The sequence below is a fragment of the Cytobacillus eiseniae genome, from assembly GCF_017874625.1.
Classification (GTDB): Bacteria; Bacillota; Bacilli; order Bacillales; family Cytobacillaceae; genus Cytobacillus; species Cytobacillus eiseniae.
Genome location: NZ_JAGIKZ010000003.1, coordinates 1 through 115,343, shown reverse-complemented (window position 1 = coordinate 115,343; position 115,343 = coordinate 1). Strand labels below are relative to the sequence as shown.

General features: G+C 37.9%; 106 protein-coding genes, 1 tRNA gene, 1 other RNA gene, 2 pseudogenes and 1 riboswitch (1 of these 111 running past the window's edge). Of the genes and pseudogenes, 30 read left to right on the top strand and 80 right to left on the bottom strand.

Annotation, left to right across the window (positions count from 1 at the left end):
* Positions 1-373: the beginning of a 3-hydroxyacyl-CoA dehydrogenase NAD-binding domain-containing protein gene (locus J2Z40_RS04745; RefSeq protein ID WP_066399524.1), read on the bottom strand. 2,009 nt of this gene lie to the left of the window's left edge; 373 of the gene's 2,382 nt are visible here — the first part of the coding sequence; its start codon is at positions 371-373; its stop codon lies beyond the left edge, outside the window.
* A gap of 213 nt (positions 374-586) precedes the next feature.
* Here J2Z40_RS04745 and J2Z40_RS04740 point away from each other — a divergent pair, with 213 nt between their 5' ends.
* Positions 587-721 (top strand): YuzL family protein, encoded by a 135-nt coding sequence (locus J2Z40_RS04740; RefSeq protein ID WP_083953955.1) that lies wholly within the window; start codon positions 587-589, stop codon positions 719-721.
* Positions 722-1,106: 385 nt separating this feature from the next.
* On the opposite strand, the gene J2Z40_RS04735 is transcribed toward J2Z40_RS04740, so the two are convergent.
* Complete coding sequence (locus J2Z40_RS04735; protein WP_245349982.1) at positions 1,107-1,340, bottom strand: DUF2573 family protein; 234 nt, start codon at positions 1,338-1,340, stop codon at positions 1,107-1,109.
* A 127-nt stretch (positions 1,341-1,467) separates the two neighbouring features.
* On the opposite strand from J2Z40_RS04735, the gene J2Z40_RS04730 reads away from it, so the two are divergent.
* Genes J2Z40_RS04730 through J2Z40_RS04720 form a run of 3 tightly spaced genes read left to right on the top strand, consistent with a single transcriptional unit; the run spans position 1,468 to position 5,163 of the window.
* On the top strand, positions 1,468-2,976 hold the full coding sequence (locus J2Z40_RS04730) for a spore germination protein (protein WP_066397421.1): 1,509 nt from the start codon (positions 1,468-1,470) through the stop codon (positions 2,974-2,976).
* A 16-nt stretch (positions 2,977-2,992) separates the two neighbouring features.
* Positions 2,993-4,084 (top strand): GerAB/ArcD/ProY family transporter, encoded by a 1,092-nt coding sequence (locus tag J2Z40_RS04725; protein ID WP_066397425.1) that lies wholly within the window; start codon positions 2,993-2,995, stop codon positions 4,082-4,084.
* Positions 4,081-5,163: a Ger(x)C family spore germination protein gene (locus tag J2Z40_RS04720; RefSeq protein WP_066397427.1), complete on the top strand. Its 1,083-nt coding sequence runs from the start codon at positions 4,081-4,083 to the stop codon at positions 5,161-5,163. The genes J2Z40_RS04725 and J2Z40_RS04720 overlap by 4 nt, the downstream gene beginning before the upstream one ends.
* A gap of 27 nt (positions 5,164-5,190) precedes the next feature.
* On the opposite strand, the gene J2Z40_RS04715 is transcribed toward J2Z40_RS04720, so the two are convergent.
* The 3 genes from J2Z40_RS04715 to J2Z40_RS04705 all read right to left on the bottom strand — a co-directional run bounded on the left by J2Z40_RS04715 (position 5,191) and on the right by J2Z40_RS04705 (position 8,128).
* Positions 5,191-6,366 carry an FtsW/RodA/SpoVE family cell cycle protein gene (locus tag J2Z40_RS04715; RefSeq protein WP_066397429.1) on the bottom strand — a complete coding sequence of 392 codons (1,176 nt, stop codon included), beginning with the start codon at positions 6,364-6,366 and terminating at the stop codon, positions 5,191-5,193.
* A gap of 129 nt (positions 6,367-6,495) precedes the next feature.
* Entirely contained in the window at positions 6,496-7,260 is a 765-nt protein-coding gene (locus tag J2Z40_RS04710) for a DUF4931 domain-containing protein (RefSeq protein WP_066397431.1), read from the bottom strand.
* Positions 7,261-7,384: 124 nt separating this feature from the next.
* Complete coding sequence (locus J2Z40_RS04705) at positions 7,385-8,128, bottom strand: FixH family protein (protein ID WP_066397434.1); 744 nt, start codon at positions 8,126-8,128, stop codon at positions 7,385-7,387.
* Positions 8,129-8,320: 192 nt separating this feature from the next.
* Between J2Z40_RS04705 and J2Z40_RS04700 the strand changes: the two genes are divergently transcribed.
* The 5 genes from J2Z40_RS04700 to J2Z40_RS04680 all read left to right on the top strand — a co-directional run bounded on the left by J2Z40_RS04700 (position 8,321) and on the right by J2Z40_RS04680 (position 12,288).
* The gene (locus J2Z40_RS04700) at positions 8,321-9,277 is read left to right on the top strand and encodes a substrate-binding domain-containing protein (RefSeq protein ID WP_157087844.1); all 957 of its coding nucleotides are present in this window, start codon (positions 8,321-8,323) and stop codon (positions 9,275-9,277) included.
* Entirely contained in the window at positions 9,274-10,143 is an 870-nt protein-coding gene (locus J2Z40_RS04695) for an ABC transporter substrate-binding protein (RefSeq protein WP_066397437.1), read from the top strand. Before J2Z40_RS04700 ends, J2Z40_RS04695 begins: the two co-directional genes overlap by 4 nt.
* A 363-nt stretch (positions 10,144-10,506) precedes the next feature.
* Positions 10,507-11,205, top strand: a complete 699-nt coding sequence (locus J2Z40_RS04690) for an ABC transporter permease (RefSeq protein ID WP_066397440.1) — start codon at positions 10,507-10,509, stop codon at positions 11,203-11,205.
* Positions 11,202-11,939 carry an ABC transporter ATP-binding protein gene (locus J2Z40_RS04685; RefSeq protein ID WP_066397448.1) on the top strand — a complete coding sequence of 246 codons (738 nt, stop codon included), beginning with the start codon at positions 11,202-11,204 and terminating at the stop codon, positions 11,937-11,939. Before J2Z40_RS04690 ends, J2Z40_RS04685 begins: the two co-directional genes overlap by 4 nt.
* A 130-nt stretch (positions 11,940-12,069) precedes the next feature.
* Positions 12,070-12,288, top strand: coding sequence for a hypothetical protein (locus J2Z40_RS04680; RefSeq protein ID WP_066397450.1), 219 nt, complete (start codon positions 12,070-12,072; stop codon positions 12,286-12,288).
* Positions 12,289-12,384: 96 nt separating this feature from the next.
* Here J2Z40_RS04680 and J2Z40_RS04675 read toward each other — a convergent pair whose 3' ends face one another.
* The 3 genes from J2Z40_RS04675 to J2Z40_RS04665 all read right to left on the bottom strand — a co-directional run bounded on the left by J2Z40_RS04675 (position 12,385) and on the right by J2Z40_RS04665 (position 14,783).
* Positions 12,385-13,119: an amino acid ABC transporter ATP-binding protein gene (locus J2Z40_RS04675; RefSeq protein WP_066397451.1), complete on the bottom strand. Its 735-nt coding sequence runs from the start codon at positions 13,117-13,119 to the stop codon at positions 12,385-12,387.
* A gap of 145 nt (positions 13,120-13,264) precedes the next feature.
* A complete protein-coding gene (locus J2Z40_RS04670; protein ID WP_066397453.1) occupies positions 13,265-13,963 on the bottom strand; it encodes an amino acid ABC transporter permease in 699 nt (232 codons plus the stop codon).
* Positions 13,950-14,783, bottom strand: a complete 834-nt coding sequence (locus J2Z40_RS04665; protein WP_066399529.1) for a transporter substrate-binding domain-containing protein — start codon at positions 14,781-14,783, stop codon at positions 13,950-13,952. Before J2Z40_RS04665 ends, J2Z40_RS04670 begins: the two co-directional genes overlap by 14 nt.
* A gap of 244 nt (positions 14,784-15,027) precedes the next feature.
* Between J2Z40_RS04665 and J2Z40_RS19960 the strand changes: the two genes are divergently transcribed.
* Positions 15,028-15,159: a hypothetical protein gene (locus tag J2Z40_RS19960; RefSeq protein ID WP_281064442.1), complete on the top strand. Its 132-nt coding sequence runs from the start codon at positions 15,028-15,030 to the stop codon at positions 15,157-15,159.
* A gap of 35 nt (positions 15,160-15,194) precedes the next feature.
* On the opposite strand, the gene J2Z40_RS04660 is transcribed toward J2Z40_RS19960, so the two are convergent.
* Positions 15,195-16,508, bottom strand: coding sequence for a DUF4179 domain-containing protein (locus J2Z40_RS04660; RefSeq protein ID WP_066397455.1), 1,314 nt, complete (start codon positions 16,506-16,508; stop codon positions 15,195-15,197).
* The gene (locus J2Z40_RS04655; RefSeq protein WP_066397458.1) at positions 16,501-17,022 is read right to left on the bottom strand and encodes a sigma-70 family RNA polymerase sigma factor; all 522 of its coding nucleotides are present in this window, start codon (positions 17,020-17,022) and stop codon (positions 16,501-16,503) included. The genes J2Z40_RS04660 and J2Z40_RS04655 overlap by 8 nt, the downstream gene beginning before the upstream one ends.
* A 198-nt stretch (positions 17,023-17,220) precedes the next feature.
* Between J2Z40_RS04655 and liaG the strand changes: the two genes are divergently transcribed.
* Complete coding sequence (gene liaG, locus J2Z40_RS04650; protein WP_066397461.1) at positions 17,221-18,066, top strand: LiaG family protein; 846 nt, start codon at positions 17,221-17,223, stop codon at positions 18,064-18,066.
* A 191-nt stretch (positions 18,067-18,257) separates the two neighbouring features.
* Here the strand turns inward: liaG and J2Z40_RS04645 are convergent, their stop codons facing one another.
* The 5 genes from J2Z40_RS04645 to J2Z40_RS04625 form a co-directional block, all read right to left on the bottom strand.
* Positions 18,258-21,395, bottom strand: a complete 3,138-nt coding sequence (locus J2Z40_RS04645) for an MMPL family transporter (protein WP_066397464.1) — start codon at positions 21,393-21,395, stop codon at positions 18,258-18,260.
* A gap of 2 nt (positions 21,396-21,397) precedes the next feature.
* The gene (locus J2Z40_RS04640; protein ID WP_066397466.1) at positions 21,398-21,859 is read right to left on the bottom strand and encodes a MarR family transcriptional regulator; all 462 of its coding nucleotides are present in this window, start codon (positions 21,857-21,859) and stop codon (positions 21,398-21,400) included.
* 132 nt (positions 21,860-21,991) lie between these two features.
* Positions 21,992-22,171, bottom strand: a complete 180-nt coding sequence (locus J2Z40_RS04635) for a hypothetical protein (protein ID WP_066397468.1) — start codon at positions 22,169-22,171, stop codon at positions 21,992-21,994.
* A gap of 193 nt (positions 22,172-22,364) precedes the next feature.
* Complete coding sequence (locus J2Z40_RS04630) at positions 22,365-23,891, bottom strand: glycine betaine uptake BCCT transporter (RefSeq protein ID WP_066397470.1); 1,527 nt, start codon at positions 23,889-23,891, stop codon at positions 22,365-22,367.
* A 556-nt stretch (positions 23,892-24,447) separates the two neighbouring features.
* Positions 24,448-24,807: a PilZ domain-containing protein gene (locus tag J2Z40_RS04625; protein WP_066397472.1), complete on the bottom strand. Its 360-nt coding sequence runs from the start codon at positions 24,805-24,807 to the stop codon at positions 24,448-24,450.
* 110 nt (positions 24,808-24,917) lie between these two features.
* On the opposite strand from J2Z40_RS04625, the gene J2Z40_RS04620 reads away from it, so the two are divergent.
* The 3 genes from J2Z40_RS04620 (at position 24,918) to J2Z40_RS04610 (ending at position 29,029) form a co-directional block, all read left to right on the top strand.
* Positions 24,918-26,096, top strand: coding sequence for a diguanylate cyclase domain-containing protein (locus tag J2Z40_RS04620; RefSeq protein WP_083953957.1), 1,179 nt, complete (start codon positions 24,918-24,920; stop codon positions 26,094-26,096).
* A gap of 128 nt (positions 26,097-26,224) precedes the next feature.
* Positions 26,225-26,800, top strand: a complete 576-nt coding sequence (locus J2Z40_RS04615; RefSeq protein WP_066397475.1) for a TetR/AcrR family transcriptional regulator — start codon at positions 26,225-26,227, stop codon at positions 26,798-26,800.
* 108 nt (positions 26,801-26,908) lie between these two features.
* Complete coding sequence (locus J2Z40_RS04610; protein WP_066397477.1) at positions 26,909-29,029, top strand: MMPL family transporter; 2,121 nt, start codon at positions 26,909-26,911, stop codon at positions 29,027-29,029.
* 74 nt (positions 29,030-29,103) lie between these two features.
* Here J2Z40_RS04610 and J2Z40_RS04605 read toward each other — a convergent pair whose 3' ends face one another.
* Entirely contained in the window at positions 29,104-30,129 is a 1,026-nt protein-coding gene (locus J2Z40_RS04605; protein WP_066397480.1) for a FecCD family ABC transporter permease, read from the bottom strand.
* The gene (locus J2Z40_RS04600) at positions 30,129-31,145 is read right to left on the bottom strand and encodes a FecCD family ABC transporter permease (RefSeq protein WP_066399532.1); all 1,017 of its coding nucleotides are present in this window, start codon (positions 31,143-31,145) and stop codon (positions 30,129-30,131) included. Before J2Z40_RS04600 ends, J2Z40_RS04605 begins: the two co-directional genes overlap by 1 nt.
* 180 nt (positions 31,146-31,325) lie before the next feature.
* Here J2Z40_RS04600 and J2Z40_RS04595 point away from each other — a divergent pair, with 180 nt between their 5' ends.
* The gene (locus J2Z40_RS04595) at positions 31,326-32,321 is read left to right on the top strand and encodes an ABC transporter substrate-binding protein (protein ID WP_066397483.1); all 996 of its coding nucleotides are present in this window, start codon (positions 31,326-31,328) and stop codon (positions 32,319-32,321) included.
* Between the two features lie 50 nt (positions 32,322-32,371).
* Here J2Z40_RS04595 and J2Z40_RS04590 read toward each other — a convergent pair whose 3' ends face one another.
* Positions 32,372-33,391 carry an NAD(P)/FAD-dependent oxidoreductase gene (locus J2Z40_RS04590; protein ID WP_066397486.1) on the bottom strand — a complete coding sequence of 340 codons (1,020 nt, stop codon included), beginning with the start codon at positions 33,389-33,391 and terminating at the stop codon, positions 32,372-32,374.
* 116 nt (positions 33,392-33,507) lie between these two features.
* Here J2Z40_RS04590 and J2Z40_RS04585 point away from each other — a divergent pair, with 116 nt between their 5' ends.
* Positions 33,508-34,296, top strand: coding sequence for an ABC transporter ATP-binding protein (locus tag J2Z40_RS04585; RefSeq protein WP_066397493.1), 789 nt, complete (start codon positions 33,508-33,510; stop codon positions 34,294-34,296).
* 877 nt (positions 34,297-35,173) lie between these two features.
* Positions 35,174-36,520 (top strand): amino acid permease, encoded by a 1,347-nt coding sequence (locus tag J2Z40_RS04580; RefSeq protein ID WP_066397494.1) that lies wholly within the window; start codon positions 35,174-35,176, stop codon positions 36,518-36,520.
* 50 nt (positions 36,521-36,570) lie between these two features.
* Here J2Z40_RS04580 and J2Z40_RS04575 read toward each other — a convergent pair whose 3' ends face one another.
* The gene (locus J2Z40_RS04575) at positions 36,571-36,894 is read right to left on the bottom strand and encodes a hypothetical protein (protein ID WP_066399535.1); all 324 of its coding nucleotides are present in this window, start codon (positions 36,892-36,894) and stop codon (positions 36,571-36,573) included.
* 169 nt (positions 36,895-37,063) lie between these two features.
* On the opposite strand from J2Z40_RS04575, the gene J2Z40_RS04570 reads away from it, so the two are divergent.
* Positions 37,064-37,693, top strand: coding sequence for a LysE family transporter (locus tag J2Z40_RS04570; RefSeq protein ID WP_066397495.1), 630 nt, complete (start codon positions 37,064-37,066; stop codon positions 37,691-37,693).
* Positions 37,694-37,711: 18 nt separating this feature from the next.
* Here the strand turns inward: J2Z40_RS04570 and J2Z40_RS04565 are convergent, their stop codons facing one another.
* The 7 genes from J2Z40_RS04565 to J2Z40_RS04535 form a co-directional block, all read right to left on the bottom strand.
* Positions 37,712-38,419 (bottom strand): Crp/Fnr family transcriptional regulator, encoded by a 708-nt coding sequence (locus J2Z40_RS04565; RefSeq protein ID WP_066397499.1) that lies wholly within the window; start codon positions 38,417-38,419, stop codon positions 37,712-37,714.
* A gap of 131 nt (positions 38,420-38,550) precedes the next feature.
* Positions 38,551-40,437: a heavy metal translocating P-type ATPase gene (locus J2Z40_RS04560; protein WP_066397502.1), complete on the bottom strand. Its 1,887-nt coding sequence runs from the start codon at positions 40,435-40,437 to the stop codon at positions 38,551-38,553.
* Between the two features lie 188 nt (positions 40,438-40,625).
* Entirely contained in the window at positions 40,626-40,850 is a 225-nt protein-coding gene (locus J2Z40_RS04555) for a heavy-metal-associated domain-containing protein (RefSeq protein ID WP_066397505.1), read from the bottom strand.
* A 511-nt stretch (positions 40,851-41,361) separates the two neighbouring features.
* Positions 41,362-43,167 carry an ABC transporter ATP-binding protein gene (locus J2Z40_RS04550; RefSeq protein ID WP_066399538.1) on the bottom strand — a complete coding sequence of 602 codons (1,806 nt, stop codon included), beginning with the start codon at positions 43,165-43,167 and terminating at the stop codon, positions 41,362-41,364.
* A gap of 32 nt (positions 43,168-43,199) precedes the next feature.
* Complete coding sequence (locus tag J2Z40_RS04545) at positions 43,200-44,939, bottom strand: ABC transporter ATP-binding protein (RefSeq protein ID WP_066397509.1); 1,740 nt, start codon at positions 44,937-44,939, stop codon at positions 43,200-43,202.
* Positions 44,936-45,409, bottom strand: coding sequence for a PadR family transcriptional regulator (locus J2Z40_RS04540; protein WP_066397511.1), 474 nt, complete (start codon positions 45,407-45,409; stop codon positions 44,936-44,938). The genes J2Z40_RS04545 and J2Z40_RS04540 overlap by 4 nt, the downstream gene beginning before the upstream one ends.
* A 700-nt stretch (positions 45,410-46,109) precedes the next feature.
* Complete coding sequence (locus tag J2Z40_RS04535; protein ID WP_066397530.1) at positions 46,110-46,322, bottom strand: DUF6366 family protein; 213 nt, start codon at positions 46,320-46,322, stop codon at positions 46,110-46,112.
* 164 nt (positions 46,323-46,486) lie between these two features.
* On the opposite strand from J2Z40_RS04535, the gene J2Z40_RS04530 reads away from it, so the two are divergent.
* Positions 46,487-47,380 (top strand): DMT family transporter, encoded by an 894-nt coding sequence (locus J2Z40_RS04530; protein WP_066397533.1) that lies wholly within the window; start codon positions 46,487-46,489, stop codon positions 47,378-47,380.
* 381 nt (positions 47,381-47,761) lie between these two features.
* On the opposite strand, the gene ribH is transcribed toward J2Z40_RS04530, so the two are convergent.
* From ribH to ribD, 4 genes are all read right to left on the bottom strand, one after another.
* Positions 47,762-48,229, bottom strand: a complete 468-nt coding sequence (gene ribH / locus J2Z40_RS04525) for a 6,7-dimethyl-8-ribityllumazine synthase (RefSeq protein ID WP_066397534.1) — start codon at positions 48,227-48,229, stop codon at positions 47,762-47,764.
* 12 nt (positions 48,230-48,241) lie between these two features.
* Positions 48,242-49,435, bottom strand: coding sequence for a bifunctional 3,4-dihydroxy-2-butanone-4-phosphate synthase/GTP cyclohydrolase II (locus J2Z40_RS04520; RefSeq protein WP_066397536.1), 1,194 nt, complete (start codon positions 49,433-49,435; stop codon positions 48,242-48,244).
* Between the two features lie 286 nt (positions 49,436-49,721).
* Entirely contained in the window at positions 49,722-50,372 is a 651-nt protein-coding gene (ribE, locus tag J2Z40_RS04515; protein WP_066397537.1) for a riboflavin synthase, read from the bottom strand.
* Positions 50,372-51,472: a bifunctional diaminohydroxyphosphoribosylaminopyrimidine deaminase/5-amino-6-(5-phosphoribosylamino)uracil reductase RibD gene (gene ribD, locus J2Z40_RS04510; protein WP_066399541.1), complete on the bottom strand. Its 1,101-nt coding sequence runs from the start codon at positions 51,470-51,472 to the stop codon at positions 50,372-50,374. The genes ribE and ribD overlap by 1 nt, the downstream gene beginning before the upstream one ends.
* A 128-nt stretch (positions 51,473-51,600) precedes the next feature.
* Positions 51,601-51,747, bottom strand: a riboswitch (FMN riboswitch).
* A gap of 604 nt (positions 51,748-52,351) precedes the next feature.
* Here ribD and J2Z40_RS04505 point away from each other — a divergent pair.
* A complete protein-coding gene (locus tag J2Z40_RS04505) occupies positions 52,352-52,510 on the top strand; it encodes a hypothetical protein (RefSeq protein WP_157087847.1) in 159 nt (52 codons plus the stop codon).
* A 238-nt stretch (positions 52,511-52,748) separates the two neighbouring features.
* On the opposite strand, the gene galT is transcribed toward J2Z40_RS04505, so the two are convergent.
* The 10 genes and pseudogenes from galT to J2Z40_RS04455 all read right to left on the bottom strand — a co-directional run bounded on the left by galT (position 52,749) and on the right by J2Z40_RS04455 (position 62,642).
* The gene (galT, locus tag J2Z40_RS04500; RefSeq protein ID WP_066397539.1) at positions 52,749-54,257 is read right to left on the bottom strand and encodes a UDP-glucose--hexose-1-phosphate uridylyltransferase; all 1,509 of its coding nucleotides are present in this window, start codon (positions 54,255-54,257) and stop codon (positions 52,749-52,751) included.
* A 22-nt stretch (positions 54,258-54,279) separates the two neighbouring features.
* A pseudogene (locus J2Z40_RS04495) lies at positions 54,280-54,543 on the bottom strand (tagatose-bisphosphate aldolase); the annotation flags it as partial.
* Between the two features lie 43 nt (positions 54,544-54,586).
* Positions 54,587-55,735, bottom strand: a complete 1,149-nt coding sequence (nagA, locus tag J2Z40_RS04490) for an N-acetylglucosamine-6-phosphate deacetylase (RefSeq protein WP_066397544.1) — start codon at positions 55,733-55,735, stop codon at positions 54,587-54,589.
* 251 nt (positions 55,736-55,986) lie between these two features.
* A complete protein-coding gene (gene galE, locus J2Z40_RS04485; RefSeq protein ID WP_066397545.1) occupies positions 55,987-56,958 on the bottom strand; it encodes a UDP-glucose 4-epimerase GalE in 972 nt (323 codons plus the stop codon).
* Positions 56,959-57,211: 253 nt separating this feature from the next.
* Positions 57,212-58,039, bottom strand: coding sequence for an SDR family oxidoreductase (locus J2Z40_RS04480; protein WP_066397548.1), 828 nt, complete (start codon positions 58,037-58,039; stop codon positions 57,212-57,214).
* A 132-nt stretch (positions 58,040-58,171) separates the two neighbouring features.
* Positions 58,172-58,708, bottom strand: a complete 537-nt coding sequence (locus J2Z40_RS04475) for a PadR family transcriptional regulator (RefSeq protein ID WP_066397550.1) — start codon at positions 58,706-58,708, stop codon at positions 58,172-58,174.
* Between the two features lie 45 nt (positions 58,709-58,753).
* Positions 58,754-59,947: a YhgE/Pip domain-containing protein gene (locus J2Z40_RS04470; RefSeq protein WP_066397552.1), complete on the bottom strand. Its 1,194-nt coding sequence runs from the start codon at positions 59,945-59,947 to the stop codon at positions 58,754-58,756.
* Positions 59,948-60,550: 603 nt separating this feature from the next.
* Entirely contained in the window at positions 60,551-60,970 is a 420-nt protein-coding gene (gene arsC / locus J2Z40_RS04465) for an arsenate reductase (thioredoxin) (RefSeq protein WP_066397554.1), read from the bottom strand.
* 13 nt (positions 60,971-60,983) lie between these two features.
* Positions 60,984-62,282, bottom strand: a complete 1,299-nt coding sequence (locus J2Z40_RS04460) for an arsenic transporter (protein ID WP_066397556.1) — start codon at positions 62,280-62,282, stop codon at positions 60,984-60,986.
* Positions 62,283-62,297: 15 nt separating this feature from the next.
* A complete protein-coding gene (locus J2Z40_RS04455; RefSeq protein ID WP_066397559.1) occupies positions 62,298-62,642 on the bottom strand; it encodes an ArsR/SmtB family transcription factor in 345 nt (114 codons plus the stop codon).
* Positions 62,643-62,882: 240 nt separating this feature from the next.
* Between J2Z40_RS04455 and J2Z40_RS04450 the strand changes: the two genes are divergently transcribed.
* Both J2Z40_RS04450 and J2Z40_RS04445 read left to right on the top strand, forming a co-directional pair.
* Positions 62,883-63,323, top strand: a complete 441-nt coding sequence (locus J2Z40_RS04450) for an SRPBCC family protein (RefSeq protein ID WP_066397562.1) — start codon at positions 62,883-62,885, stop codon at positions 63,321-63,323.
* Positions 63,324-63,408: 85 nt separating this feature from the next.
* Positions 63,409-63,942 (top strand): peroxiredoxin, encoded by a 534-nt coding sequence (locus J2Z40_RS04445; RefSeq protein WP_066397567.1) that lies wholly within the window; start codon positions 63,409-63,411, stop codon positions 63,940-63,942.
* 365 nt (positions 63,943-64,307) lie between these two features.
* On the opposite strand, the gene J2Z40_RS04440 is transcribed toward J2Z40_RS04445, so the two are convergent.
* The 5 genes from J2Z40_RS04440 to J2Z40_RS20140 form a co-directional block, all read right to left on the bottom strand.
* Positions 64,308-64,718 carry a hypothetical protein gene (locus tag J2Z40_RS04440; protein ID WP_066397572.1) on the bottom strand — a complete coding sequence of 137 codons (411 nt, stop codon included), beginning with the start codon at positions 64,716-64,718 and terminating at the stop codon, positions 64,308-64,310.
* A gap of 3 nt (positions 64,719-64,721) precedes the next feature.
* A complete protein-coding gene (locus J2Z40_RS04435; RefSeq protein WP_066397574.1) occupies positions 64,722-66,119 on the bottom strand; it encodes a sensor histidine kinase in 1,398 nt (465 codons plus the stop codon).
* Positions 66,116-66,787 carry a response regulator transcription factor gene (locus J2Z40_RS04430; RefSeq protein ID WP_066397575.1) on the bottom strand — a complete coding sequence of 224 codons (672 nt, stop codon included), beginning with the start codon at positions 66,785-66,787 and terminating at the stop codon, positions 66,116-66,118. Before J2Z40_RS04430 ends, J2Z40_RS04435 begins: the two co-directional genes overlap by 4 nt.
* Before the next feature lie 52 nt (positions 66,788-66,839).
* Positions 66,840-68,960: an MMPL family transporter gene (locus J2Z40_RS04425; protein WP_066397577.1), complete on the bottom strand. Its 2,121-nt coding sequence runs from the start codon at positions 68,958-68,960 to the stop codon at positions 66,840-66,842.
* Between the two features lie 275 nt (positions 68,961-69,235).
* On the bottom strand, positions 69,236-69,436 hold the full coding sequence (locus tag J2Z40_RS20140) for a sensor histidine kinase (RefSeq protein ID WP_066397580.1): 201 nt from the start codon (positions 69,434-69,436) through the stop codon (positions 69,236-69,238).
* 302 nt (positions 69,437-69,738) lie between these two features.
* On the opposite strand from J2Z40_RS20140, the gene J2Z40_RS04420 reads away from it, so the two are divergent.
* From J2Z40_RS04420 to J2Z40_RS04400, 5 genes are all read left to right on the top strand, one after another.
* Positions 69,739-71,319, top strand: coding sequence for a spore germination protein (locus tag J2Z40_RS04420; RefSeq protein ID WP_066397582.1), 1,581 nt, complete (start codon positions 69,739-69,741; stop codon positions 71,317-71,319).
* An 18-nt stretch (positions 71,320-71,337) separates the two neighbouring features.
* Positions 71,338-72,435 carry a GerAB/ArcD/ProY family transporter gene (locus J2Z40_RS04415; RefSeq protein ID WP_083953959.1) on the top strand — a complete coding sequence of 366 codons (1,098 nt, stop codon included), beginning with the start codon at positions 71,338-71,340 and terminating at the stop codon, positions 72,433-72,435.
* Entirely contained in the window at positions 72,432-73,610 is a 1,179-nt protein-coding gene (locus J2Z40_RS04410; protein ID WP_083953960.1) for a Ger(x)C family spore germination protein, read from the top strand. The genes J2Z40_RS04415 and J2Z40_RS04410 overlap by 4 nt, the downstream gene beginning before the upstream one ends.
* A gap of 1,104 nt (positions 73,611-74,714) precedes the next feature.
* Complete coding sequence (locus tag J2Z40_RS04405; RefSeq protein WP_066397586.1) at positions 74,715-75,224, top strand: hypothetical protein; 510 nt, start codon at positions 74,715-74,717, stop codon at positions 75,222-75,224.
* 223 nt (positions 75,225-75,447) lie between these two features.
* Complete coding sequence (locus J2Z40_RS04400) at positions 75,448-75,855, top strand: LAGLIDADG family homing endonuclease (RefSeq protein ID WP_066397591.1); 408 nt, start codon at positions 75,448-75,450, stop codon at positions 75,853-75,855.
* A gap of 326 nt (positions 75,856-76,181) precedes the next feature.
* Here the strand turns inward: J2Z40_RS04400 and ssrA are convergent.
* The 5 genes from ssrA to secG form a co-directional block, all read right to left on the bottom strand.
* Positions 76,182-76,518, bottom strand: a transfer-messenger RNA (tmRNA) gene (gene ssrA, locus J2Z40_RS04395).
* A gap of 412 nt (positions 76,519-76,930) precedes the next feature.
* The gene (gene smpB, locus J2Z40_RS04390) at positions 76,931-77,398 is read right to left on the bottom strand and encodes an SsrA-binding protein SmpB (RefSeq protein ID WP_066397593.1); all 468 of its coding nucleotides are present in this window, start codon (positions 77,396-77,398) and stop codon (positions 76,931-76,933) included.
* Between the two features lie 176 nt (positions 77,399-77,574).
* Complete coding sequence (rnr, locus tag J2Z40_RS04385) at positions 77,575-79,911, bottom strand: ribonuclease R (protein ID WP_066397595.1); 2,337 nt, start codon at positions 79,909-79,911, stop codon at positions 77,575-77,577.
* Positions 79,912-79,931: 20 nt separating this feature from the next.
* Positions 79,932-80,678, bottom strand: a complete 747-nt coding sequence (locus J2Z40_RS04380) for an alpha/beta hydrolase (protein ID WP_066397598.1) — start codon at positions 80,676-80,678, stop codon at positions 79,932-79,934.
* A gap of 143 nt (positions 80,679-80,821) precedes the next feature.
* Positions 80,822-81,055, bottom strand: a complete 234-nt coding sequence (gene secG / locus J2Z40_RS04375) for a preprotein translocase subunit SecG (RefSeq protein WP_066397601.1) — start codon at positions 81,053-81,055, stop codon at positions 80,822-80,824.
* A 141-nt stretch (positions 81,056-81,196) separates the two neighbouring features.
* Between secG and J2Z40_RS04370 the strand changes: the two genes are divergently transcribed.
* The gene (locus J2Z40_RS04370; protein WP_066397603.1) at positions 81,197-82,165 is read left to right on the top strand and encodes a nuclease-related domain-containing protein; all 969 of its coding nucleotides are present in this window, start codon (positions 81,197-81,199) and stop codon (positions 82,163-82,165) included.
* 582 nt (positions 82,166-82,747) lie between these two features.
* Here J2Z40_RS04370 and J2Z40_RS04365 read toward each other — a convergent pair.
* The 5 genes and pseudogenes from J2Z40_RS04365 to J2Z40_RS04345 all read right to left on the bottom strand — a co-directional run.
* Positions 82,748-82,864, bottom strand: a pseudogene (locus tag J2Z40_RS04365) (hypothetical protein); the annotation flags it as partial.
* 487 nt (positions 82,865-83,351) lie between these two features.
* Positions 83,352-84,092, bottom strand: coding sequence for a hypothetical protein (locus J2Z40_RS04360; protein ID WP_066397608.1), 741 nt, complete (start codon positions 84,090-84,092; stop codon positions 83,352-83,354).
* A 10-nt stretch (positions 84,093-84,102) separates the two neighbouring features.
* Complete coding sequence (locus tag J2Z40_RS04355) at positions 84,103-85,038, bottom strand: DUF4747 family protein (protein ID WP_066397611.1); 936 nt, start codon at positions 85,036-85,038, stop codon at positions 84,103-84,105.
* 145 nt (positions 85,039-85,183) lie between these two features.
* Entirely contained in the window at positions 85,184-85,768 is a 585-nt protein-coding gene (locus tag J2Z40_RS04350) for a recombinase family protein (RefSeq protein WP_066397613.1), read from the bottom strand.
* A 435-nt stretch (positions 85,769-86,203) separates the two neighbouring features.
* Complete coding sequence (locus J2Z40_RS04345) at positions 86,204-87,253, bottom strand: hypothetical protein (protein ID WP_066397615.1); 1,050 nt, start codon at positions 87,251-87,253, stop codon at positions 86,204-86,206.
* A 986-nt stretch (positions 87,254-88,239) separates the two neighbouring features.
* Here J2Z40_RS04345 and J2Z40_RS04340 point away from each other — a divergent pair.
* Positions 88,240-89,577, top strand: coding sequence for a hypothetical protein (locus J2Z40_RS04340; protein WP_157087848.1), 1,338 nt, complete (start codon positions 88,240-88,242; stop codon positions 89,575-89,577).
* 179 nt (positions 89,578-89,756) lie between these two features.
* Here the strand turns inward: J2Z40_RS04340 and J2Z40_RS04335 are convergent, their stop codons facing one another.
* From J2Z40_RS04335 to J2Z40_RS04290, 11 genes are all read right to left on the bottom strand, one after another.
* Positions 89,757-90,659, bottom strand: coding sequence for a tyrosine-type recombinase/integrase (locus J2Z40_RS04335; protein WP_083954025.1), 903 nt, complete (start codon positions 90,657-90,659; stop codon positions 89,757-89,759).
* 162 nt (positions 90,660-90,821) lie between these two features.
* Complete coding sequence (gene eno / locus J2Z40_RS04330) at positions 90,822-92,117, bottom strand: phosphopyruvate hydratase (RefSeq protein ID WP_066397620.1); 1,296 nt, start codon at positions 92,115-92,117, stop codon at positions 90,822-90,824.
* Between the two features lie 25 nt (positions 92,118-92,142).
* Positions 92,143-93,678, bottom strand: coding sequence for a 2,3-bisphosphoglycerate-independent phosphoglycerate mutase (gene gpmI, locus J2Z40_RS04325; protein ID WP_066397622.1), 1,536 nt, complete (start codon positions 93,676-93,678; stop codon positions 92,143-92,145).
* On the bottom strand, positions 93,671-94,420 hold the full coding sequence (tpiA, locus tag J2Z40_RS04320) for a triose-phosphate isomerase (protein ID WP_066397624.1): 750 nt from the start codon (positions 94,418-94,420) through the stop codon (positions 93,671-93,673). The genes gpmI and tpiA overlap by 8 nt, the downstream gene beginning before the upstream one ends.
* A gap of 119 nt (positions 94,421-94,539) precedes the next feature.
* The gene (locus J2Z40_RS04315) at positions 94,540-95,724 is read right to left on the bottom strand and encodes a phosphoglycerate kinase (RefSeq protein ID WP_066397627.1); all 1,185 of its coding nucleotides are present in this window, start codon (positions 95,722-95,724) and stop codon (positions 94,540-94,542) included.
* A gap of 336 nt (positions 95,725-96,060) precedes the next feature.
* Positions 96,061-97,068, bottom strand: coding sequence for a type I glyceraldehyde-3-phosphate dehydrogenase (gene gap / locus J2Z40_RS04310; protein ID WP_066397629.1), 1,008 nt, complete (start codon positions 97,066-97,068; stop codon positions 96,061-96,063).
* Between the two features lie 179 nt (positions 97,069-97,247).
* On the bottom strand, positions 97,248-98,276 hold the full coding sequence (locus J2Z40_RS04305; protein WP_066397631.1) for a sugar-binding transcriptional regulator: 1,029 nt from the start codon (positions 98,274-98,276) through the stop codon (positions 97,248-97,250).
* 131 nt (positions 98,277-98,407) lie between these two features.
* The gene (locus tag J2Z40_RS04300; RefSeq protein ID WP_066397633.1) at positions 98,408-98,665 is read right to left on the bottom strand and encodes a glutaredoxin family protein; all 258 of its coding nucleotides are present in this window, start codon (positions 98,663-98,665) and stop codon (positions 98,408-98,410) included.
* 12 nt (positions 98,666-98,677) lie between these two features.
* On the bottom strand, positions 98,678-99,760 hold the full coding sequence (gene rpoN, locus J2Z40_RS04295; RefSeq protein WP_342590320.1) for an RNA polymerase factor sigma-54: 1,083 nt from the start codon (positions 99,758-99,760) through the stop codon (positions 98,678-98,680).
* A gap of 50 nt (positions 99,761-99,810) precedes the next feature.
* Positions 99,811-100,008, bottom strand: a complete 198-nt coding sequence (locus J2Z40_RS20075) for a hypothetical protein (RefSeq protein WP_342590317.1) — start codon at positions 100,006-100,008, stop codon at positions 99,811-99,813.
* A gap of 202 nt (positions 100,009-100,210) precedes the next feature.
* Positions 100,211-100,282, bottom strand: a tRNA-Arg gene (locus J2Z40_RS04290).
* A 273-nt stretch (positions 100,283-100,555) separates the two neighbouring features.
* On the opposite strand from J2Z40_RS04290, the gene clpP reads away from it, so the two are divergent.
* On the top strand, positions 100,556-101,155 hold the full coding sequence (gene clpP, locus J2Z40_RS04285) for an ATP-dependent Clp endopeptidase proteolytic subunit ClpP (protein ID WP_066397637.1): 600 nt from the start codon (positions 100,556-100,558) through the stop codon (positions 101,153-101,155).
* Positions 101,156-101,818: 663 nt separating this feature from the next.
* On the opposite strand, the gene J2Z40_RS04280 is transcribed toward clpP, so the two are convergent.
* From J2Z40_RS04280 to J2Z40_RS04215, 14 genes are all read right to left on the bottom strand, one after another.
* A complete protein-coding gene (locus J2Z40_RS04280) occupies positions 101,819-102,076 on the bottom strand; it encodes an HPr family phosphocarrier protein (RefSeq protein ID WP_066397640.1) in 258 nt (85 codons plus the stop codon).
* A 35-nt stretch (positions 102,077-102,111) separates the two neighbouring features.
* Positions 102,112-103,053 carry a DNA-binding protein WhiA gene (whiA, locus tag J2Z40_RS04275; protein WP_066397642.1) on the bottom strand — a complete coding sequence of 314 codons (942 nt, stop codon included), beginning with the start codon at positions 103,051-103,053 and terminating at the stop codon, positions 102,112-102,114.
* A 66-nt stretch (positions 103,054-103,119) separates the two neighbouring features.
* Positions 103,120-104,091, bottom strand: a complete 972-nt coding sequence (locus tag J2Z40_RS04270; protein WP_066397645.1) for a gluconeogenesis factor YvcK family protein — start codon at positions 104,089-104,091, stop codon at positions 103,120-103,122.
* Positions 104,088-104,981, bottom strand: a complete 894-nt coding sequence (gene rapZ / locus J2Z40_RS04265) for an RNase adapter RapZ (RefSeq protein ID WP_066397648.1) — start codon at positions 104,979-104,981, stop codon at positions 104,088-104,090. Before rapZ ends, J2Z40_RS04270 begins: the two co-directional genes overlap by 4 nt.
* A 101-nt stretch (positions 104,982-105,082) precedes the next feature.
* Positions 105,083-105,541: an 8-oxo-dGTP diphosphatase gene (locus J2Z40_RS04260; RefSeq protein ID WP_066397652.1), complete on the bottom strand. Its 459-nt coding sequence runs from the start codon at positions 105,539-105,541 to the stop codon at positions 105,083-105,085.
* Between the two features lie 339 nt (positions 105,542-105,880).
* The gene (trxB, locus tag J2Z40_RS04255; RefSeq protein WP_066397655.1) at positions 105,881-106,825 is read right to left on the bottom strand and encodes a thioredoxin-disulfide reductase; all 945 of its coding nucleotides are present in this window, start codon (positions 106,823-106,825) and stop codon (positions 105,881-105,883) included.
* 92 nt (positions 106,826-106,917) lie between these two features.
* Complete coding sequence (locus J2Z40_RS04250; protein WP_066397658.1) at positions 106,918-108,411, bottom strand: tetratricopeptide repeat protein; 1,494 nt, start codon at positions 108,409-108,411, stop codon at positions 106,918-106,920.
* Positions 108,412-109,027: 616 nt separating this feature from the next.
* Positions 109,028-109,564 carry an acyltransferase gene (locus tag J2Z40_RS04245; protein WP_066397659.1) on the bottom strand — a complete coding sequence of 179 codons (537 nt, stop codon included), beginning with the start codon at positions 109,562-109,564 and terminating at the stop codon, positions 109,028-109,030.
* Positions 109,561-110,214, bottom strand: a complete 654-nt coding sequence (gene ppaX / locus J2Z40_RS04240; RefSeq protein ID WP_066397661.1) for a pyrophosphatase PpaX — start codon at positions 110,212-110,214, stop codon at positions 109,561-109,563. The genes J2Z40_RS04245 and ppaX overlap by 4 nt, the downstream gene beginning before the upstream one ends.
* Positions 110,198-111,151 (bottom strand): nucleoside recognition domain-containing protein, encoded by a 954-nt coding sequence (locus J2Z40_RS04235; RefSeq protein ID WP_066397664.1) that lies wholly within the window; start codon positions 111,149-111,151, stop codon positions 110,198-110,200. Before J2Z40_RS04235 ends, ppaX begins: the two co-directional genes overlap by 17 nt.
* A gap of 16 nt (positions 111,152-111,167) precedes the next feature.
* A complete protein-coding gene (lgt, locus tag J2Z40_RS04230) occupies positions 111,168-111,986 on the bottom strand; it encodes a prolipoprotein diacylglyceryl transferase (RefSeq protein ID WP_066397666.1) in 819 nt (272 codons plus the stop codon).
* Between the two features lie 66 nt (positions 111,987-112,052).
* Positions 112,053-112,976 carry an HPr(Ser) kinase/phosphatase gene (gene hprK / locus J2Z40_RS04225; RefSeq protein WP_066397669.1) on the bottom strand — a complete coding sequence of 308 codons (924 nt, stop codon included), beginning with the start codon at positions 112,974-112,976 and terminating at the stop codon, positions 112,053-112,055.
* A gap of 188 nt (positions 112,977-113,164) precedes the next feature.
* A complete protein-coding gene (locus tag J2Z40_RS04220) occupies positions 113,165-113,524 on the bottom strand; it encodes a phage holin family protein (RefSeq protein ID WP_066397671.1) in 360 nt (119 codons plus the stop codon).
* A gap of 116 nt (positions 113,525-113,640) precedes the next feature.
* On the bottom strand, positions 113,641-114,753 hold the full coding sequence (locus tag J2Z40_RS04215) for a DUF4097 family beta strand repeat-containing protein (protein WP_066397676.1): 1,113 nt from the start codon (positions 114,751-114,753) through the stop codon (positions 113,641-113,643).
* Positions 114,754-115,343 lie beyond the last annotated feature (590 nt).

Sequence of the window (115,343 nt, the reverse complement as noted above, 5' to 3'; positions counted from 1 at the left end):
GATATTGATCTACCTTTTCAAATACTTGTTTCTTAATGGCTAAATTTTCAACAACAACTTCAATGACCCAATCAACCTCTTTAAGGCGTTCCATATCATCATCGAAATTCCCGGCTTCAATTAAGGCGATATTTTTTTTGGATGTAAGTGGAGCTGGTTTTTGCTTCAGCAGCTTTTGCTTGCCCATTTCACTTATTCGATTACGTACTGCTTTATCTTCAAGGGTTAGACCTTTTGCTTTCTCTGCATCTGTTACCTCACGAGGCACAATATCCAATAATAATGTTGGAATCCCAATGTTTGCTAAGTGGGCAGCAATTCCAGAGCCCATGACACCAGATCCTAGTACAGCTGCTTTCTTAATTTGCTGGATCAACTTCTTTTCCCCCTTTTACACTTTGAATGAATACTCATTCATTTTTACATTAAAAAAATATACTCGAATGAGTTCTGTTATCTATAACTATAAAATATTTCAAAAATTTACGCAATGATTTAATGACTGAAGTGAGGAAATTTTTAAAAAATTGTTATTGTAAAGTTGTTTTTCTTATTTTGGTTAGGCTATAAATGGAGGTGAAGAAAAATGGCAAGAAGAAAGAAAAACCCTTCTAAGGCTGGTGTAAGTGCAGCGAGTGTAAAGGGAGATGCGGGCCCGACTGTTGAGGCAGATGGCGGCGGGAAAGTAAATAGTCAAAACAACCAATTCAAAAAGCAGTAATTTTCCCTTTAGCTTTTCTAAGATACTGTTGACTTTTCAATCAATTATCTGAATAAATAAGGTTTACCAACTAGGTCGGTTGATTGGAGCGGAAGGTGCGAGACTCCTCGAAAATGCATTCGCATTTCCTTCGTGCGGTGTGAAATCTGAGAAGCCAATTCAATGTCCTGCGGGATGCGTAGGACAGCTGAGACCCCGCAGGAGCGTTAGCGACGAGGAGGCTTAGCGCCTACCCCGCGGAAAGGGAGCAACCTGGAGCGGAAATCAACCTTTACCAACCTTATCTTAATTAGCAACAATATTTGCCAAAACAGCAAAAAACAAACACAGCTCAAATGGATGGCTGTGTTTGTTTTCACTTTTCAAGGAACTTCAGTCCTATTCATTATTTTTTCTCCCGATGTTCTTCATTTAATCTTTTTATCTCCGCAATCAGCTCTTTCATATCCTCTTTTGCAGTCGGGTATGTATGATTCCAGTGCTGTATAAGCGGTGGCATCGACTTGGCAATATGTGAATATAAGATCCATGCTAATACTTTTTCTTTTAATTCTGTGTCTGATTGACCAATAAGCAATTCTGTATATTTTTCTAATAAGCCATCCATTTGCGCATTCATTTGTTCGCTCACCTATATCATCTTTCCTTCCTCTTTTTCTTTCTATAAAATCCTTTTTCAATTCATAAGAATCCCAATTACGGTAACAATAAGCAGACATAATGTCAAAGCGAATGGTGATTGCTTCATGAGAAGTTGGATGAAAAAAAAACGGAATAATGAACAAGAAACCAAAGAAGCCAAGGATGAATGGGAAGGGGAATTTATCAAGTCGAAGGACTATACCATCACTAATTATCGGAATCAAAAGAGTCATCTTCAATTTCACCTGACCTTTATGTCCACATTAGTTGATGAACAAATCCTTCAGCAAAGCGCTCTTCCCTATTTATTAGAGGGGGATCTGCAAACAATTGAGGATGTTAAGGAATTAATCCCGCTAGCAGATGTTGACGTTTCAAATGATAAAACGAAAATTGAACAAAATCTGATGAATGGGTATGTCATGATTACGCTTGAAAATCAAAAGGATCAATTTGCATTCATTGGTTCACAAAAGGAAATCTCACGTGGCTTAACGACACCGGAAATTGAATTTTCAGTAATTGGACCAAAGGAAGCCTTTGTTGAATCCATTGGCCAAAATTTAAATTTAATACGAAAAAGATTGCCTGTTAAAGAACTTATTATTGAGGAAATTACACTAGGAAGCTTATCAAAGACAAGAATCGCCATGCTCTATATGGACGGAATTACAAATGAAGAGAATGTCAATACAGTTAGACAACGGCTGAAAAATGTTGAATTTGACGCCATTACAGACAGTTCCTATATTGTTCAGCTCATTGCGGATAATTCGAATTCACCATTTCCACAATTACTGGATTCAGAAAGGCCAGATCGGGTTGCAGGTACATTGGCCGAGGGGAAAATTGCGATTGTTGTCGATGGTTCGCCTCATGTACTAATCACACCAACCACATTAATCGAATTCTTCAGCTCATTCGAAGATTATTTCTTAAATTGGATTTTATCCTCCTTTTTCAGATTAATTCGAGTTGGAGCTGTCCTGTTTTCGCTTCTTATTACACCGATTTATGTTGCTGTGCTTTCTTATCATTATGAACTCATTCCAATCGATTTGTTGGGAACATTAGTTGCATCAAGAAGGCAAATTCCACTTCCCCCAATTCTTGAAGCGTTATTTCTCGAACTGACCATTGAACTACTAAGAGAAGCTGGGGCTCGGCTACCGACAAAGGTTGGTCAGACGATTGGTATCGTAGGGGGAATCGTAATCGGAACAGCTTCTGTTGAGGCTGGACTAACGAGTAATATTCTATTAATTATTGTTGCCTTAGCTGCCCTTGCTTCATTTACCACTCCAGTATATAAGATGGGCAATACGATTCGTTTTTTGCGTTTTCCATTTTTGTTGTTTGCAGAGCTATGGGGATTGCTTGGTATTGTTTATGCCTTTTGTATTTTGATCACACACTTAATACGACTGACCTCTCTCGGACGGCCTTTTTTGGAACCTCTTTATCCACCGAGAATAACTGATTTAAAGGATTCATTTATCAGACTTCCGTTTAAATTTCAATCAAAGCGCCCTCTCTTTCTTAGAACGAAAAAACAAGAGCGCTACAATGAAAAAAAGGCAAAAGCGAAAATAGGCATCGATATTGATGAGTAAAGGGGGAGATGTATGAATGCCAGAACAACCAATTGCAGATAAATTTAAAATATCTCCTTTTTTAGTTCTTTATATGATTATGTCGATGCAAATTGGCATTGGAGTCCTAGGCTACCAACGGATCATAGTGGCAGAAGCGAAAAACGATGCATGGATATCTGTATTAGTTGCTGGTTTCGCTTTACAATTCATTCTTTGGATGATTTATAAAATCAATGAGACGGTGAATGGTGACATTGTTACCGCACATATTTATGTGGCTGGTAACTTTGTCGGAAAACTTCTAAGCTCTATCTTCATCATCTACTATTTTATACTCTCATTGACTGTACAGCGATCCTATCTTGAGGTGATCCAAGTATGGATGTTTCCAAAAATGAGCATTTTCTGGTATACACTCGCGTACATGATCCTTTGTATTTATATTATTTACGGAGGGTTTCGGACAGTTGTCGGGATTGCCTTTTTCGGGCTTGTTCTTCCATCTTATCTATTTCCAATTTTCGGCTTTAGTTTAAGCTTGGGCGAAGTGAATCACCTCCTCCCTATTTTTGAACAATCAATAAAAGACATCTTGCTTGGTGCCTATAAGATGTCACTAACCTTTATTGGTTTTGAAGTTGTTTTATTTTTTTATCCATTTATTAAGGAACCAAAAAAGTCGAAGAAATGGGCACATCTAGGCTTATTACTTACAACGCTAATTTATACATGCATCATGATTATTACTATCACGTACTTCTCAATGGATTTATTAGCAAAGTCTATATGGGCATCACTTTCCATGTGGAAAATTGTCAATTTCCCCTTTGTTGAGCGGTTTGAATACATCGGGATCGCTACATGGAGTCTAGTTATTCTGCCTAATATTTGTATTGCTCTATGGATTTCATCGAGGCTTATGAAAAGGATATTTAATCTCCAGCAAAAAAAAGGGGTAATATTTATAGCTATGGCTACTTTATTCGCAATTAACTTTTTTCCAACACGTGTAGAAGTCAATCTTTTAAATAATTTAACAGCAAAAGCTGGGTTTGTATTTACTTTCATTTATATCCCCTTGCTGTTTATCGCTGTGATGATCGCTAAGAAGGTGAAAAAAACATGAGTTATAGATCCCTATGTATTGCCATGGTCATCCTTTTCTTATCTGGATGTGTCGACAAGAGCATTATCGATGATATTAATATTCAATCCGCTGTAGCAATCGATCAAATTGAAGGCGATCCAGAAAAGATAAAAGGAATGATATTAATCCAAAATTACTTGCCAGATCAAGCAGTGGAAAATATTCGATTTACATCAACCGGAAAAATAAGAAGGGATCTTTTACTGAATATCCAAAAGAAGTCATCCCAGCCCATTGTTGTTGGTGGATTAATGGTCACCATTTTCGGTGATAAAATATCGGATTATGGCATTGCCGAGTATGTTGATGTATACATGAGAGAATCAAGTGTTGGAACAAGAAATTATCTTGCTACCTCTAAAAGTAGTGCGATCGGGATTCTAGCTGGGGAGTATGGGCCTCGCGGAAATGCAACTTATCTTCGAAATTTGATTGAGCATAATATTGAGCACAGAGATGTGCCTAAAACAAATCTCCATATTTTTCTGCGTGATTATTATTCAAGAGGAAAAGACCCTTACCTCCCAGAGATTAACGGTGTAAGTAAAGATGAAGTTGAAATTAGTGGCATCAGCCTATTTAAAGGCGATAAAGAAATTGATGTTCTGCCGAAGAATAAAATGTTTTACTTCAAATTACTCGTTGATAATTATAGCAATGGCAATTTCTTAGTTACCCTGGACAAACATAAAACAGCTATGGTCAAAAGTATTAAATCTAAACGAAAAATTAAAATATCAAAGGATCATCCTAATAAGGTTACATTTGAAATTCATATTAATGGAGTAGTAACAGAATATACAGGGGGGAAAGTGACAGAGAAGGTTTCAAAAGAAATTGAAAAGGAATTAGAGAAAAAGGTAAATGACGAATGCATGAAATTATTAACCCAATTTCAAGAGCAACAAATCGATCCGATTGGGATTGGCCTGGCATATAAAGCAAATATTCGTGGCACAGCTAAAAAAGGTAAAAATTGGATCGGAGAGGAATATCCAACTCTTTCATTCGATGTTAAGACAAAGATTGATATTCGAGAGTCCGGAGTAATCGAATAAGAGCGGGGCCATATAGGTCACCGCTCTTTAATCATTATTAGAAAACATATATTTTTTATGATGGTAGCGAATGGAGAAAATCAAGCTCATTGCCAGCATATTTCCCATTAAGGAGCTTCCGCCATAACTAATAAATGGCAAAGGAATGCCGGTAATCGGCAGCAATCCAATCGTCATCCCGATATTTTGGAATACGTGGAACGTAATCATACTAATGACACCCACACAAATATACGTATAAAACTTATTATTCGTTTCCATCCCTACTTTTGTTAGATGATAGATAAGCATGAAAAATAAGCTAACTAATATACTTGCACCGATAAATCCAAATTCCTCTCCAATAATACTAAAGATGAAATCTGTATGACTCTCTGGCAAATAAACCTCTCTCGTCCCATACCCTTTCCCACTTGTCTCTCCTGAGCCAATCGCAAGAAGTGACCTTGTTAATTGAAAACCTGTTGAGCTTTGGTAATTATAAGGGTCAATCCATGAATAAATCCGTGCAAATTGGTATTCCTTTACACCTAAAAATTTCTCTAAAATCTCTGGATGCCAAAGAACAAAATAGAAAATAACAGCAATCAACGTTACACCCGTACCGAAAATAGGTGCCAGCAGCTTCCATGTGATTCCTGATATAAAAATCATTCCTAGCATAATCGCAATAAAGACTAGGCCCGTTCCAAGATCAGGCTGCTGCATGACTAATAAGAGAGGCACCGCCGTAAATAAGCCAATCTTTATTAGTAGCCATAAATCCGTTTGCATCGTTTTGATGGCATTTTTCTGGTGATGATCATCAATTACCTTTGCTAGCACGAGTATGATAAATACCTTCACAAGCTCGGCAGGTTGAAGCGAACCCATTCCCGGTACCCGATACCATGCTTTCGCCCCATTAATGACAGGAGCGATACTGCTAGGAGCTACAATTAGAAAACCTAGAAGAAAGATCCCTATACCATATACATACCAGGATATTTTCTTTAACTGATCGGAGTCTAAAGTGATCACCGCTGCAATAATTCCGGTCCCAACCACATACCAGACGATTTGCTTTAATAAAAAGTTTTCCTTATATTGACCAGTCGTCTGGGCACTGTAAATAGAAATACAGCTGACTAAAAACAATAAAAGTAAAATTAACACTAAACTAAAATCAAGTCTAGGGGGTGTTGTCGTTTTTTTTTGTGTCATTCGCTTTCTCCCGTTAATCTAAAATGACAGATGCAATTCCTCTTTAAAGGCATTTCTCTTGTCCAAAAGTTAATTATATTTTTTCCAAGAGGAAATCACAACTACGAAGTGATCATTGCCTAAGAATTTCTAGTTTCTAAAGTACTTTTCTTGCACATCCTTCTTCATCCATTCTATATTATTTGGAACTTGCGGGATTAAATACCCAATAAATAGAGGTGTCGTAATAAAACGTGGAATCATTTTCGCATAAATCTCATCTTCATACAGATAGAAAAATAAATTATAACTGCTGCACTTAAATGGAAAGCTGTGTAAAATATAATGAGCAGCCGTCTGAATATATTTAGCAAAAAAAGTAATATCCTGAATATCTCCGAGCTTTACATTAAACTCATAAAATCCTACTCTTGGTGCAGTTGAGATTGAAAAGACCGTCCCTTGATTCTCGCTAATTATCAGCCCTTCGAAATCGCTTGCCTCCACTTTTTCTGTGTAATCAATCTCGTTCAGACCAATTATTTGCATATGTGGGTGGGCAATCGTTCCTCCAGATAACGGACCATGATTTTTAAAGAATATAACCGATTGAAATTCAACTTCTTTCATCATTTCTAACCAGTGGGTTAAACCAAAGCGAATCAGCTTCATTAAATGATCTGCTGAATAAGTAGACAATTCCCCATCACATTCATCTGTTTCAATTAATACCGTTTGATACGTATGTTCAAGCACAGGGTATTTATTTTTCAATAAAATAATTGAACCATCAACTGCTAAAATATCTGTTAGCTGTTCTTTTGCACAAAAAGGACAGCTTTGTTCTTTATTACGGATACTGTTCGGCTTTTGTTGACCGATTCCAGTATTAAAGGATAGATGTGTTTTTGTCATATTTTTTGCACCTGCTTTTTATCTGTCTCCCATCTATTTTAATAAACAATCGATGAATTAGCGAGAAGAAAGCTTGTATAGAAAAAAGCACATCCAATGCAATGTGATGTGCTTTTCCTTAAGCTTATTGTATGTCTAGCTCAACTTCTGAATGTTCATGTAACCCTTCATCATTATTTACATGTATTTTCACAAGGAAAGTGCCACTTGAAGGGAATGAATAGTCTCCAAGATATTCTCCTTCATTCTTTTCCTCTAACTCTACCCATACTGGGGTTGAGCCATTCTGAGAAATTTCCAATCTTACTCTAGCCTTATTAAGAGGCTCTTCCCCTTTTTGTAAATGGACAGATAGGGGGATTTGTTCATTCGATTGAATCGCATCTGGTTTTTCTAAATGAATGGTTACATCTCCGTGGTGATGGCTTTCTTCATTTGTTTGATTGTCGCTATGATGCGCGTCTTCTTCCACTTCACCAATTTGAATCGATTCTGTTGGCATTGTATGCATATTTCTTGCTGTTACATGTGATTGCACATGATATTTTCCATTTTCTTTGAAAGAGTGGCCTACACTATATTGTCCATTCTCCGTATGTGAGGCTTCAACCATTTCACTTTGATCCTTTAGACCATCTTTCCATATTTCAAATTTGACTTCACTTGCATCCTCCACAGGTTCCTCACCTTGTGTTACATGGACCGAAAGCATAATCTCTTCATCCAGCTCCCCAGTTTCCGGAATTTCTATCGCCGCTTCCAATATTTGTGGAACCTCTTCCTTGCTCGTATCCTTTTCTATTTCCTTGTCACTACATCCTGCCAACATAAGCAGAACTGCAAATATGCTAACCATAAATTTCTGCATAGAAACGCCCTCTTTCTATTATATTTACTCTCGTTAATATACTTTTAAAATGTGATAAAAGAATGAAAACGATGAAATAAAACACCTTATCATTTTGAACATTTTGTGACAATGTAATACCAAAACAGACACAACATAACGAAACATAACAAAAGTCACAGTAAGTTAGATTGTTTTCATGTAATTTTAAACATGGCACGAAAGAAGGTGATTCAAATTTACGAAAAAACCTATACACCAGATGAAATCGCCAAAATGTTTAAGATATCCAAAAATACGGTATATGAGCTCATTAAACGCGGAGAGCTTCATGCATTTAAAGTAGGAAATAAAATGAGAATAGAGGAAAGTGAAGTCACTCGGTTTAAAGAGGGCAGCAAACCATCACAAGCTCCCTATTCAGGCAATAACGCTCATCAAAGTCAAATCCTACATATCGCTGGCAGTCATGATTTTTTAATTGAGCAATTAATTAAATACATAACTGGACAAGCAAATGACATCTCCATCCAGCCAACCTATGTTGGCAGTTTAGAAGGATTAATGATGCTATATAAAGGAAGCTGCGATGTTGCTGCCATGCATCTTCTTGATCCTACATCTAAGGAATACAATCTCCCTTTTATTAAACAGCTTTTTGTTCATGAAAAGATTTCTGTCATTCGACTTGCTGAAAGAGAACAAGGCTTAATCACTGCAAAGGGAAATCCAAAGCAGATCTTTAGTATTAAAGATCTCGCACGTAAGGATATTCGGTTTGTTAATCGGCAAAAAGGGGCTGGGACCCGTTTTCTGCTAGATTCGCTATTAGCTGAGAACAAGATTGACCCATCTGACATTTTGGGGTATGAGGTTGAGGAATGGAATCATTTATCTACTGCTTCCTATATTAGTGGAGGAATTGCTGATGTCACATTTGGCATTCGTTCAGCAGCTACTAAGTTAGGGCTAGACTTCATTCCGATCGAGAAGGAAAAATTTGATCTTATATTTAAATGGACAAGCAAAAATGAGAAGGCCATTGAATTTTTAATTGACATTTTGCAAGTCACCGATTTCAGAAATAGCATCAATCAATCAGAAGGATATGATGCATCAGAGTTAGGGAGAGTTATGTTCGAAACAAAAAATTGGAGGAAAACAAAATGAAATGGAATCGTATATTAACTTATAGTTTGATTGCCTTGCTTTTATTTATGATGACAGCATGCTCGAACGGAACAGATGATACAGCCAAGAAGGAAGAACAAACAGATGCAGTAGTAGAAGAAGTAACTGATTTAATTCTAGCAACGACAACGAGTACACAGGATAGCGGATTACTTGATGTATTAATTCCGATGTTTGAAGAAGACAGCAACACAAATGTAAAAACAATTGCTGTTGGAACAGGACAAGCATTGGAAATGGGAACAAAAGGGGAAGCTGATGTTCTTCTCGTTCACGCACCTGCTTCTGAATTAGAGCTTGTTGAAAGCGGCGATGCAACAAACCGTCAACGAGTGATGTACAATGATTTTATTCTAATCGGGCCTGCTAGTGACCCATCTGCTGTTAAAGGAATGGAAGTTCAAGAGGCATTCCAAAAGCTATTCGATGATGGAGCAGTCTTCATTTCAAGAGGCGATGATTCTGGTACACATAAAAAAGAATTAGATGTTTGGAAATCACTTGAAATTACACCAGGAGAAAATGCTGGTTACACTGAAACAGGACAAGGAATGGGGAACACACTTCAAGTAGCAGCAGAAAAACAAGGCTATGTCATTACTGATCGTGCAACTTATTTAGCACAGAAGGAAAATCTAGATCTAGAGATTTTAGTTGAAGGTGACGAAGACCTTCTAAATATTTATCATGTGATGCAAGTAAATCCTGATAAGCATGACAAAGTAAATAGTGACGGGGCAAAAGCTTTCGTTGAATTTATGATTAGTGATGATACACAAACAATGATTGAAAAATTCGGACAAGAGGAATACGGCGAGTCTCTTTTCTTCCCTTATACGGAATAAGCAAAATCGGTAGTACCTGAGGTCTTTGCCGTACAAATTGGAAGGACTGAGGAAACACGGTTTGCGTGAGTGCTACCATGCTTGGAGCAGTACTCTTGATTTTCATGTATGTGGAGTAATAAGCGGAGAAATTCCGCTTAACCTCTCTAAATTAAACAAAATCCATCGATTTTGATCAAATAAGCGGAAAAACTCCGCTTATTTTTGAGGAAATACAGGTATTTCCCAATTTAACCGGAATTTTTCCGCTTATTTTTCAAACACAATAAAATTAATAGAACCAATCAGTTAAAAAGAGGACAAATTCGCCAATTTGTCCTCGTTGTACATACAATCAATCTGTTTAGAAAGCTGGAATGACAAATGGAACTTTTAATAGAGGGAATGAAAAAAGCAATAGAGATGCTGCTCTCAGGTGATCCTGAAATCTTCCAGATTACATGGCTTACATTACGGGTATCCTTAACAGCTGTCCTGATTAGCACACTTGTTGGCATACCAATAGGAATTCTCTTAGGTTTGACCCGTTTTCCAGGAAGAAGACTTCTACTCATTATTATTAATATTGGCATGGGGCTTCCTCCCGTTGTTGCAGGATTATGGATTACGATGCTGCTTTGGCGATCAGGTCCATTAGGAGACTTCTCTCTATTATATAGTCCATTTGCCATTGTCTTGGCACAAATCCTCGTTTCACTTCCTATTATTATTGGACTAACCTGCAGTGCTTTTCAGCAAATTGATGAGAAAATGCTTCTCCAAATTAGAGCACTCGGTGCCACAAAGCTTCAATCTGTTACCCTATTATTGCGGGAAGCGAAAATTGCCATTCTCGCTGCAATCATTGCTGGATTTGGACGAGTGATTGCCGAAGTTGGAGCCGCAATGATGGTAGGCGGGAATATCCGAGGTGAAACACGAATCTTGACGACCTCGATTGTCATGGAAGTATCTAAGGGGAATTTTGATGTCGCATTAGCACTCTCCTTCTTGTTGATGAGTTTAGCCTTTATTATTACCTTCCTTCTAACAAATTTACAGCAAAGGAACAAAATCCAATGAATCCGATCATTCGTCTTGAAAACATTCACTATAGGAACAAAGATCGTATGATTCTATCCGTTCCACAATTATCAATTGAGCAAGGTGAAATCCTTGGCATTATGGGGCCAAATGGGGCAGGAAAAAGCACATTACTAAAAACACTTTCCTGCTTGCAAGCTCCTTCTGCGGGCAGGATTTTTTATCATCATAACGCATTACCCACAAAAAATATCCCCTTAGAGCAACGAAGAAAATGGGCAGTCGTTCTCCAGCAAACACTTATTTTTGATACGACGGTTTTTCATAATGTGGCTGCTGGGTTAAAAATCCGCCATGTTCCGAGAAAAGAAATAAAGGAAAAGGTGGAATTTTGGCTTGAGAAGTTTGGAATTGCGCATCTTGCAAAGAAAAATGCACATCAATTATCAGGTGGAGAGGCACAAAGGGTTAACTTAGCTAGAGCACTCATTTTAGATCCAGAAGTATTGTATTTAGATGAGCCTTTTTCCGCTTTGGATTTTCCTACGAAAGTAAAGCTGCTAAAGGATTTTAAATCAATTATAAAGGATACGGATATGACAACTATTTTCGTTAGTCATGATTTAACAGAAGTGAAATTTATGACCGATCGCCTGGCCATATTAATGAATGGAGAAATTGTTCAAATTGGCTCGACTCTCGATGTTGTAACCAACCCGAATGCTTACTCCGCTCCATTTATGAACGAGATGCAATTGCCGATTGAGGAATGAACAGCATAGAATGTATATGCTGTTTTTATTTTTGAGTAATCTACTTTTTTGAATTGATTGAATATTCTTTTTATTGTATAATGAGGACACGATCTTTAAATACAGTTGGGATTGGAGGAGACATAAATTCATGGGGACTATCCTCAAAGCTCCACTTGGCGGAATTCTTTGGACAATGGCTGCAACACTGCTATTCTATATCTTTTTTGGCTTATCCCCTCTCACAATTGTCTGCTTTATGATTGGGGTCTTTTTAACAGCCGGTCATTTTATTTGGGATGAGTATAACTATTATGATAAGCAGGGAGAGAGTCAATGGATTGATCAGAATTTTACCTCCATCGATTAAAAGGGAGAGAGCTTGACTATACTGGTTGTATCCCCTTTTAATCGCTTCCAATAGGAGGCACTTTTTTTTGCCCTTTTTACGAAGGTCTTTTCACAATTATTGGATTAGACTTAAAAATTGTTTCGTACGCTCTTCTTTAGGTGAGGAGAAAATAGCCTCGGGCTTCCCTCTTTCGATAATTACACCGCCATCCATGAATAGCACTTCGTCTGCTGCTTCTTTTGCAAACCGCATTTCATGGGTAACTACAACCATCGTCATTCCTTCATTTGCAAGATCCTTCATTACCTTTAATACTTCACCAACAAGCTCCGGATCGAGAGCAGATGTTGGTTCATCAAATAGCATAACCTTTGGCTCCATCGCAAGAGCACGTGCAATGCCAACACGCTGCTGCTGACCGCCTGATAATTGGAATGGGTAATAATCCAGTTTGTCTCCTAATCCTACCTTGGTAAGGAGCTGGACTGCTTTTTTTCTTACTTCTTCCTTGTTATTCTTTTTCACTGTCACTGGCCCTTCCATGACATTTTCAAGGGCCGTCATATGTGGAAAAAGGTTATAGCTTTGGAAAACCATCCCTGTTAGTCTTCTAAAAGGAGGAATCTCCCTTTTTGAAATCGGCTTATTAAAATCTAATGACTGATCTTCGATATGGATCACGCCTGAGGTTGGTGTCTCTAAAATATTGAGGCATCTTAGCATCGTTGTTTTCCCAGATCCCGATGGACCGATCACAACGACCACTTTTCCCTTTTCTACCTCTAAATCAATTCCCTTTAATACTTCCAGCTGATCAAACTGCTTATGCAAACCTTTAATACTTATCATTTGAATACCCCTAGCTGGTCATTGCCTGTTTTTTTCGTTAATCTTCTGCTTTTTGCTGTTTTATTGGCTGCTTTTTCGATTGATTGGCCGCTCTTTACTGTTTATCGGACACTTCTTTTAATTTATTGGCCACTTCGCTAGATATCTATGAAACAAAGCGATCCAGTCTTTTTTCCAATCGACCTTGAACAATAGAAAGTAGGAAACAAATGATCCAATAAATAAGCGCTACTTCTAAATACAATAGTAAAAATTCATAATTGGTTGCGGCAATCTCCTGTGCTCTTCTGAACATTTCAGTAACTAAAATCATCGCTGCTAATGATGTATCCTTGACTAAGCTAATAAAAGTATTTGATAACGGAGGCAGTGAAACTCTTGAAGCCTGCGGCAATATTACTCTCTTTAAAGTTTGTGGATAGGACATTCCGATTGAATAGCCTGCCTCCCATTGCCCTTTAGGAATGGATAAAATTGCTGCACGAATAATTTCAGATGCGTAAGCTCCTACATTTAAAGAAAAACCAATAACTGCAGAAGGAAATGGATCAATAACAATGCCAACTGTTGGAAGTCCATAGAAAATAATAAATAATTGCACAAGCAATGGCGTTCCTCGAATGGCTGACACATAAATTCTTGCAATCATCTGCAAAGGCTTAATTGCAGAGATTCGTGCTAATGCGGTTAAAACAGCTAAAATAATCCCACAAATAAATGAAATCAATGTCAGTGGGATCGTATATACAATGGCTCCCTCCAGCAAAGGCTGAAGGGAATTTTTTGCAATTTCTATTAGACGCGAAACCCTTTCCGGATCCGCAAAAATACTATTCAAGAACATTTACACCAAACCATTTCTCGGAAATTTCTAAATAAGTTCCATCCTCGATCATTTCATTTAATGCTTTATTCACTTCTTCAATAAGTGTCTCACTGCCCTTTCTGAACATTAAGCCACTTTTTGAAGCATCATCAAGTGTATCAGCTATTTCAACTGGCGCATCTGGCTTATTCTTTTTGAAGTCTAAAAATGAAAGGTTGTCATTAATTGTGACGTCCGCACGCTTGGAGTTAATCAGCTCAATTGCTTGGTTGAAGCCTTCCACCCCTACAATTTCTGCTCCATTTTCTCTAGCTAAATCTGCATAATTACTAGTCATAGATTGGGCAGCTTTCAATCCTTCAATATCTTCAAAGCTTGTAACCGCTTCGTTGTCTGTATGCTTAATTAATACTCCTGCTGAAGTAATATACGGATCAGAAAAGTCATACTTCTCTTGACGATCTGGACGAATGCCAACTTGGTTAGCAATCATATCAAAGCGTTTTGAATCTAATCCAGCAAATATAGCATCCCATTGTGTTTCCATAAAGACTGGCTCAACACCTAATCTTTTCGCAACTTCTTTTGCGATTTCCACATCAAAACCAGTTAACTCTCCCTTGTCATCATGGAAAGTAAACGGTGGGTATGTTCCTTCTGTTCCAACTAATAGTTTGCCTTCATCCTTTACTTTTGCAAGTAAATCCTCTGTATTATCTTTTGCTTGATTTTCTGTATTCGTATTCTCTTCTGATTTAGGCGCAGCTTCATTTGATCCGCAAGCCGTAATCACAAGGATTAAACTAAATAATAGTGCTAATAATGAAAACTTTCTCACTTTCAATCCCTCAATTCTTATGTGTTTTGTCGGCATTAATAATAGTAGTACAAGAAGGCCCTTCTGTCAAAAGAAAAATATCTATTTCAACTTATCTTTTCCCAACAAGGGAAGCTTCAATCCACCCAGGCACTTTTTCTTTATTTTGCACTTCTTTACGTACTTTTCATAATGAGCTGACAGATCATACATAAATTGCTACAAACAGAAGAAAATAAGGATTGAATGAAAGGAGGAGAGCAACATGACCAAAAAGGATAATAAGGGGAGCAGGAATCAAAGCTCACCAAGAGGAAACCAATCAGCCGTTAGCGGGGATAATAGCAAAGGGGTTAAAAGAAATAAAGATCAATCCTCAAAAACAAATGATGATTAAAAAGCCAGGCTTTCGATTTGAAAGCCTGGCCGCATTTATTCTACCTTTATTTTTACATCCCCTTCAATCCAGGAAGGGAAGAATGAAAGCTTGAGCTCTAGCGGATTCCGGTACTTCCCTTGTGGAAAATTAATTCCAACCTCCTTCATTCCATTATTACCTCCTGTCCAGAATCCTGAGCTACCTTCAATATCATTTCCATCCGCATCCCTTATTGAAGAAAAGAGATGGTAATTAAACTCCCTTTCTGTATCTAACATAAAAGAAACACTTCCATTTTCCACCTTCAAATCCGCAAGTAAATTTCCTTTCGGCTGATTGAGTATTTTTTTATTTTCTACATCCACTTTCACATAAGCATCCTCTTGATCAACTGCCTGCAGCTTATTCATGGCAAGGTATAACTCTTTCGGCTCCTTAAAGTAATTGCTTTGCAAATAAAGAATCTGTTCATGATCATTTATAAAATGTGCCGTAAACCCATTCGCAATTTTTGTCCATGCTTCCCCGTTTTCATCTACTAAATGAATATCATCAAACGAGAGAATTTTCTTGCTGTTTTTTGGGTCCATTACAACGTGTACGGCTACGCGTAAAGGATAAATCTTAATATTCTTTACCGTTATTTTCTGCCCCTCAATTGAAACCGTTTCGTTGAGTTCGACTGTCTTCGTTGCTTTTAAAGGCTTTTCTAAAGTAAATAGAAAACGAAAATCCTCTTCATAATCATTTGTTTCAACGGTGAAAGTGACAATAAACTCCTTTGTTTTCAATGGTTCTTCAAAAAAGAAATCCATTGTAGCCATTTCCGTTTTTCTGAGATCACCGTGTGGCTGATGGGCACCATAGCTATAGCTTCCTAAGTGAAGCTCTGTTCCGTCGGCAGATTCGAGCTTTAGATCGTTCACATAAAATTTTTCTTGTTTCTCTTTCACTTCGATCGTCTGAAAAACGACCATTCCTTTTTCATCTGCGATTACAGAATCAAGAGTCACCTTTATGTTCTCATTCTCTTGAGTCGCATTAATTGCCTGAACATACTCATGATTGACAGCAGACATTAATCCTTTGTTATCACTAATGAGCTCCACTAACTTTTCCATTCCAGGAATACTAGACACATAGCTCGCAAATACAGGAGACACACGAATACTTGTGAGAAAGCCAATTATAAAAACAGCAGCAGCTAATCCAGATAGTAGCCATTTTTTCTTCTGAGGGTTATTTTTATGTGCTTTCGCTTGATGAAAGCCTGAAAAAATCGCTTCATCAATTGCCTCCTCAGGGAATGGCAAATCATCATACATCTTTTTTAATTGGGAAAGATCCTTTTCCTCTTTTTCAAACATTAGAGATTCCTCCCTTTTCATCAAGCTTGCTACGCAATGACTTCAATGCTTTATGCAGCCATGTTTTAACTGTCCCCTCAGGGTAATCAAGTGAAAGAGCAATTTCTTTAATTTTTAAATCATGAAAATATTTGAGGGTAATAATCTCACGTGAACGTTCGTCTAAGCCTTGTATCGCATCTTCCATTTCCATTAGTGAATGATTTTCTGCATATTCCGTTGCAAGTACAAGGTCCTCATTCAAGATCAGCCTTCTTCTGTTTTTCAATGTATCATTACAATAATTAATCATAATTCGAATCACCCATGTGTTGAAATAGGCTGGCTCTCTTAGCTTCTTCAACCCTTTATATGCCCGGAAGGTTACTTCTTGGATCGCTTCTAATGCCTCTCCTTCATTTCGCAAGTAAGCTAAGGCTGTTTTATATAAGTCGATTTTCACCGCTTGGATGATTTCAAGAAAGGCCGAGTCATCTCCATGAATGGCTTTCTGTACAAGTTCTTCAAAATCCACATTATGCACGCCCTTTGTTCGTTCTATCTATTAGACAGTGTACAGTCGAAAAAGTTTTACAAAAATTTTCTTTTTTCACTTACAATAAAGTAAGCCTCTAGCCTTAGAGACAAATCATGCTACGGCTCAATGTTTTCATCATGAAATTTTCATAGAATAAGTGTAACAGAACAAATGCAAAGGAAGGGTGGCTTACCAGTGAAACGAATTTTTATTATTTTTATTTGTTTGATTGCTCTCTATTTACTGATGACATCGAATGTAAGAAATTTAATCCCATTTGGAAAAAGCGAGACGGAGGCAGAAGTATCAAAGCATATTGATTTAATCGATATCCAAGTTTCTTCCTCAAGCACGACCGTTGTTGTTGAAGATCGAAAAGATATTAAAGCTGAACTTAGCGGCAAAGGCGACGTAAGCGTAAAGAAAAGCGGAGACACCATTCATGTCAAGTATAATAGACAGTGGTATGATGGCTTTAATTTTCTCAACCAGACACCTAAGCTGAAAATTTATATTCCTGAAGATTATGAGAAAAGCATGGCAATTGATGTCGGATCAGGGTATTTAAATTTCAGAGGATCATCGATTAAATTAGATGAGTTAAATGTTCATGTAGGTTCTGGCAAGGTTGATTTAAGAGATATTGAAGCAAAAGAATACACACATAACGGTTCTTCTGGCATGATTGAAATTAATGGGTTACTCACTGAAAAAGGATCCGTTAAAATGAGTTCAGGCATCGTGAAAATAAGGGATTATCAAGGGGCACTTGATGCAGAAGTATCGTCGGGTCAACTGGATATTCAAATGGATAAAATAGTAGATGATATCAACTTAGAAGCGAGCTCAGGGCATATTAAGCTTGACCTCCCTGATCATGCCGACTTTACACTAAAAGGGAATTATTCGAGCGGATACATTGATAACGATTTTCCACTAACAGATAAAGTTGTTGAGAAAAATAAAGTGGAAGGTGTCAGTGGATCTGGTAAACATAATATTACAATTAAATTATCTAGTGGAATAGCAAAAATCTATTAATATGGATTATTTTCAAAAACAGGATTCACAGTCATAAAAAAATGAGCCACTCTTAAAAAAGTCAAGAGGGAAGCGGAATGATCCATTCTTCCACTTAAAATAGAACAAAAAAGCCCCTGAATACTAATTTAACAGTATTCAGAGGCTTTTTATATGAAGACAATCAAGAACCTTTTGTCTTTATCTACTATTTATCCATTTGTACTTCTTTTAAATGGCCACCAATTCGCTTCACCGAAGTTCTTAACCATTACTGGAATAAATAATGGCAGCATGACAGCGGCATAAAGGAACAAACCAACAATGACAATGGCAGCGATTTGCAATAATGACAGCATTCCTGATGGCATCATTGCAGCAAATGTACCACCTAAGATAATGGCTGCAGAGATAATGACTGTCCCCATTTTCTTCATTGCTAGGAGCATCGCGTCAGCTACTGAATGATCCTTGAATTCATTGAAACGATCCATTAAGAATATGCTGTAATCGACACCAAGGGCAATAAGGATGACAAATCCGAAGAATGGAACAGCCCAGCTTATGCCCGTATAGCCTAGAATATGGACGAAAATGACTTCATTAATCGCCATCGATGTGAAGTAAGTTAAGATTAACGAACCGATAATGTACGCAGGCATAATAATCGAACGGAAGAGGAAAACCAATATAATTGAGATCCCAATTAGCATCAAGACAACCGTACGGGTATAATCCTGGTCAGACATCGTACTTAAATCGGCATTCGTACTCGTTGTTCCACCTATTGCAACAATGGCATTTTCCAATTTTGTATCAATAGTTGCTCGTTTTACAGCTTCACCAATTTCCTCTACTTGACTAATCGCCTCATTCGAGTAAGGATTCGCTTCAAAGATAACATCAATCGTCATCACTTTACGATCTTCTGATAAATACACATCGAATACTTGGGCAAATTCTTCACTATCCAATACCTCTGCTGGCAAGTAAAATCCTTCCGTATTATCAGCATTCGATAATCCAGCTAAGTAATCTTGTGCAGAACCAAGGCCTTCAGCTACTTGATCCAGCCCTTCTGCACTTTGGCCAAGACCGTCCGTTAGCTGACCAATTTGTCCGCTTAAATCGGCAAACCCTTGAAGAAGCTGCTTCTGCCCATCATTCACACTATTTAGCCCATTCGTTACCTTAGGCATATTACGAATGATCTGTCCTTGCCCATCAGCTAATTGATTAAAGCCAGCCTGCTGTGCTTCAATCCCTTTTATAAGCTGTTCTAATCCCGCTGAAAGACCACCCTGGCCACCCATTGCCTGTTCGAAGCTTGCATTTGCCACGACCATTCCTTTAGTCAATTGACCAAGTCCAGCATTTAATTCATTGATATTCCCTGATAATCCACTAAGCTGTTTAAGAAGTCCTTGCTCACCAGAAGCTGTCTGCTTCATTCCTTGATACTGCTCATCAGTTGATAAGTCTGCATATTTATTTTCTAAATATCCGTACATGGCTGTATTTGCTTGTGCAAGTCCAGCAGATAATGCAGCTAATCCTTGACCTACTTGTTCATAATTCGTATGGATTGACTGTAGATTTTTTTCTACTTCTTTATATCCGCCAAGAAGCTGTTTATAAGCACCAAGCAATTCTTCTGCACCCGTTTTAGTTTGTGCAAGCCCAGCCTTAATTTCATCAGAGCCAGCAGAGCCTTGTCGAATGCCCGTTTCAATCTTTGCTAGATTGGTTTGAATCTCGTTTAAGCCGGAGTGAAGCTCACTTGTTCCAGCAATCAAGTCTTCAATCCCAGTTGCTGCTTTCTTTATTTCCGGCTCTGATTTAGCTAGCTCACTTCCTGCTTCATTTAAGCCCTCACTAATTTTTCCAAGACCTTCTTTTCCTTCACCAAGGCCTTCTTCAAGTGTTTCTGCCTGCTTGGCAATAAAGAAATCTTCAATCGGCTCCCCTGTCGGTCTAGTGACTGAGCGAACGGTATCCACTAAATGAACCTTTTCGATTTCTTTGCTGATTTTTTCAGCTATGCCAATATATTCAGCTGAATCCATTTCTTCATCATTTTTTATCACAACTTGAGTCGGCATGGATTCCCCTGGACCAAAGCTTTCTGCAATCGCATTGAAAGCTTTAATTGAATTTACATCTCCACTGATTTCCTCCAAAGAGTTATACGATAGCTCCCCATCATAAGTGACAAGGAATGGCACACAAACCGCAGCTACGATGAGCAATGCAATAAATGGGCGTGCCAATGAGAATCTACCAACCATTCCCCAAATCTTACTCTCCCCGTGCTCAGCCTTGCTTTTCGATGGCCAGAACAGCTTCTGTCCAAGTACCGCCATGAAAAATGGAACAATCGTAAAGAGTGCAATAAGTAATAATGCCACTCCGACAGCTACAGCGGCTGCCGATTGATAGAGGATAAATTGTGAGAACCCAATCGCTGCAAACCCAATCATGACGGCAATTCCACTAAAGAAGACCGTACGCCCAGCATTGCGATAAGTGGCAACAATTGCCTCTCCCACTGTTTCATATGCGGATAATTCCTCTTTAAATCGACTGAGCAATAAGATGCAGTAATCCGTTCCAATCCCAAATAGGACAGCAACTAAGAAAATTTGTGTGTAATTCGAAATTGGGAAGTCATAATGTGCGACTAGAAATGACACAATTGACTGTGAAACAAGATAAGAAAACCCAACCGTCACTAATGGGATAATTGGGGCAACGGCTGATTTAAAGACGAGCAGCAATACAATAAGAATAAAAACAACGGTAATGCCTTCCGTCTTCTTTAAGCCTTCCTCCGAGCTTGCCATTAAATCTTCATTAATTTGCCAGTCACTCGTATAATAATGATCGACTTTAATATCTTTTAACGCATGATATAATGCATCATTCAGTTCACCAGGTTCACGATCATTCCAGCTAATCGTAATGGAGGTGAGGATTGATTTGCCATCCTCTGAAACGAGCTGATCTGTTAATGTTTCTTCATTAAAATGAGTGAGAATTTCTTTGACCCCTAACTCCTTCTCATTTTCAAGAATCCGAACAGCCTTTTCCGCTTCCCTTATTTCTCCCTCAGTTAGCTTTTTATCATTGTGAAAAACTAAAGCAACCGATGTTTCATTCCCGCCCCCCTCTTGTTCTCTAACATCTGCCATGATACTACCTGCAAGTGAAGAAGAATACTCATCAGGAACAGTAATTTGCCCCTTTTCACGAACGAGCTCAGCCATATTAGGTGCAGCTAGAAATAATCCAGCAGCTATGACAATCCAGGCAATAATAACAAACCATCGATTTTTAATAATAAAATTCATCTCTACTCCTCCACCTTGTAGTCTTTACTCTCGATCAAAATTTTGTTCAATTTCTCATACGTTTTAATAAATGCTTGAATTTCCTCTTGATCAAACTGTTTGATAAAAGTTTCAACAAGCTTATAAATCTTTTCCTCTGTTTTTATATATAATTCCTTGCCTTGCTTTGTTAAAGTTAAATACACAACTCGGCGATCATTCTCATCACGTGTTCGCTGAATGAAGCCTTTTTCCCATAAACGATTAATAATGGCAGTAATCGCACTTTTTTTCACATCGAATTCCTCTGCTAATTCGGTAGAGGTACATGACCCAGCCCGATTAATATACCTCAATGTATAATGCTGATCATTTGTAAGCAGATCCCCTTCAATTTGCTCACGAATAAGTGATTCTCCCTTACGATGAACAGAAAAGGACAAGTCGATATAAGAATCAATCAACTCTTGGATACTATACGTCACATTTTTCACCTCTCTATAACTAATTTGATCATTTAATTGTTAACCTGTTTAACTATTAACCGATTTAACTTTACTAAAAATTTTATAGAATTGTCAATGAAAAAAAGGATCTCCCACAATGGAAATCCTTTTCTACATAAAGGTTTGTGCTTTTTTTATTTCTTGTGGTTTACGATGAGCTACATATTGTTCATTCTGAAACTCTCTTGCAACAATTCCTTTAATATGTTGGATTTCTTCTAAAGTTAAATTTCGTTTTAAATCTGCTTGAACGGAGTAAACCAATTCAATATAACGATCTGTCATATTCACGAAAATACCTCCAAATATCCCGACTATTTTAATAAACCAAGTAGTTATTCGACATACTTTCCTCCTTCTCCTTTTAAAAATGGCGATTTTTGTAAATTGTACAAAGTTTCGCTACAAACTCAAGGGGGGAGGTAGTCTTGCTCCTCTCCCCTTTCAACCAGACCATATCATTCGAACAACTTAACTAATTAAATTAATTTGCCGGTGTTTTCTTAGAAGGCTTTGGCTTGTGAAATAATCCAAGCTCTTTTTTATCCTTTGCTAATGAGCGATAGAGCGAAATCATCATTAGAACCATAATAATTGAAAATGGAAAGGCCGCTGCAATTAATGCGTTCTGAAGCGCCTGCAGTCCGCCGCTGTACAAGAGAATAAGTGCAACCATAGACTGTGCACCTCCCCAAGTGAGCTTTACACGATTCGGAGGCGTTAATGAACCATATGTTGTTTGCATCCCTAATACGAATGTTGCAGAATCTGCTGAAGTAATAAAAAATACTGCTACTAGTACAATGGCTATAATCGAAAGAAAAGTTGACCAAGGAAATTGACTAAAGATCGCAAATAACACTTCTTCTGTTGCATATTGTGTTAGATCGATCTTGCCAGCACGTTGAACCTCGATCGCAGTACTACCAAATACAGCAAACCAAAAAAAGCTTACAAGAGCAGGCAGCAGCAATACACCAATCATAAATTCACGGATTGTCCTCCCTCTAGAAACCCTTGCAATAAATATTCCTACAAATGGAGACCATGAAATCCACCATGCCCAATAGAAAATCGTCCAATTATTTATCCATGTTCGATGTTCTTCATTTAACGGGGCAATCCGAAAGCTCATCTGAACAATATTCTGGATGTACCCGCCAATTGTATCTGTAAAAATATTTAAAATTAAGATGGTCGGTCCAATAATAAACATGAGCAATACTAAGGCAATAGCCAAATACATATTCGTATTACTTAAATATTTGATTCCTTTTCCTAGTCCAGACCAAGCTGATAACATAAAAAGAAGCGTAACGATAACGACAATAATCACTTGCACTGTAAAGCTTTTAGGAATGCCCCATAAATAGGATAAACCACCATTAATTTGTGTTGCACCAAATCCGAGTGTGGTCGCAACCCCAATCACTGTTGCAAACACGGCCAACACATCCACTACAGTTCCTAATGTACCTTCCATTCTCTTTTTTCCAAGGACAGGTTTGAGTGTGGCTGAAATAAGGCCCGGCTCCCCCTTACGAAATTGAAAATAAGCTAATGAAAGTGCTACAATCGCATAAATTCCCCATGCATGAATGCCCCAATGAAAGAAAGTATATCTCATTGCCTCCTTATGTGCTGCAGCGGTACCCCCTTCTGCCAATGGGGGATCAATAAAATGTGATAGGGGTTCTGCAGCTCCCCAAAAGACAAGTCCAATTCCCATGCCTGCACTAAATAACATCGCAAACCATGAAGCCTTTGAAAACTCTGGCTTTTCCTCCTGCTTCCCTAATTTAATCGCACCAACTGGGCTGAAAATAAGAAAAACACAAAAGAGCACGATCAGTGTCACTAAAATTAAATAATACCAACCAAAAGCTGTCGTTAAAAATGCTTGTAAATTGTCTGTTGCTTTTTCAAAAGTATTAGGAGCCATAGCTCCAAAAATAACAGCTGCCAAAACAATCGCAAGTGTAATCCAAAAAACATTTGATATCTTTTTCATCAGAATTCCCTTTCTGTAATAAAGCTTTTCTCTTAGTATGCTTAAATTCAATACATTTAGTATTAGAACAAACACGAAAAAGAGGAATAATAGCCTTGCTAGTTTTTGAACATACTCCCTTTTCGAATGGCTCTGTTATTACACGGAGAATTTCTTCCAAGAAAGCCGAAGAAGCAAAATATAAGCGGAATAATTCCGGTTAATGTAAAAATGAAAGCTTAAAAAGTGAATATAAGCGGAGAAATTCCGGTTAACTGCTTTAAATAAGATAAAATCCATCCATTTTGGACAATTTAAGCGGAAAAACTCCGGTTATGTTTAAGGAAATAGAGGTATTTCCCAATATAGCCGGAATTTCTCCGCTTATTTATCAAACATAGTAAATCAACAGTAAATTTTAACAGAACCTTTTGAATAGAAATTGCCTGATGCAAAATTTATGCATGTTTGCCGCATTCATCAAATGAGGATATTAAAAGCTTTGTTAGAGCATAAGCGTTCATTTAAAATGCCAATAACCCTGTGCAGCTTGCACAGGGTTATTTTATCCATCTGGTCAATTGTTTTTGCTATATTGCCGTTTGGCAAACTGCTTTAGATCTCTTATCATTTCCTCTTGATCTTTTTTATCTTGAGAAAATTGAATCCCATAGAAATAGCCATCTATTGCTTTTTGTTTCCAAATGATTTGCCCTTGAATTTGATGTTCCATTTCGTGTAATGTAAAGCGAACTGAAATCTTGTTGCTAGCGTTTGGTTCTGACTTTGGGATATCATGTTGGGTACTTAATTTCATTCCATTTGGACTTAAATCAATCAGCCTTGCTTTCACTCCGTTCATTTCATCCATGGCAAAAGAAGCAGCAAGTGGCGTACCAAATGAAAAACGGAATCCCTCATCCCTTTTGAATCTCATAGATTTACCCCTTTACAGTAGTATTAATTAGCTATATTTTACAAAAAATAGCTAACATTAACAATGAAATATAACACACTCTCTTAACGAATGCATTGGATGTGGTTGAATTGACTCTACATAAAAAAATCCTTTTATCCACCCTGTTCCTAATGACTTTAACTGTACTAATCATTTACCTTAGTTCACTAAAAGAACAAATCGTCTATTTTCTATTCCCGCTATGCTTTCTACTTCCTGCCTTCTTTATATCAAAACAAATGAAGCACTTACAGTCGGAAACTGAACGCATGGAGGCAGAACGAATAAAGAATATTGAGCAGATAAAGAAATTAGAAAAGGACATGCACATGCTGCAGGCAAGCCGCACTGAATTAATATCGATTATTGACCATATGGACGGCCTTCTCTTTTCCTGTGATGTCCAAACCAGGCAATGGATTCATTCATCAACATTTATCAAATTCTTTGGAAAAGAGCACAAATTGAGCACTTTACTTGATAAATACATTCATCCAGAGGACAAAAAGCAGTTTATTAAACAAAAAGAGAAATGGCTTACCGGTTCACCTACGATCGTAGATTTTCGTATCATCTTAGAGAATGAAGAAATTCGCTCATATGAGTTACGGGCAAATACGATCAAGACTACTTCAGGAGAAGTCGAAAAAATTGTTGGCCTTCTGATAGACATAACTGCACGTAAAGAAAAAGAAGAGAAATTAGCACAAATGGCCTTTTATGATGCCTTAACTGAGTTGCCTAATCGGGCCTTGTTAAAGAGTCATCTAAAAAAGGTAATGGCACGTGCAAAACGAAAAGAACATGAGTTCACCATTATGTTTATCGATTTAGATGGTTTCAAGGAAGTAAATGATACGTTAGGCCATGATATCGGTGATGCGCTTTTAAAAGAAGTTGCCCATCGTTTAAATAGGACCGTTCGAGAAGAAGATTTCATCTCTCGATTAGGTGGGGATGAGTTTATTATTATTTTAGAGGATACTAGAAAAGAGGATGTAACAAGTATCGGCGACCGAATAATTACAAATATTTCTCAGCCTTATCCATTTTCTGAAAAGGAAGCCATTGTAACCCCTAGCATAGGGATTGCCAACTATCCAGATGATGGTGAGGACATTCATTCATTGGTTCAGAATGCGGATAAAGCAATGTATCATGCCAAAAACATCGGGAAAAATAATTTTCAATTCTACACGACTGATTTAAAGGACTATCAACCACAGGAATCCTTGATCGATAAAGTATTAAAGTTTTTTCTAAAGTAAAATTTAGCGGACCTCATTTGATTGTCTAGATCCCTTTTTCTTTTAACTTTAGTTTGACCTCTTACTCACTAATTGAAAAGGATTGTGAATCTCATGGATTTCACTATAATAAGGATGGGGGTGAGCAAATGGCACGAGAACGAAAATTTTCACAAGATGAGTTATTTTCAGCTACTAAGGAATTTCTACTCATTCATGGCTATGAAGGATTTACCTTTCTCCTCTTAGCCGAGCGCCTACATATTTCTAGAGGGGCATTATATAAGTATTATGATAATAAAGATGAACTCATTACGAGCTATATGATCCATGAACTTAAGCAATTACTTAACAGATTGCAAGAGGTCAAACAGTATGTTCGATTTGATGATCAATTTGACTTTTTGATGGAGCTAATATTCACCATGCCAGAAGTTCAGCAACTTATAATCATAGCCAATCAAATCTCAGCAAATACAAATGAAAAGGTTAAGAATAATAAAGAAGAGCTTACACAGCTTCATATGAGCATGTACCAATATTTAAGTGATTTTGTCCGATTAGGCCGACAAGAGAAAAAACTAAAAGAAAATATTCCAGATGGATTAATTTTAGGATTTATTTTTCAAACAATTGCGATTCCAAATCATTATGGTGTCCCACATACTGAATGGGTTGCATCGATTAAGGAGATAATTAGTCACGGAATGTTCACAAACAAGTAATTGACACATGTGTTACATTAATTGATAATAACTGTGACAATAGTGTATTTTTTTAGCATCAAAGTGACACTAACGTTACTAAAATAAATTACGTGAAAGGAACATAATATGAGAACACTTTTACAAGCCATTACCGATCGTGTCACAACGAAAAAAGGAATGTGGATTACCCTTTCGATCTGGCTCGTGGCCACCATATTATTATCAGTCTTTGCTCCAAATGTAAAAGAATATGAAGTATCAAGAATCGCTTCACTTCCTGATGATGCACAATCCGTCATCGCCCAGAACAAAGTGGATGAATATTTTAAAGAGAGTGAAGGAACGCCAGCCATCCTCGTCTTTCAAGCAAGCAAAGGGGAAGTCGAGCTTACAGAACTGGCAGCGCTTCTAGACAAAATTGAAGGTGATAATGTAGAAGGGGTCGAACAAGTGATTCCTTTAGCTATCCTTCCACCTCAAGCAGCAGCTGGATTTTTCTCAAAAGATAAGACAACCGCTATTATTCCTCTTACCTTCAACTCTTCATTAGAGTCAAAGGAAATAGGAAATTCTTTAGAGGATATTCAGGAAATTGTTAAAGAATCATCTGATTTCACGTTGTATGTAACAGGCCCAGCTGGAATTTCATCTGATTCGCTCGACCTTTTCTCAAGAGCTGATCTTGTTCTCATTTTCTCAACTGTAGGCTTAATTCTTGTTTTGTTAATTGTTATTTATCGCTCGCCATTATTGGCTTTAATCCCGCTATTAGCGGCTGTGTTTGTATATCAAATCGTTATGCAAACCCTTGGTTTATTAGGGAAATCTGGCGTTGATATTAGCAATCAAACGATATCCATCGCCTCCATTCTATTATTTGCGGCAGTCATTGATTATTCCCTATTTGTCTTCTCACGATACCGTGAAGAGCTTAAGCTTCACGATGATAAATACATTTCAATGAGAGCGGCAATGAGAGAAACAGGCATGCCTGTCTTCTTCTCAGGTGGAACGGTTCTAGCCGCGATGCTCGTGTTATTCTTTTCCGATTTAGGCGATTACCGCAACTTCGCACCAACGTTTGCAACAACGATGGCAATCATTATGCTTGCATCGGTTACACTTGTTCCAGCCCTATTTACATTGTTCGGAAGAAAATCCTTCTGGCCAAAAGTGCCACATGTAGGCGACCCGACAGTGAAAACAAATTCCATTTGGAGCAAAATTGCTCGTTTTGTTGTAAAGAAACCTAGAATGGCTGTTGGAATTGTCAGCCTTATCTTAGTCGTATCAGCAGCAAATTTGTTTAATTTAGAGTATGAATTCGATACAATGAAATCCTTCCCTGATGATATGCCTTCTCGTATAGGCTATGATATTTTAGAAGATAAGTTTGAAAAAGGGGACCTCGCACAAACAACGGTCATATTCGAATCACCAAGTGAGGTAACCGCTGAACAACAAGAGGAATTGAAAACGAAATTAGCCGATCAACCACTTGTCAATAATATTCGTTTAACAGGGACAAAAGAGGACAATAAAGTACTAAACTATAGCATGACTTTTGAAGAAAGCCCGTATTCAATAGAAACAATGGACGCATTAGAGACGATTATTAATGACGCTGAGCAAATTGTGACGGATAGTCAATTGACTGGTACGCTTTATTTCGCAGGAGAAACAGCTACGAAAGTGGATGATCGTTCAGTCAACAATAAGGACGTCATTCTCATCGTTCTGCTTGAGACCATATTAATCTTTATTCTGTTAATTGTTTTAACGAAGTCATTCAAAATGCCAATATACATGATGGGGACGATTCTCGTTTCATTCCTTGCAGCTCTTGGTCTAGGAATTTTCTTAACCAATCTATTCTTTGGAATTGATTCAATCGCAAACCGTGTGCCACTATATGCATTCGTCTTCTTGATTGCATTAGGAATTGACTATAATATTATATTAATTTCTAGATTCCAAGAGGAAAGAAGAAAGCACCCAGTTAAGAAAGCTATTGAAATTGCGGTAGCCAATACCGGTGGCGTGATTTCCTCAGCAGGAATTATTCTTGCAGCTACATTTGCTGTCCTTATGACACAGCCTGTTCAAATGCTATTTGTCTTTGGGTTCATTGTTGCTGTTGGAATCCTGATCGACACATTCTTAGTCAGAGGAATTTTACTTCCAGGGTTAATTGTCTTATTTGAGAAAGACAAAGCTGGAAAGAATGAAACCGCTGAAACCAAATAAACGATTGCAAAAAAGCCGATCAAACTGGTATTCCAGATTTGATCGGCTTTTTCTATTTTTATCAGAGAAACGTATTAAACAGTCTTTACTAATAAATAAATAAAGTACGGTGCACCAAGTATAGACACAACCAACCCAACCGGTAATTCCATCGGCGCCATAATCACTCGTCCAAGCGTATCTGCTGTTAGTAATAGGAAGCCCCCTAGCAATGCGGTTAATGGAAGAACTTTGGCATGCCTAGCACCGATTAAGCGTCTAGCAATATGAGGTGCAATTAATCCTAAGAAGGTAATGCCGCCACCTACGGATACACATGCACCTGCTAGTGCAACAGATACGATAAGCAGGATTCTTCTTTCTTTCTCAATATTCACCCCGACACCTACCGCAACTGGATCACCGAGGCGCAGCACATCAAGGAATCGTGCTTTGTAAATGGCATATGGAATAAAAATAATGAGCCATGGCAGCAGTGCTAGAACAAATGTCCAATTCGTTCCCCAGATTGTACCAGATAGCCAAACAATGGCCTTCATGAAGTTAACTGGCTCCATTTTCATTTGAAAAATAATTAGACCCGCTCCAAATGCCGCATTCACTCCGATCCCGACTAATAATAGACGGACTGGCGTGACCGTTCCATTTTTCCAAGAAATGCTATAAATTAAAATAGCAGCTAGAAATGCACCGACTAAGGCAGTGAGCGGCATAATAAAGATCGAGAGCATCCCTGTAAAAAAGGCCGTACCTTGGAAGAAAAACATGTAAATAACGACAGCAAGTCCAGCGCCGGAATTAATGCCCAATATCCCTGGATCTGCTAATGGGTTTTGTGAAATCCCTTGAAGAATTGCTCCTGATACAGATATGCCCATCCCTACTAATAAGGCAAGAACAATTCGAGGCAATCGGAAATCAAAAATCGTTAATTCGTTCTGCGGAGTCCCTTGGCCAATCAATGTGGAAAAAACAGCATCGAAAGGAATTTTAATAAACCCAGCATTAATACTGATGACAAAAACGATAACTGTTAATAGAGAGATCGTTATAAATAATGTTTTGAATTTATTCTCGTTTTTCGCTAAACTCTTTTGCATTATAGCTCTCTCCCTTCTTTGCGTGCTAAGTAAAGGAAGAATGGAACCCCAATAATGGCAGTAATTGCACCAACCGGTGTTTCAAATGGCGCATTTACCATGCGTCCAACTATATCAGCAAAAATTAAAAGAATGCCTCCAAGAATGGCAGAGCATGGAATAATCCACCGATAATCGACACCAACTAAAAAACGCGTAATATGTGGGATAACAAGTCCAACAAATCCAACCATCCCTGCAATCGAAACAGCCGCACCAGTTAATAATAGAACGGCTATCATCCCTAATAGCTTGATCACTTTCGTATTTTGACCTAATCCCTTCGCAATTTCATCTCCTAAGCTGAGAATAGAAATCGAACGAGATAATAAAATGGCCAAAACGATTCCAGCAATAACAAATGGTAGCACATAGTATAGCTGCTGCGTTTGTACACTAGCCACTCCCCCAGCATACCAATAGCTAATATCCTTTGATACATTGAATTTAATCCCAATCGCTGTTGATAAGGAGCTAAGCAAAGTGGTAATGGCTGACCCTGCTAATGCAAGCTTGACTGGTGTGATTCCCCCTTTAGATAAAGAAGTAATACTAAAAACTAAAGCAGCACCTAATCCAGCGCCTATGAACGAAAAGGCAATTAATCCTGAATAGGAAACCGCGGGAATAAAAGCAAAAGCAATCGCAATTAGAAAGGAGGAACCAGATGTCACACCCATAATGGATGGTGAAGCAAGCGGGTTTCTTGTCATCCCTTGCATAATAGCACCAGAAACAGCTAGACCAGCACCAACGATCACCGCTGCGATTGCTCGTGGAAGTCTTAATTCGCGAATAATGATATGCGATGAGTTTTCACCATCATAGGAAAATATCGCTTTCCATACTGTTTGAAAGCTGAGATCTGCTGCCCCAAAATGAATAGAGACGATGATAGAAAGAAATAGTAGGATGGAACCGCCTAATAAGATGATGGAACCGATCAAATGATTGCTATGTAATTCTTTTCTTGCCATGTCAGCATGAATATTCGTGTTTCGACTCATAATAAAACGACTACTTTCTTCAAAGAATAGACATATCTTTTTAAATTATATTATTGACAATTTACCTGTTTTATATTTTAATTGAAATCAATAATCATTATCATTTAAAAGCGCTACATAATATTTTAACATATTTCTAGGAGGTTTCCAATGATTAATGTACTAAGCACGAAGAAGATCATGCAGTTAATGGGTGTTGGATTACTTGCTTTCTCTCTAACAGCTTGTGGAGATTCAGAAACAGAAAAGCCAGCCGAAGATCAAACAGAGCAGCAAGCAAAAGATGAGGCAAAAGAGAATGCAACTGAACGGACATTAACTGATGCAATGGGAAATGAAGTCGTTATCCCTGCAAACCCCGAGCGTGTCATTGCTTCCTACCTGGAGGATAACCTTATTGCATTAGGCATCAAGCCTGTAGCACAGTGGAGCGTAAACGATGGTGCAAGCATTCAAGGATATCTACAAAAAGATTTAGAAGGAATTCCAAACATTCCTCACGATTTGCCATTTGAAGCGGTTCAAGACTTAACACCTGATTTAATTATTATGGATTCTGCCAGCATGGTTGAAGGTGGAAAATATGATCAATATAATAAGATTGCCCCAACTTACGTGATCGGCACAGAAGTAAATAATGATTGGCGTGATGAGCTTCTTCGTGTAGGTGAAGTATTTGGCAAAGAAGACGAAGCGAAAAAGGTATTAGCGGATTATGAAGAAAAGGCGAAAGAAGCTAAGGCAGAAATTGAAAAAACTGCTGGGACCCCTTCAGCCGCTGCGATTTGGTTAGTCGGAGGAAACTTCTTTATTGTAAGTGAAACACTTTCAAGTGGAGCTGTTATGTATCAAGATTTAGGATTAGAAGTTCCAGCTGTAGTGAAGGAAATCTCTGCAAGCGGAGAAAGCAACTGGAATGCCATCTCATTAGAAAAGCTAGTTGAACTAGATGCAGATCATTTATTCCTCATTAATAGTGATGCTGCAAGTGGTTCTCCTACTTTAAGTGAGGCATTATGGAAGAGTATCCCTGCCGTTAAAGCTGGGAATGTACATGAGTTCTCTCCAGATGAAAGCTGGTTATACACGGGAACAATTGCAAATGGCCAAATTATTGATCATGTTTTAAATAGCATTGTAAAATAATTGTAAGAGGCGTCGAAAAGTTGAAAATAACTTAGACGCCTCTTTTCTATTTACCGTATTGTTTTTCTAATTTCATCATTACGATTTTTAAACATCTTATTATGCGTAGAAACCATTGCCGTCTTAGATGCCTTAGGATCAATATATTGCTTCACTTTATTTACTGTATTGGCCGCATCAATGAATGCCCCCGAAATCATATTCAATTTGGCATTATGCTTAATGATGTCACCAATCGCAAATAAGCCTGGTACAGAAGTCGTTCCATTTGGCTGACCATCTATATAGCTATTTTCAACCGTTTGGATAGGAAGATCGCAATTTCTTAATAATGTAAAATCCCGATCATATCCTAGATTAATTAATACCTCATCAACAAAAATTTGCTTGCGTTCATTCGTATTTATGTTTTCACACATTAATGAAATGATCCGTTCCTCATCATCCACTTCTGCTTGGACAATCGATGTTTGAAGGAGGATTTGTACGTTATTTTCAGCAAGTCGCTTTTGAACATCTGGTGTGATCTTTTCTTTCTCATCAGAAACAACGACCGTCACTTTTTCTGCAATTTCGGCAAGTGCGTTTGCCCAATCAAATGCGGACGCACCCTTGCCTGATATGACTAACCGCTTATTTTTGTAGAGGCTTGGGGACTTTATTGTATAATGAATGTTTTCAAGATGATTCTCAAATACCGTCAGCCGCTGCGGGGAGAAAATCCCACCGCCGATTGCTAATATGATAGTTTTGGAGTAGTGGATTTGATTCTCTGAGCGAGCAATAAATAGGTCGTCTTGTTTTTCGATACTCGTAATTTTTTCATTTAAGCAAATCGAAGGATTAAATGTTAAGCCTTGACGAATAATTTGGTCAATAAGCTTACAAGCTAAAGTAGGCGGCTGTCCCCCAACATCCCAGATTACTTTATCAGGGTATAGCTGGATCTTTCCACCAAAATAAGGCTGGGCTTCGATTACTTTCACTTTCATTTCCCTAAGACCGCTATAGAAAGCTGCATATAAACCTGCAGGACCACCGCCTATAATCGTTACATCAAAAACTTCCATCGTGAAGGACAACTCCTTACATACGCTTATTATTGATTATCATTATCAACTAGTATATGATAAAATTAGCTATAACTCAATATGGATACACGGAATCGGAGAAAAGAGGTTTTGAAATGAACCGTTTACTAACGAAGGATCTATATGTAGGATATCAAGACCATATGATTGTAAATGAAATGAATATTCAATTTAATAGCAATGAAATAACAACAATAATTGGCCCAAATGGATGTGGGAAATCGACCTTATTAAAAGCAATTACTCGTATCATTCCCCATTCGAAAGGGAGTATTTTATTAGATGGGCAATCGATCGCAAAGGAAAATACGAAAAAGCTAGCCCAAAAAATGGCGATACTGCCACAGACTCAAGACAGTGCTTCTGGCTTAACCGTTGGAGAGCTTGTTTCATATGGCCGATTCCCTTACCAATCTGGATTTGGCAAGCTCACATCTAGCGACTATGAAGTCATTGATTGGGCGTTGAAAGTAACCAATACCCTTGACTATAAATATCGAGCAGTCGATTCACTTTCTGGTGGTCAAAGACAGCGCGTTTGGATCGCAATGGCCCTTGCACAAGAAACCGAGATTATTTTCTTAGATGAACCAACTACTTATCTCGATATGGCCCACCAATTAGAAGTACTTGAGCTCCTAAAAGATTTAAATGATTCCCAGCAGCGGACGATTATTATGGTGCTGCACGACTTAAATCATGCTGCTCGCTTTTCACATAATATCGTTGCATTAAAAAATGGGAATTTAATTAAAGCAGGTACCATTGAAGAAGTCATGCAAAAGGATATTCTCCAGCAAGTATTCAATATCGATGCAGAAATTAGCCGTGACCCTCGAACAGGAAAACCAATGTGCTTAACTTATGATTTGATTAGAGCATAGAATACCGATAGGGGCTGCCTATAAAGTTGTATTTTCAACTTTTGGCTGGTCCCTTTTATTTGCGAACTAGCTGCTTTTTTTGCGAGCTCCTCCTTTTATTTGCGAACTTGCTACTTTTTTTGCGATTTTCTTCTTTTATTTGCGAATTAGCTACTTTTTTGCGAGCTCCTCCTTTTATTTGCGAACTCCGCTCTTTTTTTGCGATCTTCTACTTTTATTTGCGAACTCCGCTCTTTTTTTGCGATCTTCTACTTTTATTTGCGAACTAACTGCTTTTTTGCAATTTTCTTCTTTTATTTGCAAACTTGCTACTTTTTTTGCGAGCTCCTCCTTTTATTTGCGAACTGCCGTTTTTGGCGATCTCCTCCTTTTATTTGCGAACTAACTGCTTTTTTGCAATTTTCTTCTTTTATTTGTGAACTAGCTACTTTTTTTGCGATCTCCTCCTTTTATTTGCGAACTGCCTTTTTTTTGCGAGTTTCTCCTTTTATTTGCGAACTAACTGCTTTTTTTTGCAATTTTCATCTTTTATTTGCGAACTTGCTACTTTTTTTTGCGATCTCCTCCTTTTATTTGCGAACTGCCTTTTTTTTGCGATCTTCTACTTATCTTTGCGAACTAACTGCCTTTTTGCAATTTTCATCTTTTATTTGCGAATTAGCTACTTTTTTTGCGATCTTCTCCTTTTATTTGCAAACTGTGCTGCTTTTTAACAACTTGCTGATAAAACCAAAATCCCATCCCAAAAAATTTTTATTTTTCAAATTTTGACTGCCCTATTTCTAGATGACTGCTTTTCATTCAACTTTTAAAACGTAGATCTGTTACATAAAAGTTCCGTTCTTTTCGTATGCTAAATCCGATGAGGAGGTAGGGCATGGACTTTTTTATTCCTAGTGGAAAAAGTAAAGATAGTGAAAGCGGAAACTTAAGTTGGTGGCAATTATCATTAATTGGGGTTGGCTGTACGATTGGAACTGGCTTTTTCCTTGGTTCTGCAATTGGGATTAAGAATACAGGCCCATCGATTGTTTTTTCCTTTATTATTGCTGCTCTTGGTACATACATCGTCTACAATTTATTAGCTAAAATGACAGCTGAAGATCCGCAAGAAGGATCATTCTGCTATTATGCGGATAAAGCATACGGCACATGGGCGGGGTTTAGCTCTGGATGGAATTATTGGGGTTCAAATATATTAATAATGGGCAGTCAATTAACGGCACTATCGATCTTGTCTAGATTCTGGTTTCTCAATGTTCCTTTATGGATTTTTGCATCTGGCTACGCCATTCTCTCCATTATTGTTGTATTAACTGGGAATAAAGGGTTCGATAAAGTTGAAAATATCCTTGCCATCATTAAGACCGCAGCCATTATTATGTTTATTATTATTGCTGCCTCTGCCTTGTTTGGATGGTTAGATGGCAATGTAAAGCATCCAGGGATCCCTAACTCGATGAATGCCCTTTTTCCAGAGGGACTTCGTGGATTTTGGGTCTCATTCATCTACGCATTCTACGCTTACGGTGGAATTGAAGTCATCGGTCTTATGGCAGTGAGATTGAAGAAGAAGGAAGATGCCCCGAAGGCAGGACTGATTATGCTTATCGTTCTAGTTATTATTTACGTGCTATCGCTTGGTCTTGCCGTTTTTATGGCAGCACATGGGGCATTTAATGAGAAGGAAAGTCCCTTTGTTACGGCCTTTGATAAATATAATATTGCCTTTTTTCCTCATGTATTCAATGCAGCCATCATTATCGCCGGTTTTTCCACGATGACTGCATCATTATTTGGGGTAACAGCCCTTCTTGTAACGATGGCCAATGACGGCAATGCCCCTCGGCTATTTGCAAGAAAACTAAAATTTAAGGATCTGCCGCTTCCTTCATTAGGACTTGCTATCTTTGGATTAATTGCATCGATTATTACAGCCTTATTATTACCAGACAAAATTTATGAATATATTACGACTGCAGCTGGGATCCTTATTTTATTGAATTGGTCGTTCATTATTATTTCAGCTCTGCGAATATTGAAAATGAAAATCTGGGGGAAAACATTAGCTTTTCTAGGACTTTTACTGCTCCTAGCTGCTATCAGTGGAACCTTGATGGAAAAGAGCATTCGTCCAGGCTTTTTTTTAAGCATAATTATAACGGGGATTATCGGAATTGCTGCGGCGATTATGCACAAAAAGACAAAAGCAAACACAACCTAAGAATGGAATGATAAAAGTCGCATCCATTAGAAATGCGACTTTTTCAATCGTTAATCCATTTTCTTTTCGCTCATTGTCCGATAAAGCTGGGTATTCATACTTCCTTGAAGAATATTTTCTAAAAAGAAGCAGCTAACTAGTTTTTTGTATTCTTCATCATTAAACATTTTTTTATTTTGGAATTCCATTTCCGCTAAGCCTTCATATGTAGAAATAAGAGCGTATGTATGATCTTGTCCAGTAATCGGTGCTAGAATCTCTATCGTGTGATCAAAATTCTCATTGCGATACTTTTTTATTGCTTGTAAATTTTCAATTCCTTCAAGAAATTTATCTTGTTTTATTTCGAAGGTTTGATATACGTAAACAGGCATTGCCACTCCACACTCCTCAAGAATAACCCACTTTATTGATATTATTGTCATTAATCAACTGATTATTCTAAAACTCCAATACAACCAATAAAAGTAGTTGTACAACCCTATAACCGTGAATAGAATAGTACGAGCATGTGAAAAAAACAGTCAAGGGGTTGGAGGATGAATGAGTATTTTTCTCGGTTATGTTTTTCTTGGCCTATCATTAGCCGCACCGATTGGACCAGTAAATGCCGCACAATTAGATAAAGGAATCAAAAGTGGATTTTTCCATTCTTGGCTTGTTGGGTTAGGAGCAATGACAGCTGATGCTGTCTATATGCTGATGGTTTTCCTCGGCATCGTCCACTTCCTTGAAATCCCCTTTATGAAAACATTTCTTTGGTCTTTTGGTTTTTTTGTCCTTGTTTATACTGGAATTGAAAGCATCATCCATGCTGGTAAAGTTGCTCTAAGTACAAGAGACAGTGGAGATTCCGCTGTAAAGTCGTTTCTGTCTGGATTTTTCATGTCCATTTCCAATCCGTTAACCATTCTTTTTTGGCTGGGGATTTATGGATCTATTCTTGCTGAGACGGTGAATAAATTCGATACCCCACATATTATTCTCTACAGCTTGGCCATTTTTACTGGATTAATTATTTGGGATATTACAATGGCAGCGATTGCTAGTGGGTTCAGGAAATTCCTTAATGAAAAATCTCTTCGCTCGATCTCTATTTTTTCGGGAATCTCCTTAATTGGCTTTGGCGTTTACTTTGGAATTCAAGCGTTTAAAGAATTAACCTCTCTTTAGAATAAGGACTAATGATGATTAGACTAAAAGCAAACCATCTAAATCCAAAATTTCAATGATGCGATGCTTCTTCTTTTTAATATATCCTCGTTCTTCAAGAATTGTTAAGTGCCGGCTAATCGTTTCAGGGGTTGTCCCTAAGTAGGAAGCCAAGTCCTTTTTACTCATCGGCAATTCAAATTCACCATTGTTTCCATCCGTCCACTCCGCCAAAAACAACGCAATTCTTGTTTCAACTTTCTCTGTAGCAAACCGAGTCGTTTGTTTTTCTGATTGTTCTAGGCGATTGGCAAACTCGGTTAAAATTTTCAATGAGATGGAAGGATATTTCAAAAGAAAGGATTGTAATTCAGCGCGCTTGATCACACACACATTTGTCTCTACCATTGCTTCCGCATAATTTACATGCACAGAATCTTGAAATAATGCGAGTTCCCCTGTAAAATCACCAGGCTGCAGGATTCGTACGAGCTGTTCCTTCCCTAATTCGGATAGTCGATAAATTCTTATTTTTCCTTTGCTCACGATATATAAAGAATCGGATTGATCATCTGCATGATAGATCATTTCATTTTTCTTATATGTGACTGGATGGACGGCTTGCATGATTTCAGCCATTTGCTCTCGTTCCAAATGGTTAAAAATCGGAACGAGCGAAACACATGCTGTATGCGAATGGGTAGAATCATGGGAATGATGTAAAGCACAAGCATTCTTTTCTGTCATTCTATTTCCACTTCCTTAATAATAGTAAAAGCATTTTAAAGGCAAATATACGGTTCGTATTTCCAATGTGAGGCTACAAGTCTTGATCTTCTATCCAATCTTTTTTATTCACTAATGAGCCTCTCACTTGCTTAGATGGTTGGGCGTTGCGTGCTATTTTTATTCATATGATTAAATTTGATTAAGCGCATCCCATTTAAAATAACAAGCAGCACACTTGCCTCATGAATAAACATACCAGACGCCAGATGAACGGTGCCATTTAAAACACCTAACAGTAAAATAAATACAATCCCAACTGCAAAATACGTATTTTGCTTCATATTACGAATGGTTGCTTTTGAAAGGGAGTAGGCGTGGGACAGCTGCATAAGCTTATCAGCCATAAGAACAATGTCAGCTGTTTCCATCGAGACATCAGTCCCACCCTCTCCCATTGCCAAACCGATATCTGCTGTAGCAATTGCTGGGGCATCATTGATTCCATCTCCAGCCATCGCAACTACATGGCCCTTTTCTTTTAATTTTTTCACATATTCTACTTTGTTTTCAGGCAATAACTCAGCATAATATTCATCTAAGCCTAATTGATTTGCAACAAGCTTTGCCGTATGCCTATTATCTCCTGTTAACATGATGATTTTCTTGATGCCATTTTTTCTCATTTCAGAAAGAGCCAGTTGCGCGTCCTCCCGAATTTGATCTGCAACAGAGAAAATTCCCGCGATTTCTCCATCCACTGCTGCAAAAATGGCTGTGTTCCCTAACATTTCCCGCTCGCTTGCATAGCTTGCTGCTTTTTCCGAAAGCGGAATCTGTTCATTGTTTAGTAGCATTCGATTTCCGATGATTAAGACATGTCCATCGACAATTGCACGTATGCCATTTCCCTTAATAACCTCTCCGTCTACATGCTCATTCGTGATAGTCAGCTTCCTTTTCTTCGCTTCTTTTACAATCGTTTGACCTAAATGATGCTCTGAAATCGTTTCAGCCTGTGCAACTAGTCTTAATAATTCGTTCTCGTCTCGATTGTGGAATGTTTTAATATCTGTGACTTCTGGCTTCCCTTTTGTTAATGTACCCGTTTTATCGAACACGAATGTGTCTACTTTAGCAAATGTATCCATGACCTCTCCGCCTTTAACAAGGACACCATGCCTAGCACCATTCCCAATCCCCGCTACATTAGAGACAGGGGCACCGATAACTAGAGCACCAGGACAGGCAATGACAAGAAATGTGATTGCGATATGAAGATCTTTTGTGAACAAATAAACAAGAATCGATAAGACTGCAACAGCCGGTGTATATATATTAGAGAACTTATTAAGAAACTTTTCTGTTTTTGATTTTGTATCTTGCGCTTCCTCGACTAATTCAATGATTTTCGCAAAGGTTGTATCGTCGCCTACTTTTTCAGCAATCATTTCAATTAATCCATTATCCACAATTGTACCACTAAACACTTGATCATCGATTTTCTTTGATACCGGAATCGCCTCACCTGTTACAGCTGCCTCCATAATCGATGCTTGCCCAGTGATAATTTTGCCATCCACAGGAATCTTGCCGCCGGGGCGAATCATGACATGGTCTCCTTCTACAACCTCATCAACTGGAATCGTATGACTCTCTCCATTTCGCAAAACCGTTGCTTCTTGGGGAGCCATATCGATTAATTCTTTCAAGGATGAACGTGTTTTTGCTAATGTCCGCGCCTCTAGATAATCACCAAATAAAAATAAGAAGGTGACAACCGATGATTCTGTATATTCCTGAATCGAAAGCGCACCAATAACAGCTATTGTAACAAGTAATTCAATACTAAAAGCTTTCATTCTTAAAGCTTGGTAGGCTTTAATGACAATTGGCATCCCAGCAATCAATGTAGCTGCCACTAGTGCGATATTTTTGATGCCGCCATTCCCTGCTAATCCTGATAGAAATCCAATGATGATGAGAATAAACGCCATCGCTGTAAGATGATTTTTATGTTTATTAATTGTAGTAATCATGAAATACTCTCTCCTTATTCCTGTTCTTATACTAATATAATAGGAAACTTTTCATTAGAAAGAATTGACAACCATCAAGTTTCAGATGATACTGTTCGGAAATAGAAGGTTATTAATTGTATTGTTTGCTGCATACATGTGTACAAAGAAAAAGACTTATAACCCAATCATGTTATAAGTCTCTTTCTTTATTCAGATATTTTTGCAGATTGGACGGGATATCCTAATTTTGTAATGATTTCTTCCAATTGCATGCCCTTCACTTGTGTTTCATCATATTCGGCTTTTACTTTCCCTGCATTGAATAGGACCTTTGCAGATTGTACACCCGTTGTTTTATTGAGTGTTGTTTCAATTTTATTAATACAAGATGGGCATGTTAATGGTTCTAGTTGGAATACAGCTTTTGACATTTTATGTTCCCCCTTCAATTGATTATGCTCTCATTTTAGGACAGATCTGCCTGAAAAAAATTGATTATAATCAAGAGAAGGAAAAAGTCATGGTGTGTGCAAACATTGTTGCTATTTTATACATAATTGGTAAAGGTTAGTTTTCGCTCCCATCTTTTAGACAGACTCTATTATTATTTACTGTTGGTTTTCATGGATGTATGAGAATTCATACACGGAGGATTTCTGTCCATATAAGCGGAATAATTCCGGTTAATGTAAAAAAGGAAGCTTAAAAAGTGAAGATAAGCGGATAAATTCCGGTTATTTGCTTTAAATAAGACAAAATCCTTCCATTTAGATTAGATAAGCGGAAAAAATCCGCTTATTTTTAAGGAAATAGAGGTATTTCCCAATATAGCCGGAATTTCTCCGCTTATTTTTCAAACATTATAAAATCAATATTCAGTTTGAAGAAAAGAAACATCCATTAGTCATTATTTTTTATTTATCCTTCACACCTTCATTCCACCTAAGACGAGCTTGCCGCCTTTCCGCGAAGATTAAATTGACTATCATACATATCGAAGTAAAATCCCTTTTTCTGCATAAGTTCTTCATGTGTGCCTGATTCAATGACCTCCCCTTGATTGATGACTAAAATACGATCGGCATTTTCAATCGTTTTTAAGCGGTGCGCAATGATAAAGCTTGTTTGTCCTGCGGTTAAACGAGTAATTCCCTTTTGAATTTCGATTTCTGTATTTGTATCGATGCTTGATGTTGCTTCATCAAAAATCAGAATATCCGAATCTGCTAATATCGCCCGAGCAATTGCAAGTAGCTGGCGCTGGCCTTGACTTAAATTCGATCCCCCTGAAGTGATTTGCGTATGATAGCCTTCGGGTAAATGTTTAATGTATTGATGGGCAGAGGCCATTTTAGCTGCCTCTACCACTTCCGCATCTGTTGCTTCTAAGCGGCCATATCGAATATTCTCCATAATTGTTCCTGTGAATAAGAATGTATCTTGAAGCACGACCCCGATCTTTTTTCGCAAGCTGCTTAATTGATAATCACGAATATCTTGGCCATCAACTTTTAGTTCACCAGCCGTCACATCATAGAATCTCATCAATAAATTAATGATTGTTGTCTTCCCAGAGCCAGTCGGTCCTACAAGGGCAACGGTCTCACCTGATTTCACCTGGAAATGAATATTCTTCAATACCTCTTTGCCTTCATCATATCCAAAGCCCACATGTGAAAATTCAACATCCCCTTTTAACGAATCCACAACAATCGCATCCTTCTTATCTAGTAAATCTGGTGTCTCATCCATAATTTCAAATACACGCTCTGCTCCAGCGATTGCGGATTGGAACATATTTAATAGATTCGAAAGTTGATTAATCGGTCTGAAAAATTGACGTGAGTACGTAACAAATGCAGCAATAATCCCGATCGTTGCTAGATCATTGATCGTCATAACCGCCCCAGTGGCGATAACTAGTCCAAGTCCTAAATTATTAATAAAGTTATTCACAGGCCCAAGAAAGCCTGAAACCGTATCAGCCGCCATCGCTGATTGACGCAGCCTACTATTCACTTCTGAAAAATGATTATTCATCTTTTCTTCTTTGCCAAAAAGCCTGATCACTTCATTTCCGGAAATCGACTCTTCAATAAAGCCATTTAATTCACCTAAATCTCGCTGCCTTTTGATAAAATGACTGCTACTATACGTAATCAATTTCTTCGTTGTAAAAATCATAATCGGGATAACGAGCAGCGTCACAATCGCTAGCACCCAATTAAGTGAAAACATCGCAATTCCTACCCCAACAATCATCAAAATAGAAGAGAGAATTTGAATCACACTTTGTGCCAATGCATTGTTTAAGCTATCAATATCATTTGTTACCCTACTCATCAGATCACCATGTGTCCGTTTATCAAAGAATTTTAATGATAGCGTTTGAAACTTATCAAATAAATCCTGACGAAGCGTTCGAATCGTATGCAAAGAAACGCGAACCATCATAAAAGTTTGCAGCCAGGTGAATATGGCAGTAGCAACATAGACAGCTGCTAGTAAAGCAAGAAACTTGAGTGTACCAGCAATATCTTTTGGAATAATATACTCATCAATGACTACCCCAATCATATAAGGCGCAAGTAGCCCAAGTAAGGTTGAAAGGAGGACAAATAGAATCGAAGCAATTAATGCCGCTTTCTGCCTTCCCATAAATAGCCAAATCCGTTTGATTGTTCCCTTTGGATCCTTCGCTTTAAGTACAGGTCCACTCATTCCTCTAGGACCACGCACGCGATTCATAATATTCGGGTTTGATTGTGAAGTGGTTTTACTCATACGTTCTCAACCACCCTTCCGCTCTGTGATAGATAAATCTCACGGTAAATCTTGCTGCTAGCTAGTAATTCATTATGTGTCCCAGCCGCTTCAATTATCCCATCCTCTATGACAAGGATTTGATCAGCATCCATAATCGAGGATATTTTTAATGAAATAATAAATACCGTCGTATTTGTGTATGCTCCTTTTAAAGCTTGTTGTACAGCAGCTTCAGATAACGCATCAATGGCAGAAGTCGAATCATCAAGAATCAAAATTTTCGGCTCACGGATAAAGGCACGTGCCATCGATAATCGCTGCTTTTGACCGCCAGATAAATTGGTCGCTCCTTGTAAAAGTGTGTGCTCAAATTGATCATCAAACCGATGAATAAATTCACTTGCAGCAGCTGATTGTGCCGCATACTCCATCTGTTCGATCGTGGCATCCTCTTTTCCAAAACGTAAATTGTCCTCAATCGATCCTGAAAACAGCAGTGCCTTCTGTGGAACGAACCCAATCGCTGTACGGAGCTTTTCTAAAGGCATCTCCTTTACATTCACCCCATCAATGAAAATATCTCCAGAGTCGGGATCATACAGCCGTGGAATGAGTTTCACAAGCGTTGACTTTCCGCTCCCCGTTGATCCAATGATCCCAATCGTTTGTCCAGCATTTGCTTTAAATGAAAGATTAGTCAGCACATACTCTCCATTTTTACTATAGCTGAAATGGACCTCTCTAAATTCCACATCCCCGCGGATTTCATCCATCTTGCTCGGCTGCTCAGGTTCTGTAATCTCAATTTTCGTTTCCAGCACCTGAACGATCCGATCAGCTGAAGGAAACGAACGGGCAATTTGCATTAAAACATGACTGCTGCTCATTAATCCGTTCATCATTATATTTAAATAATTGATAAAAGCGAGAATGACTCCCACTTGAAGTGTGCCTTCATTCACCTTTATGACACCCATCCACAACCCGGCAATAATCCCGAGATTCACAACAAACATCATGATCGGCATCAATGTTAGTACAAGCTGTTCAGCCGTCATACTTCGTTTCATTAACGTATCATTGACCATTTTAAAATGGCCTTTTTCATACTCATTGCGATCAAAGGCCTTAATTACCCGAATGCCGGCCAGCATCTCTTGAAGCTTAGTATTCACCTGATCCATTGCTTTTTGCACATGCGAAAATAACTTCCCAGACTTGACTGAAAAAAAATAAATGAATACGAGTAATATAGGAATCGATACTAGCAATACAGGAAATAGTTCACGTGCAGTAAACCAAACAATCACAACAGAACCGATAAATAACAAAGGTCCCCTAACAAAAATACGCAAGGTCATGATGACAGCCTGCTGCATAGTCGTAATATCATTCGTCAATATCGTAATTAATTTACCAGAACCAAATGAATCAATATTGCCATTTGAAAATTGCTCCGTCTTCTTAAACACATCACGTCGTATATCGGTTGAAAAACTCACTGCCGTTCTTGCTGCATAAATCGAGCTCCCCGCCCCGCCAATTAAGCCAATAATTGCACTAAGCAGCATAAAAAGGCCTAGTTTTATTACATAGGCATGATCTTCATTGGCAATGCCCGTATCAATCACCTTCTGCATAATCGTCGGCTGCAATAGATCCATCACCACTTCAACGCACATGAAAAGTGGACTTAAAATCGCAATAAACGTGTACGGCTTTAAATAGTGTAATAACTTTCTCATTGCATTCATGAACGATCCCCTTGTTTCGTGCTTTTCTTGCTTAATGATTCGGTCATGTCATCAATAAAGGCAATTAACTCATGAACACTTTCAGGATTCCCTCGTGCATGCTTCATCGCTTTTCGAAATTCCTTTTCCCAGCGATCAACTGCCCCTCTTAGTTGTATCGATTGTTCCGAATTCCTCCACATCATTCGCTCTTTCCATTCAACCCAGAAATCGCCCTCTAAATGCTTATTTTGTAAATGCTTTACGCCATTCTCATTAATGGAATAAACTTTTTTATCTGATGATGTATCAAGTTCAATCAATTGTTGCTCCATTAATTCCTGGAGTGCAGGATAGACGGTTCCAGCACTTGCCGAATACGTACCATTTGAACGTTCCTCCAACTCCTTCATGATTTGATAACCATGCATCGACTCTTCCTTTAGCAAATGCAAAATCGCAAACTGAACAAACCCTCTCCGTCTTCTCATTTTACTCCTCCTTAATTATATCGATAATTATAATCGATATATCGTTTATGTTCAAACGTAAGTATCTTTATGCCGATTTTCGGAATGAGTGAGTAAGGTCAGAGTGATACCATTGGAGTGTTCTATGAGACAAAGATCAGGGAACAGACAAGGCGATTGTCTCATTGGAGCGTTCTATGAGACAAAAATCGGGGAGCGCACGAACCGTTTGTCTCATTGGGGCGTTCTATGAGACAAAAATCGGAGAGCAGACGAGGACTTTGTCTCATTGGAGCTTTCTATGAGACAAAAATCGGGGAGTGCACGAGGACTTTGTCTCATTGGGGCGTTCTATGAGACAAAAATCGGGGAGCAGACGAGGTGTTTGTCTCATTGGGGCGTTCTATGAGACAAACATCGGAGAGCGGACGAGGACTTTGTCTCATTGGAGCTTTCTATGAGACAAAAATCGGGGAGCAGACAAGGCGTTTGTCTCATTGGAGCTTTCTATGAGACAAAAATCAGGGAGCAGACGAGGACTTTGTCTCATTGGAGCCTTCTATGAGACAAAAATCGGGGAGCGCACGAAGCGTTTGTCTCATTGGGGCGTTCTATGAGACAAACATCGGGAAAAGGACGAAGCGATTGTCTCATTGGAGCTTTCTTGAGATAAAAATCGGGGAGGGAATGAAGCTTATGCCTTATTGGCGCTTTCATCCCCTTAGCGAAAGAAGAAATAATAGATAATAACCCCTACTACTATTACTAGAATAAGAATGCCCGTGCCTTTCCATCCTAAACTGCCTATCAAATCAACAAGGCTGCCATTGTTTGCTCTGTTAAAAGAGTCGTTTAAGTTACCTGTCGGATTGTTTTTTAATTCTTGTTGTCTTATTCTTTCTCTTTGCTGCTCAGGTGTTTCTTTGTCACTCATCATACCCCTCCTTTTAAAAATTAAACTAGTAGACGGAATGGACTCTTTCGCCATAAATGTTAGCCATCCTTCTTTTAATCAATTAAATTTCAAAATAATCATTTATTTTAATATAGAAAATGCTAAAATCATTGTATGATTGAATACTTGAAAGTAGGCTAAACATGAATATAGCAGCTATGATTAAATTGACAATTTCTATGGCTATTTTTGGCTCAATCGGCTTTTTCACCATTCATACGGGGATCCCAGCAGTTGAACTCGTTTTCGTTCGATGCATTTTTGCCACCCTGTTTTTAAGTGCATTATGGTATTTTACCGGTGGTCACAAAACAGAAGTATGGAAGAAAAGAGAAGTCATTCAGACATTAGTTTGTGGTGTTTTTCTCGTTTTGAATTGGGTATTTTTATTTAAAGCATTTGAAGCCATGTCCATTTCCGTTGCGATTTCTATTTATAATTTAGCACCGATCTTTGTACTGATACTTGGTACATTGCTATTAAAGGAACGTATCCATTTTACAGGTATACTCGCAACCGTAATTTGTTTTATCGGCAGTATTTTCATTGTTGGCATTGAAAATTTCCAGTCTATCGATCAATTCCTGAATTCTGGCATGATCTGGGCTTTGCTTTCAGCGATTTGCTATGCAGCAACAATGCTTTTAAGTAAAACATTACAAACATTATCTCCATATACAACTACTTTTTTACAAACGATGGTCGGGATCATTATGTTATTGCCGTTTTGTGATTTTGCTGTTTTCAACGGTTTAACTACTTCGAATTGGTTATTTATTTTAGGTACAGGATTGATTCACACCGGGTTTGTTTACTACTTATTTTTTGATAGTATTCGCAACTTACCAACAATTGTTGTATCTGTTCTCGTCTTTATGGACCCAGTAGTTGCGATCCTACTTGATACAATTCTATTAGATTTCAGACCGACATTTGCACAATCGATGGGCATTCTATTGATCTTTGGAGGGATTTTGTACACGGTCTTCAAACCTGTTAAACAGCCAATGAAAAATAGTGAATGGAATACGCCCTAAATGATAAAACCAGTGAAACAATTTATAAGGTTTCACTGGTTTTTTATTAGAATCGGAACGATGTAATTAAAATGAAATAATGATGGTCATCCACTATTCTTTATATTATGAGGTAAATTATGTTGTAACATAAATTTGAAGCAGGTATTTTATTGACTGTATTATTAAAAGATACGGGAATGCCGTATGATATGTAACTATCTGACAGCAATGAAATGCTAATCCTGCTTACAGCAGCATTCCTTGTCGTCCTATTTTTGTGAACAAATAACATCTTTCACAGTTAATTAAACCTCTGTATTTGCCATATTGCACATAGAAAAACGCAGAAATTCAATAGGTCTCTGCGTTTCTATCAGCTCATTTGTTAGTTACTAAAAATCACTTAAAGTTTTTATAAAGATTACCCATTTCAATCGCTCCTACGGCTGCCTCATATCCTTTATTTCCTGCCTTTGTACCTGCTCGTTCGATTGCTTGTTCAATTGTATCTGTTGTGAGCACACCAAAAATAATCGGAATCCCGCTTTGCATTCCTGTATTCGCTACACCTTTTGCCACTTCACTGCTTACATATTCAAAGTGAGGCGTAGCCCCTCTAATGACTGTTCCTAGTGTAATGATTGCGTCAAATCCACCTTGATCGGCTAACTTCTTTGCTGCAAGCGGAATTTCAAAAGCGCCTGGAACCCATATGACTGTCACATCCGCTTCATTCACTCCATGTCTCTTAAGGCCATCCTCTGCTCCACCAAGCAGTTTACTCGTAATAAACTCATTAAAACGTGCAACCACAATCCCAATTTTCAACCCTGTGCCAACTAAATTTCCTTCAAGTACTTTCATTATTATCCACTCCTATTAAAATATTAGTAAATGTCCTAGCTTTTCTTGTTTTGTTTTTAAATACTGTTCATTTTCCTTTTTGGCTGTTATTTGAAGAGGAACGCGATCAACTACCTCTAAACCATACCCAGCGAGGCCAGTTATTTTCCTAGGGTTATTTGTTAATAATCGCATCTTTTTCACACCGAGATTTCTTAGTATTTGAGCACCAATTCCATAATCACGTAAATCAGCTTTAAATCCTAGTTTATGGTTTGCTTCAACCGTATCGAAGCCTTCCTCTTGGAGCCTGTACGCTTTTAATTTATTGATTAGCCCGATGCCTCTGCCTTCTTGTCTCATATATAGAAGGATTCCTCGCCCTTCCTCCTCTATTTGAGCAAGAGCCGCATGTAGCTGAGGTCCGCAATCACAGCGATTCGAACCGAACACATCACCAGTTAAGCATTCTGAATGGACTCTTATAAGAATGGGCTCCTCTTCACGAATGTCACCTTTTACAAGTGCAACATGCTCCTTGCCATCACTTTTACTCGTAAACCCGACTGCCCGAAAGTCACCAAACTCTGTCGGGAGCTGGATTTCAACCTCACGTTCAACAAGCGAATCATGCTCAAGCCGATACTCAATAAGGTCTTTCACCGTAATCATCTTTAAATCAAATTTATCTGCAACCTCTTTTAAATCATCTACCCGTGCCATCGTTCCATCATCTTTCATGATTTCACAAATGACCCCTGCGAATTTCGAATCAGCAAGTCTTGCCAAATCAATCGCTGCTTCGGTATGGCCAGCCCGGCGAAGAACACCACCTTCTTTGGCGATAAGAGGGAAAATATGTCCTGGTTTTTTAAAATCACTTGGCAGCGAATCTTCTTCCAGTATTTTTTGAACAGTTAATGCGCGCTCAAACGCACTAATTCCTGTTGTTGTATCTTCATGATCAATACTAACTGTAAAGGCTGTTCCATGGCTGTCTGTATTGACCTCTACCATTGGTTGAAGTGCCAGTCTTTCCGCTATCGATTCGGTAATCGGAACACAAATCAGGCCTCTTCCTTCTTTTGCCATGAAATTAATCATTTCAGGCGTCGCAAATTCGCCCAGACCTACAAAATCTCCTTCATTCTCACGATCATTATCATCACAAACAATAATGACCTTGCCTGCCTTTAAATCTTCAATTGCTTCCTCAATTTTATGGAACATGAATTTGTTGCCACCTTTCTGCTGGTTCAAGACTGTTTTTGTAAACATTGTTGCCTTAAACATGAATTCGTAGAGGTTGATTTCCGCTCCAGGATGCTCGCTTTCCGCGGGGTGGGCGCCGAGCCTCCTCGTCGCTCACACTCCTGCGGGGTCTCACCTGTCCCACACTTCCCGCAGGAGTCTCGCACCTTCCGCTCCAATCAACCAACCTTATTTGTCGACAGTTTTCATTCACTCAATTTATTCAACAAACAACAATCTATTAGAAAAGAGCCTTGCTTAATTTTTACATAAATCCGTTATCCTTAAGAAAATCTGTAGAAATACTGCTTTCTTGTTTTTGCGATTCATTTTTCTGAAGGAAGGAATATAAATATTTGCCGATGATATCGAACTCGATATTCACCTTATCACCAATCTTTTTGTGACCAAGTATCGTTTCTTTTGCTGTATGAGGAATAATCGACACGGTTACTTGGTCCTTGCTGATACCAAAGATCGTTAATGATGTTCCATCAAGCGTGATTGATCCTTTATATAAGGTTAGATGGCTGAATTCTTTAGGAAACTGAATGTCAATATAGATGGCATTTTCTTTTGGCTCTCGTTTGACAATTTGTCCGGCCGTATCAACGTGCCCAGTAACAAAGTGACCGCCAAAACGGCCATTTGAGCTCATCGCCCGTTCAAGATTCACGAGTGAGCCTCTCTGCAGCCCTGATAATGCTGTACTGTGAAAGGTTTCAGGCATAACATCTACTAGAAAGGAAGAATGACTGAATTCTGTTACCGTTAAGCAGACACCGTTCACAGCAATGCTATCTCCAAGGTTCATGTCTTCTAGCACTTTCTTTCCTTGAATGGCAAGAACGAGTGTATTTCCTTTCGCCTGTATGTTTTGAATCGTTCCTATCTCTTCGATGATTCCAGTAAACATTATTCGGTTTCCTCCTCTTTGAGAGGTTTTGCGGTTATTTTAATATCTGGACCTATCTTTTCTACCGCAGTAAAGCGAAGCTGTTTGCCTAACTTCACAAGCTCAGGACCTGCTCCGCCAATAAAAGGAATAGCCTCTCTGCCACCTATGATTTTCGGTGCCACATACGTAATAATTTGCTGGAAAGCTTCTTCTTCAATAAATGAAGCATGGATTTCTGAACCGCCCTCTACTAGAACGGAGATGATTTCCCGTTCTCCAAGCGTATGCAGAACTCCCTTCAGCGAAATTTCAGCGCTATCTTGTGAAATAATCGTTACGCCTAGGCTCTCAAGTTCTCTTTTTTTATTAAAATTAAACTGACTGCCTGTAAAAATGATTGTTTGAGTAGGGCAATCTTGAACAACATTTGCTGACACTGGAATTTTCAATTCCGTATCTAATACAATTCGAATGGGATTTTTTCCACCTCGGGGTCTTCTGGTGGTTAGAAGGGGATTATCTTGTAGGATTGTGTTAATTCCTACTAAAATTCCATCATGCTCATGACGGAGCTGATGTACATCTTGCCGTGATTCAGGGGAGGTTATCCACTTACTATCACCTGATTTAGCTGCTATTTTCCCATCTAATGAAATGCCTGCTTTAATAGTTACAAATGGAGTGTTTTTTTGGATAAAGTGAAAAAACTTTTCGTTCAGCTGCAGCGCTTCTTCCTTACACAAGCCTACTTCGACCTCAATTCCAGCACTTGTCAGCTTGTCAATGCCTTTACCTGCTACAAGCGGATTTGGGTCTAGCGTTGCAACAAAAACCTTTTTAATACCTGCTTCTATAATGAGATCGGCACACGGAGGTGTCTTCCCGTGGTGACTGCATGGCTCAAGTGTCACATACATGTCAGCACCCTTGGCGGCGTTTCCAGCAGCTCTAATTGCATGAACTTCTGCATGGGGAGTACCGGCTTTCATATGCACACCTGTCCCTACTAATCTGCCATCTTTCACTAACACCGCACCAACACTTGGGTTTGGACTTGTCTGACCCAACGTTGCACGAGCTAGTGAGATGGCCACGTTCATATATACACAATTATTCATCTTGAAAAAAAGGTAGCCCCTTTCATAGTAAATTCTCCATTTAAACACAAAATCCCTTACTAAAATTAGTAAGGGAGAAAAAAAGCAACACAAATAAATGTCAAAAAAGAGCTTTTTTGAACAATTAAATCTTCCTTCTCCCATCCAGACTTTTACTGTCGGCTTTGGAATTTCACCAAATCCACCGTTTTCATACATATGAACCCGGGTCACGGACTAAGAGGTACACCCTCATCACCGCCGGTTGGGACTTGCACCCGACCCCGAAGGAAATCCTATTCAATTAAAAAAAGCATAGCAGATTAAATAGTAGACTACAAGAAAAATAGCTGGAAGCGTATGATGTGAATTTTTGATGGGACGAATGGTTTTACTTATAAGACCGTATGGCCTGGCCTGCGATAAGAGGAAATACAAGTTGTATGCTAATTCCAAAAAGTAAAAAACCAATGAAGCGAAAATCTAAGCAGTTCGGTTCAGAAGTAGAAAAGTAAAAAAGAATAAGTGTTTTAGCAAGCGAATTAGCATATATCCACCTTCTACTTTATCTTGTTATGACAAGGATGACTACGCTCTAACAGATTTAGCATAGGTTTTACCCATTGGGCAATAGCTCTATTGGTCACAAGATAAAAAATGTCTTATAATCAGTGCAAATGGATTATATGAATGATCTAGGAAAAGTTTGAAATGTTGTTGATTCTCCTATCTAGGATCGAAAAAGTCCGCACCGATCGGTTTGTGGATCTCGTTGAGCACCCAACCGGATAAATAGACGGAAAATTTCCGCCTATTTTGTAAATATTAATAAAAAAAGCCAAAATAAGCGGAATAATTCCGCCTATTGTCTTGAAAAATTCTAAAATGGGGGATTTTTTATTGAATAAGCGGAAAATTTCCGCTTATTTTCCTAAAAAGGAGCTTCATTTTGCATTTAAGCGGAAAACTTCCGCTTATTCTCCTTTTGCTCGTTACTCGATTAAGGACAAAACATCTTATTTAGATGGAAAAGAGGTTATAAGCAGGGGTGACTTTTAGCAAAATCTTATCAACTAAAGAGGCGTTAGATGAAGAACAAGTCATTAAAAACACAGAAGTTTGCTAAACCTCTGTGTTTTATGTGTAATTTTATAGTCTAAAAGTATGCGATTTAGCTTGATATTGACCGTATGGAATCGTTTTTTACTTCATAACGATATTTATTGATGGACAGTCTTCTTCAAAAAGACTGAACTCAATACCTTTAATTAGCAAGCACATGCCTTTCCAAAAATGGTCAAACTTCGACAACATTCATGGAGGAGCAGGCACCAATAAAACGTTGAAATCCTTCTTGCCCCTCTGCATTTCGCTTAAAAACAGCAGCATCTTCTAGTCCCTTTAAAAACTTTTTCCCAACTTCTGCTCTTACGAATGATTCAACTGTTGTTTCATTGGCAGTCACTCGGTAACGTACTTTTAATTCTTCAGCCCATGCTAAATGATAGTCGGCAACCCTATGGGCCTCATCAAGAATATATTTTTCTACTTCCTCAAGTTCCTCTTTTAAACGGGCGGGTAAAACGGCAAGCCCCATCACTTCAATCAGCCCAATATTTTCTTTTTTAATATGATGAACATCGGCATGAGGATGGAAAATTCCCAATGGATGATCATCGTTCGTTCGGTTGTTTCGCAATACCATATCTAATTCAAAGAAATCCCCATTTTTACGAGCTATGGGTGTAATCGTATTATGAGGTGTTTCACCAGTTCTCGAAATGATTTCAAGCGATTCATCACTGTAATTTTGCCATTTCAAAAAAATATGTGACCCAGCCTCAACAAGAGAACCGATTTGTTCCGAACGAAGACGAATGACGGCCATCGGCCATTTGACAATAGAACAGTCCACATCCTGAAAGCCAGCCATTTCAAAGGTCCAATCAGAGTCTGCCTTAGTCATCGCAAATTCATAATGACCTCCTTGGTAATGTTCATGGGATAAAATCGACCCTCCGACAATTGGCAAATCAGCATTTGAACCTACAAAATAATGGGGAAACTTCTCCACAAAAGTTAATAGCCTTAAAAATGTTGCAGCGCTCATCTTCATATCAGTATGCTTTTCTGAGAGCAAAATGCAATGCTCATGATAATAAACATACGGCGAAAACTGTAGATACCAATTCTCTCCCAATAGATCCACTCGAATCATCCGATGATTAGAGCGGGCAGGATGGCCAATTCTCCCAGCATATCCTTCATTCTCAATACAAAGCAAGCATTTCGGATAGTCCGATTTATCTGCCATTCGTTCAAGCTCAATACTTCTTGGATCTTTTTCTGGCTTCGATACGTTTATCGTAATATCTAGTTCGCCATACTTTGTCTCCACCTTATATTCAATATTATTACGAATTCTTTTCATCTGAATATAATGGCTGTTTTTACTTAACTTATAAAAATAATCTGTAGCAAATTCCGGATTCTGCTGATAGTTTTCATAAAAAATTTGGTTAATGAATGATGGCCGAGCAATTAAGCAGTTCATGAGTTGACTTGAGAAAATTTCCTTTTCATCGAATAGATCTTCAATGATTTTATGAGTACATGCATATTCCACGATTTTTTCTAGTAAATCAGAGATTTCATCGTCATTCTCCCTTTCCGCCTTCTCTTCCTTAAACTCAGCAAGACGCAGAAGTGACAAGACTTGATTCCGTGCATAGATCACATCTTCCTGCTTAATTAACTGAGCAGCAACAGCTTGAGTGATTAATTGTTGAACCCATTGATAAATCACTTTTTCCACCTCTATTTAAAAGCTACTTTACTAGCCCTTGTATATTACTAACTTTATCAAACAAGGAACTAGCAGTCTCCCTTAATACTTTATTTAATTCCTCTATATTTCTCTTTCCTGTTTCCTGCAGCCAGTCACGTCCTGCTTTTTCCCCATCCTCAGCAAATTGGGCTACACCATCCTTCCAAGTTGCCCGCCCACATAATACTCCATTAAAAGTAGATCCCAACTTTTTTGCAAATATTAATGTTTCCTGGAATAGTTTTGCACTTACACTGGCACTTAAGGCAGTTAAAATTCATTGCACTCACTTTTTCACATTAATTATCCTAGGCATGATAACGGCAAACACCATCCAAATAGGTCGCAATTAAATCAAGTCCAGGATTTAACACGATAAAATCGGCATCATACCCTTCTGCAATCTTTCCGCATTCATGATCAATCTGAACACTTTTAGCAGGCACTGTACTTGCCATATAAATCGCCTCTTCTGGTGTAGCAATCCCCCACTGAACAACATTTTTGACGGCATCCTTTAATTGCAGAATACTTCCTGCCAAGCTTCCGCCCTCCATGCGAGCAGCCCCGTCTTCCACAACGACAGGAAATTCTCCCAATTGATATGTTCCTTCTGGCATGCCTCCTGCCATCATGCAATCCGTCACCATAACCGTTGAATCTCTGCCACGGGCATTCATTAAAATATTTGCTGCAGCAGGGTGAACATGGTGGCCATCACAGATAATTTCGGCAAAAACATCCTTTAAGTTCATCGCCGCACCAGCCATTCCAGGTTCACGATGGTTCAGCCCACTCATTCCGTTATACGTATGAACAAAAATGGACGCTCCATGTTCAACTGCATGTTTCGCTTCTTCATATGTTGCATCACCATGGGCTAGTGCAATTGCAATATTTTCTTTCACAGCATATTCAATAAATTCTGCTGCTCCTTTTCTTTCGGGAGCAATCGCAATTTTTTTTATCAATTGATTTGATCGTTCCTGCCATTTTTTCAACTCATCAATTGACGGATCTCTGAAATATTTCGGATTTTGGGCCCCTTTATATTTTTCAGTGAAAAATGGACCTTCCAAAAAGAGCCCTTTGATTTTTGCCCCTTGCACTTTCGTATAATTATCCCCGATCATTTCAATCACTTTAGTTAACGATTCGTTAGAGCAAGTTAAAGTAGTCGGCAAAAATGAAGTAACACCGCAGCTTAACAGCCCTTCAGAAATTTGGTTCAATCCTTCAAAGTCATGATCCATAATATCGTGATTTTTAAAACCATGAATATGTGTATCTACTAAACCAGGAGCAATCCATTTCCCCTCATAATGAATGATTTCTGCTGCTTCAACGGGTCTATTTTCAGAAAAGACACCGAATTTCCCCTCTTTTATTTCCAGAAAGCCAGGACCTTCCACCTTGTCATCGAGAAAAAACTTCTCTGCAAAAATATAAGTTGACATTTTTCCACCTTATTCTTCTCATATACTATTCATATTCGTAAATGTCCACGCCTTTTACAACCCATTTCACTGTTCCTGTTGGCGAAGGTGTATCTGGGGAATTTCCTACCTTAATAGAAGCTAGGATTGAGACGGTCTACTCAACCATCACATACGGCAATGCCAAGTAAGCATCTGGTATCGATAAAAGCGAATACACAAATGCATCAATGTAAGTCGCCTCATTACTCCCACAGGCAAGGGTGATTGATCTAATACAATTGGTTTTGGTGCCATTTCCAAGCATCCGTTATAATCTGTTCTAAATTCCGTTCTGCTTTCCATCCCAATTCTGAAAAGATCTTTTCGGAAGAAGCAACAAGTCGTGCTGGATCCCCTGCACGTCGTTCAGCCATTTCGACATTCGCTTTTATTCCCGTTACCTTTTCACACATCTCAATGACTTCTTTTACAGAATAACCAAGCCCATTTCCTAAATTATAGATTGCTGCTGATTTCTTCTCTGATAATAATGCTTCAAGTGCTAGAATATGGGCACTAGCTAAATCATCCACATGAATATAATCACGAATGCACGTTCCATCCGGTGTTTCATAATCAGAGCCGAAAACAGCAATCTTTTCTCGATGACCTAACAGCTGTTGAAGGATAATTGGAATTAAATGTGTTTCGGGATTATGACTCTCACCAATCTTAGCGGATTCATGGGCTCCTGCCGCATTAAAATAACGCAGTGCTACATAATTTAATCCATACGCAGCATGGAAATCTGCTAAAATCTGCTCAATTAATAATTTTGAATGTCCATAAGGATTAATTGGTGATGTTGCTGTTTTTTCATCAATCATATCAACAGTAGGAATGCCATAGGTTGCTGCCGTTGATGAGAAAATAAAATTTTTCACATGATTCTCAAGCATTACTTTTAACAGAGTGAGCGTGGATGCCACATTATTTTCATAGTATTTGAGGGGATCAATGACCGATTCACCAACCAAGCTAAAGGCAGCAAAGTGCATAACAGCCTTGATTGGGTAACGCTTAAAAATCAGTTGCAACTCTGCTTCATTCCCAAGATTGCCTTCTACAAATATGGCACGTGAATCCACTGCTTCCCGATGCCCAGTTGATAAATGATCGAGGACAATGACTTCTTCCGTTTCTACTAGTTCCTTCACAAGATGACTTCCAATATAGCCAGCTCCACCAACAACAAGAATCATGCTTATCTCTCCTCAGCTAAAATTTCATTCTTTGGGTTCATTATAATATGATTAAAATAACGCTGTCACTTGCTGCTTATTTATCCTTTAAATAAACTTATAATAGACTATAGGTGTAGACGTACATAGATATAAGAATATCCATGATAACTCTCTTTTTAAAGATCCTATTCCCCCTGGATTTTTTTACTCAATAAAAAATAAAAGCTATGTGAAGAAAAGAAGTTCACATAGCTTTATATTTATATCGAGATTATTGTTGGCTGCGTGCTTCAACCAATTTCGCTACGTTCGGTGTTGTCCCGCCATCTACACGTAAATCTGTACCTGTAATATAGGAAGCCCCGTCGCTAATTAAAAATTCAACCGCTGTCGCAATTTCATGCGCTTCACCGAAACGCTGCAAAGGGGTGACTTGAAGCATTGCTTGCATCATAGGCTGAGCTTCTGCTTCTTGTTTCCCCATTGGTGTGTTAATGGATCCTGGCGAAACAGATACGATCCGCGCACCTTTTTGTCCCCAGGCAATTGCTTGCTCTTCTACAATGAGAAGCACACCTAATTTTGAAAGGGCATAAGCAGCACCTGCTGACTGATTTTGTATCATTGGCAGAAGTTGTCCGATCACATTCTCAGCTAACGGTTGTTTCAACCACTCAGTATAAGGTCCTTGGCGAGGCGCATTATAAGCACTCATAGATGCAATACATACTGCTACTGTTCCTTCTTCTGCTAATGGATAAAATGCTTCTAGCACAATGCCAGTCCCAACTAAGTTTACTTCTAAAATACGACGAGCATCTCCCATTGTTGGTGATAAACCAGCAGTATGAATAATCGATTTCAATTTACCTAATGAAGCTGCTTTATCCGCTAGCGCTTTTACGTTTTCACGATCTGTAATATCTACCGTTTGGTAATGTACGTCAGTAATCCCTTTTTTGGCTAATTCCTGTTTTGTTTGTTCCAGGCGGGCTTCATTCATATCCGCTAATAATATCGTTCCCTTTTTCCCAACTAACTCAGCAGTTGCTTTCCCCATTCCACCTGAACCACCAGTAATAACAAATACATGATTCATCCCTTTGACCCCCAATGAAAAACTTCAATTCATTTTCATTATAGCATTCAGAATTATACGCCTACTTAGACGATTCTATTATATCAATCTGATGATGCTTATTACAAAATATACTGCTTCAGATCAACCCTACTATATTTCCCCTTGTTTTATGCGCATAATTAACTCTTCAAGCCAATAGATCGTATGCTCTGTTTTGGTTGAAAAATAGCTGTTCAGAAATTCTCTAATCTTCTCGGAATCCTTGTATGTCTGTACATGATCAAATTGACTAATTTTCTCCCATCCAGCCTTGATCGTTATTAATTTCTTTTCGAGTATTTCTACAACTTTATCTGTTTCCACATACTTCAAATTTGCTAAGCCAACCACCATATCCGTAATCACATCAGCCTTTTCAAACAATTTATAGATTAATTTCGGCAGTTCTTCACGGCCTTTAGACGTAATCGCAAATACTTGCTTATCTGGCCGGTGTTCTTCTTTTATAATTTCCACCGGTTCAATTAACCCTTTTTTAGCTAATGAATCAAAATGGTAGTACAATTTACTTTCTGTTAATCCGCCTAGTTCGTCTAATGGAATCGGTTCTGAAAGTTGTTTCTTTAATTTATAAGGATAATTATTATCCTCCATTAGTTTGCTCAATATAAAAATACGAATGGACATTCTCTTTGCTCCTTCAAGAAGAACTTCCTCTTTATTCTAGCAAAACTAAGCAGTGACTTCAGCTGCGTTCTTAATACTTTCAGTTTCAGTCCTCGTTTCTAGCTCCTCAACAGGCACTGGTTTATGCAAAAATGTGACGATAGCGATATTAATTAGCATCGCAGCCGCACCAATTGCTACCATTGACCAAATATATGGGCTTGGACTAATGCTTCCATATAGGTTTGCAAAGTACGCTTGGACAGAGTAATACATTGGTGAAATATGGCTCATCCATTCATATGGCAAGTACATCATTTCACGTGTAATCGTGGCACCATTGGCGATTGTTTGCATTAATAAAATAGGCAAGTTCAAAATCATCCCACCCTCACCAACTAAGAAGATCAAAATCGCAGTGAAATTGAAACATACCATATAGTTTAAAATTTGTTGCCCTAGCAGACTAAAAAACAGGTCACCACTCGGTCCATCTACTAAATAGGTTATAGCTGCGGCAACTAGTGATGATACAACGGCAATCACTAATGCAGCCAATTGAACATAAATGAATAAACGAGTTTTACTTGCTCTTCCACGGTTTTCTTTAAATGCACTTATCAATTGCATCGCACCGATCATTGCAGCCGTGTAACCAGCCATTGTTAAGAACATTGGCAGCATATTATGATGCATGCCGTCTGGTATATCATTAATGGTAACGATATTTCCTACATAAGCTGTTTCAATCTTTTCTGCTAATTCAGCTGCTTGCTTTTCTGGTACATGTAAATTCATTAACACACCTTGAGCTGTTTGTTGTGAGAATTGAGCACTTATCTGGTTGTTAATTTGGGTAACGATGGAACTCATACTAGAAGAAACGACTGTTGCCCCTGCTTCATTCATTGTAAAGTCAATACTTGATGATGTTTTGCCTGCTTGCATATCCGCAGAAAAGGTTTCAGGAATGTGCACAACTAATGCTAAATCATTTTTTTCTAAATCCTTTAACGCTTGTTTATTCGTTAAATCTGTATTGATTTCTTTAAACGGCAAATTTTCTTGTAACTGATCGGCAACCTTTGCCCCGTATTCACCGGCATCATCATTAACAACGGCAATCGGCAGTTTATCGATATTTCCTGGAATCGCTGTATAACCTGGTAAGAAAATACCTAGCATGGCAAGGGCATAGAAAATCCCCATGATGATCGCAGCAATTGCCCCTTTTGTTTTTAAAAACTGAGTAAATTTCATGTAGTATCCTTCCTTATGTTGAATTAGATTCTATACTTCAATTAATGTACTTTAATTAGAGTACATTAATTGAAGTATTTACTATTTTAATCTTTGTACTTATATATTGTCAATTAAAAACTATTTGTATGGGAAAAACTTGTTTAATACTTGCCTTACTATGTTGAATATGGATTTTTACAGCAGGAGAAGCTTCATTCAAACACTCGCTGCTGTTGGCTCTAAGAAATAGAGTAAGCCCAAATCAATTTGATTTGGGCTTGTGGGACACCAGTTCCCTTATTTGTTACATTATGGGCTAGTTCTATATGTTTGCGGACATAGGTTCCGCTATTTAGATAAAAAGCAGTGATTCCTTGTGTATTTTCGTAAATAACGTACTCAGTGTCCGTTCCGTCCTTAAATGAAGGTTATTTAATCAAAATAACGGATCCAATGTCCACATATGAATGCAATAGAAAAAGCCCTAACTTCGGATAACTCCTCAAAAGTTAGGGTTTTTTGCTTACTTGTATGCACAGTTTTGCATGAGCATTTTATTTATGAATTTAAGCCTTTGATAGCCCCTGCTTTGTATCTCAAAAGTAAATTGAGCACAAACGTTTATTCACCTGTTTCCGCAAATGCTTTGATGCGGTCACCAATTTCATCACGCACCCGCTGGAAAAATGCCCAATTTTCCTCTTCTGTGCCGGCTGCCTTTGCTGGGTCATCAAATCCCCAGTGCTCTCGCTTCACATGTGGTGGCGTCGCCGGGCATTTATCTGCCGCATCGCCACATAATGTAACAACTAAATCCGCATGATTGAATATTTCAGGATCGATGATATCAGATGTTTGATCAGAAATATCTATATCCGCTTCCTTCATTGTCTTTACAGCATTCAGATTCAAGCCATGTGCTTCAATCCCAGCACTGTAAACATGCCAATCCTCACCTAAATAATGCTTCGCCCAGCCTTCTGCCATTTGGCTTCTGCAAGAATTTCCTGTACATAAAAAGTAAATTGTTTTTTTTGACATAAATGACTTCTCCTTAATGAATAATTAACAACCAAATGTAAAGGCCGACTAATGTAATAAACAGCGTTGGAATCGTTAGAATGATCCCTGTTTTAAAATACGTTCCCCATGAAATCTTCACCCCTTTTTGGGATAAAACATGCAGCCATAATAAAGTAGCAAGTGAACCAATTGGGGTAATCTTAGGACCAAGATCCGAACCAATTACATTTGCATAAATAAGCGCTTCACGAATAACACCTGTAGTGTTTGTATCCGCAATTGCCAGCGCATCAATCATAACAGTTGGCATATTGTTCATAACGGAAGAAAGAATCGCCGCGATGAATCCCATTCCAACTGTCGCAACAAATAACCCTTGATCTGCCGCTACTTGAATAAGATCGGTTAACAGATTCGTCAGCCCTACATTTCTTAAGCCATACACAACAACATACATACCAATGGAGAAAAAGACGATCGCCCAAGGTGCACCTTTGATCACCGTCCGCGTATTTACGGCATGGCTTCTCCTTGCCATGAAGAGGAAAAAGATCGCAACAATGCTAGCAATAATAGATACTGGAATACCTATAAATTCGCTAGCGAAATAGCCAATAAGTAAAAACCCTAACACAAGCCAAGATAAGCGAAACATTTTTGGATCCCGAATGGCTTCCACTGGCTTTTTCAATTGAGACATCTCATAATTTTTTGGGATGCTTTTACGAAAAAATAGATAAAGAACCAAAATACTTGCTGCTAATGAAAAGAAATTAGGAATGATCATTCTCGAAGCAAACTCCGCAAAACCAATTCCAAAGAAATCTGCTGATACAATATTGACTAAGTTACTCACTACTAGCGGCAGTGAAGTCGTATCCGCAATAAATCCACTGGCAATAATAAACGGAAACACCATTTTTTCATTAAAGTTTAGATTTCGAACCATCGCTAATACGATCGGCGTCAAGATCAGTGCAGCTCCATCATTCGCAAAAAAGGCAGCCACCAATGCACCAAGGACTGAAACATAGATAAACATTCGCACGCCATTTCCTCGAGCCGCTTTCGCCATATGCAGCGCTGCCCATTCAAAGAACCCGATTTCATCAAGGATTAACGAAATAATAATAATCGCAATAAAAGCTAATGTGGCATTCCATACAATCGACGTCACATCGATTACATCTTTAAAATCAACTACACCAATAACTAAAGCGAGGATCGCTCCCCCGCATGCAGACCAGCCAATGGATAACCCTTTAGGCTGCCAAATGACTAAAATAAGTGTGATCAAAAATATCACTGATGCTAAAATAACGGATGTCAAATTGTTTTCCCCCTGTTACTCACACGAAATACGTAAACCTTGTTCTTCTAATGCTTGTAATTTAAAATCCTGATTCGGAAGATGTTGAAGAATTTCTTTAACCATTGGATAATACTCGCTTTCTTTATTTAATGAATAAATAATCCATTGGCCCCTTCTCGCTTCTTTCACGATTCCTAAATCTTTTAACTTTCGTAAATGCTGACTAATTGCCGGCTGACTCGTTTTAAAGATCTCAACAAACTCGCAAACGCAACAATCATGAGACTCCAAAATTTTAACCATTGTTAGACGAGTTTTATCCCCTAATAATTTCAAGATCATGGAAGCATTCGTCAGATCCATAAGTGATTTTTGCATAAAAGACACCTCCTGCTATACATATAACAATCCACTTATATAATAATCTGCTTATATGTTTATTGCAACTGTTTTTCTATCACTCTTTCTCTCATTTCATTTGCGTGAACTTAATTCCGTATGTTGTTCTGGGACAGATTATAGAAGATTGGTATAATTAGTGATGTAAGTTTATATTTTATATGCAATAATGATTTTGTAGAAAGATACAATACAAACATAGTGAAAGTGGGAATCAGAATGGCAACAGGAACGCATACAGTAGAAATTCCAGTAGATGTACAAGCAGTTTGGGACTATGTGAGTGATCTTGAGAAATGGGCAACAACAGTACCAGCCTATAAGGAACATGAAATTATAAATGACAAGCAATCGATTTGGACATTTGAAGGCAATGTAAAAGGGATCAGAAAAACAATTCGAGCACAAGTCGATATTACGGAATGGAATGAACCTTCAACGATTACATTTGAGCTAAAAGGCTTATCTGATAATTTTACAGGGAGCGGTCACTTTACTGCTGAAGAAGTTAACGGAAAAACAACGATGACTTGTACAGTAAACGTTCATGCAGGTGGATTATCGGGTGCGGTATTAACACCTATAATTAAATGGGCGGTTCCAAAAGTAGCTACTCGTTTAACAGAATCGATTGCACGTAAAATTGCCGTATACTCCTAGTTTTCATTTTAACGATCAATAAAACGCTTGATCTAGTGAGTATAATGACAAATCAATCATACAACTTTGAAAGGACTACACTTACATGCTAAATATTGGAGTAAAAGCACCTGACTTTAAAGTCGATACCGTTTCTACATTATCAAGCTTGCCTATCGCTGCAACACTTGATGATTACAAAGGAAAATGGCTCATTCTATTCTTTTATCCTTATGACTTTTCGATCGTTTGCCCAACGGAAATTAAAGTGATGAATAATTACCTGCCTGAATTCAGCAAGTTAAACACGGAGGTTCTAGCAATAAGTACAGATAGCATATACACTCACCGCGCATGGCTAAAGGCCGATCATCCAAACGCGATCGGAGACATTGAGCTCACTCTTGCATCTGATTTTAATAAAGAGATGTCCGGCGCATATGATGTACTCGATCCATCCGGTGCCGCTTATCGTGCGATATACATAATAAATCCTGATGGAGTCATCGATTACGCCTCAATGACAAATACAAATGTTGGAAGAAGCGCAAAAGAAACCGTTCGAATCCTTCAAGCATTACAATCCGGTGGGATGTGTCCGATGGATTGGAGTCTGGGAGATAAGGTTATAGAGGAATAAAGCTTTAGAAGCTAGCAGATAATGCTGGCTTTTTATATAAAAGCAAAATCAGATTTATGCCAACAATTTGAGTCCTAGGGCAAAAGTAATAATTCCCTTAATAATTCTTAATGCTCTACGGCTTAACTGAATGATATTACAATTTGAATATAACTTTTTCAATATGACTTCAATCATAAGCTTTCCATCATAGGGAAGATCTTTTTCTTGGATTGGTTGCGGTGACTTAATTCTACCAAAATAAGGTCTTCCTTTTTCTATTGAAATTTCTATTTACACAAAATATTTTCTCTAAAAAATATTATTTAGATAAAAATAAAAGATCATCAAAGAAGCGTGAGGTTTGTCCCCACGCTTCTTTGTTATTAAGAATTAGTCGTGCTTTCTTTCTGTTTATCAATGAAAAAAGTGATTGGAACGAATAATAAAAAGGCAAGTAGCAGTAAAGTTCCCCCCACGATAAATAACACCATTACAAAGGTTTCATTCAGATTTAATGGATTTAAATTGTACATCCACATACCAACGGTTAATCCAACAGCACCTACCATTCCTAGAATACTGTGAATCGAAACAAGTTTTTTATATTTTATCGTATACACCTTATAAAAAATTCCCCACGCAAATACTGAAAGCCATCCTACTAGTAGGATATGGGCATGAATCGGTCTCAACGAATAATCCATATTTCCAGACATTTGAGAACCCAGAAACGTGCCGATTATACCAAATATAGCTGAAAATCGAATTAATCGTATACTCCAAGTTTTTTCCATGATCTATTCCTCCAATTTTTTATTTATTTTTGGGAGTATGATTGTGAATGTTGTCCCTTCACCAACCATGCTATCAACCTTGATTTCCCCTCCATGAAGGTCAATAATTTGTTTAACAATAGATAAACCAAGTCCTGTTCCATCCCTTTTTCTTGATGAATCAACACGGTAAAAACGCTCAAAAATTTGTGATACAGCCTTTTCGGACATACCGATTCCTGTATCTTTAAAAATGATCGTTAGGAAGGATTCATTCATGGATAAGCCAATCCAAATACTACCACCATGAGCATTATACTTTATTGAATTTGTTAACAAGTTATCCCATACGTTGCTCATAAGCTCTGCATCAACCTTCATCCGAATAGATAGTAGTTTATAAGAAACTTCAATCTCCTTCTCCTCTAATCGCCATTGATACCTTCGAATCGTTTGTTTAATCTGTTCATCCAATTGCACTTCTGAAACCCTCATCGGATAGGATTTCTGATCAAGAGATGTCAGAAGCAATAGCTGCTTCGTAAGATTTGAGAGCCGCTTTGATTCAAGATCAATAATTTGTAAGTATTCTCTGTTTTCACGCTCAGTAACTTTTTGTGACATCAGAAGTTCTGCATACCCCTGAATATTCATAAGTGGAGATTGAAAGTCATGAGACACATTACTGATAAATGATTTACGGGCTTCGTCATTATGCTGTAACTGCTTCTGCATTGTATTAAAACTCTCCACTAATTGCCCAATCTCATCGTTACGATTGATCTTTAATGGGTAATAAAAATTCTCACGTGTAAACTCTTGGGTTGCTTCTGTTAACTTTGTAATCGGCTGAATAAGATGCTTTGCCAATAGGATTACTCCACTAATACTAACAATCACAATTGCTACAAAGAACCATGCCAGTATCATATGAATATCTGAAAAAAGCAGCTTATTATTTGGACGTAAGAACAATCCATGTTGTTGCCCGTTCATATCGAATGGTACGCCTACCGTATTTTTTATATCATTTGAGAAATGTCCCATCATCAAAAACTTATGCGAAAAATGACTCATTCCATGATAGATTTCCTTATCTTTAATAACCCTAATGGCTTCTTCAGGAAGATCTGTTTTAGTAAAAGGCTGGCCAAAATAAGCTTCTTTTCCAGATTCGTTGACAACATAAATCTGATACCCAAGATCCCCAATCGATTCCAAGAAAGGCTCAAAGGAGGAGCTACCAGAATGCATATTCTCAAGATTTAATGCAATGTTATGTGCAATCTCTACATTTTGTCGATCAATCTTCTGTTTTGTTGAGGTCATGTAGAAAAAATTGGCTAAAATTATACCAATAGTAATACTAATTATTAAAATCAATAGCGTTGCAACAATAAATTTTCGATATAAAGTCTTCATTCAATTACCTCTAGCTTGTAGCCCATTCCTCGAACTGTCTGAATTTCCACCGATGCCCCATATTTTTTCAAACGATATCGGATACGATTCATATGAGTATTTAAGGTTTGTTCTCCCCCTTCATAATCAACGCCCCAAACTTGTTCAATTAGTATAGTTCTAGGAGTAATCTTATTCACACGTGAAGCTAATAGGCTTAATAGTTCAAATTCCTTTAAGGGGAGAAGGATGGTTTCTTGATTAATAATTAATTCAAAGTTCTTGCGATCGATCATGAGGTTCCCTACTTTAATGACAGTTTCCAGAGCACGTTCCACCCGACGCAAAATAACTGCAACACGAAACAAGAGCTCTTTCACCTCAAAAGGCTTGACGATATAGTCCTCAGAACCAGACAAAAAGCCTTGTTCCTTGTCACTAATCTGTCCTTTGGCAGTCAGAAGAATGACGGGAAGATCAAAGTCGTCCGACAATATCTTTGTTAATTCAAATCCATTCATCTCAGGCATCATAACATCGACAATCGCCAAATCAACTGTTTTTTCTTCTAAAAAGGCTAATGCTTCCCTGGCATGATTAGCTCTATATACTTTATAACCTTCTCGGCTTAAATGTATTGATACAAGCTGTTGTATATAGATGTCATCGTCGACAACGAGAATGTTCATATCCTAAACCTCCTAAAAGGGAGAATACAAAGGGAGCCCTTTGTATTCTTTTTTATTGACTATTATGCGAGGTTTGCTTATCTTTTTCAAATAATAGTATCAAAGCTGGAAGCAGCATTCCACGAACTAAAAATGTATCAATTAAGATTCCAATAGCGACTATGAATCCAAATACGAAAAGATCAGCAATTGGCATCGTTGTCAATGCCGCAAAGGTTGCAGCTAGAATGATACCCGCAGATGATATGACACCCCCAGTATTACGAATTGCGATTTCAAGAGCATCTTTCACTCGATGAGTCTTTCTCTCTTCTATAAATCTTGAGGCAAGGATGATGTTATAATCGATCCCTAATGCCACAAGGAAGATGAATGCATATACAGGTACTCGAGTACTTAATGCGTCATAACCAAATAAGAGATCAACAAGGAAAATACCAAGACCTAAAGCAGATACATAGGAAAGTAGGATTGTCGCCATCATATAAATTGGCATTTTCATTGAACGCGTTAGAGCAAATAAAAGAATTAGTATTAAGAATGTTTCTAATATCACAATTGTAAAGATATCTCTCGTATTAATATCTCGTTCATCTACAAGCTTTGCAGTTACTCCACTATAATGTGCTTCTCCAGAAATTGAAAGATTTTTTAACAGATTTGGTGTATCTTTACGTAACTCTTCAATAATACTCATAGATTCTGTAGAATATGGATTCGTTGCTAACACAACACTTAGTTTAAAATCCCTTGCGTCTTCAGTTTGTGCAGTCAGTCGGACTGAAGCAATTTCATCATATTCCTTTAATTTATCTATAATAGTAGTTATATGTTCTTGTCCTAGAGCTTCATCACTTTCGATTAACAGTGTTGCAGGTGCTAGTTCCCCTTTATCATATCTTTCTTCTACTATTTCATAACCCACTCGAGAAGGTAAATCCTCAGGAAACTTTTTGACAGTATCAAACTCAAAATCAAGATTAAACACATTAAAAGCAGTTACGAGAAGGAAAATACCAACAATTCCACCAGAAACACCAGGCTTGTTCACCACAAACTTAGCAATCGGCCCCCAGATGCCATGTTTTACTTCATTTTCTTGGCCGTACTTTGGAACTCTCGGCCAAAATGCTTTACGACCAAACAGCGTAAATAAAGCTGGCACCAACGTGATCGATGCTAACATAATAAAGAATATGGCAAGCCCAAAAATTGGAGCAAAGTTTTGATAATCACGGAAATTAGCAAAGAATAAGATTAGCATCGCTGCTAACACAGTACCCCCAGCAAAAAATACTGGTTCCCCAGTTGCACGCATTGCCATTTTCATTGCTTCATATTTGCTTTCAAACTTGTTGAGTTCCTCACGGTATCGGGAGAATACAAATAGTGAATAATCAATCACCGCAGCAAATAGCAAAATGCTCATAATTGAGGTTGTAGAGTTATTGATTTCTAACCCGCCCGCTCCTAGTAAAGCAATACTTTGATTTACAATCTGATAGACAATAACCGTAGCAAATAGAGGGATAAATGCAAGCAACGGTGAACGGTAAATGACAATTAGTAAAACTAAGATAATCGCAATAGTTGCAAGTAATAGAACAAAGTCTGCTTGTTCAAACAGCTTAAGTGTATCCCCAGCAATCCCAGCAGGGCCAGTAATATAAAAAGTCATATTTTCAAACTCATCTGCAAGATTATTCCCAATTTCTGATACCTTATCATTGATATCAGAATATTGGTCATTGCCAAGGTCCTGTTCCAATTCCATCGGAACAATCATCGTTGAAGCATCTTCAGAAATAAAGCCAGTTAATGCTTGAGGTGGAAGGACTCTGATATCAACGATCGTCTCAATTCCTTTAATATCTTCTGCTACTATTCCTTCTAGTATTTGAATGACCTCATCGGTATTGATGTCTCCTTTATCATTGTGAAAAACAAGAATTCCCGGTGTTCCTTGCTCGTTTGGAAATAACTCCTCTGTCTTTTTCTCAGCAATTATAGATTGGGCTTCATTAGGAAGCGACTGGAAATTAGTTACTTTATAATCACCAAGCCTTGGTCCTGCACTTAATCCGACCATAAGGACGAGCCAAGCGATGATCGTTATCCACATTCCACGTTTAGTTGAAACCCAATCTGTAATTGGGTATAACAGTTTTCTCAAAATGTAAACCTCCCTTTAAATGTTTTCGATTATTATGTTACTAATTGAATATAAATTTAATATCAACTTTTAGTTACATTTGTTGAAAAACTGTTTTTTTGTTAGCATAAGTATTCCTAGAGGATTCACTGATTCCCTTATTTAACCTAATTCAATATGCATATAATATATCGTGGTTTGGAGGCATGATACACTTCCATACGATCCAAGTATCCTTCTGTTATAAGCAAGGACATACAAAAAGCCTAGTGAAAGTCAGTGACAAAACTAGGCTTTTAAAAGCTATCTTTTTGTGGGATTCTAACATGTATTAAGGTTCCTTGATTTAAGTTTGTTTCAATGATGGCTTCGCCCCCTAATCCCTCAGCTCTTTCTCTTATACTGAAAAGGCCGATTCCCTTCATCTGATTTCCCTTAACAAACTCAGGCTCAAACCCAACTCCGTTATCTTGAATTATTATGATCCCTTCCACCATATTAATATCTATGAAAATGCAGAAGATTTAAGAGAATTAGTAAATAAGTTTAAATTATAGAATAAAAAAGGCTAATAACAATGTGAAATTCAAGCATATTAGGTAAATTTCTATGCTACGCGCCCCCAATTAACAGCTCGATAGGAACACATAATCATAAAAACTAGGATAATTATCCTAGTCTTCTTTTATTCTCTTTAATTTATTCCCCTCCTTTTGAAGTTCCTTTCTTTGCCTCACATGCTTTTATGTCATTTGCATTTTGAATATTTTATTAAATATAAGGAAAGTTAACTATATACATGAGGCAAAGGGAGGAATTTGAAGTGATTCGAATTAGACGTCTTCCTTTAAAGAAGAAACCTAAAAAGCAAAAAGCACAACAACAGACATCTTCACAGGAAATCCCTTTATCAAAAAAGCTTACAGAAAATATTCATTTATTTTCCTCTTTATATCAAGATAGTTCGGATGTGATATTTCGTTCTTTTGTTGTTGGGAAAATCGATGCCACCATCATTTATATAGAAGGTTTAAGTGATACTCATAAGCTTGACGAACAAGTGCTTGATACATTATTAAAAAACGAGTTCAAGGAAATAGATTTTCTTATTTCTATAAAAAATCGATTGCCAATTTCAAATATAGAAACAATATCTACGTTCTCTGAATGTGTCAATGCCATTTCAGCTGGAAACCCAGTTTTGCTTTTAGATGGGTTTGAAGAGGCTTTATCTCTAGGCTTAGTGAAATTTGAAAAGCGCTCAATCGAGGAGCCCCAAGCTGAAACCTCCATTAGAGGACCGAGAGAAGGTTTTACTGAATCTTTGGGTGTGAATACATCTTTATTAAGGCGGATTATAAAAGACCCAGCATTGAAAATGAAAGCTGTTCATGTCGGCAAATATACGAAAACCAAGGTTATGATCGCATATATAGAGGGGTTAATAGATAGAACTCTAATTGAGGAAATCGAAAACCGTCTTAATCGCATTCATATTGATGGTGTATTAGAAAGTGGGTACATTGAACAATTCATAGAGGATAGTCCTTATTCCCCATTTCCGCAGTTATTATATACAGAGCGTCCAGATGTGGCTAGTGCTAATTTACTGGAGGGAAGAGCGATTTTAATCATTGAAGGGACACCCTTTTCCTTGATTGCTCCCGTGAGTTTTTTTAGTCTTTTTCAATCCCAAGAGGACTATTATGAGCGGTTTTGGATTGGAACCTTCATCCGGTCTCTTCGTTTTCTTTTTGTAGTAATATCCTTATTCCTTCCTTCTATATATGTTGCCATTACAACATTTCATCAGGAAATGGTTCCAACAGACCTCCTGCTAAGTATCGCTTCCTCCAGAGAAGGTGTCCCATTCCCTGCCATTGTAGAGGCGATCATGATGGAAATTGCCTTTGAAGCCTTGCGGGAGGCTGGAATACGTCTTCCAAAACAGGTTGGTTCAGCTGTCAGTATCGTTGGGGCTCTCGTTATTGGACAAGCAGCTGTTCAGGCAGGGATTGTTTCTGCACCTATGATTATCGTAGTGAGTATTACAGGGATTGCTTCATTCATGGCGCCTCGCTATTCAATCGGTCTTTCCATCCGATTGTTAAGGTTTCCTATCATTTTCCTTGCAGGCTTCTTAGGATTAATCGGTGTGATGCTTGCGTTAATTATGATTATTATCCATTTATCAACACTAAGATCATTTGGGGTTCCTTACTTAAGTCCAATATCCACTTTACAAAAACCTTCGATGAAAGATACACTCATTCGTTCCCCATTATGGAAGATGAACTTACGTCCCCATTTAACAGGGGAATTTAATGCCGTTAGACAAGGAACAAACTTAAAACCTGTCCCTAAGAATGGCGATGAATAAAGTGAGATTGGCGGTGAAATGACCATGATAGAAAAGGGGCAAATATCAAGCCTTCAAATAGAATTTATGATGGTTCCGACCATTATTGCTACGGGCATCCTTTCCATCCCATCCATCGCTGGAAAGTATGCTCAGCACGACATGTGGATGACACCAATAGTAGGCTCTTTAATCGGTTTTATCACTGTATATATTACCTGGAAGCTCTATCAATTGTATCCGAAGTTAACCCCGATCCAATATAGCGAAATAATCCTTGGAAAAGCAGTCGGAAAGATATTTAGTCTTTTTCTTGTTTCATTTTATATTCATAATACAGGGTTAATAATCAGACAGTATACTGATTTTATTACTGGTAATGTAATGTTTGAAACTCCCGGTGTATTTTTTTCTATCAGTATCATGTTTGTCAGCGCCTTAGCGGTGCGTGGGGGAATTGAGGTAATTGCAAGAACCGCTGTTATTTGCACAACCCTATATCTGATTACGTCTTTATCTCTTCTTTTATTAATTAAGGATATTGATGTTACCTATATGCTCCCCATTTTTGAGAACGGATTGCTTCCTGTAATTAAGGGGGGATTTGTACATACTGCATGGTTTAGTGAGTTTTTTCTTTTATCATTTTTATTTCCTTTTGTTAATAGCAAAAACACAGGTTTGAAGTCGGGGATGAAAGCCTCACTTTACGTTATGCTTATTCTATTATATGTTAACTTTTTTGTACTTACCCTATTAGCGGATTCATCTGCCAATCAATTTTATCCTGTATACTCGATCGTCGGTGCCATTAGTGTATTGGGATTTTTCGAGAACTTTGAAGCCATCATTACAGCTTCTTGGATTCTCGGTAATTATGTTAAAGTGTCCGTTTTTTTATATGTAGCCAGCTTGGGCCTTGCACAGCTATTGAGACTTTCCGATTATCGGAGTATTGTGTTTCCCTTAAGTCTGCTTTTGATCTTCTTTAGTTACTGGGACATCCCTAATATCGTGATTTTAGCAGATTATATGACAAAAATTCAGCCTTTTTATTTCGTTTTTGTTCAGACGATTCTCCCTCTATTCTTGCTACTAATTGCTTTAGCACGTTTGAAAAGGAGTGAAAGCAGTTGAAGAAAAGCCTTCTTTTCCTCATGTGCTTTTGTTTTATGCCAACTCTTACTGGTTGCATGGATCGGGTAGAAATGAAGGATCTTGCCATTATTATGGCGGCAGGTATAGACCGTTTGGAGGATGGGCAAATAAGAATCTCCGTCCAGATATTTATTCCTCGTGCAATTACAAGCGGAGAAACAGGAGAAGACCTAAGCCAAGGCCCCATTTTTGTTCGCGAAGGAATAGGAGATAATCTAGCAAATGCTGTTTCGATGTTACAAACGAATGTACCAAGAAGACTGTTTTGGGGCCAGTGTAAAATATATATTTTTGGTAATGAACTTGCTAAAGGCGGGATACGAAAAGAAATAGACTATTTGACTCGTCATCCGGGTCCACGGGGAAAGTCCTTTCTATACGTAAGTGAAGGAAAGGCTAGGGGAATTTTGACATTAGTTCCGCCCCTTGAAAGATTTTCAGGGACAGCACTAAGAAAATTAACAGAGGATGAATATGGAACGAAGACAACATTAAAAGATGTTGATATGGGCTTAATGGGGGAAAGTGAAAGTGTGTCTATTCCCTATATAAAAAAGCTGGAATCAAAGGAGAGTGCACGAAAATCACATGAAACCATACCTGTTATTGATGGGACAGCTATTTTTAAAAAAGATAGAATGGTCGGAACATTAAACATAAAAGAAACTCGCGGTTTGCTGTGGTTAAAGGATAAGGTAAAAAGAAGCACAATATCTATTAAGGCTGATGATGCAGATGGAGAAATTACGTTAACCCCGACGTTAGGAAAGGTCAAATTTATACCCGAAATTACTGAAGGTCACTGGATTATGAATCTAAACATAAATATTGAGGGAGATATTGTTCAAAATGAAACACATTTAAATTTAATGAATGAAGTGGTCCTGATGAAAGTTAAGAAAAAATACGAAGTAGCTTTAAAGGAAAGAGTAACCGGTACAGTAGAGAAGCTCCAACAGGAATACGCGGCAGATGTCGTCAATTTCGCAAGGAGATTTCATCAAAAATATCCAAAGGAATGGAGGAAAGTAGAGGATAGATGGGATGAGAAGTTCCAAGAGGTAAAATTCAAAATCAATGTTAATGCGACAATAAGGAGACCTGGCTATATCGGTCCACCGGCAGCTCTTCCAAAAGATGAGGTGATAGAATAATGCAATGGAATTGGACTACTGTATTTGTAGTACAAGTGTTTGTTTGGTTGATTGTATTATTCGAGCGGAAGCATCTCAGCAATAGCCCAAAAGCTGACAAAATCACATTTGCTGCCCTCCTGTTTATAGCTTCTTTCATGTCTTTTTTTAACCTTGAAATTTTACCAGGACCTCTCACTCTTCTTGATTACATTTTCGGTCCCTTTGAGAGAATGATGGAGTAAATAACCTACATCAACTTCATGTAAGTCCTACCTTGTTTAATTATGTTGGCATACTTCAGATAAAAGAACGAACATGAAACATATCACTATACCTTTTATAGGATTGTTTGTTTAATAAAGTGCTTTAGGATAATGAAAAATCGACTCTATTGAATAAAAACTGAAATATCATCAAAAAGTAAATATGATTCAAGCTAAGTATCGATTTAGAGACTTAATAAAAACGTGGGGACGTTCGTCACGCTTCTTGCAGGTCATATACTAAAAAGTAGATTGCTTATATGAAATAAATTTGTATTTTTTTCCAGAAGGTAAAGGTTTTCAATGAAGATCATTCTTATCAAGTAAATCAATAATTTTTATTAGTAAAACTGATATAAACGACAACATTAGTATAAGACAAATTCCAAGTGAGAATACTCTTGTCCGATCATCAAGAAAATAAGTGAAAGCCAGAAGTAATAAAACAAATATAACTGACATTGATATAAGAAATGAAATATATTTCCCATGGCTACCCCATTGTTACTGATATCTTCATTATAGCAACTTTCCGATCCATCAGGTGCGCGCAAAAGAAATCGTTCGAATCCTTCAAGCATTACAATCCAGCGGAATGTGCCCAATGGATTGGAGTCTAGGCGATAAGGTTATTGAGGAATAAAGTTATAGAAGCTAGCAGATAATGCTGGCTTTTTTATATACTTGTGTTTCTGAATTTTTGACAAAAACCAAGTGACCCCTTTTGGTTTATTAATTATTTATCTCCTATTTTAGCAAAACACTTTTAAGTTGCAGGGATTGTACTTCTGATTCTTGAAATGATAGTTGATACTACCGGAATAGTCCCGAGCATTAATTTAAAAAGGAGTGAATGGACATGTATAAAAAGATATATCTTTTCTTCATAATTGGTTTTCTGTTACTTATTATAGGCTGTGATCCATCTGCTAAAACGGTCAATGATTTATATGAACAAACACCAAGTACAAACCTAGAAAATGAAAATTTAAATGGGATTAAGATCGGAGCTACCGAGGATAAAATAATAGATGTTTTTGGTCTGCCACAAAAAACGGAAGAAGTTGGTAACCCTAAAGTTAAGCATTTAATTTATAAAAATGAAGAAGTAGTTTTTATGCTCGACGCGAAAGATAAATTAGTAAAATATTTTATTGCTAAACAACCAGAAATACAAACATCAAAAAATATCAGTACAGGAGACAATAAGACCGATGTCATTAATAGTTATGGAAATAATTTTTATGAGAGAGAAGAAGGCGGAACGAAACTAATTGGATATATTGACAAGAAAAATAATTTATACATAGAATTTGGCTTATCGGAGGAGAAAATACTACTATTTATTATAGTAAAACAGTACGAATAAAAACAATTCATTTTATGATTGCTGTAACAGCGAGGATACAATCCTACTTGGTATAGCGATTCTTATTGATACTTAATTTGTAATTATAATCTCTAGAACATCATAAATTTCCTTTATGATTTTTTGAAATTATGGTCATCATCTCTCCTCCATTAAAAGTTTGTTTAATATCTGGACTTTATACACATTTAAAGATATCTAGAAATATAGGAGGCATACTAAAATGAAAGATTGGGAGGCTGCATATATCGCAGGAATAATAGACGGTGAAGGATCAATTACTTTATCAAGAATGCATAAAAGCGAGCATCGAAGACCATGTGTTACAATTTCTTCAACAGATTTAGAACTCTTAAATTATATCCAAACTTTAACTGGCGGAACCATAATCAATAAAAAGAATTATAAACCAGAAAAGCACAAAAATTCCTATACATTGAATATAAAAACGAAAGGAAGTGTTATGGCATTATTAGCACATATTACACCATATTTAAGAATTTCTAATAAAAGAGAGCGAGCATTATGGATACTCGAAAACTATGACAAAGTAACGCCAAGAAATGGGAAATACAGTTCGGAAATGTTAAAGAAAAAATTACAATTTGAGGATTTCTTTTTCAAATTGTGACGAACAAATAAAAAACCACCAAATATGTATTTGGTGGAGACGGTGGGACGTGCACTTCCATGCTTTCGTCATGGCACTGACTATATCTTAGACCTGTAAGTTTCCAGGCCCTTCGGCGTATTATGCGAAATGTATATTTACCTTTGAAGGCAGGATTTCGCATCCTAGTACTACCCACTATTGTGGCAGCCTATAAGTCGATACACGGCTGTTGGATTGCTCCACATACCGCTCGGCATTGCCTTACCACGTATTATACGTGACTTAGGTTTCACCGATAAAGCCGAATTTTCACTTATGTGTTGCCACATAAGGCGACTAATTACTAATCGAACCCACGTCCAGAAACATCGGCACTTAAGCTTCTACGAGTGTAGTCGACATATTCGTATTTCGCTGAACCCTTCTGCCTATCGACAGGCTTCCAGTCAGCTAGTCTGGTTGTTCTCTTCCTTCTTCCTCAGACGGTGGAATCCGGCGTAGCCCACTCAGAGTGAGTCCGTTACCCTACCACATGGGCAATGGAGGGACGAACCGCTAAGCGCTATTAAGCAGCTAAAGCGAAGTTGTTTTGTTGTTTGCCAGTTATAGGCTTTGACGTTTTAACGAGGCCGATCCCCTCGACTCGCAACCTAAGCTCGAACTATCCCTGTCGAATCCGTAGCGTCCCCATTATAGAAATGCGCAAGGCGCCCGATTATCGGCGACAAGCATAAGACGAGCCGGCATGAAGGTTGTTCTTTAACCTTCTTGGCGGATTGGCTTATGACCTCGAGCCGATGGTGCCTGGAGCTGGACAACTAAGAAAAATCGGCGGCGAATCTCGGCGTCAACGATGGTCGTCAGTATCCTCACGTACAAACTACGTACGTTCCGGTACTTCCTCAATCGTTTCCTTGACCTTCTTGCCGCTTTTTTTCCAATGATGTTGTAACGTAGCAAAGAATTAAATAAAAATCCTGCACGCAGACGATATCCGGAATGCTCAAGTAGCTGAGCTAAAGATTGTGTCACTCTCTGTGACAAGTCTTATTATATCACATCTAATGACAAATTCAATTGTAAGCTTTTGGAATTACATTTTCTGTCTTTCTCGGAAAGCTCGTTCTACTTCACGCTTGGCTTCTTTCTTCTTCAAATCCTCACGCTTATCGTATTTCTTTTTCCCTTTTGCGAGACCGAGCAGAATCTTTGCATAACCATTTTTTAAATACAGCTTTAATGGAACAAGGGAATAACCGATTTCCTTTGTTTCTCCAATTAGTTTACTAATTTCTTTATTATGGAGAAGCAGCTTTCTTTCACGGAGCGGATCATGATTGTAACGGTTTCCTTGTTCATATGGGCTGACATGCATCCCGATTACGAAAACTTCACCTTTATCAATCCTCGCATAAGACTCCTTCAGATTCACTTTGCCTTGGCGAATGGATTTGATCTCTGTACCTTGTAGAACAATTCCCGCTTCATATGTTTCTTCTATTGTAAAGTCATGATAGGCTTTTTTGTTTTGTGCAATTGTTTTTCCAAAGCCCTTTGGCATCGCAATTCCCCCTCACTTCATCTTTTTCTGCCAGGTCATTGGGGGCTGACAGATCAAATAAAGTTAACAAACGTTTTCTATATTGTACCAAAAATTTAGTTGCTGCTCAATGTAGAGCGAGCGCCCATTCCTGCGGGAGCAGGTCTATCCACTTCCCGCAGGGCGCTTCAGCTCATTTATCGTTTCTTATTTTTTCGCTTGGCCTTAGGCGCATTTTCGTAATGCTTTTTTGTTTTTCTCGGCTTCTTGCTATTTCCTGATTCTGTTCGACTCTTGCCACTGCTTTCTTGATCAGACTTATTTCTTCGTGGCTTGCGTTCGCTGCTGCCTGTACGAAAAATCTTTGGACGCTCATTCGTCTCTTGTCTGCGCTTTCCTTTCATCCCGACAATTTCAAAGTCAATGGAGCGTTCTTCCTTATTCACATTCACTACCCGAACGGTAATCTCATCGCCAATACGGAAAATATTGCCTGTTCGTTCCCCAATCATGGCTAAATGGCGCTCATCGTAGCGATAATAGTCATCGGTCATATAGCTTACATGGATGAGTCCTTCAATCGTATTCGGAAGCTCAACAAACATGCCAAAATTCGTGACAGAGCTAATGATTCCATCATATTCCTCGCCAATCTTGTCTTCCATGTATTCCGCTTTTTTCAACTCATCGGTTTCTCTTTCTGCCTCAACTGCTCTACGTTCCATATTGGAAGAATGCTGGGCAATATCCGGGAGCAGGGCATTCCACTTTTCTCTTGTTGCTGGATCAAGCTTGCCCTCAATTAAGTATGTACGAATCAAACGGTGTACAATTAAATCCGGGTAGCGGCGAATTGGTGAAGTGAAATGCGTATAGAATTCTGTTGACAATCCAAAGTGCCCTAAGCTTTCTGGATCATATTTCGCTTGCTGCATTGAACGAAGCATAACCGTAGAAACGACCATTTCCTCTGGTTTGCCTTGCACTTCTTCAATAATTTCCTGTAATGCACGCGGGTGAACAGAATTAGCTGTTCCTCTGACAATGTAGCCAAAATTAATAATGAACTCAAAGAATCTTCTGAGCTTATCTTCTTTTGGGTCTTCATGAATTCGATAGATGAACGGAACATCCATCCAATGGAAATGCTCAGCCACTGTTTCATTGGCACAAAGCATAAATTCTTCAATTAACTTCTCTGCAACCGAACGCTCTCTGATCACTACATCATTCGGCTTGCCTTCTTCATCGACAATTACTTTTGCCTCTTTGAAATCAAAATCTATCGCCCCACGCTTCATTCGCTTCGTGCGTAAGATTTGCGCAAGCTCCTCCATTAACTGGAACATCGGAACGATTGGCTCATATCGCTTGATCAGTTCTTCATCTTGTTCCTCTAAAATTTTATTCACATCAGAATACGTCATTCTTTCTGTTGTTTTAATGACACTTTGGAAAATCTCATGTGAAACGACTTCTCCACCAGGCGCAATTTCCATTTCACATGATAATGTTAAGCGATCCACCTGTGGGTTCAATGAACAAATGCCATTAGACAAGCGATGTGGAATCATCGGAATCACACGATCGACTAAGTAAATACTTGTCCCACGCTCTTCTGCTTCACGATCAATCGCTGAATCCTCTGTCACATAATGGGTTACATCTGCAATATGTACGCCTAGCTTAAAGTTGCCATTCTCAAGCTTCGTTACTGTAACAGCATCATCCAAATCCTTCGCATCTGCCCCGTCTATTGTAACGATTGTTTGATCTCTTAAATCTCTGCGATTATCTAGGTCACTTGGATCAATCGTTTCAGGCGTGTTTGTTGCCTGCTCAAGCACCTCATCTGGGAACTCCATCGGAAGGCCATGCTTATGAATGACCGAGAGAATATCCACACCTGGGTCATTTTTATGCCCAAGAATTTGAATGACTTCTCCTTCTGCACTTTTTCTTCCTTCTGGATAAGTCGTTAATTTTACAACAACCTTATGTCCTTCCACAGCTCCAAGCGATACAGCCTTCGGAATAAAAATATCACTCGTAAACTTTTTATCATCTGGCAGCACAAAGCCAAAATGCTTGCTTTCCGTATACGTTCCAACGATCTGCGTAATTCCACGCTCAAGAACACGAACAATCGTCCCTTCTCTTCTTTGTCCAGAAGTCTCCGAATTGACTCGTGCCAGCACGATATCTCCATGCATCGCATTATTCGTTTCATTTGGTGGGATAAAAATATCATCCATCCCAGGTTCATCTGGAATCACAAAAGCAAAGCCTTTTGCATGACCCGTCAGTTTTCCTCGGACAAGACTCATTTTTTCAGGGAGACCGTAGCGATTGCTCCTTGTGCGGACAACTAGGCCTTTTTCTTCCATCTTCACAAGCGCTTTGACGAATTCTTTAAAATCCGATGAATCCTCAATGCCAAATGCGGCTTCCATTTCCTGTACGGTTAGTGGCTTATAGGCCTCATCCTTCATATAGTACAGGAGCTTTTCGATAATTTGTTGAATATTTTCCATTCAATCGTCCTCCTTTTCCTTTATTCTTCCCAATTTAACTTTTCTAAAAACTGATAGACATCTTCATGAAGCTGATCACGTTCTTTATCAAGTGTAATCACATGTCCCGATTCCTCAAACCATTTAATTTCCTTCAGATCGGATTCTACTTCATTATAAATAATGTTCGCACTTTCGGTATTAATCATATGATCCTCACGTGCTTGAACAACAAATGTCGGTGAATAAATCATATCGACATGATTGCGAACATCCGCAATTAGCGCTTGGAGTGCCTTTAGTGTATTCATTGGTGTTTTCTGAAAGTCAATCATCTCTTGTTCGATTTGATCCCCTGTCTTTCCTTCTAATCTCTTGTATTCACGGGCATACTGCAAAATCCCCTCATACATAACTTCCTCACTTTTAATATGCATCGGTGCACACATAGGAATGATTCCCTTAACAGGTACAGTGTAACCTAATTTCAAGGAAAATACGCCACCTAAGGAAAGGCCTGCCACAGCAATCTCGGTATGGCCTTTCTGTTGCAAGAATTCATACCCTTCCATTACATCTTTCCACCAGTCTTCCGGCCCCGTATGGACAAGTTCTTCTGGTGGAACCCCATGCCCTTTGTATTGTGGTGCATGGCATGTATAGCCTTTTCCCTCAAGAAAGCGCCCCATCATTCGCACATCTGCTGTATTGCCTGTAAATCCGTGAAGGAGCAGCACAGCTCTCTTTTCCTTTCCGAAAGTAAATGGTTTTGGTGTAACAATTTTCATCTATTCCATACCCCTTTATGTAAAATTCGCATCATCAAACGGTTGTTTCATCTCCATCCTATTTTTAGCATACAGCCTAGTGATAATCCTCAGAATACTAGCCCATACGAAAAAAACCTGACCTATTGTAGGCCAGGTATTTTTTATATTGCAAAATAAGATACGCCAATGGTAAGTAAAAAGAAAAGTACAGCTAGTACAATTGTGACGCGGTGAAGAATTAAATCTAATCCTCGTGCCTTTTGTTTTCCAAAAAGCTGTTCCGCTCCCCCAGAAATGGCACCGGAAAGACCAGCACTTTTACCTGATTGTAGGAGTACAACGACAATAAGGCCAACAGATACAATAACCAATAATGTAATTAATAGTGCATGCATAAAAAGCCACCTCCTAAAACGAACCTTTTACAGTATTTCTAATTTTAGCATGTTTGTGTTTTATTGGCAATAGAATTCAGACTATAGGAGGAGTTTTCAAGTTCAGAGAGAAATTCAATTAGGAAAGGAGTGATTAATTTGATGGTTAAGAAGTTTATAAAACATAGCAGCATTTATAAATTAGAGGCATTATTGAGACGCTTACGTATGGATCATCCAAAATATGAGGAGATAAAGGAGGATTTCAGAAAAAAGCTTGCTGGTTACACTGGAGAACGGGCCATATCCTATTATTTAGATTTCCTACCTGATAAAGATGTTTATATCTTCCATCATCTTCGGCTACCTAGTGGAAAACATTATTTCCAAATTGATTATCTCGTCCTCAGCCGCCGCCTTGCCTTTATCCTCGAATGCAAAAATTTCTACGGTACTCTGTTTCTTGAAGATTCATTTCAACAGCTTATTCGCACAACCAATGAGAAAGAAGAAGGCTTTCAAAATCCCCTCTCACAAGCTAAATGGCATCAGCAGCAATTACACGTTTTTCTACAAAACCACGGCTATTCCCAACTTCCGATTGAATACTTAGTCGCCTTCAGCAATCCCTCCACTATTTTAAAATCCAATAGTAGAAATCAATCCATTTTAAAAAGAGTCGTTCACGGCTACAATCTGCTAGAACGTATGAAATCGTTTGAAAAAGCGCATCAAAATGAGGTGATTGACATAAAAGGTGTGCGAAAACTCTCTAATCTACTTATGAAAAATCATAAACCTGAAGAAATGAATATCCTGAAAAAATATGGTCTATCTAAAACGGATATTTTAACAGGTGTTCAATGCCTAAATTGCCATAAATTAGGGATGATCCGTTTCAATAGAAGATGGCTTTGTGAAAAATGTGGGTGTTTTGATAGACTTGCACACGTGGAAGCAGTAAAAGATTACTTTCTGCTGATGAATTCAACTATGACTAATCAGCAATTCCGAGAGTTCGTTCATTTATCATCCATCGATATGGCTTCTAAACTGCTCATAAGAATGAATCTTCCCCATTCTGGCACGAATAAAGGCCGAGTATACTATCCACCAACTGAATTTAATTGAGTTATTTGCCGTTAGTGCGCTTTTATTGGACATGATTGCCGATTTATTCGCCGTTCCACTCGATTTATTGGACATTAGGGGCACTTTATTCGCCGTCACATCAATTTTATTCGCCAAACCACCGATAAAGGACGAAATTTGACTGGCCGCCTCTTAACTTATGCCTTGTGCACAAACCACATTTTCAAATTGGGGCAGGAACACAGTACCACTAGCTATGTTCAACTGCGTTATTCGCCGTTTCTGCACTTTTATTGGACATGATCAGCGCTTTATTCGCCGTCCTCCTCAATATATTGGACAATAACTGCATTATATTCGCCATCACACCGATTTTATTCGCCAAACAACAAAAATTTGCAAAACCTGTGGGCCACGTCTTCAAATTTGGGCAGACACAAGTGCCACTAGCTATGTTCAACTGCGTTATTCGCCGTTGCTGCACTTTTATTGGACATGATCAGCGCTTTACTCGCCGTCCTCCTCAATATATTGGACAATAACTGCATTATATTCGCCGTCACATCGATTTTATTCGCCAAACAACCAAAAAGGGCGACCAAAACGGCCGCCCTCATAAACTTACTTACTCAAATTATAAAATGACTTCATCCCATCATACACCGCTAATTCACCTAACTCATCTTCAATGCGAAGAAGCTGGTTGTATTTCGCGATACGGTCTGTACGAGACATTGATTTTTTATAAAACATGATTAAATCAACGTTTATTAGCTTTATATTCCTATTTATATGTGGTTGTACTGCATAATTCGTACAGAGAATATCCTTATGGTTCAATTTATGTACGAGTTAATTCAATTATATAGCATTATCCATACAAAATAAAAGCAACAACCGCTTCTGTTTTTAAGAATTGTAAGAATAGATTTTTGTTTAATAATAATTAGTTTCAATAAACTACAACCACTTCTCGTGGAAATACTTCTTCATCTATTATAAGTAGTAATAGAATTAAGTAAAGTTGTCTATAGGGTTTCTAGCGCTATATAGTTAAATCGTTTACACGGTATTGTTTTTTCTAGACTGATTGCGGGAGAGTAAGTGCTTTGTCGAATCCTATTTTACAAAATATTACTTTTGGTTATATACACCGCCCACTATGAAATAACACACATTCTATATTATCAGTAATTCTTCTTAACTGTGCCCAAATAAAGTATTATTATTCTTTAGGTAAACTATAATAATTTTTAAGGTATTTTTTTATAACCTCTTTATTAGGTATATTACTTGAATCAACAAATTCATCTAAATCATCCAAAAGTTCCTGAGGAGATAAATTTGAAGCTTTATGCAAACTATAAAGAAGATAATCAACTCTCACTTCATTTGCAATCTCATATATACTTTTTTCTTTATCTAAAATACTTGAATATAAATCGTTGATGTAAAATACTCTAATACAGTTACCTGTTAAACTTATTGTATAAAAAATGATAAATGCTAAAAAATATGAACTTATAGCTAGAACCAAATAGAACCATAAGACAGGTATCAGTTCTTGATGACTATATAAAATAAGATTTAATAAAAAAAACAGGAATATTCCAATACCAATATTAAATGTTAAAAATTCAAAACTAATTAATACTCTTTGAACTTTCCCTTTACCGTTTACTTTTTCTATAGAATTAAGTGAATCTTTATTTAATACACTTACAATTATAGCAATTCCTGCAAGTATTATTCCTAACATACCAATTAGTGCCTGTGCAACGTAAACTGTGATATTCTGTAATGGAGTTAAATAAAGGTCAAACTTAGTATATACATCAAGATACTTGAAAGAAAGTATCATAATAATAGTGACAATTAAAGACATTCTGCATTCAAAAGATTTAAAATTTATATAATCGTCCCATTTTTGATTTTCCTTGAACCTACCGAAAATCCGCTTTCTCATTCTACTTCTCCTATCGTAAGGAATTAGCTAATGATACAATTTTCCTTTTACATAAAGTAGCAAATTCCACTATAGAACTAGGCTTTTCTTCTAATTTATCTGTAATTGGTTTGGTTTTGTTTGTTGAAAAAAATCTACCACTTTTGTTTCTTGCTTCAACTGTTAAATATCCATTTCTTATAGCTTTTACATCTGTTAGTTTCGGATGTATATTATTTACTTTGTTTAGCTCTTTTTTTATTAATTTTGCATCAATATTCAAACCTCTTGAATCTTTAGATTCAAAAGCTGTACTTGTATAAGTAATATTTCCCTCTTTTATTCCTTCAATATATTCTTCCCCATTATCTTGTATTCCATCTAAAAGTTCATCATCTGGATTCGGTGGGATAATTTCTATCTTTAAAGTTTCTAGTCTACCTAATTTTTTTAACTGATTCTGAATATCTTCAACATTTAGTCCTTCTCTTAATACTGATACTTCGAAATTATATTCCTCACGTTTTGAAGACATACATATATTCAAAAACTCTTTAAAGACTTGAGGAAATTCAGCATAACCAAATCTGTTAGTTCTATAATAAGCAATTTTCTCTTTATAAACATCAAAGTAAAACTCTATAACCTCTGAGTTTTCAACAGGTATTTTAGTTACTTCTCCCGTTTCTTCATTTAATTTATTTGCAAATAGATAAGATGTTTTAATTACACTACCAACAATCGTATCGTCATCAAATTTTGTAATATTATTCAACTTGTAATCTGCATCATAAGTATATGTTTCACCATTCTCTGTATAATTCAAGTTGCTTTTTTTATATTTGATGCCTTCCTTTAGATTTAGGAATACTAATTTTAATATTTCATTTCGTTTTTTCTTATCTTTATAAATTTCCAATATATGAGAATTAATATTAACCTTCGCAAAATATAATGTTATTGACATTTCATTGCCCCCAAAATTAATAATATTAAAATTATATCATTTAATTTCAAATCAAGGTAAAATTACCCATAACTTCTATAATAAAAAACTATTTCTAAAGGTCTACCACTACTTCATTGTAAAAAAGATAGACTAAAAAACCCTATCATCGTTTCTTTAATTCCGCATATATCGAGCTTCTAGGTACACCTGTTATCTTTGAAATATCGCTTACACTCATTCCATTTGATTCTCTTTCAGCATATAGCTTCAATGACTTCTCGATTGCTTTTTTATCTTGTGAAGGTCTTCCCATATGTTTCCCCTGCTTTTTGGCTCGCTCTCTTCCTTCTCCAGTCCTTTCTACAATAATGTCACGTTCAAACTGTGCAAAAGAACCTAAAATATTAAACAGTAATGTTTGAAGGGAACTATTATTCTCTCCCGCTTGAAACTCAATATTTTCTTTTAAAAATCTAACATTTACCCCTTTTTCATTTAATTCTTTAACGATGTTATGTAAATCAATTATAGAACGTGCTAGTCGGTCAATTTTTGTGACGATTAAGGTGTCACCTTTATCTAAAAAATTAATAGCATCTTTTATTTCACTTCTTTTAATGGTACTTGTTCCTGTCACCTTTTCAAAAAAGATACGTTTACAGCCTGCTTCTTCTAATAAATGCTTTTGTGTTTCTAAACCATTTTCTTGTAGAGCTGTAGAAGTTCTTGCATAACCAATTAACGCCATTATAACCGCTCCTTTGTCTAAAAATTAACAATCTTTTATACCTTTATTTTAGACTAACTTTTAGACAACCACAAGTTGTTTCTAGACTAATTTTCAGACAATACTAATACATTGTTCAGAAGTTGAAACTTTTAGACTTTTCATAATTACCTTATAGATTTATTAACGTTTTTTAAATTAAATAATCTACCTTAATAAACGTAAAAAAGGACTGTTTTTTCAGTCCTAAAAGCATACTTTAATAAACAGCAATTTCTTAACTATTTATAAAAATATAGCAATAGTTAAACAACAATAAACAGCACCCATAAAACTGTGAACTTACTAGATTCCTTTTACATTTATTGATAACCTTAAAAGTGTAATCTATCGGTATCGATAATAAATACCCACAAAAAAAGACCTTCTATTGACGGTCTTCCTTTTCTAAAAGTATTATTGTTTTTCTAAATGAGGTAATAATAAAGTATTCCATTCCTTACCTAATCTTAGGGCTTCGATTATTTCTGGTTTTGCTTTTTTCAATGCTACCATGTCATTATTATGGATACCATTCATGAGATGTTCCATTGCATTTAGGGTTGGATTTAACATCTCAAAAAATTTTCCTTTCAATTCATCCTCTACAAGTAGAGGTGAAATATCATTATTGTATTGATTTATTAGTTCTATAGTTTCTTGAAATAGATTATCAAATTTTGTTCTTATATGTTGATTCGTTAATTGTTGCCTGTCTTCACCAATCTCCGCATAAAGCCTACCAAATTCTTGTAAATTGCCTGTAATGCTTAAACAATGCCAGGAAATATCATCTTCCCACATATATAAAACGTCTTTTGCCCCTGTTTCATCTATTTTAGTTACATGGCTATCATATCCTTCAATTCCCATTTCCCACTCTTTTATCAAATTAATAGTTTTTTCCAAGTATAGTTTAGCATCTTCAAAATAGTTAATTTGTCCATAAAATACCGCTTCATGTAGTAATCCCACTCCTTCCGCTCCATTGGTAACTATATCCATATGCGTTGAGAGCTTATCTTTTGGAAGTTCCCCTACAATGTCCTTATAATCTTTTAGTTTTGACATTAACTCATCATTAATTACTTCAATATTTGCCTCTACACCATCACTCGACAAAACATTATCGTTACCTTCTATATCTTTATGTAGTTCAAAAGCATCAATAAAAAGAAAATGTATACCTGTTACTAATTCTAAATGTTCCTGCTTATATTCATCTAATTCAACAGTATCAATATTATCCGACATTTTTTTAATATTTTCTTCTATTTCGTTTTCTTCACCGATAAAAGAAACCTCTTCTTTTTGTGGCATGAATACAGAAACAAGTATTAATACAAATCCTACTACTATTCCTATGCCTGGTTTTCTTAACTTCTTTTTTCTAAAAAGGTTAATAAATACCCAACCAATACAAATAACGGAAGTTAGAAGTCCAACAACAAGTAAATAAAAGTCCATATCCTCATACCCCTAAAATGAAATTTTTTCTATTAGATTACCGAATTCCTCTTGTGAATTTCCCCTCATTTAAATATACCATTATTTACTATTTATACATATTTTTAGAATAAAATCTATTTAAGTTAGTTTCATACGTTAGAATTTTGTCTATAGACAGGTTTTAATTAATAATCATACGGAATAGACTATTTAAATTTATGTAGGGATAGAACTCATAAAGCAAGAAATATAGAGCTATTTACTATAAAGCACAACAATCATTTAACAAAAGATAGATAATAGCACAAAAATTGACAAATCATAACTATTATGATATAATAAATATTATAAGAACATAGATTTTCATGCGTAAATATTATCCTTTGTCAACATCCACATAAACACTACTGTATCAATACCTACGCAACAAAAACACAAAATGTTACCCACTACATAAAATATTAATTTTATCAATTCTAAAATAACATCTAACATAACATTAATGATAAATACATGATTGCTCTCTATTGACAGAATTTAGAGTATTTTAAACCATCTTCATATGATACATATTCCATTACAAATTATGATGGTTGGATTGATATGTAACTTGAAGATTTAGTTAACAAATTGATGATTATGTACCTTTTTACACAAGCATGTCAAGAAATTTGTTACGCTCCGCTTCACAAATTATCTCGACACGTTGCGATGCAAAAAGGTACGCCAAAAACATCGCTAACAAATTTAAGAGATGTGAATGGAAAACAAATCACATCACATCCAGAGTTTAATTCGCCCTTTGCGTACTTTGGGCGAGGTCTGTTAAAAGTGCGTTTTTTGCACTTTTAACAGAGATGGTGGCAAAGTACATGATTAACAAAAGAACGATTTATGGAGAAAGGACGTATAATCGCTCCTTAATATATAAATTAATATTAAAGGACAATCTTACGTCCTTTTTGAAGATAATACATATTAAAAATACGAATGGAGTTTTGTTAGTGAGAAAAATAGGTTTAGTAGAACTAGTAATGGAATATGGAACTGATAAGCAGAAGGCTTGTGTATTGGCGGGTAAAAAATGGAGAATAGAAAGCCAAAATGCACTAATGAAGGTGTTGAATTCAAAATTTGGTGTCGTAGATGTTATAGGCAAACAATACAATATGGAATTTACTTTAGATGAAGAGTTTGATGTTGAAAAAGATATTGTAGATGGTCGTGTTTCAAATGGGCAAGGACAAGTACCGTTAAAATATGAACAAACATTTCCGATTATGGTAATTGAACATCTTCTAAATAGAATTGGAAATGAGCCATTAACAGTTATTAAATGGTTGGTTAATTTAGGAATTATTACAGATGATACGTTTCAAGCTTCAAAATTAAGATATTCACTTAGTGCTTTAGAGAAAGAATCAGATAAGTTAGTAGAAAATAAGGTTATAGAATCGGGGCAAGAGTATTTGATTGATGATTATATTAAACGTGAGATTGAAAGACTTCAAAAATATTTCATGGGCGTGATTCAAAAATTGGTGAAAGCTAAAATTATTAAGCATCAATCTTATACAATGGCTAAATGTGAGATACCTTATCTTCATGAGTATTTTGATGAAGAAAGTGGCATATACGTCAGAGAAGAAGCGATTCAAACTAAATACATTGAATTATCAGCACCTGTTGTAGGTGCGATTGCAAAGTTGGAACGCAAACTTCAAAATTCACCTAAATTTAGAAAGTTATCGCTTGATGAAATTAGCCGTTACAGAAACAAACCAATCGTTAAGGAATATTGGAAAGAACATAAAAAACAATTGAATCTAATCACCAATGAGATAGGTGAAAGACTATACATAGTATTGTCATACGAAGCACATGCACTATTCGTTAGAGCAGGTATAAATCCTATTATCAATTGGTTGGAGAAGAACAACAAAGAAGCATTGGCATTCTACAATTCCGATGAAGCAAAATACTTCTTGGAAAATAGAATTGATTTTCATGGAGCTTTAAATAAATATGTTGTAGATTTAGCGGAGGGTAGACAAGATAAATTCCAAAAGAAATCTATTAATGAATTTGGTGGTAAAGCAAATATACATAAGTTTGAAGATAATAAATATAGGGTCACACAGGATTTAATGATTAAAGGATTGTATGTAGAAGCATATCGTAAATTGCAAGAATACTACGGGTACAGCCTATTTGGTGATGTTAGAACAGGTGAATTTCCCCATGATGGTATTACACAAGAAAAGTTTAATAGTACATATGTTTCAAGCTATAAAGATAATCTAATAACAATTCAAGATGTTGAAGAAGAAGCGACAGCATAATACATAATCATTTTACCCATGTTATTCAATTAAAGATAACATGGGCTTTTTTATTGATGGAAGAGTGCAGTTATCCCCTTATTGAAAGTTAAATAACACCCTCTCTTAAATGAGAAATGGCTTCATTGTTTTAATAATAGAATGTATAGGATTAGCTGGCAGGGTTACCTATGCATGTTTTATAAATTCATCAATGGACTTGTCCTAGAAGCCATTTCTAAAATATTCTCCGTTTCAATTCCTTGCAAATAACGCTTTGTTACTTGGATATTTTCATGTCCTGCAATTTTGGAGCAACTATACAAATCAAGACCATTCCTTAAATTTGATTGGATTGAATAATGTCTCAATGTATGAGGGCTACATCTAATCTCTTCCCTCACCTTCGCTTTAACTCCCGCCTCCCTTACAATATTTTGTATTTGTACACCCGTTAAGGGTTTCCCGCTTCTAGACAAAAAATAATTATCGTGTTCCAATGACTTATTTTTAAAATACGCTTCTTTAATTCGTTCAAATCTAATCATGTATTTCTTTAACATAAGACTAATAGGAACATAACGCCATTTCGAACCTTTTCCTAAAACTCTCATATTCGTTTCATTTAAATAACTACAATGTAAATTTATTAACTCACTCATCCTTAACCCCGTATCGACAAACATAGCTATTATGACCTTGTTACGAGCGTTTAAATAGCTTTTAAAATCATATACCTCAATCATCTTTGCTACTTCTTTATCCGTGAATGTTTTAATAACAACCTTTTCTTCTTTCAATAGTTTTATTTTTGCCATTATATTGTGACTGACATGTTCCTCACTAACAAGATAATTATAAAATGCTCTAAAGGATTTAATCATTGTGTTAGTGTAATTTGATTTATTGCCAACTTCCATTTGATATTGGATAAACTTTTTAATATGCAGTGTTGAGATATCCTCTAAATCTGCAACATCATATTGCTCCTTCATAAAGTTTATTAATTGGTCTAGGTTGTAATTGTAAGTCTCTATTGTCCTCTTAGAATAATTCTTAATTTGCAAATCAAATGTAAACTCTTTTTGTAAATCTTTCATCAACATAGAAAAAACCTCCTATAAATGTGGATTTATCACACATAAATAGGAGGTTTTAAGCTAATACGTTTGTACGACTTAATTCATGTCAGTGTATTGCTAAATTCAGAAGGTGAAAAAGTGCCTTGTACGACTTAATTCAGACGCTTTTTCTCCCTTCAATTATTACTTACCTAAATTATAAAAAGACTTCATCCCATCATACACCGCTAATTCACCTAACTCATCTTCAATGCGAAGAAGCTGGTTGTATTTCGCGATACGGTCTGTACGGGACATAGAACCTGTTTTGATTTGACCTGCATTTGTTGCAACAGCGATGTCAGCGATTGTTGCGTCTTCTGTTTCACCAGAACGGTGGGAAACAACAGCTGTGTAGCCTGCACGTTTTGCCATTTCGATTGCTTCAAATGTTTCTGTTAATGTACCGATTTGGTTGACTTTGATAAGGATGGAGTTGCCTACACCTTGCTCAATGCCTTGTGCTAATTTCTTCGTATTTGTAACGAATAGATCATCGCCAACTAGCTGCACTTTTCCGCCAATGCGTTCTGTTAGTAATTTATGGCCAGCCCAATCGTTTTCGTCTAAACCATCTTCAATGGAGATGATCGGGAATTCATTTACTAACTCTTCGTAGAAGTTCACCATGTCTTCAGAAGTTAAGCCTGTGCGGCCTTCGCCTGCAAGATCATATTTGCCTGTTTCTTTGTTATAGAACTCAGAAGAAGCAACGTCCATTGCAAGGTAAATGTCTTTTCCAGCTTCATAGCCAGCGTTAGAGATTGCTTCAATGATTACTTCTAATGCTTCACGGTTTGAACCAAGGTTTGGAGCGAATCCACCTTCGTCACCAACAGCTGTATTTAAGCCTTTTCCAGATAAGACCTTCTTCAAAGAATGGAATACTTCTGCACCCATACGGATGGCTTCTTTAAAAGTAGGTGCACCTACAGGCATAATCATAAATTCTTGGAAATCCACATTATTATCTGCGTGTGATCCGCCATTGATGATGTTCATCATTGGTGTTGGCAATTGTTTCGCATTAAATCCGCCAAGGTAACGATATAATGGAAGGCCAACTGATTCAGCAGCCGCATGTGCAGCAGCCATAGATACACCAAGAATTGCATTCGCACCAAGCTTGCCTTTGTTTTCTGTTCCGTCTAATTCGATCATGACACGGTCGATGCCTACTTGATCCGTTACATCCATGCCAATAATCTCGTCAGCGATTATATCATTTACGTTATCGACTGCTGTTTGAACCCCTTTGCCAAGGTAACGAGATGCATCCCCATCACGAAGTTCTACTGCTTCATATTCACCAGTAGACGCACCAGATGGAACCATTGCACGGCCGAAGAATCCAGATTCCGTCATTACTTCTACTTCAACGGTTGGGTTTCCACGAGAATCTAATACTTCACGAGCATATACATATTGAATAAATGGCATAATTATTCTCTCCTTAAAATTAAGTTTATTTTTGAATTAATGTTATCCCAGTCATTTCAGCTGGTTTTTCAAGTCCTAGAAGATCAAGCATCGTTGGCGCAAGATCACCTAAGATTCCATCTTCTCTCAGCTTCACACCATTTTGTGTAAGAATAACTGGTACAGGATTTGTTGTATGTGCGGTCATTGGATTGCCTTCTAAAGTGACAACTTCATCAGCATTCCCATGATCAGCTGTAATGATCGCTTTTCCGCCTTTTTCTAAAATCAAGTCAACAATTTTTCCAAGGCATTCATCCACTGTTTCGATCGCCTTGATTGTTGGCTCTAGCATGCCTGAATGTCCGACCATGTCAGGATTAGCAAAGTTCAATATAATTGCGTCCTGCTGGTCTGATTCGATTTCCTTCAATAACGCTTCTGTTACTTCATACGCGCTCATTTCTGGCTTTAAATCATACGTAGCAACCTTTGGTGAGTTGATCAAAATTCGCTTTTCACCAGGAAACTCTGCTTCACGTCCCCCACTCATAAAAAAGGTAACATGCGGGTATTTCTCGGTTTCTGCAATGCGCAGCTGCTTTAAGCCATTTTGCGACAATACTTCCCCAAGTGTATTATCCAAGTTGCTTGGCTCAAACGCAACATAGCCATCAACCGTTTCACTAAAATGGGTTAAGCAGACGAAAAATAATGAATCTGGATGCTTCGGACCTCGATCAAATGAGCGGAAGTCTTTATTCGTAAATGTGTTTGAAATTTGGATCGCACGGTCTGGACGGAAATTATAGAAAATAACGGCATCATTTTCTTGAATCGTTCCAACAGGTTCCCCGTTCTCTCTAGTAATGACAGAAGGAAGAACGAACTCATCAAAAATTCCATGTGAATAATTATCCTCTACTAAATCAATTGCATTCGAATAGCTTGGACCTTCGCCATAAACGATCGAACGATATGATTTTTCCACACGCTCCCAGCGCTTATCTCGGTCCATTGAATAATAGCGACCAGAAATCGTTGCAAATTCTCCCACGCCATATTCCTTCATTTTTTCCTCAGCAGCTTTAATATAGCCTTCCGCCGTTTGTGGACCGACATCCCGGCCATCTAAAAAGCCATGAACATATACTTTCTCGACGCCTTCTTCTGCTGCAAGATGCAATAGAGCATACAGATGATTAATATGGCTATGGACACCACCGTCAGAAAGAAGCCCCATTAGATGAAGACTCGTTCCATTCTTCTTTACATGTTTAATCGCATTGACAAAGGTATCGTTTTTCTCAAATTGCCCTTCTCGAATGGCTACATTGACGCGAGTTAAGCTTTGATAAACGACACGGCCAGCACCAATATTCAAATGGCCAACCTCAGAATTGCCCATTTGTCCTTCAGGCAGGCCGACCGCTTCCCCGCTTGCTGTTAAAGTAGCGTGTGGGTAGTGATTCCAATAACGATCAAAATTTGGCTTTTTTGCATGTGTCACGGCATTTCCTTTGTTCTCACTTCTCAAACCGAATCCATCTAAGATGATTAAAGCAACTGGTGATTTACTCATACTGCCCTGCCTCCAATAATTGCAGGAAGGACTCCGCTTCTAGACTTGCACCACCGACTAATGCACCATCTATATCTGGCTGAGACATGTATTCTTTAATATTTCCAGGCTTCACACTGCCGCCATATTGAATTCGAATGGCATCTGCAGCCGCTTCAGAAAATTGTTCCTTCACGACTTGGCGAATGTACGCACATACTTCATTCGCATCCGCTGCCGTTGAAGATTTCCCTGTTCCAATCGCCCAAATCGGCTCGTAAGCAAGGACCGTTTCTTTCACTTGCTCTTCTGTTAATCCTTGTAATGCTTTTTCGATTTGTGAGCCAACAAATGCCATTGTTTCTCCATTTTCACGCTGTGCAAGCGTTTCTCCACAGCAAACAATCGGCGTCAACTGATTATTAAAGGCAGCGATTGTCTTTTTGTTCACTGCTTCATCAGTTTCATTAAACATTTCACGGCGTTCAGAGTGTCCAAGAATCACATATTGTACACCGAGGTCCTTAAGTGCAACAGGGCTAATTTCTCCTGTAAATGCACCACTTTCTTCAAAATGCATATTTTGTGCACCAATTCCAACTTTCGAGCCAACTAAATTCGCTAAAAATAATGCTGGCGCACAAACAACCGTTTCCACTTTCTCCGCATTTGGAATAGAGTTCGTAATGGTTTCTAGAAAGGCCTTCGCCTCTGGAAGAGTTTTATGCATTTTCCAGTTTCCTGCAATAATTGGTTTACGCATTTGGGCACATCCTTTTATGCAAATTTTTTATTTAACTAGCAGAGCTATAATTAAGCTGCTTCCGCTTTTCTTTGTCCAGCTCCAACGGCTAGACCCTCGAGGCATAAGCCTCCGCTTTTCTATTTATCATTTAACGCAACAACGCCTGGCAATGCTTTGCCTTCCATAAATTCTAAGGAAGCACCGCCGCCTGTGGAAATATGGCTCATTCTATCCCCAAGATGGAATTTTTCTACAGCTGCTGCAGAATCTCCACCGCCAATTACTGAATATGTATCATTTGCTTCAGCTAGAGCTTCAGCAACCGCTCTCGTCCCGCCTGCAAATTTATCCCACTCGAATACACCCATCGGACCATTCCAAATCACAAGCTTTGAATTTTGGATGACATCGCTATAAATTTCGGCTGTCTTTGGCCCAATATCAAGTGCTTGCCAATCAGAAGGAATGTCTTCAATTGCGACAACTTTTGACTCTGCGTCTATCGCAAAATCACTTGCAATGACTGCATCAACAGGCATATAGAAGTTTACACCTTTTTCTTTTGCCTTCTTCATGAATGACTGAGCAAGCTCTATTTTATCTTCTTCTAAAAGTGATTTTCCTATTTCATGGCCATTTGCTTTCACAAATGTGTATGCTAAACCGCCGCCAATGATTAAGTTGTCTACTTTCTCAAGCAAGTTATCAATGACGCCAATTTTATCTTTTACTTTCGCCCCGCCAATAATCGCTGTGAATGGACGTTCTGGATTTGAAAGAGCTTTGCCTAATACATCTAGCTCCTTTTCCATTAATAGACCAGAAACAGCTGGAAGATGTTGAGCAATGCCTTCTGTTGAAGCATGTGCACGGTGGGCCGCTCCAAATGCATCATTAACATAAAGATCTGCTAGATTAGCGAATGCCTTTGCCAACTCAGGGTCATTTTTCTCCTCACCAGCATAGAAACGAACATTTTCTAAAAGGAGAACATTCCCTTCACTCATCGTTGCAATCATTTCTTTCACTGCATCTCCATACGCTTCATCCGCTTTCTTTACTTCTTTTCCAAGAAGTGCTGATAAACGTTTGGCAACTGGTGTAAGACGCAATTCCTCAACGACTTGTCCCTTTGGACGTCCAAGATGACTGGCTAAGATCACTTTTGCCCCATGATCTGTTAAGTATTGAATCGTTGGAAGTGCCGCACGGATTCTTGTTTCATCTGTTACTTCGCCATCCTTCATCGGCACATTGAAATCAACCCGGCAAAATACTCGCTTACCTTTTAAATCCACATCTTTCACGCTTTTCTTGTTCATCGCAAAATGACCCCCACATTTTTGAAAAATAATTGTGAAAACAACTAAGAAAAGCACAAGCGCCTTGATCATCGACGTACAAACAGGAGGGTCTCCGACTAAGATAAAGGAAACACGATTTGCGTGAGCGAATCGATGTTGACTTATCGTAGGGAGGGGACCTGAAGTTTGATAGGCGATAGGCGCTGGAGCTAGACAATTCTCTGACTCAGATATTTTACTTTCCTATCTATAGAAAAAGGAGAGGGGTTTGTTCCCCGCTCCCCTTTTACCCTATATCATTATAGACGTTTAAACTTTTAATTTCCAATATGTTTCAAACATTCCAGTTAGTTTTTACAGACCTTTTTGTGCGATATAATCAACAAGGTCAACAACACGGTTTGAATAGCCGCTTTCATTGTCATACCAAGAAATAACTTTCACCATATTGCCTTCCATCACCATTGTTGAAAGAGCATCAATTGTAGATGACGCAGCATCTCCATTATAGTCGCTAGATACGAGTGGCTCTTCACTGTATGCTAAGATGCCTTTTAAGTCGCCTTCTGCTGCTGCTTTGAATGCGGCATTTACTTCTTCTGCTGTTACTTCTTTATCAAGCTCTGCTACTAAATCAACTAAAGAAACATTTGGTGTTGGCACACGAACGGCTCCACCATTTAATTTGCCTTTTAGTTCTGGCAATACAAGAGAAACTGCTTTTGCTGCACCAGTCGTTGTTGGAATAATATTCTCTGCTGCTGCACGCGCACGACGGTAATCTTTATGTGGCAAATCAAGGATTTGCTGATCATTTGTGTAAGAATGAATGGTCGTCATCATTCCGCGTTTAATGCCAAACTTGTCATTTAGAACTTTCGCAAATGGAGCAAGACAGTTCGTTGTACAAGAAGCATTTGAGATCACATGGTGATTTGCTGGGTCATAGCTTTCATGGTTTACACCCATCACAACTGTAATATCTTCATTTGAAGCAGGAGCTGAGATAATTACTTTTTTCGCACCAGCTTCTAAATGCTTCGCCGCATCCTCACGTTTTGTGAAGCGACCTGTTGATTCGATGACAACATCGACACCTAAGTTGCCCCATCCAAGCTGTGCTGGATCACGTTCTGCGATTACTTTTACTCGATGGCCACCAACTACAAGTGTATCTCCATCAACTGATACTTCTTGCTTCAATGTTCCATGTACAGAATCATACTTTAAAAGATGAGCAAGCATATTTGCATCTGTTAAATCATTTACTGCGACTACTTCTATATTTGGGTTATTAAGTGCTGCACGAAATACCACACGTCCAATTCTTCCAAATCCATTAATACCAACCTTTACTGCCATTTTAAAATTCCTCCCTTATTTCGGTTTTATATGATGATTCATTTTTCTATTAAATAAACTGCTTTTGCTAACATTGTTACTATTTTACACATAATTGGTAAAGGTTGATTTCCGCTCCAATCAACCGACCTATTTAGTAAATCATTCATTCTAACAATTGATTCAAAAACAACATTCTTTTAGAATTGAGCCTTTAATAAACATTTTGCTGCCCCTTCATCCGTAATGAGGATGGTGGATGGGGGTGCTTGTTTCATGTATGCAGCAATGGCCTTTGCTTTTGATGCTCCACCTGCAACGGCAATCACTGATGGGATATTCGCTAAATCTTGAAGCTGCAATCCAATGGTTTGGACTTTATGGACAACCTCGCCATTTTCATTGAAGTAATAGCCAAACGCCTCACCTTCTGCTTGAGCGCTTTTGATTATTTCAAGATCTTCATTGCTCGATTTTCGGCGCTCTGCCATTGTCATAGCGTCTCCAATTCCGTGCAAAACCATGCTTGCTGATTTGATTAATTGCAGCACTTCATTGATTTCTGGCTCTTTAATAAAGGAGTCATAAATATCTTTACTCACCTGATCTGGCACATAGAGCACCCGATATTTAGAAGCCATTCGGTCAGCCATCGCGGCACAAATTGAATTGGCCTGATTTTTGACATCCTCACCAATGCCACCTCTAGCTGGAACAAAAAGGCATGCTTGCTCTTTCTCACTCGGTGTTAATGTATCTGCAACTGCCGCAATCGTCGATCCGCCTGTTACAGCAATAATATTTTCTCTCGTGAGGATTGATTTCATACGACTTGCAGCCGCTCTGCCAAGTTCACTCTTCACCCAAGGCGATTCATCACTATTGCCTGCAACAATAATGACATCCTGAATCCCCATTTGCTGCTGCAAGCTTTCCTCCAATGAACGAATCCCAGAAATATCACGAATAATATGTCCAAGCTTCTCAAGTAAATCTCTTCCATCATCTGTTAAGCGCATGCCTGCACTTGAGGAAGTAATCAGATCTTGATTTTTCAGAAAGTCGACTTCGCTTCGCAGCACTCTTTCAGTTAGATTAAGGCTTAAGCTTAAGCTTCTTCTACCGACTGGCTCCATTAAGCCAATGTAATGAAGAATATGATAGCGTTTTTGCATAACGGTTAATAAATCAGGTAATAATCTTTTTTGAACATCAATTAATGAGTCCATTGATTTCTCCTTTATATCGTTTGTATCGATGGACTTTTTTTGTCCCTCGTAGACAAATTATGTCCCGATTAAAGTAAAAAAAATCACACCTGCTATATTTTTATCTTAACAGGAGTGATCCTAAATTTCAATTAATAATTATTCTTTTTTTCTGAAAACGCTTCACTTAACGTCCATTCATCAATTTGCCCATATTGAACTTCTTTGCCATCGATTTCAACGACCGGAATCATAATTCCATATTTCTCTGTCAACTCGTCGCTCGAATCAATATCAATTTCTTCTAGTAGAAAATCATACTTATTTTGTAATTCTACAATTATTTTCTTCGCTTTTTCACATAACATACAGCGATCACGTGTATAGAGAACTAATGTACTTTTTTTCATAGCTTTCACCCTTTATTCATAACGTTTTCTTTTTGATGAAGAAAGAATGCCAAGCTGGTCCCGATATTTCGCAATCGTTCTGCGGGAAACAACCATTCCTTCTTTCTCCTTCAATAAATGAACAATTTCTTGGTCGGATAACGGCTTTTGTTTATTTTCCTCTGCTATTAATTGATGAATCATTGTTTTCACTTGCTTGGATGAAGTATTCTCATCAGACGTTGTTTTAATCGTACTTGAAAAGAAGGATCGTAATTCAAATGTACCAAATGGGGTTTGCGCATACTTCTCTCGCACTGCCCGACTGACCGTTGACTCATGAATTTCCAGTTCATCCGCAATCTCCTTCATCGTCATCGGGCGCAAATTGGCTGGTCCCTTCACAAAAAAGTCCCTTTGTTTTTCGACAATCTTTAAAGAAACTTTCGTTAATGTTTCTTTTCTCTGTTCAAGGCTTCTCATAATCCATTGATAATCCTGTTGATTTTCCTGAATAAATCGATGGACCTGTTTATCTTGATTCGAAGAAAACCGCTTATAATAGGCGCTGTTAAAGCTAATTTTAGGCAATGTCTCATCAAATATACTAACTGTAAAGGATTCTCCATCCCATTTAATTACTACATCTGGCACTATGTAAGCCGATTTTTCGTTTTGAAAGGAGGAAGCGGGTCTTGGGTCTAGCGTTTGAATTAAATCGAAAACCTCTTGAATCTCATTCAATTTCACGTTAAGCGCTTTTGCTACGTCCTTCCATTTCTTTTCCGCAAAAGACTGGAAATGCTTTTCCACAATTTCTTCTGCAAGAGCATGCCTCTTTTCAAAGCGTCGCAACTGCAATAAGAGGCATTCTTGCAAATGACGGGCCCCAATCCCAGCCGGTTCCAATCCTTGCAATAGTTTAAGATATTCATAGATTTCTTCTGCTGATCGGTTGAAATAAGCAGCTACTTCATGTAACTCCGCACGAAAGTAACCGTTTTCATCAATACACTCAATCAAGTAATCTAACACTTTATTTTCAATCATCGTGAAATGATCAATATCTATCTGAGATTTTAAGTATTCATCTAGGAATGCAACAGTTTCCCCAATCTGTTCAATCCAGTTTTGTTTATCTTTATCTACCTTTTTACGCGTAGGCTTTACTCGATCCTTACGGGGTCCATCGCTTGTACATTGCCAGGCTCAATCTGCAATAAGGGGTTTTCCAATGCTTTATTCTCTAAAAATGCAGAAAGCTCCTGTGCGTTATACTGCAACAATGCAATCGCTTGCGTGAGCTCTTGCGTCATCGTAAGCTTTAATGTCTGCTGCTGCCATAACCCTGCTTGTAAGTTCATTTCAATCCCCCCTCATGTACATCTTACAATAATGTGAACGAATGTTGTATGGAAAAATCTTGGCATGAGGAAGTCTTAATAGAGTATAAATTCTAAAAACATGAATTTTTATGCATAATTCGAGCCTACTCTTTTTAACTAAACATAAAAAAGTGCTCCCACGAAAAAATCGTAGAAACACTTTTTTCAAAAAAATATCTAGCGCCCTCGGAGGGAATCGAACCCCCATTTTAAGAACCGGAATCTTACGTGCTATCCGTTGCACCACGAGGGCAGTTTAAAAGAATGCATTTGTGTTACAAATATAGATTATATGTGATTTTTTTAAACTTTGCAAGGCATCTTTCGTTTAAAAAGCAGGAGGAGCGGGTATGATGGAAACGAAAAAGCGTTATCGGATAAGGAATGTCGAATAATTATCTCATTTTGCTCAAGTGTATTGTTTGACCTTAATTGACCAACAGTGTATCATGAGAATACATACATCAATGGAAAAATATGAGGTATTGTATGTCAACCCTTACTTAATTAAAGGAGGAATAAAGAGATGAACTTAATCCCTACAGTTATTGAACAAACCAACCGTGGAGAGCGTGCTTACGACATTTACTCTCGTCTTCTAAAAGACCGTATTATCATGCTTGGTAGTGCCATTGATGATAATGTTGCCAACTCAATTGTAGCACAATTATTGTTCTTAGAAGCTGAAAACCCTGAGAAAGATATTACATTATATATTAACAGCCCAGGTGGAAGCATTACTGCCGGTATGGCCATCTATGATACGATGCAGTACATTAAAGCAGATGTTTCAACGATTTGTACAGGTATGGCTGCATCAATGGGGGCATTCCTGCTTGCAGCTGGTGAAAAGGGCAAGCGCTATGTGCTTCCAAACAGTGAAGTGATGATTCACCAACCTTTAGGTGGTGCTCAAGGGCAAGCAACAGAAATCGAAATTGCTGCTAAGCGTATTCTATTCCTTCGTGATAAGCTGAATAAGATCCTAGCTGAGCGCACTGGCCAACCACTTGAAGTAATCGCTAAAGATACAGACCGCGACAACTTCATGACGGCAGAAAAAGCATTAGAGTACGGCTTAGTTGATAAAATTATTACGCGTAAGCCTACAGAAGAAAAGAAATAAAGTTTTAAAAAAACACATGAGATTCTCCGCTTGGGAATCCATGTGTTTTTTAGGTGTGGGGATTATCATTTTGGGTAGAGGAGATATCTAAAGACAATGGAATTTTATATGCTTATAGTTATTTTTGTTATTTGTATTTGTATTAGTTCATTCCTAAATATCATCCTTAAACTGACGGATAAGAAAAATTGGCTCATGAGTTTTCTCATGTGTATTGCATTGACAATTGTTATTTTTGCCCTTTTATATGAAAGATAGTGATGATAAAAGCGGGGCTGCTAATGTAACAGGTTGGAAATAGTTGCTTATTCTCGAGAGTAAATCAAAATAAGCGGAATTTTTCCGGTTAAATGCAGAATGAAGCGCTTTTTTGGGAAAATAAGCGGAAAATTTCCGCTTATTCATTGTAAAATCGTTCATTTTTCATTTTTTTGAGTAAATAGGCGGAATTTTTCCGTCTATTTTAACTCCTTTTACTAATAATGATGAAATAAGCGGAGTTTTTCCGTCTATTTACCGCTCGGGTACGCAACCTAATCTCCCAACTATCCTTCTCTTGATCCTAATGAATAGAATGATTGATTCACTGTTTTCGAATGCACAAAAAAACAAGCGAATAAGTATATAAATTCGCTTGCTTCTACCTCTAAACGACTTGACTATTTAATTTTCCTGCAAAATATAATTAGTCAATTCTTCAAGCGCTTCAGCTTCGTCTTTGCCATCTACAATTAATGTAATGACAGAGCCTGAGCTAATAGCAAGGCTCATCAAGCCCATGATGCTTTTTGCATTGACTTTCTTTCCATCCTTTTCAAGGAATACATCCGATGAAAAGCGATTGGCTTCCTGCACAAATAAGGCAGCTGGACGTGCTTGTAAACCTGTTTTCAATTTTACTTCAACCTTTTTCTCCACCATTTCTACCTTTCCTCCCATTCTAGATTAGTCCTATTCTAAATCGATTCTCCAATACGTAACTTGTCAGCAATTTCATCTATTTTTCTTAAACGATGATTAATCCCTGATTTGCTTATATTGCCCCCTGAAACCATTTCACCAAGTTCCTTTAACGTGACATCCTGATAAGCCACACGCAGTTCAGCAATTTCTCTTAACTTATCTGGCAACACATGAAGACCGATTGTTTCATCAATGTAGCGAATATTCTCCACTTGACGCAAGGCTGCACCGATTGTTTTATTTAAGTTCGCTGTTTCACAATTTACGAGTCGATTAACGGAATTTCGCATATCACGAACAATCCGAATGTCTTCGAAGCGAAGCAATGCATTGTTCGCACCAATGATGATTAAAAACTCCGTAATTTTTTCTGCTTCTTTTAAGTAGACGATAAATCCCTTTTTTCGCTCAAGTGTTTTGCTATTTAAATTAAATGTATTCATCAATTCACATAAAGAGTCGTTATGCTCCTTATAAAGTGAAGAAATTTCTAAGTGATAGGATGAGGTTTCAGGATTATTCACTGAACCTCCCGCTAGAAAAGCACCACGGAGATAAGAGCGCTTACAACATTTCTTCTGGATCAATTCCTCCGAAATATTGTGGGTGAAAATAAACCCTTCAGTTAATATTTTCAAGTCATCCAAGATTTCTTTCGTTTGCTCTGCTAATCGAACAATATATACATTATTTTTCTTCAGCCTCATTTTCTTTCGAACAAGAAGCTCCACCTGTACATCATAATTCTTCTTAATAAGGATATAGATTCTTCTTGCAATTGCGGCATTTTCCGTTTGAATATCAACGATTAATTTTTTGTTGGAGAAGGAAAGAGAGCCATTCATCCGAATAAGTGCTGATAATTCTGCCCTGCTGCAGCAATCCTTTATTTCTAAATTTGTTAATTCCTTTTTCGTTTCTGAAGCGAAAGACATCATTTTTCACCACCTTAAAGCTAAACCACTTATGATGCACGAATCAATCGAAAAATGCAAGCATATTTACTTATTTTCTCTTTCATTCATGAGCAATGAATAGAGCATTTTAGCTACTTCTTTTGTATCATGACGGATTTTATCATCTTTTAAACTAACGATTTCCCCATGCATCACTTCGAGACCAAGTTCCTGCAGACGATCCACATCAAATAGAACAGGCTGTGACATTTCTTCACTATAACGTTCTTGAATATTTGCTGGGATTTCCTTATTGTTGACAAGAATCGTATTCATAAAGGCGCAGCTCATATGATCATAAATCGCTTTTACATGTTCACTCGCTGTATAATTATATGTTTCGCCAGCTTGTGTCATTATGTTGCATATATACACTTTTTTTGCCTTTGAACGGCACACCTCTGAGCCGAGCTTCGGCACGAGTAAGTTTGGCAATATGCTTGTATATAAGCTTCCTGGTCCAATAATAATTAAATCTGCTTGGCGAATGGCAGAAATCGTCTCAGGAAGTGCTTTAATTTTATTTGGCGTTAAAAAGACTCGTTTAATCTTTTTTCCAGAGAAAGGAATTTTCGACTCACCAGATACAATAGTGCCATCTTCCATTTCAGCATGCAAAACAACACTTTGATTCGCAGCAGGCAATACTTTTCCCCGCACATTGAGCACCTTGCTCATTTCTTGAATCGCATGAGTAAAGTTTCCTGTAATGGAGGTCATTGCTGCTAGAATTAAATTCCCAAGTGAATGCCCAGAAAGTTCATTGGATGTATTAAAGCGATGCTGAAACATCTCTTCAATCAGTGGTTCCACATCAGACAACGCGGCCAAAACATTGCGTATATCACCAGGAGGAGGAATATGCAAATCATTTCTCAGTCTCCCTGAACTGCCCCCATCATCTGCAACGGTTACAATCGCTGTGATATCAACAGGATATTTTTTTAGCCCTCGCAATAGAACTGGCATTCCTGTACCACCACCGATGATGACAATTCTTGGCTGTGCTTTTTTCATTTGTCTTTTTCCCTTCTCCCCTCAATATCACGATGCGAGATTCTTGTATGATATTCTTTCTTGAAGTATTCACCGATGTATTCAGCTAACGCAACCGAACGATGCTGACCACCTGTACAGCCAATTGCAATCACAAGCTGTGCTTTTCCTTCCCTTTTATAATGAGGGAGCATAAAGCTAAGCAACTCTGTTACCTTCTCAAGAAATTTCTGTGTTTCCGTCCATTTTAATACATAGGATGAAACCTCTTCATCAAGACCTGTTTTTGGTCGCATATGTTCAATGTAATGAGGGTTTGGAAGAAAGCGTACATCAAAAACGAGGTCTGCATCGATAGGCAGTCCGTGCTTGAAGCCAAATGACATTACATTAACTGTAAAAAGGGTTGATTTATTTACAGAGAACTCCATTAGGATCTTTTCCCGAAGCTCTCTTGGCTTTAATTTTGTTGTATGATAAATAAGCTGAGCCCTTCCTTTTAGCTCTTCAAGCAGTTCACGTTCAAGCTTGATGCCTTCTAAAGGCAAGCCAGAAGGGGCAAGCGGATGAAAACGTCTCGTTTCCTTATACCGTCTAACTAATGTTGAATCATCTGCATCCAGGAAGAGAATTTGCGGTGTAATCCATGATGTTTCAGCAAGATCATCCAATGCTTTGAATAGATGATCAAAAAACTCACGTCCTCTAAGATCCATCACTAAGGCAACCTTATTCATCTTATTCCCTGAATCCTTCATCAGTTCAAGGAATTTAGGCAGGAGCGTCGGCGGCAGATTATCAACACAGAAAAATCCTAGATCTTCAAAGCTTTGAATGGCAACTGTCTTACCAGCGCCTGACATGCCCGTTATAATAACCATTTGCGTTTCCTTTACTGCGCCAGTGCTCATTTATGATTCCCCCTGTATTTTTAAAAGGCGTCCTTATTATTTAATTAGTAATTAGGATGAAAGTCGATTCAATTCTTCAAGAAGTGAAGGTCAGAGGTTGTTTAGCTTGGATCAAGCCGATAGCTAAGCAATTCAAAATCAGGTGTATACGTAAAAGTACCATATATAATCCCGTTGCCATGGATCATGTATTCTAAAATATGATAATCCCCTGCAGCCATTGGCAGGTTCTTAATTTCTGCAAATGGATGCCAATGAATCTTTCCCTCTTCTGACTCATCTAGATTTAATCCATCAGACTCAGTAGCCAAGAATGTAAACATCATCCATTCAGAAAGCACTTGATCGCCATCCTTCATAATAAAGGTGAAAATTCCCTTTATATTCGGATTGCGTAAATACACTCCTGTTTCCTCTCTAAATTCACGAATGCACGAGTCTCTAACTGACTCTCCAGGCTCCATTTTTCCACCTGGAGCTACCCACCAGCCCCGACTCGGTTTTTGCAAAAGCAATACTTGCTCATCTTTTAACAATACACAGTTAGTGACTCGTTGCATGATTCTTCACCTCTTCTTGTATCCAGTCCACATGATTCATTTAATTATACTATTTTTATGCAGCGCCCACAATAAATAGCAGCTGCAAACAAATGGCAGTCTGAATGAAAGACAATATTCTGATATTGTGTATAAAAAAAAAGCACAGATTACCTGCGCTCTACAAAGGATTATATCTTTAAGGGGGTCAATTTCTACTCTTATCATACCCGACTTTTATTTCACGACTGTTACAGGAAAATTAAAAGAGAATGACTTTTTGTAAATTTATCTAAAATTATCCTTTTATTTGTGAAAAAAGAAAAGCCGCACAACAATTGTACGGCCATTCTACAAAAATTATGCTTTTAAGCTTTCCATTAATTCCTCGATATAGTGTTGAGCGCTTTGTGCAGCGATGCTGCCGTCTCCAGTTGCTGTCACTATTTGACGAAGCATTTTCTCACGAATATCACCTGCTGCAAAAACACCAGGCACTTTCGTTTCCATATGTTCATTTGTTTCAATATAGCCATTTTCATTTGTAATGCCAAGGCTTGCAAATGGCTTAGAGAGTGGAATCATCCCGATGTAGACGAAGACGCCATCTGTTTTGAATTCCTGCTCTTCGCCTGTTTCAGTTGAAACAAGCGTCACACTTCCAACCTTGCCATTCGCTTCATTGATTTCTTTCACTGTATGATTCCAAATGAACTCAATCTTTTCATTATCAAATGCGCGCTTCTGTAAGATCGCTTGGGCACGAAGCTCGTCACGACGGTGAACGATTGTTACTTTGGATGCAAAGCGTGTTAAATACACACCTTCTTCAACAGCTGAATCTCCGCCACCAATGACAACAAGTTCTTTTCCTTTAAAGAAAGCACCATCACAAACTGCACAGTAAGATACGCCGCGGCCTCCAAGATCCTTCTCGCCAGGAATCCCGAGCTTTTTATATTCAGCACCTGTTGTAATAATTACTGCTCGTGCTTTATATTGCTTAGCACCTGCAACAACGGTTTTATATTCCGGTCCATCAATAATTTCCTTAATATCCCCATATCCATATTCCGCACCAAATTTCTTTGCATGCTCAAACATTTTTGTTGATAAGTCTGGGCCAAGAATATGATCAAACCCTGGGTAATTTTCTACTTCTTCCGTGTTTGCCATTTGTCCACCTGGAATCCCGCGCTCAATCATTAATGTTGAAAGGTTCGCACGTGATGTATAAACAGCAGCCGTCATCCCAGCTGGACCAGCACCTGCGATAATGACATCATAAATTTTTTCTTCTGACATGCTCATTCACTCCTATAATAAAGGACTTTTATTTTATTATGACCATCTATTATTATCCTATAAAAATAAGTCATTGTCGTCCAAGTATTTGCTTATGAAAGGAGATTTTTTACTTTTTTTACATAGTTCTTTAAAGTCGAGGGAGAAATATTGTATTTAACGGCCATTTCTGTTTGAGATGTCTTTCCCTCTTTCATTTTCAGCCACACATATTCAACCGCTGCAGCCCAAGCCTTCGTATTCTTCATCGCTTGATTCGTATTCATTAGTTCGATAAAAACAGAAAACCACATTAAAAAGAGACCCGCTTCAACGGTGCCAATTGGGTGATGGTTCTCATAAAGCAATGCTGCTGTATCATGCAGAGGCAATGGCTTCATTTCTTGATTTGAACGCAATGCAGATACATAATCCCGCTCTAATGAAGTCAATCTTTGATTTTTCTGTACTTCATTTGAAGAGAGGATTTCTTCCCTTTTTTCTGAAATAGAAGTAAGAAATATCGCAAAAAGGCGTTCCTCGATATAGTCACTGTCCAGTTTTTTCAATATCGATGTATAATGATTTTCGAAGCCATCAAGAATCACTTTTTCATGATTCCAAGGCTCAAAGCCCGCCTTCTCTGGATTTAATGCTACTGCTTTTTTCCATGTGGATTCTGCAATAGACGTTCTGCCCGTATAATAGGCTGAATAGGATAGCCAGTAATAGAAGGCCCCATCTCCGTCAAATCCCTTTTTCTGCAGGTTGCGCAGCAATGAGAAAGCAACATCATATTCACCCGTTAAGGCAAAGGTTGCACCAAGCTTAAACTGATGATCAATTGAAATCGGCTTAATCTTTTTCAGCATTTCCTTTAAGACAGCTACTTCTTTAAAATCATGCTGGTAAAAGGCAAAAACAAGCTTGTTGCAAAGGGCATGCAGATTTCCCGGATTTTCTTGAAATACCTTTGCCAAAATCTCAGCAGCCTTCTGATTTTCCCCGAGATAGAAATAGGCAAGTGCGAGATTATTATAGGCAGACCAATATTCAGGATACTCTTCAATAACAGAATTAAGAATTTCCACTGCTTTTGGAAAATGTCCAGATTCGAGCAGTTCCCTTGCTTCTTCCTGCTTCGTAATTAGATCATCCTGGTCATATAGCTCCTCATCCAGTTCATCTGCTTCCATTGTTAGCAGTTCAAGCAGATCAAGTGTATCATCAACAAATTCCCCATCCTCCTCCATATCCAAATAAATATTGGCATGGTGGTAAGCATCCTTGAAGAAGCCAAGATGAGCATAGTTATTTGCAAGAAAGTAATGACATTCAACCATATCCTCGTCCAATTCCTCAAGAATTTGGTGAAGGAGGGTATTCGCTTGCTTGTACTCCCCTAATTCAGAGAAAATAATCGCTAATTGGCAGACAATCATTGATTCCTCAGGCTCTAAATGCATCGCTCGCTGTAAATATTTTTTCGCTTTATAAAGATCCCTTTTATGGTAAGCCTTTAATCCTTTTGCAAAGTAATACTCACCTGTCGGGTTAAATGTTAGTAATTTTCCTTTTGGTTGTCTTGCTTTAGAGTCTTTGCTCATGAAATCCTCCATCTATGTTAATCAACTCAAGTAGTATATCACATGAGCAAGCTTATGGAGAAGAGCTCCGAGGAATATTTGAAGCTTGCCTTTGAATGAAACGGCTTCGTGTGGCAATTTGAATGATTGATCGGGGCATTTTTTGAATTTGTATGATGAATAGAAGGAATTTTTCCGCTTATTTCGTAATTATTAATAAAAGGGATTAAATAGGCGGAGAAAATCCGCCTATTCACTCAAAAAACTCGAAAATATGGAATTTTTGTTTGTATAAGTGGAATATCTCCGCTTATTTCACCAAAAAAGAACTTTATTCTGCATTTAACCGGAAATTTTCCGCTTATTTTACTTTTGCTCGTAACTCGAATATGGACAAGACATCTTTTTAAGGAAAGTGGAGTTCCCAAGAAACTCATTATGATGTTCAAACCCTATTTCATGTAAGTGAGGTATTAATGGGGACTATCTATAATACCCATCAACTAAAGAAGGATTAGATGATAAAAAAACGCAGAGGTTTGCTACACCTCTGCGTTTTCCTGTGACCTTTTATTGTCTAAAAAGGATTGGATTTAGCTTATGGATTCGATTTTTTCAATCGAACGATCCAGAGCACTTATTCTTTTACTTGACCATAAATTGGATCGTTTGCCGATCGTGCAGCCATTTCTTCTTTTGTATAGATGACTCGCATCGGGTTTCCGCCGACAAAGGCACCTGCAGGAACATCTTTATGAATAAGTGTGCCTGCTGAAACAATGGCGCCATCGCCAATCGTTATCCCAGGCAGGATCGTTGAATTAGCGCCAATCATCACTTCACTGCCAATATCGACTGGCCCTAGACGGTACTCTTTAATTAAGTATTCATGTGCAAGAATCGTTGTGTTATAGCCAATGACCGTATTGCGGCCAACGCTAATTTTTTCAGGGAACATGACATCCAGCATCACCATGAGCGCAAAGGATGTTTGATCCCCAACCTTCATCCGCAGGAAAGTCCGGTAAAGCCAATTTTTCATCCCTAGAAAAGGCGTATATCTGGCCATTTGAATCACGATAAAGTTCTTTACCACTTTCCAAAAAGGGACCGTCTTATATACATGCCATAAGGAGTTGGCACCTTCTACTGGAAATCTTTCCGTATTCCTCATTTTTTCCCGACCTCGAGGATCGCAAGTAAATCCGTCATGTTTTCCAGCATGTAATCAGGTTGGAAGCCGCTTAAAAACGCTTTACCTTTCATGCTCCATGCGACACCCGCTGTTTTTGTGCCAGCATTTTTTCCACCAAGGATATCATGTGAGTTATCTCCGACCATTATCGCTTCCTCTGGCTTTGAGCCTAATAATTCAAGTGCTTTCAAAATTGGCTCTGGATCTGGCTTCGGTTTTTGCACATGATCCAATGCGATAATAACGTCAAAGAACGGATCAAGCTTCGATAGTTCTAATCCCTTTTTAGCAACCATTAATACTTTCGTCGTAACGATGCCAATTTTGAAACCTGCTTCCTTCAATTGACGAATCGTTTCATATACTCCATCAAAATCCTTCACAAGCAGATCATGATTCTCTAAGTTATACTCCCTGTAGACAGCAATCATTTCCTCTACATTCTCTGGGTTAATCGCTGCAAATGTTTCAGTGAGCGATGGGCCAAGAAAAGGAATGACCGCCTCTCGATCATATTGATCCGGGTAGTATTTCCCTAAAGTATGCAAGAAGGAGGAGATAATTAATTCATTTGTATCGATTAACGTTCCATCTAAATCAAATAAAATCGTATTAACTTGTGTGTTCATAGGCTGTTTCCTTTCTTTTAGCCATATCTGTCCGATTCCAAATATAGCTAATAATAAGCGTTAATAAAATCGCGACTCCTAGGCGGATGAGAAAGAGCGGCAGGATCGGGATCCCTAATGGAATAAAGATTAGCGTATCTTCAATCACCGCATGACAGGCGACGAGAAAAACAAAGGCAATTGTTACATCCCGCTTACTGACACCGTCCTCTTTCACTGCCTGAATCATCACACCTGCTCCATATGCCAGGCCAAATAATAAGCCTGCTGCAAGTGTTGTGGACGTATTTTCCTTCATGCCTAACGCCCTTGTCACAGGTGCCATCCATTTAGAAAAAATCGCAAGCCATTGTAAATCCTTTAAAATTTGAATGACGATCATTAGAGGAATGACGATAATGGCTAATTGAAAAATGCCAATGCCAGCCTTCTCCAATGCCTCTAGCAAAATAGCAGCCCAGCCTGTTACCTCTTCGTTTTTCACAGGAACCATTCCGTATTTCGCGATGTCTGATCCACCTTGCCATACTAGATTAATAATAACAGCAGAAACAAGCGCTAACCCTAATCTGACAGTGACAACAATCCATAGTTTCACACCAACCTTCGTTGCCACACTCGATTCGATTAGCATATTATGCGAAAAGGAAAGCATAACAGCGATAATAAATACTTCTTTGACCGTTAATTCGAGGGTTAAAATGGCTCCGATTCCTGCATAAAGATTCAGGAAATTTCCTAACACAATCGGGATTGCCGCATCTCCTGATAAACCGATCAAATTCATGAGTGGAGTGATGAGCTTAATCACCCATGGCAGGATCGGGGTATGTTGAAGCAAGGCAACAATTAATGTCACTGGAAAAATGATCTTCCCTAATGTCCAAGTTGTTTTTAAGCCAACGAGGATTCCCTTTTTGGATGATTCAACGAACATGTCACTCCTCCTCTACTTAGGCGCTTTTGTCTAAATAACGCTGATTGGCGTATCCTTTCATTCTTCTAAAGATAAGCAGGATGATCGCGCCAACAACAAGAACGATGGAAATCATTTGTGCCGTTCTCAGCATTTCCGTAAGCATTAAACTATCCGTTCGCATTCCTTCCACAAAGTAGCGGCCGATCGAATACCAAATCACGTACGTAAGGAAAAGCTCTCCACGGCGTAAATTCACTTTTCTTAAAAGAATAAGAAGAATAAAGCCAAGGATATTCCAAACGGATTCATATAAAAACGTAGGGTGGTAATATGTACCGTTAATATACATTTGATTGATGATGAAGTCTGGAAGATACAGATTTTCTAGAAATGCGCGGGTTACTTCTCCTCCATGGGCTTCTTGATTCATAAAATTACCCCAGCGGCCAATCGCCTGGCCGAGAATGATACTTGGAGCTGCGATATCCGCAATTTTCCAAAAGGAAACTCCGCGCTTTTTCGCAAAAATAACGGCTGTAATAACGGAACCTATTAAGGCACCGTGAATGGCAATGCCGCCTTCCCATATTTTAATCATATCGCCAGGATTTTGGCTGTAATAATCCCACTGGAAAATCACATAATAGATGCGGGCAGAAATAATTGCAATCGGAATCGCCCATAGCATTAAATCTGCAAACAATTCCTTTTGGAGCCCTCTTTTTTCTGATTCTCTTATAGCAAGTATAAGTGCTAAAGCAATGCCGATTCCGATGATCAGCCCATACCAGCGAATATCTAGCGGCCCGATAGATATCGCAATCGGATTAAGCGGTTGTATAGTTGATTCCATAATCACTGCTCCTTTATATCTCTTATTTCAAAAAACAAGCTGATTTTCCTAGCTAATGACTGTCTTTTAATCACTATCTTCAATAACATCAGCAAGCCGATTGGAAAATTGCTCTGCAGCATTGACACCCATCCTTTTTAAACGGAAGTTCATTGCAGCCACTTCAATAATAACGGCTAAGTTACGGCCAGGACGAACGGGGATTGTTAGCTTCGGGATGTCCATATCAATAATCTTCATTTTTTCCTCATCAAGACCCAATCGATCATATTGTTTATTCTGATCCCATAATTCTAAGTCCATCACAATCGAGATTCGTTTGAAGCTGCGAACAGCACCCGCACCAAATAATGTCATTACATTAATAATCCCTAGTCCACGAATTTCAAGTAAATGTTCAATCAGCTCAGGCGAAGTACCAACAAGGGTATTCTCATCCTCTTGCCTAATTTCAACACAGTCATCCGCCACTAAACGATGGCCTCTTTTCACAAGTTCAAGCGCTGTTTCACTTTTTCCGACACCGCTCTTTCCTGTAATAAGCACGCCGACTCCATATACATCGACGAGAACGCCATGGACAGCCGTTGTCGGGGCAAGCTTACTTTCTAAGAAATTCGTTAGGATACTGGAAAATCGCGTCGTTTTCAGCTTTGTCCTTAATAGTGGGACCGCTTCTTGTTCTGCGGCATTTATTAATTCTTCTGGAATGTCCATTCCTCTTGAAATAATAATCGCAGGCGTAATATCCGTGCATAGCTGTTCAAATCGGGCTTGCCGATCCCCATCATTTAATCGTTCAGTAAATGTGAGCTCCGTCTTTCCGAGCAGCTGAATTCTTTCTGCAGGGTAAAAATTAAAATAACCAGCCAATTCAATCCCTGGCCTCGATAGATCACTAGTAACAATCAGACGATTAATTCCCTCTTCTCCTGCTATCAGCTCTAAATCAAATTTCTCAATAATATCCTTCGTACTTACTTTAGGCAATCGATGTTCCTCCCATTCCATTATGGCAGTTTCCCTATATTTTAGCACTTTTTCCCTCAGAACCAAACGAGTTCATTCCGAAAATAGACAAGAATTAGAAAAGCACGGACTTTCGGGAATGAGACGTCCATTAATTAACAATAAAAATAGACCAACTTTGTTCCGAGTTGGTCCCTAAAATAGGCAGGCTATTCTCCTCTTTTCTTATCAAAAATAAACTTTTGGATGATGAGGTTGGCAATCGACATGACGATCGCTACAAGGAGTGCCGTTCCAAAGCTGGCAATTTCGAAGGAGCTTCCCATAATTCGATCGGTCAGTTGCAAAGTAATCGCATTAATAACAAAGAGGAAAAATCCAAGTGTAAATAAAGTGACTGGCAAAGTAAGAATAATTAATACTGGCCGAACAAGTATATTTAAAATGGAAAGGATGAAGCTTGCCCCAATAGCAGCCCCAAAACTAGATATGTAAAAGGATTCTTCTGAAAATCCTGCGATTGCGACAAATAGAACGGCATTAATAATGATCCCAACTATCCATCTCATAAAATACAGCACCTCAATTCTACATGTAGGAGAAAAGGGAATCATTAGAAGGAATGGACAACAGCATCGTCCTTTCTCTCTTCATTCTTCCCTCCCACAAGCTTTCTTTCGACAAATTAGAATGTCACTGATTTTGCTTTTTTCACTTGAATCGTTCCTGTTTTCGTCTCAGCAATGATCTTTAACAGCTGATCAGAATGATTCAATGATTTAAAGCGCATCGCCTTTTGCACGACATCACTTTTATCTTCAATTACTTGAATGCCCTCAAGATTAACATTAAAACCGCCAAGATTCGTTTTCAGCTCTCCATCAACCGCTTGGTTAGGAATTTGCAATTCGATTCCGCCGGTTGCAGCTTTCGCCTCAATGAATTGGCTTGTTTCCCCACTTATCGCGCAAAAAATGTCCCCATTAAAAGACTGAAGATCCAGCTTTTGATAATCTCCATCAATCATAATGGCCCCATTTAATGTTTCTGCTTCTAATTCATCAACAAAACTCTTTTGAAACGTAATTTGCCCATTAGCCGTCTCTACTTCAGCAAATTTGCCCTTCAGCTCTTGAAGGTGGATTTTTCCATTGGCTGTTTTCGCTTTATAACTAGCTACTGATAAATTTCTGCTCTCAATCGAACCGTTAAACATGCGAATTTTAATATTTTCATAATCAGTTTGCGGAATGTAAATATCCGCTTCAACCTTCATCCATTTTTGTTGAGTCGCAAAGCGCAGCTTCCTGCCATCAACGGCAAAATAGACTTCGTTCAAGAAATTTCTACGTGCTTCATCCTGTGTTTCGACGCGATACACTTTTGCATGACAGTCAATTCGAACATCCTGTTGATCCCATGGAATAATTTTCACTGAACCATTTGCTAAATCAATATCCACTTCTTTTAAGTCGACATCGCTTTGTTGAAAAATATGTGAAAGCTCAATCGATTTGCCAAAGTTAAAGTCTAAATCAAAATCCTTAATTTTTTTATATGCCTGATCAACAAAATCAATAATTTTGTCCTTCGCTGACTGGAATTTGTAATTGAGTGGGTCTTCTTTTTTTGCTTCTTCAAACTTTGGTGTATTGGATAGCTCTGGAAATAAGTCATCTTTCTTTACGGATGAAGACTTGCTCGATTGATCAAGACCTTCCATTAATAATAATGCTTCATCCACCGTTAACTTGCCCTCTTCAACCATTTTAAGTATTCGTTTACGCTCTTCTTGCATACGAATCTCCCCCAACACTTTTATAAAAAACATCCTACTCAGCGACATGCGCCTTCTTCTTTATATACGTGATAAAAATAATGAAGGTTTCAATTATTTTTTTATTTTTTGCTGTTTTACAGATATTGTTGCTTATAAATGGTTATGATTAATTGACTAATTTTGCACACAGACCCCTTATTTGTTCTAAAAGAAATTGCTGAGATCGTTTTAGAAGTGAATTGAAGATGCTTTGGCAGTTTTTTATGCCTTGTTGGACTTCAATAACCTCTATTGAGGACCCTTTGACGGTTTTTTTCGCTTGTTGGGGTTCAATAACCACTATTGAGGACGCTTTGACGGTTTTTTTCGCTTGTTCGGGGTTCAATGACCCCTATTGAGGACGCTTTGACGATTTTTTTCGTTTGTTCGGGGTTCAATAACCTCTATTAAGGACTCTTTGATGGTTTTTTTCGCTTGTTCGGGGTTCAATGAACCCTATTGAGGACGCTTTGGCGGTTTTTTTCGCTTGTTCGGGGTTCAATGACCCCTATTGAGGACGCTTTGACGATTTTTTTCGTTTGTTCGGGGTTCAATAACCTCTATTAAGG

Excerpts from the sequence above, each read along its gene's own strand:
- eno (WP_066397620.1), bottom strand. The coding sequence starts at position 92,117 with ATGCCATTTATTCAATATGTATATGCTCGTGAAGTATTAGATTCTCGT.
- ppaX (WP_066397661.1), bottom strand. The coding sequence starts at position 110,214 with ATGAACACACAAGTTAATACGATTTTATTTGATTTAGATGGAACGTTA.
- J2Z40_RS04705 (WP_066397434.1), bottom strand. The coding sequence starts at position 8,128 with ATGCAGAAATTTATGGTTAGCATATTTGCAGTTCTGCTTATGTTGGCA.
- J2Z40_RS04400 (WP_066397591.1), top strand. The coding sequence starts at position 75,448 with ATGAAAGATTGGGAGGCTGCATATATCGCAGGAATAATAGACGGTGAA.
- arsC (WP_066397554.1), bottom strand. The coding sequence starts at position 60,970 with ATGTCAAAAAAAACAATTTACTTTTTATGTACAGGAAATTCTTGCAGA.
- J2Z40_RS04740 (WP_083953955.1), top strand. The coding sequence starts at position 587 with ATGGCAAGAAGAAAGAAAAACCCTTCTAAGGCTGGTGTAAGTGCAGCG.
- J2Z40_RS04565 (WP_066397499.1), bottom strand. The coding sequence starts at position 38,419 with ATGACAGAAAAGAATGCTTGTGCTTTACATCATTCCCATGATTCTACC.
- J2Z40_RS04360 (WP_066397608.1), bottom strand. The coding sequence starts at position 84,092 with ATGAGAAAGCGGATTTTCGGTAGGTTCAAGGAAAATCAAAAATGGGAC.
- J2Z40_RS04345 (WP_066397615.1), bottom strand. The coding sequence starts at position 87,253 with ATGGACTTTTATTTACTTGTTGTTGGACTTCTAACTTCCGTTATTTGT.
- J2Z40_RS04645 (WP_066397464.1), bottom strand. The coding sequence starts at position 21,395 with ATGAATTTTATTATTAAAAATCGATGGTTTGTTATTATTGCCTGGATT.
- smpB (WP_066397593.1), bottom strand. The coding sequence starts at position 77,398 with ATGCCAAAGGGCTTTGGAAAAACAATTGCACAAAACAAAAAAGCCTAT.
- J2Z40_RS04610 (WP_066397477.1), top strand. The coding sequence starts at position 26,909 with ATGAGAACACTTTTACAAGCCATTACCGATCGTGTCACAACGAAAAAA.
- J2Z40_RS20075 (WP_342590317.1), bottom strand. The coding sequence starts at position 100,008 with ATGAACTTACAAGCAGGGTTATGGCAGCAGCAGACATTAAAGCTTACG.
- J2Z40_RS04220 (WP_066397671.1), bottom strand. The coding sequence starts at position 113,524 with ATGAGATGGATAGTTGGGATCATTATTAATGCCGTTCTATTTGTCGCA.
- J2Z40_RS04720 (WP_066397427.1), top strand. The coding sequence starts at position 4,081 with ATGAGTTATAGATCCCTATGTATTGCCATGGTCATCCTTTTCTTATCT.
- J2Z40_RS04315 (WP_066397627.1), bottom strand. The coding sequence starts at position 95,724 with ATGAACAAGAAAAGCGTGAAAGATGTGGATTTAAAAGGTAAGCGAGTA.
- J2Z40_RS04675 (WP_066397451.1), bottom strand. The coding sequence starts at position 13,119 with ATGATAAGTATTAAAGGTTTGCATAAGCAGTTTGATCAGCTGGAAGTA.
- whiA (WP_066397642.1), bottom strand. The coding sequence starts at position 103,053 with ATGTCTTTCGCTTCAGAAACGAAAAAGGAATTAACAAATTTAGAAATA.
- J2Z40_RS04435 (WP_066397574.1), bottom strand. The coding sequence starts at position 66,119 with ATGAAGACTTTATATCGAAAATTTATTGTTGCAACGCTATTGATTTTA.
- J2Z40_RS04670 (WP_066397453.1), bottom strand. The coding sequence starts at position 13,963 with ATGTTCTTGAATAGTATTTTTGCGGATCCGGAAAGGGTTTCGCGTCTA.
- J2Z40_RS04570 (WP_066397495.1), top strand. The coding sequence starts at position 37,064 with ATGAGTATTTTTCTCGGTTATGTTTTTCTTGGCCTATCATTAGCCGCA.
- J2Z40_RS04250 (WP_066397658.1), bottom strand. The coding sequence starts at position 108,411 with ATGAGCAAAGACTCTAAAGCAAGACAACCAAAAGGAAAATTACTAACA.
- tpiA (WP_066397624.1), bottom strand. The coding sequence starts at position 94,420 with ATGCGTAAACCAATTATTGCAGGAAACTGGAAAATGCATAAAACTCTT.
- J2Z40_RS04660 (WP_066397455.1), bottom strand. The coding sequence starts at position 16,508 with ATGTTTGAAAAAGAGGAAAAGGATCTTTCCCAATTAAAAAAGATGTAT.
- J2Z40_RS04405 (WP_066397586.1), top strand. The coding sequence starts at position 74,715 with ATGTATAAAAAGATATATCTTTTCTTCATAATTGGTTTTCTGTTACTT.
- J2Z40_RS04380 (WP_066397598.1), bottom strand. The coding sequence starts at position 80,678 with ATGAAAATTGTTACACCAAAACCATTTACTTTCGGAAAGGAAAAGAGA.
- J2Z40_RS04625 (WP_066397472.1), bottom strand. The coding sequence starts at position 24,807 with ATGAGATTCAAAAGGGATGAGGGATTCCGTTTTTCATTTGGTACGCCA.
- J2Z40_RS04540 (WP_066397511.1), bottom strand. The coding sequence starts at position 45,409 with ATGAGAAGACGGAGAGGGTTTGTTCAGTTTGCGATTTTGCATTTGCTA.
- J2Z40_RS04685 (WP_066397448.1), top strand. The coding sequence starts at position 11,202 with ATGAATCCGATCATTCGTCTTGAAAACATTCACTATAGGAACAAAGAT.
- J2Z40_RS04715 (WP_066397429.1), bottom strand. The coding sequence starts at position 6,366 with ATGACACAAAAAAAAACGACAACACCCCCTAGACTTGATTTTAGTTTA.
- J2Z40_RS04520 (WP_066397536.1), bottom strand. The coding sequence starts at position 49,435 with ATGTTCCATAAAATTGAGGAAGCAATTGAAGATTTAAAGGCAGGCAAG.
- J2Z40_RS04695 (WP_066397437.1), top strand. The coding sequence starts at position 9,274 with ATGAAATGGAATCGTATATTAACTTATAGTTTGATTGCCTTGCTTTTA.
- trxB (WP_066397655.1), bottom strand. The coding sequence starts at position 106,825 with ATGTCAGAAGAAAAAATTTATGATGTCATTATCGCAGGTGCTGGTCCA.
- ribD (WP_066399541.1), bottom strand. The coding sequence starts at position 51,472 with ATGAATAATTGTGTATATATGAACGTGGCCATCTCACTAGCTCGTGCA.
- J2Z40_RS19960 (WP_281064442.1), top strand. The coding sequence starts at position 15,028 with ATGACCAAAAAGGATAATAAGGGGAGCAGGAATCAAAGCTCACCAAGA.
- J2Z40_RS04730 (WP_066397421.1), top strand. The coding sequence starts at position 1,468 with ATGAGAAGTTGGATGAAAAAAAAACGGAATAATGAACAAGAAACCAAA.
- J2Z40_RS04595 (WP_066397483.1), top strand. The coding sequence starts at position 31,326 with ATGATTAATGTACTAAGCACGAAGAAGATCATGCAGTTAATGGGTGTT.
- J2Z40_RS04415 (WP_083953959.1), top strand. The coding sequence starts at position 71,338 with ATGACCATGATAGAAAAGGGGCAAATATCAAGCCTTCAAATAGAATTT.
- J2Z40_RS04260 (WP_066397652.1), bottom strand. The coding sequence starts at position 105,541 with ATGCAACGAGTCACTAACTGTGTATTGTTAAAAGATGAGCAAGTATTG.
- J2Z40_RS04535 (WP_066397530.1), bottom strand. The coding sequence starts at position 46,322 with ATGAGTGACAAAGAAACACCTGAGCAGCAAAGAGAAAGAATAAGACAA.
- J2Z40_RS04700 (WP_157087844.1), top strand. The coding sequence starts at position 8,321 with ATGGCACGAAAGAAGGTGATTCAAATTTACGAAAAAACCTATACACCA.
- J2Z40_RS04560 (WP_066397502.1), bottom strand. The coding sequence starts at position 40,437 with ATGATTACTACAATTAATAAACATAAAAATCATCTTACAGCGATGGCG.
- J2Z40_RS04235 (WP_066397664.1), bottom strand. The coding sequence starts at position 111,151 with ATGTTCGTTGAATCATCCAAAAAGGGAATCCTCGTTGGCTTAAAAACA.
- galE (WP_066397545.1), bottom strand. The coding sequence starts at position 56,958 with ATGATTCTTGTTGTTGGTGGAGCTGGCTATATTGGAAGTCATCTTGTG.
- J2Z40_RS20140 (WP_066397580.1), bottom strand. The coding sequence starts at position 69,436 with ATGGTGGAAGGGATCATAATAATTCAAGATAACGGAGTTGGGTTTGAG.
- secG (WP_066397601.1), bottom strand. The coding sequence starts at position 81,055 with ATGCATGCACTATTAATTACATTATTGGTTATTGTATCTGTTGGCCTT.
- J2Z40_RS04370 (WP_066397603.1), top strand. The coding sequence starts at position 81,197 with ATGGTTAAGAAGTTTATAAAACATAGCAGCATTTATAAATTAGAGGCA.
- J2Z40_RS04725 (WP_066397425.1), top strand. The coding sequence starts at position 2,993 with ATGCCAGAACAACCAATTGCAGATAAATTTAAAATATCTCCTTTTTTA.
- J2Z40_RS04605 (WP_066397480.1), bottom strand. The coding sequence starts at position 30,129 with ATGCAAAAGAGTTTAGCGAAAAACGAGAATAAATTCAAAACATTATTT.
- J2Z40_RS04350 (WP_066397613.1), bottom strand. The coding sequence starts at position 85,768 with ATGGCGTTAATTGGTTATGCAAGAACTTCTACAGCTCTACAAGAAAAT.
- J2Z40_RS04545 (WP_066397509.1), bottom strand. The coding sequence starts at position 44,939 with ATGAATGCAATGAGAAAGTTATTACACTATTTAAAGCCGTACACGTTT.
- rnr (WP_066397595.1), bottom strand. The coding sequence starts at position 79,911 with ATGGAAAATATTCAACAAATTATCGAAAAGCTCCTGTACTATATGAAG.
- J2Z40_RS04300 (WP_066397633.1), bottom strand. The coding sequence starts at position 98,665 with ATGAAAAAAAGTACATTAGTTCTCTATACACGTGATCGCTGTATGTTA.
- J2Z40_RS04550 (WP_066399538.1), bottom strand. The coding sequence starts at position 43,167 with ATGAATCGCGTGCGTGGTCCTAGAGGAATGAGTGGACCTGTACTTAAA.
- J2Z40_RS04680 (WP_066397450.1), top strand. The coding sequence starts at position 12,070 with ATGGGGACTATCCTCAAAGCTCCACTTGGCGGAATTCTTTGGACAATG.
- J2Z40_RS04480 (WP_066397548.1), bottom strand. The coding sequence starts at position 58,039 with ATGAATCATGTATTTGTTATTACTGGTGGTTCAGGTGGAATGGGGAAA.
- J2Z40_RS04710 (WP_066397431.1), bottom strand. The coding sequence starts at position 7,260 with ATGACAAAAACACATCTATCCTTTAATACTGGAATCGGTCAACAAAAG.
- J2Z40_RS04690 (WP_066397440.1), top strand. The coding sequence starts at position 10,507 with ATGGAACTTTTAATAGAGGGAATGAAAAAAGCAATAGAGATGCTGCTC.
- nagA (WP_066397544.1), bottom strand. The coding sequence starts at position 55,735 with ATGTCAACTTATATTTTTGCAGAGAAGTTTTTTCTCGATGACAAGGTG.
- J2Z40_RS04450 (WP_066397562.1), top strand. The coding sequence starts at position 62,883 with ATGGCAACAGGAACGCATACAGTAGAAATTCCAGTAGATGTACAAGCA.
- J2Z40_RS04305 (WP_066397631.1), bottom strand. The coding sequence starts at position 98,276 with ATGGACTCATTAATTGATGTTCAAAAAAGATTATTACCTGATTTATTA.
- rapZ (WP_066397648.1), bottom strand. The coding sequence starts at position 104,981 with ATGAGCACTGGCGCAGTAAAGGAAACGCAAATGGTTATTATAACGGGC.
- J2Z40_RS04630 (WP_066397470.1), bottom strand. The coding sequence starts at position 23,891 with ATGAAAAAGATATCAAATGTTTTTTGGATTACACTTGCGATTGTTTTG.
- J2Z40_RS04245 (WP_066397659.1), bottom strand. The coding sequence starts at position 109,564 with ATGAGGAATACGGAAAGATTTCCAGTAGAAGGTGCCAACTCCTTATGG.
- J2Z40_RS04445 (WP_066397567.1), top strand. The coding sequence starts at position 63,409 with ATGCTAAATATTGGAGTAAAAGCACCTGACTTTAAAGTCGATACCGTT.
- J2Z40_RS04475 (WP_066397550.1), bottom strand. The coding sequence starts at position 58,708 with ATGTCCATTCGTATTTTTATATTGAGCAAACTAATGGAGGATAATAAT.
- J2Z40_RS04455 (WP_066397559.1), bottom strand. The coding sequence starts at position 62,642 with ATGCAAAAATCACTTATGGATCTGACGAATGCTTCCATGATCTTGAAA.
- J2Z40_RS04600 (WP_066399532.1), bottom strand. The coding sequence starts at position 31,145 with ATGGCAAGAAAAGAATTACATAGCAATCATTTGATCGGTTCCATCATC.
- gap (WP_066397629.1), bottom strand. The coding sequence starts at position 97,068 with ATGGCAGTAAAGGTTGGTATTAATGGATTTGGAAGAATTGGACGTGTG.
- J2Z40_RS04585 (WP_066397493.1), top strand. The coding sequence starts at position 33,508 with ATGAACCGTTTACTAACGAAGGATCTATATGTAGGATATCAAGACCAT.
- J2Z40_RS04615 (WP_066397475.1), top strand. The coding sequence starts at position 26,225 with ATGGCACGAGAACGAAAATTTTCACAAGATGAGTTATTTTCAGCTACT.
- lgt (WP_066397666.1), bottom strand. The coding sequence starts at position 111,986 with ATGGAATCAACTATACAACCGCTTAATCCGATTGCGATATCTATCGGG.
- J2Z40_RS04430 (WP_066397575.1), bottom strand. The coding sequence starts at position 66,787 with ATGAACATTCTCGTTGTCGACGATGACATCTATATACAACAGCTTGTA.
- J2Z40_RS04530 (WP_066397533.1), top strand. The coding sequence starts at position 46,487 with ATGAATATAGCAGCTATGATTAAATTGACAATTTCTATGGCTATTTTT.
- J2Z40_RS04590 (WP_066397486.1), bottom strand. The coding sequence starts at position 33,391 with ATGGAAGTTTTTGATGTAACGATTATAGGCGGTGGTCCTGCAGGTTTA.
- J2Z40_RS04420 (WP_066397582.1), top strand. The coding sequence starts at position 69,739 with ATGAGGCAAAGGGAGGAATTTGAAGTGATTCGAATTAGACGTCTTCCT.
- clpP (WP_066397637.1), top strand. The coding sequence starts at position 100,556 with ATGAACTTAATCCCTACAGTTATTGAACAAACCAACCGTGGAGAGCGT.
- J2Z40_RS04215 (WP_066397676.1), bottom strand. The coding sequence starts at position 114,753 with ATGCAAGAAGAGCGTAAACGAATACTTAAAATGGTTGAAGAGGGCAAG.
- ribE (WP_066397537.1), bottom strand. The coding sequence starts at position 50,372 with ATGTTTACTGGAATCATCGAAGAGATAGGAACGATTCAAAACATACAG.
- J2Z40_RS04470 (WP_066397552.1), bottom strand. The coding sequence starts at position 59,947 with ATGAAATTTACTCAGTTTTTAAAAACAAAAGGGGCAATTGCTGCGATC.
- J2Z40_RS04735 (WP_245349982.1), bottom strand. The coding sequence starts at position 1,340 with ATGAATGCGCAAATGGATGGCTTATTAGAAAAATATACAGAATTGCTT.
- J2Z40_RS04575 (WP_066399535.1), bottom strand. The coding sequence starts at position 36,894 with ATGCCTGTTTACGTATATCAAACCTTCGAAATAAAACAAGATAAATTT.
- J2Z40_RS04270 (WP_066397645.1), bottom strand. The coding sequence starts at position 104,091 with ATGAAAAAAGCACAGCCAAGAATTGTCATCATCGGTGGTGGTACAGGA.
- J2Z40_RS04580 (WP_066397494.1), top strand. The coding sequence starts at position 35,174 with ATGGACTTTTTTATTCCTAGTGGAAAAAGTAAAGATAGTGAAAGCGGA.
- J2Z40_RS04440 (WP_066397572.1), bottom strand. The coding sequence starts at position 64,718 with ATGGAAAAAACTTGGAGTATACGATTAATTCGATTTTCAGCTATATTT.
- J2Z40_RS04355 (WP_066397611.1), bottom strand. The coding sequence starts at position 85,038 with ATGTCAATAACATTATATTTTGCGAAGGTTAATATTAATTCTCATATA.
- gpmI (WP_066397622.1), bottom strand. The coding sequence starts at position 93,678 with ATGAGTAAATCACCAGTTGCTTTAATCATCTTAGATGGATTCGGTTTG.
- J2Z40_RS04280 (WP_066397640.1), bottom strand. The coding sequence starts at position 102,076 with ATGGTGGAGAAAAAGGTTGAAGTAAAATTGAAAACAGGTTTACAAGCA.
- J2Z40_RS04555 (WP_066397505.1), bottom strand. The coding sequence starts at position 40,850 with ATGTCAAAAGCTGTATTCCAACTAGAACCATTAACATGCCCATCTTGT.